The sequence below is a fragment of the Mycolicibacter sp. MU0083 genome (assembly GCF_963378075.1).
Taxonomy (GTDB): Bacteria; Actinomycetota; Actinomycetes; order Mycobacteriales; family Mycobacteriaceae; genus Mycobacterium; species Mycobacterium kokjensenii.
In genome coordinates this window covers 399,903-515,245 of the sequence record NZ_OY726394.1, presented here as the reverse complement: position 1 = coordinate 515,245, position 115,343 = coordinate 399,903, and the positions used below count along the sequence as shown (strand labels likewise).

104 protein-coding genes and 2 pseudogenes (2 of these 106 cut by a window edge) are annotated in these 115,343 nt (G+C 69.8%); 43 read left to right on the top strand and 63 right to left on the bottom strand.

Annotated elements, in window-relative coordinates:
- The 9 genes from RCP38_RS02435 to menE all read left to right on the top strand — a co-directional run.
- On the top strand, window positions 1-330 hold the final stretch of the coding sequence (locus RCP38_RS02435; protein WP_308475382.1) for a wax ester/triacylglycerol synthase family O-acyltransferase. 1,134 nt of this gene lie to the left of the window's left edge; the window shows 330 of its 1,464 coding nt (coding positions 1,135-1,464); the start codon falls outside the window, past its left edge; it ends in the stop codon at window positions 328-330.
- A gap of 75 nt (window positions 331-405) precedes the next feature.
- Entirely contained in the window at window positions 406-2,010 is a 1,605-nt protein-coding gene (gene fadD8, locus RCP38_RS02430; RefSeq protein ID WP_308475381.1) for a fatty-acid--CoA ligase FadD8, read from the top strand.
- A gap of 39 nt (window positions 2,011-2,049) precedes the next feature.
- A complete protein-coding gene (locus RCP38_RS02425; protein WP_308475380.1) occupies window positions 2,050-2,952 on the top strand; it encodes a 1,4-dihydroxy-2-naphthoyl-CoA synthase in 903 nt (300 codons plus the stop codon).
- Between the two features lie 128 nt (window positions 2,953-3,080).
- Window positions 3,081-3,950: an SDR family oxidoreductase gene (locus RCP38_RS02420; RefSeq protein WP_308475379.1), complete on the top strand. Its 870-nt coding sequence runs from the start codon at window positions 3,081-3,083 to the stop codon at window positions 3,948-3,950.
- Between the two features lie 39 nt (window positions 3,951-3,989).
- Entirely contained in the window at window positions 3,990-4,382 is a 393-nt protein-coding gene (locus RCP38_RS02415) for a VOC family protein (protein ID WP_308475378.1), read from the top strand.
- A gap of 113 nt (window positions 4,383-4,495) precedes the next feature.
- Entirely contained in the window at window positions 4,496-5,734 is a 1,239-nt protein-coding gene (locus RCP38_RS02410; protein WP_308475377.1) for an inorganic phosphate transporter, read from the top strand.
- Entirely contained in the window at window positions 5,731-6,024 is a 294-nt protein-coding gene (locus tag RCP38_RS02405; protein ID WP_308475376.1) for a hypothetical protein, read from the top strand. The genes RCP38_RS02410 and RCP38_RS02405 overlap by 4 nt, the downstream gene beginning before the upstream one ends.
- 236 nt (window positions 6,025-6,260) lie before the next feature.
- A complete protein-coding gene (locus RCP38_RS02400; RefSeq protein WP_308475375.1) occupies window positions 6,261-6,563 on the top strand; it encodes a DUF3349 domain-containing protein in 303 nt (100 codons plus the stop codon).
- A 38-nt stretch (window positions 6,564-6,601) separates the two neighbouring features.
- Entirely contained in the window at window positions 6,602-7,702 is a 1,101-nt protein-coding gene (gene menE / locus RCP38_RS02395; RefSeq protein ID WP_373692492.1) for an o-succinylbenzoate--CoA ligase, read from the top strand.
- On the opposite strand, the gene RCP38_RS02390 is transcribed toward menE, so the two are convergent.
- Window positions 7,692-9,803, bottom strand: a complete 2,112-nt coding sequence (locus tag RCP38_RS02390; RefSeq protein WP_308475374.1) for a hypothetical protein — start codon at window positions 9,801-9,803, stop codon at window positions 7,692-7,694. The genes menE and RCP38_RS02390 overlap by 11 nt on opposite strands.
- Window positions 9,804-9,920: 117 nt before the next feature.
- Here RCP38_RS02390 and RCP38_RS02385 point away from each other — a divergent pair, with 117 nt between their 5' ends.
- Window positions 9,921-11,393, top strand: a complete 1,473-nt coding sequence (locus RCP38_RS02385) for a DUF7937 domain-containing protein (protein ID WP_308475373.1) — start codon at window positions 9,921-9,923, stop codon at window positions 11,391-11,393.
- Here RCP38_RS02385 and RCP38_RS02380 read toward each other — a convergent pair.
- Complete coding sequence (locus RCP38_RS02380) at window positions 11,369-12,145, bottom strand: S-methyl-5'-thioadenosine phosphorylase (protein ID WP_308475372.1); 777 nt, start codon at window positions 12,143-12,145, stop codon at window positions 11,369-11,371. The genes RCP38_RS02385 and RCP38_RS02380 overlap by 25 nt on opposite strands.
- 32 nt (window positions 12,146-12,177) lie before the next feature.
- Between RCP38_RS02380 and RCP38_RS02375 the strand changes: the two genes are divergently transcribed.
- On the top strand, window positions 12,178-13,047 hold the full coding sequence (locus RCP38_RS02375; protein WP_308475371.1) for a 1,4-dihydroxy-2-naphthoate polyprenyltransferase: 870 nt from the start codon (window positions 12,178-12,180) through the stop codon (window positions 13,045-13,047).
- A 71-nt stretch (window positions 13,048-13,118) separates the two neighbouring features.
- Here the strand turns inward: RCP38_RS02375 and RCP38_RS02370 are convergent, their stop codons facing one another.
- Window positions 13,119-13,370 carry a DUF4229 domain-containing protein gene (locus tag RCP38_RS02370; RefSeq protein WP_308477028.1) on the bottom strand — a complete coding sequence of 84 codons (252 nt, stop codon included), beginning with the start codon at window positions 13,368-13,370 and terminating at the stop codon, window positions 13,119-13,121.
- A 121-nt stretch (window positions 13,371-13,491) separates the two neighbouring features.
- Here RCP38_RS02370 and RCP38_RS02365 point away from each other — a divergent pair, with 121 nt between their 5' ends.
- Window positions 13,492-13,641, top strand: coding sequence for a hypothetical protein (locus RCP38_RS02365; protein WP_308475370.1), 150 nt, complete (start codon window positions 13,492-13,494; stop codon window positions 13,639-13,641).
- Between the two features lie 24 nt (window positions 13,642-13,665).
- On the opposite strand, the gene RCP38_RS02360 is transcribed toward RCP38_RS02365, so the two are convergent.
- The 7 genes from RCP38_RS02360 to hemL form a co-directional block, all read right to left on the bottom strand.
- Window positions 13,666-14,994: a MinD/ParA family ATP-binding protein gene (locus RCP38_RS02360; RefSeq protein ID WP_308475369.1), complete on the bottom strand. Its 1,329-nt coding sequence runs from the start codon at window positions 14,992-14,994 to the stop codon at window positions 13,666-13,668.
- Between the two features lie 90 nt (window positions 14,995-15,084).
- On the bottom strand, window positions 15,085-15,999 hold the full coding sequence (gene ccsB, locus RCP38_RS02355) for a c-type cytochrome biogenesis protein CcsB (protein ID WP_373692491.1): 915 nt from the start codon (window positions 15,997-15,999) through the stop codon (window positions 15,085-15,087).
- Window positions 16,000-16,064: 65 nt separating this feature from the next.
- On the bottom strand, window positions 16,065-17,648 hold the full coding sequence (locus RCP38_RS02350) for a cytochrome c biogenesis protein ResB (RefSeq protein WP_308475367.1): 1,584 nt from the start codon (window positions 17,646-17,648) through the stop codon (window positions 16,065-16,067).
- Window positions 17,648-18,427, bottom strand: a complete 780-nt coding sequence (locus RCP38_RS02345; RefSeq protein ID WP_308475366.1) for a cytochrome c biogenesis CcdA family protein — start codon at window positions 18,425-18,427, stop codon at window positions 17,648-17,650. Before RCP38_RS02345 ends, RCP38_RS02350 begins: the two co-directional genes overlap by 1 nt.
- Window positions 18,424-19,032, bottom strand: a complete 609-nt coding sequence (locus tag RCP38_RS02340) for a TlpA disulfide reductase family protein (protein ID WP_308475365.1) — start codon at window positions 19,030-19,032, stop codon at window positions 18,424-18,426. The genes RCP38_RS02345 and RCP38_RS02340 overlap by 4 nt, the downstream gene beginning before the upstream one ends.
- Window positions 19,033-19,034: 2 nt before the next feature.
- Entirely contained in the window at window positions 19,035-19,643 is a 609-nt protein-coding gene (locus tag RCP38_RS02335; RefSeq protein WP_308475364.1) for a histidine phosphatase family protein, read from the bottom strand.
- 5 nt (window positions 19,644-19,648) lie between these two features.
- The gene (gene hemL, locus RCP38_RS02330; RefSeq protein WP_308475363.1) at window positions 19,649-20,965 is read right to left on the bottom strand and encodes a glutamate-1-semialdehyde 2,1-aminomutase; all 1,317 of its coding nucleotides are present in this window, start codon (window positions 20,963-20,965) and stop codon (window positions 19,649-19,651) included.
- 92 nt (window positions 20,966-21,057) lie between these two features.
- On the opposite strand from hemL, the gene RCP38_RS02325 reads away from it, so the two are divergent.
- From RCP38_RS02325 to RCP38_RS02310, 4 genes are all read left to right on the top strand, one after another.
- The gene (locus tag RCP38_RS02325; protein WP_308475362.1) at window positions 21,058-21,453 is read left to right on the top strand and encodes a nitroreductase family deazaflavin-dependent oxidoreductase; all 396 of its coding nucleotides are present in this window, start codon (window positions 21,058-21,060) and stop codon (window positions 21,451-21,453) included.
- 3 nt (window positions 21,454-21,456) lie between these two features.
- The gene (locus RCP38_RS02320) at window positions 21,457-21,837 is read left to right on the top strand and encodes a nitroreductase family deazaflavin-dependent oxidoreductase (RefSeq protein ID WP_308475361.1); all 381 of its coding nucleotides are present in this window, start codon (window positions 21,457-21,459) and stop codon (window positions 21,835-21,837) included.
- A 5-nt stretch (window positions 21,838-21,842) separates the two neighbouring features.
- Entirely contained in the window at window positions 21,843-23,027 is a 1,185-nt protein-coding gene (locus RCP38_RS02315) for a JmjC domain-containing protein (protein WP_308475360.1), read from the top strand.
- Window positions 23,028-23,160: 133 nt separating this feature from the next.
- Window positions 23,161-24,606, top strand: coding sequence for a PPE family protein (locus RCP38_RS02310; RefSeq protein ID WP_308475359.1), 1,446 nt, complete (start codon window positions 23,161-23,163; stop codon window positions 24,604-24,606).
- Window positions 24,607-24,619: 13 nt separating this feature from the next.
- On the opposite strand, the gene RCP38_RS02305 is transcribed toward RCP38_RS02310, so the two are convergent.
- Complete coding sequence (locus tag RCP38_RS02305) at window positions 24,620-26,014, bottom strand: PGRS repeat-containing protein (RefSeq protein WP_308475358.1); 1,395 nt, start codon at window positions 26,012-26,014, stop codon at window positions 24,620-24,622.
- A 165-nt stretch (window positions 26,015-26,179) separates the two neighbouring features.
- Window positions 26,180-27,589, bottom strand: a complete 1,410-nt coding sequence (locus RCP38_RS02300) for a PPE family protein, SVP subgroup (RefSeq protein ID WP_308475357.1) — start codon at window positions 27,587-27,589, stop codon at window positions 26,180-26,182.
- A 167-nt stretch (window positions 27,590-27,756) separates the two neighbouring features.
- Between RCP38_RS02300 and RCP38_RS02295 the strand changes: the two genes are divergently transcribed.
- Genes RCP38_RS02295 through RCP38_RS02285 form a run of 3 tightly spaced genes read left to right on the top strand, consistent with a single transcriptional unit; the run spans window position 27,757 to window position 30,671 of the window.
- Window positions 27,757-28,800 carry an ABC transporter permease gene (locus tag RCP38_RS02295; protein WP_308477027.1) on the top strand — a complete coding sequence of 348 codons (1,044 nt, stop codon included), beginning with the start codon at window positions 27,757-27,759 and terminating at the stop codon, window positions 28,798-28,800.
- Window positions 28,801-28,803: 3 nt separating this feature from the next.
- The gene (locus tag RCP38_RS02290; protein ID WP_308475356.1) at window positions 28,804-29,793 is read left to right on the top strand and encodes an ABC transporter ATP-binding protein; all 990 of its coding nucleotides are present in this window, start codon (window positions 28,804-28,806) and stop codon (window positions 29,791-29,793) included.
- Between the two features lie 44 nt (window positions 29,794-29,837).
- Window positions 29,838-30,671 carry an alpha/beta hydrolase gene (locus RCP38_RS02285; protein WP_308477026.1) on the top strand — a complete coding sequence of 278 codons (834 nt, stop codon included), beginning with the start codon at window positions 29,838-29,840 and terminating at the stop codon, window positions 30,669-30,671.
- Between the two features lie 26 nt (window positions 30,672-30,697).
- On the opposite strand, the gene RCP38_RS02280 is transcribed toward RCP38_RS02285, so the two are convergent.
- The 10 genes from RCP38_RS02280 to RCP38_RS02235 all read right to left on the bottom strand — a co-directional run bounded on the left by RCP38_RS02280 (window position 30,698) and on the right by RCP38_RS02235 (window position 39,914).
- Window positions 30,698-31,000, bottom strand: a complete 303-nt coding sequence (locus RCP38_RS02280; protein WP_308475355.1) for a hypothetical protein — start codon at window positions 30,998-31,000, stop codon at window positions 30,698-30,700.
- Window positions 31,001-31,017: 17 nt separating this feature from the next.
- Window positions 31,018-33,099 carry a heavy metal translocating P-type ATPase gene (locus tag RCP38_RS02275; protein WP_308477025.1) on the bottom strand — a complete coding sequence of 694 codons (2,082 nt, stop codon included), beginning with the start codon at window positions 33,097-33,099 and terminating at the stop codon, window positions 31,018-31,020.
- 56 nt (window positions 33,100-33,155) lie between these two features.
- Window positions 33,156-33,428, bottom strand: a complete 273-nt coding sequence (locus RCP38_RS02270) for a hypothetical protein (protein ID WP_373692427.1) — start codon at window positions 33,426-33,428, stop codon at window positions 33,156-33,158.
- Window positions 33,425-33,970, bottom strand: coding sequence for a hypothetical protein (locus RCP38_RS02265; protein ID WP_308475354.1), 546 nt, complete (start codon window positions 33,968-33,970; stop codon window positions 33,425-33,427). Before RCP38_RS02265 ends, RCP38_RS02270 begins: the two co-directional genes overlap by 4 nt.
- 24 nt (window positions 33,971-33,994) lie before the next feature.
- A complete protein-coding gene (locus RCP38_RS02260; protein WP_308475353.1) occupies window positions 33,995-34,435 on the bottom strand; it encodes a hypothetical protein in 441 nt (146 codons plus the stop codon).
- Window positions 34,432-35,403 carry a porphobilinogen synthase gene (hemB, locus tag RCP38_RS02255; RefSeq protein WP_308475352.1) on the bottom strand — a complete coding sequence of 324 codons (972 nt, stop codon included), beginning with the start codon at window positions 35,401-35,403 and terminating at the stop codon, window positions 34,432-34,434. Before hemB ends, RCP38_RS02260 begins: the two co-directional genes overlap by 4 nt.
- Before the next feature lie 73 nt (window positions 35,404-35,476).
- A complete protein-coding gene (locus RCP38_RS02250) occupies window positions 35,477-37,171 on the bottom strand; it encodes a bifunctional uroporphyrinogen-III C-methyltransferase/uroporphyrinogen-III synthase (protein WP_308475351.1) in 1,695 nt (564 codons plus the stop codon).
- A gap of 34 nt (window positions 37,172-37,205) precedes the next feature.
- Window positions 37,206-38,141, bottom strand: a complete 936-nt coding sequence (hemC, locus tag RCP38_RS02245) for a hydroxymethylbilane synthase (RefSeq protein WP_308475350.1) — start codon at window positions 38,139-38,141, stop codon at window positions 37,206-37,208.
- A 5-nt stretch (window positions 38,142-38,146) separates the two neighbouring features.
- Window positions 38,147-39,526 carry a glutamyl-tRNA reductase gene (locus tag RCP38_RS02240; protein ID WP_308475349.1) on the bottom strand — a complete coding sequence of 460 codons (1,380 nt, stop codon included), beginning with the start codon at window positions 39,524-39,526 and terminating at the stop codon, window positions 38,147-38,149.
- A 106-nt stretch (window positions 39,527-39,632) separates the two neighbouring features.
- Window positions 39,633-39,914 (bottom strand): glutaredoxin family protein, encoded by a 282-nt coding sequence (locus RCP38_RS02235; protein ID WP_308475348.1) that lies wholly within the window; start codon window positions 39,912-39,914, stop codon window positions 39,633-39,635.
- Between the two features lie 72 nt (window positions 39,915-39,986).
- Here RCP38_RS02235 and RCP38_RS02230 point away from each other — a divergent pair, with 72 nt between their 5' ends.
- From RCP38_RS02230 to RCP38_RS02220, 3 genes are all read left to right on the top strand, one after another.
- Window positions 39,987-40,451 (top strand): nuclear transport factor 2 family protein, encoded by a 465-nt coding sequence (locus RCP38_RS02230; RefSeq protein ID WP_308475347.1) that lies wholly within the window; start codon window positions 39,987-39,989, stop codon window positions 40,449-40,451.
- Window positions 40,452-40,508: 57 nt separating this feature from the next.
- A complete protein-coding gene (locus RCP38_RS02225; RefSeq protein ID WP_308475346.1) occupies window positions 40,509-41,351 on the top strand; it encodes an HAD family hydrolase in 843 nt (280 codons plus the stop codon).
- 129 nt (window positions 41,352-41,480) lie between these two features.
- Window positions 41,481-42,008, top strand: a complete 528-nt coding sequence (locus RCP38_RS02220) for an FAS1-like dehydratase domain-containing protein (protein ID WP_308475345.1) — start codon at window positions 41,481-41,483, stop codon at window positions 42,006-42,008.
- 113 nt (window positions 42,009-42,121) lie between these two features.
- Here the strand turns inward: RCP38_RS02220 and RCP38_RS02215 are convergent, their stop codons facing one another.
- From RCP38_RS02215 to RCP38_RS02175, 9 genes are all read right to left on the bottom strand, one after another.
- The gene (locus RCP38_RS02215; RefSeq protein ID WP_308475344.1) at window positions 42,122-43,147 is read right to left on the bottom strand and encodes a lysophospholipid acyltransferase family protein; all 1,026 of its coding nucleotides are present in this window, start codon (window positions 43,145-43,147) and stop codon (window positions 42,122-42,124) included.
- Window positions 43,148-43,151: 4 nt separating this feature from the next.
- Window positions 43,152-44,267, bottom strand: coding sequence for an SDR family oxidoreductase (locus tag RCP38_RS02210; protein WP_308475343.1), 1,116 nt, complete (start codon window positions 44,265-44,267; stop codon window positions 43,152-43,154).
- A 135-nt stretch (window positions 44,268-44,402) separates the two neighbouring features.
- Complete coding sequence (locus RCP38_RS02205; protein WP_003402602.1) at window positions 44,403-44,504, bottom strand: 30S ribosomal protein bS22; 102 nt, start codon at window positions 44,502-44,504, stop codon at window positions 44,403-44,405.
- Window positions 44,505-44,689: 185 nt separating this feature from the next.
- A complete protein-coding gene (locus RCP38_RS02200) occupies window positions 44,690-44,899 on the bottom strand; it encodes a helix-turn-helix domain-containing protein (protein WP_024442553.1) in 210 nt (69 codons plus the stop codon).
- Window positions 44,900-45,037: 138 nt separating this feature from the next.
- On the bottom strand, window positions 45,038-45,895 hold the full coding sequence (gene proC, locus RCP38_RS02195; protein WP_308475128.1) for a pyrroline-5-carboxylate reductase: 858 nt from the start codon (window positions 45,893-45,895) through the stop codon (window positions 45,038-45,040).
- Between the two features lie 74 nt (window positions 45,896-45,969).
- Window positions 45,970-46,818: a thioesterase family protein gene (locus tag RCP38_RS02190; RefSeq protein WP_373692426.1), complete on the bottom strand. Its 849-nt coding sequence runs from the start codon at window positions 46,816-46,818 to the stop codon at window positions 45,970-45,972.
- 43 nt (window positions 46,819-46,861) lie between these two features.
- Window positions 46,862-47,704, bottom strand: coding sequence for a sugar phosphate isomerase/epimerase family protein (locus RCP38_RS02185; RefSeq protein WP_308475126.1), 843 nt, complete (start codon window positions 47,702-47,704; stop codon window positions 46,862-46,864).
- 17 nt (window positions 47,705-47,721) lie between these two features.
- A complete protein-coding gene (locus RCP38_RS02180; RefSeq protein WP_308475124.1) occupies window positions 47,722-48,750 on the bottom strand; it encodes a hypothetical protein in 1,029 nt (342 codons plus the stop codon).
- The gene (locus tag RCP38_RS02175; protein ID WP_308475122.1) at window positions 48,747-49,745 is read right to left on the bottom strand and encodes a Ppx/GppA family phosphatase; all 999 of its coding nucleotides are present in this window, start codon (window positions 49,743-49,745) and stop codon (window positions 48,747-48,749) included. The genes RCP38_RS02180 and RCP38_RS02175 overlap by 4 nt, the downstream gene beginning before the upstream one ends.
- A 61-nt stretch (window positions 49,746-49,806) precedes the next feature.
- Here RCP38_RS02175 and RCP38_RS02170 point away from each other — a divergent pair, with 61 nt between their 5' ends.
- From RCP38_RS02170 to RCP38_RS02145, 6 genes are all read left to right on the top strand, one after another.
- Complete coding sequence (locus tag RCP38_RS02170; RefSeq protein WP_308475121.1) at window positions 49,807-50,601, top strand: DUF3109 family protein; 795 nt, start codon at window positions 49,807-49,809, stop codon at window positions 50,599-50,601.
- A gap of 298 nt (window positions 50,602-50,899) precedes the next feature.
- Window positions 50,900-51,697, top strand: coding sequence for an ABC transporter ATP-binding protein (locus tag RCP38_RS02165; protein ID WP_308475119.1), 798 nt, complete (start codon window positions 50,900-50,902; stop codon window positions 51,695-51,697).
- On the top strand, window positions 51,679-54,210 hold the full coding sequence (locus tag RCP38_RS02160) for an FtsX-like permease family protein (RefSeq protein WP_308475117.1): 2,532 nt from the start codon (window positions 51,679-51,681) through the stop codon (window positions 54,208-54,210). Before RCP38_RS02165 ends, RCP38_RS02160 begins: the two co-directional genes overlap by 19 nt.
- Before the next feature lie 30 nt (window positions 54,211-54,240).
- Window positions 54,241-55,608: an FAD-binding oxidoreductase gene (locus RCP38_RS02155; protein WP_308475115.1), complete on the top strand. Its 1,368-nt coding sequence runs from the start codon at window positions 54,241-54,243 to the stop codon at window positions 55,606-55,608.
- A gap of 93 nt (window positions 55,609-55,701) precedes the next feature.
- Window positions 55,702-57,147, top strand: coding sequence for an amidase family protein (locus RCP38_RS02150; protein WP_308475114.1), 1,446 nt, complete (start codon window positions 55,702-55,704; stop codon window positions 57,145-57,147).
- Window positions 57,148-57,267: 120 nt separating this feature from the next.
- Window positions 57,268-58,644: an HNH endonuclease signature motif containing protein gene (locus RCP38_RS02145; RefSeq protein WP_308475113.1), complete on the top strand. Its 1,377-nt coding sequence runs from the start codon at window positions 57,268-57,270 to the stop codon at window positions 58,642-58,644.
- A 9-nt stretch (window positions 58,645-58,653) separates the two neighbouring features.
- Here the strand turns inward: RCP38_RS02145 and RCP38_RS02140 are convergent, their stop codons facing one another.
- The 9 genes from RCP38_RS02140 to RCP38_RS02100 all read right to left on the bottom strand — a co-directional run bounded on the left by RCP38_RS02140 (window position 58,654) and on the right by RCP38_RS02100 (window position 78,338).
- Complete coding sequence (locus RCP38_RS02140; protein WP_308475112.1) at window positions 58,654-59,643, bottom strand: SDR family oxidoreductase; 990 nt, start codon at window positions 59,641-59,643, stop codon at window positions 58,654-58,656.
- A 5-nt stretch (window positions 59,644-59,648) separates the two neighbouring features.
- Entirely contained in the window at window positions 59,649-65,042 is a 5,394-nt protein-coding gene (locus RCP38_RS02135) for a non-ribosomal peptide synthetase (protein ID WP_308475111.1), read from the bottom strand.
- Window positions 65,039-72,196 carry a type I polyketide synthase gene (locus tag RCP38_RS02130; RefSeq protein ID WP_308475110.1) on the bottom strand — a complete coding sequence of 2,386 codons (7,158 nt, stop codon included), beginning with the start codon at window positions 72,194-72,196 and terminating at the stop codon, window positions 65,039-65,041. Before RCP38_RS02130 ends, RCP38_RS02135 begins: the two co-directional genes overlap by 4 nt.
- A 171-nt stretch (window positions 72,197-72,367) precedes the next feature.
- On the bottom strand, window positions 72,368-73,051 hold the full coding sequence (locus tag RCP38_RS02125; RefSeq protein WP_308475109.1) for a response regulator transcription factor: 684 nt from the start codon (window positions 73,049-73,051) through the stop codon (window positions 72,368-72,370).
- 52 nt (window positions 73,052-73,103) lie between these two features.
- On the bottom strand, window positions 73,104-74,285 hold the full coding sequence (locus RCP38_RS02120) for a sensor histidine kinase (RefSeq protein ID WP_308475108.1): 1,182 nt from the start codon (window positions 74,283-74,285) through the stop codon (window positions 73,104-73,106).
- 128 nt (window positions 74,286-74,413) lie between these two features.
- Complete coding sequence (locus RCP38_RS02115) at window positions 74,414-75,163, bottom strand: phosphoglyceromutase (RefSeq protein ID WP_308475107.1); 750 nt, start codon at window positions 75,161-75,163, stop codon at window positions 74,414-74,416.
- Window positions 75,164-75,176: 13 nt separating this feature from the next.
- On the bottom strand, window positions 75,177-75,689 hold the full coding sequence (locus RCP38_RS02110; protein ID WP_308475106.1) for a type III secretion system chaperone family protein: 513 nt from the start codon (window positions 75,687-75,689) through the stop codon (window positions 75,177-75,179).
- Window positions 75,686-77,032 (bottom strand): D-inositol-3-phosphate glycosyltransferase, encoded by a 1,347-nt coding sequence (gene mshA / locus RCP38_RS02105; protein WP_308475105.1) that lies wholly within the window; start codon window positions 77,030-77,032, stop codon window positions 75,686-75,688. The genes RCP38_RS02110 and mshA overlap by 4 nt, the downstream gene beginning before the upstream one ends.
- Before the next feature lie 22 nt (window positions 77,033-77,054).
- Window positions 77,055-78,338, bottom strand: a complete 1,284-nt coding sequence (locus RCP38_RS02100; RefSeq protein WP_308475104.1) for an ROK family protein — start codon at window positions 78,336-78,338, stop codon at window positions 77,055-77,057.
- 210 nt (window positions 78,339-78,548) lie between these two features.
- Between RCP38_RS02100 and RCP38_RS02095 the strand changes: the two genes are divergently transcribed.
- On the top strand, window positions 78,549-79,316 hold the full coding sequence (locus tag RCP38_RS02095) for an SDR family oxidoreductase (protein ID WP_308475103.1): 768 nt from the start codon (window positions 78,549-78,551) through the stop codon (window positions 79,314-79,316).
- Here the strand turns inward: RCP38_RS02095 and RCP38_RS02090 are convergent.
- On the bottom strand, window positions 79,294-80,622 hold the full coding sequence (locus RCP38_RS02090) for a L,D-transpeptidase (protein ID WP_308475102.1): 1,329 nt from the start codon (window positions 80,620-80,622) through the stop codon (window positions 79,294-79,296). The genes RCP38_RS02095 and RCP38_RS02090 overlap by 23 nt on opposite strands.
- Before the next feature lie 48 nt (window positions 80,623-80,670).
- Window positions 80,671-81,729, bottom strand: coding sequence for a UDP-N-acetylmuramate dehydrogenase (locus RCP38_RS02085; RefSeq protein ID WP_308475101.1), 1,059 nt, complete (start codon window positions 81,727-81,729; stop codon window positions 80,671-80,673).
- Window positions 81,730-81,755: 26 nt separating this feature from the next.
- Between RCP38_RS02085 and RCP38_RS02080 the strand changes: the two genes are divergently transcribed.
- From RCP38_RS02080 to RCP38_RS02060, 5 genes are read left to right on the top strand one after another with little or no spacing between them, the layout of a single operon-like run.
- Window positions 81,756-82,265: a DUF2505 domain-containing protein gene (locus RCP38_RS02080; RefSeq protein WP_308475100.1), complete on the top strand. Its 510-nt coding sequence runs from the start codon at window positions 81,756-81,758 to the stop codon at window positions 82,263-82,265.
- 57 nt (window positions 82,266-82,322) lie between these two features.
- Entirely contained in the window at window positions 82,323-83,141 is an 819-nt protein-coding gene (locus RCP38_RS02075) for a carbon-nitrogen hydrolase family protein (RefSeq protein ID WP_308475099.1), read from the top strand.
- On the top strand, window positions 83,138-84,085 hold the full coding sequence (locus RCP38_RS02070) for an LmeA family phospholipid-binding protein (RefSeq protein ID WP_308475097.1): 948 nt from the start codon (window positions 83,138-83,140) through the stop codon (window positions 84,083-84,085). The genes RCP38_RS02075 and RCP38_RS02070 overlap by 4 nt, the downstream gene beginning before the upstream one ends.
- A 9-nt stretch (window positions 84,086-84,094) precedes the next feature.
- Window positions 84,095-84,868, top strand: a complete 774-nt coding sequence (locus RCP38_RS02065; protein WP_308475095.1) for an LmeA family phospholipid-binding protein — start codon at window positions 84,095-84,097, stop codon at window positions 84,866-84,868.
- 14 nt (window positions 84,869-84,882) lie between these two features.
- Window positions 84,883-85,473, top strand: a complete 591-nt coding sequence (locus RCP38_RS02060; RefSeq protein ID WP_308475093.1) for a cysteine hydrolase family protein — start codon at window positions 84,883-84,885, stop codon at window positions 85,471-85,473.
- Window positions 85,474-85,494: 21 nt separating this feature from the next.
- On the opposite strand, the gene deoC is transcribed toward RCP38_RS02060, so the two are convergent.
- The 6 genes from deoC to RCP38_RS02030 form a co-directional block, all read right to left on the bottom strand.
- Window positions 85,495-86,187, bottom strand: coding sequence for a deoxyribose-phosphate aldolase (deoC, locus tag RCP38_RS02055; protein ID WP_308475092.1), 693 nt, complete (start codon window positions 86,185-86,187; stop codon window positions 85,495-85,497).
- Window positions 86,187-86,588, bottom strand: coding sequence for a DUF2599 domain-containing protein (locus RCP38_RS02050; RefSeq protein ID WP_308475090.1), 402 nt, complete (start codon window positions 86,586-86,588; stop codon window positions 86,187-86,189). Before RCP38_RS02050 ends, deoC begins: the two co-directional genes overlap by 1 nt.
- Before the next feature lie 4 nt (window positions 86,589-86,592).
- Entirely contained in the window at window positions 86,593-86,856 is a 264-nt protein-coding gene (locus RCP38_RS02045; RefSeq protein ID WP_308477022.1) for a DUF2516 family protein, read from the bottom strand.
- Window positions 86,857-86,917: 61 nt separating this feature from the next.
- Window positions 86,918-87,550: a heparin-binding hemagglutinin gene (locus RCP38_RS02040; RefSeq protein ID WP_308475089.1), complete on the bottom strand. Its 633-nt coding sequence runs from the start codon at window positions 87,548-87,550 to the stop codon at window positions 86,918-86,920.
- A 61-nt stretch (window positions 87,551-87,611) separates the two neighbouring features.
- A complete protein-coding gene (locus RCP38_RS02035) occupies window positions 87,612-88,004 on the bottom strand; it encodes a helix-turn-helix domain-containing protein (RefSeq protein WP_308475087.1) in 393 nt (130 codons plus the stop codon).
- A gap of 88 nt (window positions 88,005-88,092) precedes the next feature.
- On the bottom strand, window positions 88,093-89,445 hold the full coding sequence (locus RCP38_RS02030) for a DUF445 domain-containing protein (RefSeq protein WP_373692423.1): 1,353 nt from the start codon (window positions 89,443-89,445) through the stop codon (window positions 88,093-88,095).
- A gap of 110 nt (window positions 89,446-89,555) precedes the next feature.
- Here RCP38_RS02030 and RCP38_RS02025 point away from each other — a divergent pair, with 110 nt between their 5' ends.
- Window positions 89,556-90,284: a TetR/AcrR family transcriptional regulator gene (locus RCP38_RS02025; protein ID WP_308475085.1), complete on the top strand. Its 729-nt coding sequence runs from the start codon at window positions 89,556-89,558 to the stop codon at window positions 90,282-90,284.
- Here RCP38_RS02025 and RCP38_RS02020 read toward each other — a convergent pair.
- The 3 genes from RCP38_RS02020 to RCP38_RS02010 form a co-directional block, all read right to left on the bottom strand.
- Window positions 90,278-91,132: a 3-hydroxybutyryl-CoA dehydrogenase gene (locus RCP38_RS02020; protein WP_308475083.1), complete on the bottom strand. Its 855-nt coding sequence runs from the start codon at window positions 91,130-91,132 to the stop codon at window positions 90,278-90,280. The genes RCP38_RS02025 and RCP38_RS02020 overlap by 7 nt on opposite strands.
- Before the next feature lie 258 nt (window positions 91,133-91,390).
- A complete protein-coding gene (gene aceA / locus RCP38_RS02015) occupies window positions 91,391-92,677 on the bottom strand; it encodes an isocitrate lyase (RefSeq protein WP_308475081.1) in 1,287 nt (428 codons plus the stop codon).
- Between the two features lie 304 nt (window positions 92,678-92,981).
- Window positions 92,982-93,800 carry an acyl-[acyl-carrier-protein] thioesterase gene (locus RCP38_RS02010; RefSeq protein WP_308475079.1) on the bottom strand — a complete coding sequence of 273 codons (819 nt, stop codon included), beginning with the start codon at window positions 93,798-93,800 and terminating at the stop codon, window positions 92,982-92,984.
- Window positions 93,801-93,885: 85 nt separating this feature from the next.
- Between RCP38_RS02010 and ramB the strand changes: the two genes are divergently transcribed.
- The 3 genes from ramB to RCP38_RS01995 are packed head-to-tail and all read left to right on the top strand — an operon-like array spanning window position 93,886 to window position 97,313.
- Window positions 93,886-95,313 carry an acetate metabolism transcriptional regulator RamB gene (ramB, locus tag RCP38_RS02005; protein WP_308475077.1) on the top strand — a complete coding sequence of 476 codons (1,428 nt, stop codon included), beginning with the start codon at window positions 93,886-93,888 and terminating at the stop codon, window positions 95,311-95,313.
- The gene (locus RCP38_RS02000) at window positions 95,310-95,849 is read left to right on the top strand and encodes a carboxymuconolactone decarboxylase family protein (RefSeq protein WP_308475075.1); all 540 of its coding nucleotides are present in this window, start codon (window positions 95,310-95,312) and stop codon (window positions 95,847-95,849) included. The genes ramB and RCP38_RS02000 overlap by 4 nt, the downstream gene beginning before the upstream one ends.
- A gap of 6 nt (window positions 95,850-95,855) precedes the next feature.
- Window positions 95,856-97,313 (top strand): DUF92 domain-containing protein, encoded by a 1,458-nt coding sequence (locus tag RCP38_RS01995; protein WP_308475073.1) that lies wholly within the window; start codon window positions 95,856-95,858, stop codon window positions 97,311-97,313.
- A 37-nt stretch (window positions 97,314-97,350) separates the two neighbouring features.
- On the opposite strand, the gene lpdA is transcribed toward RCP38_RS01995, so the two are convergent.
- The 5 genes and pseudogenes from lpdA to exaC all read right to left on the bottom strand — a co-directional run bounded on the left by lpdA (window position 97,351) and on the right by exaC (window position 101,630).
- The gene (lpdA, locus tag RCP38_RS01990) at window positions 97,351-98,745 is read right to left on the bottom strand and encodes a dihydrolipoyl dehydrogenase (RefSeq protein ID WP_308475071.1); all 1,395 of its coding nucleotides are present in this window, start codon (window positions 98,743-98,745) and stop codon (window positions 97,351-97,353) included.
- 123 nt (window positions 98,746-98,868) lie between these two features.
- Window positions 98,869-99,402: a hypothetical protein gene (locus RCP38_RS01985; protein WP_308475069.1), complete on the bottom strand. Its 534-nt coding sequence runs from the start codon at window positions 99,400-99,402 to the stop codon at window positions 98,869-98,871.
- Window positions 99,395-99,673: a putative holin gene (locus tag RCP38_RS01980; protein WP_308475067.1), complete on the bottom strand. Its 279-nt coding sequence runs from the start codon at window positions 99,671-99,673 to the stop codon at window positions 99,395-99,397. Before RCP38_RS01980 ends, RCP38_RS01985 begins: the two co-directional genes overlap by 8 nt.
- A gap of 41 nt (window positions 99,674-99,714) precedes the next feature.
- Window positions 99,715-100,107 (bottom strand): annotated as a pseudogene (locus RCP38_RS01975) (DUF779 domain-containing protein); the annotation flags it as partial.
- Complete coding sequence (exaC, locus tag RCP38_RS01970) at window positions 100,107-101,630, bottom strand: acetaldehyde dehydrogenase ExaC (RefSeq protein ID WP_308475064.1); 1,524 nt, start codon at window positions 101,628-101,630, stop codon at window positions 100,107-100,109. The gene exaC and the pseudogene RCP38_RS01975, both read right to left, overlap by 1 nt.
- A gap of 56 nt (window positions 101,631-101,686) precedes the next feature.
- Between exaC and RCP38_RS01965 the strand changes: the two genes are divergently transcribed.
- Window positions 101,687-103,708 carry a prolyl oligopeptidase family serine peptidase gene (locus tag RCP38_RS01965; RefSeq protein ID WP_308475062.1) on the top strand — a complete coding sequence of 674 codons (2,022 nt, stop codon included), beginning with the start codon at window positions 101,687-101,689 and terminating at the stop codon, window positions 103,706-103,708.
- Window positions 103,709-103,712: 4 nt separating this feature from the next.
- On the opposite strand, the gene RCP38_RS01960 is transcribed toward RCP38_RS01965, so the two are convergent.
- The 4 genes from RCP38_RS01960 to RCP38_RS01945 all read right to left on the bottom strand — a co-directional run bounded on the left by RCP38_RS01960 (window position 103,713) and on the right by RCP38_RS01945 (window position 107,884).
- Window positions 103,713-104,867 carry a hypothetical protein gene (locus RCP38_RS01960; protein WP_308475060.1) on the bottom strand — a complete coding sequence of 385 codons (1,155 nt, stop codon included), beginning with the start codon at window positions 104,865-104,867 and terminating at the stop codon, window positions 103,713-103,715.
- Between the two features lie 91 nt (window positions 104,868-104,958).
- Window positions 104,959-105,789, bottom strand: a complete 831-nt coding sequence (locus RCP38_RS01955) for a hypothetical protein (RefSeq protein ID WP_308475059.1) — start codon at window positions 105,787-105,789, stop codon at window positions 104,959-104,961.
- Window positions 105,789-107,309 carry an aldehyde dehydrogenase family protein gene (locus RCP38_RS01950; protein ID WP_308475058.1) on the bottom strand — a complete coding sequence of 507 codons (1,521 nt, stop codon included), beginning with the start codon at window positions 107,307-107,309 and terminating at the stop codon, window positions 105,789-105,791. Before RCP38_RS01950 ends, RCP38_RS01955 begins: the two co-directional genes overlap by 1 nt.
- 53 nt (window positions 107,310-107,362) lie before the next feature.
- A complete protein-coding gene (locus RCP38_RS01945; protein ID WP_308475057.1) occupies window positions 107,363-107,884 on the bottom strand; it encodes a mycothiol transferase in 522 nt (173 codons plus the stop codon).
- Between the two features lie 41 nt (window positions 107,885-107,925).
- Here RCP38_RS01945 and RCP38_RS01940 point away from each other — a divergent pair.
- Window positions 107,926-109,653: pseudogene (locus RCP38_RS01940) on the top strand (N-acyl-D-amino-acid deacylase family protein); the annotation flags it as partial.
- Between the two features lie 123 nt (window positions 109,654-109,776).
- Here RCP38_RS01940 and RCP38_RS01935 read toward each other — a convergent pair.
- Window positions 109,777-110,793, bottom strand: a complete 1,017-nt coding sequence (locus tag RCP38_RS01935; protein WP_308475056.1) for an aldo/keto reductase family protein — start codon at window positions 110,791-110,793, stop codon at window positions 109,777-109,779.
- 135 nt (window positions 110,794-110,928) lie between these two features.
- Between RCP38_RS01935 and RCP38_RS01930 the strand changes: the two genes are divergently transcribed.
- Genes RCP38_RS01930 through RCP38_RS01920 form a run of 3 tightly spaced genes read left to right on the top strand, consistent with a single transcriptional unit; the run spans window position 110,929 to window position 112,730 of the window.
- On the top strand, window positions 110,929-111,882 hold the full coding sequence (locus tag RCP38_RS01930) for an alpha/beta hydrolase (RefSeq protein WP_308475054.1): 954 nt from the start codon (window positions 110,929-110,931) through the stop codon (window positions 111,880-111,882).
- Window positions 111,883-111,906: 24 nt separating this feature from the next.
- Window positions 111,907-112,290, top strand: a complete 384-nt coding sequence (locus RCP38_RS01925; protein WP_308475053.1) for a pyridoxamine 5'-phosphate oxidase family protein — start codon at window positions 111,907-111,909, stop codon at window positions 112,288-112,290.
- Window positions 112,291-112,328: 38 nt separating this feature from the next.
- On the top strand, window positions 112,329-112,730 hold the full coding sequence (locus tag RCP38_RS01920; RefSeq protein WP_308475051.1) for a pyridoxamine 5'-phosphate oxidase family protein: 402 nt from the start codon (window positions 112,329-112,331) through the stop codon (window positions 112,728-112,730).
- On the opposite strand, the gene RCP38_RS01915 is transcribed toward RCP38_RS01920, so the two are convergent.
- Together RCP38_RS01915 and groL are read right to left on the bottom strand one after the other, a co-directional pair.
- Window positions 112,711-114,063, bottom strand: a complete 1,353-nt coding sequence (locus tag RCP38_RS01915) for a bifunctional adenosylcobinamide kinase/adenosylcobinamide-phosphate guanylyltransferase (protein WP_308477020.1) — start codon at window positions 114,061-114,063, stop codon at window positions 112,711-112,713. The genes RCP38_RS01920 and RCP38_RS01915 overlap by 20 nt on opposite strands.
- A gap of 147 nt (window positions 114,064-114,210) precedes the next feature.
- Window positions 114,211-115,343: the 3' portion of a chaperonin GroEL gene (gene groL, locus RCP38_RS01910; RefSeq protein WP_308475050.1), read on the bottom strand. It continues 493 nt past the right edge of the window; the window shows 1,133 of its 1,626 coding nt (coding positions 494-1,626); its start codon lies off the right edge, out of view; its stop codon occupies window positions 114,211-114,213.

Genomic DNA, 115,343 nt, shown 5'->3' with positions numbered 1-115,343 from the left:
GGCGGGCTGATGGGCACCGTGCAGCGGGCCCTGGTGCGGACCCTGAGCCGGCGGGGACGCACGGTGGCCGCCCACACCCTGGTCAGCAACGTCCCCGGGCCGCTGACGCCGATGTATTTCTGCGGTGCGCAGATGGTCGACACCACCGGCCTGGGCCCGGTGCTCGACGGGATGGGTCTCAACAACGGCATCGGCAGCTACGGCAACCGGGTGACGTTCTGCTTCACCGCCGACCGGACCGCCCTGCCCGACCCCGAGTTCTACGAGCAGTGCCTGCGCGAGGCCGTCGAGGAATTGCTGGACGCGGCCCGGGCCCGCGTCGCCGGGTGACACGGCGTCGTATGGCGCTGCCTGGATTCGGAGGCCAAGGCCACACGGAATTGCAACACGTTCTAGTCTGACGGGATGGACGAGCAACTGGCGCTGCGAAACCCTAGCCACAACGGCCACCTGCTGGTGGGTTCCCTCAAACGGCACAAGAACCGGCCCGTGCTGTTCCTCGGCGACACCACACTGACCGGCGGCCAGATGGCCGAACGGGTCAGCCAGTACGTCCAGGCGTTCGAGGCGCTGGGCGCCGGGGCGGGCGTCACCGCCGGCCTGCTGTCGCTGAACCGCCCCGAGGTGCTGATGATCCTCGGCGCCAACCAGACCCAGGGCTACCGGCGCACCTCCCTGCACCCGCTCGGCTCGCTCGACGACCACGCCTACGTGCTCACCGACGCCGAAGCCAGCGCACTGATCATCGACCCCACCCCGGCGTTCACCGAACGCGCCCTGGGGCTGCTGGAGAAGGTGCCGACGCTCAAGAAGATCCTCACCATCGGCCCGGTGCCCGAGGCGCTGGCCGACGTCGCGGTCGACCTGGCGGCCGAGGCGGCCAAGCACGAGCCCAAGCCGCTGGTCGTCGCCGACCTTCCGCCGAACCACATCAACGGCCTGACCTACACCGGCGGCACCACCGGCAAGCCCAAGGGCGTGATCGGCACGACCGGCAACATCGCGACCATGACGCAGATCCAGCTGGCGGAATGGGAGTGGCCGGACAACCCACGGTTCCTGATGTGCACACCGCTGTCGCACGCCGGCGCGGCGTTCTTCACCCCCACCCTGGTCAAGGGCGGCGAGATGGTGGTGCTGGCCAAGTTCGACCCGGCCGAGGTGCTCCGCGTCATCGAGGAGCAGCGCATCACCGCCACCATGCTGGTGCCGTCGATGCTCTACGCCCTGATGGACCACCCCGATTCCCGAACCCGCGACCTGTCGTCGCTGCAGACCGTCTACTACGGCGCCTCGGCGATCAACCCGGTCCGGCTGGCCGAGGCGATCGAGCGGTTCGGCCCGATCTTCGCCCAGTACTACGGCCAGTCCGAAGCGCCGATGGCGATCACCTACCTGGCCAAGGGCGACCACGACGAGAAGCGGCTCACCTCCTGCGGGCGCCCGTCGCTGTACGCCCGGGTGGCCCTGCTCGGCGAAGACGGCCAGCCCGTCCCGCAGGGCGAACCCGGTGAGATCTGTGTCGCCGGGCCGCTGTTGGCCGGTGGCTACTGGAACCTGCCGGAGGAGACCGCCAAGACCTTCAAAGACGGCTGGATGCACACCGGCGACATGGCCCGCGAGGACGAGGACGGCTTCTACTTCATCGTCGACCGGGTCAAGGACATGATCGTCACCGGCGGCTTCAACGTCTTCCCGCGCGAGGTCGAGGACGTCATCGCCGAGCACCCGTCGATCGCCCAGGTCTGCGTGGTCGGCACCCCCGACGACAAGTGGGGCGAGGCGGTGACCGCGGTGGTGGTGCTGCGTGCCGACGCACCCAGCGACGCCGACGCGGTCGCACAGATGACCGCCGAGATCCAGGCCGCGGTCAAGGAGCGCAAGGGTTCGGTGCAGTCGCCCAAGCAGGTGATCGTGATGGACGCACTGCCGCTGACCGGGCTGGGCAAGCCGGACAAGAAGGCGGTGCGGGCCCGGTTCTGGGAGGGCTCCGACCGCGCTATCGGGTAGTCGGGGGCCGCACGCCGCCGTCCCGGTACGGTCGCAGGCGTGAGCAGCAATCCTTTCGACCCCAGCATCTGGCGCACGGTCGACGGCTTCGCCGACCTGACCGACATCACCTACCACCGGCACGTCACCGATGCGACGGTGCGGGTGGCGTTCAACCGCCCCGAGGTGCGCAACGCGTTCCGGCCGCACACCGTCGACGAGCTGTACCGGGCGCTCGACCACGCCCGGATGTCCCCGGACGTCGGCGTGGTGCTGCTGACCGGCAACGGTCCGGCCCCCAAGGACGGCGGCTGGGCGTTCTGTTCCGGCGGGGACCAGCGCATCCGGGGCCGCAGCGGCTACCAGTACGCCGCCGGGGAGACCGCGGACACCGTCGACGTGGCCCGGGCCGGGCGGCTGCACATCCTGGAGGTGCAGCGACTGATCCGGTTCATGCCCAAGCCGGTGATCTGTCTGGTCAACGGGTGGGCGGCCGGCGGCGGCCACAGTCTGCACGTGGTCTGCGACCTGACCCTGGCCAGCCGCGAGCACGCGAAATTCAAACAGACCGACGCCGACGTCGGCAGCTTCGACGGCGGCTACGGGTCGGCCTATCTGGCGCGGCAGGTGGGGCAGAAGTTCGCCCGGGAGATCTTCTTCCTGGGCCGCACCTACACCGCCGAGCAGATGCACCACATGGGTGCGGTCAACGAGGTCGTCGACCATGCCGAGCTGGAGACCGTCGGGGTGGAATGGGCGGCGGCCATCAACGGCAAATCGCCGCAGGCGCAACGGATGTTGAAGTTCGCGTTCAACCTGCTCGACGACGGGCTGGTGGGCCAGCAGCTGTTCGCCGGCGAGGCCACCCGGCTGGCGTACATGACCGACGAGGCCGTCGAGGGCCGGGATGCGTTCCTGGAGAAGCGTGACCCGGACTGGAGCAGCTACCCGCGGTACTTCTGATCCGCGGCCCGTTCGCCGAGCGCGCACTCAGTGCGAAAAATCCGCTGAAATCTCGCAACAGTTGCACGTTCGGCGAGGCAAAAGGGCTCCAACGGGCGAAGGCTCCGCGCCCAATAGACTGGCGAACCATGAGCAAGAGCCCCCTGCGCCGCCTCACCGAGGCGGTCGTCCTGACCAGCATGCGCCCGCCCGTCGCACCCCAACTGCTGGCGTACCGGCCGCTGGCCAAGCCGGTCGACCTGCGCGGCAAGCGGGTGCTGCTCACCGGCGCCTCGTCGGGCATCGGCGAGGCCGCCGCCGAGCGATTCGCCGCCGAGGGCGCCACCGTGGTCGCGGTGGCGCGCCGCAAGGACCTGCTCGACGAGGTGGTGGCCCGTATCACCGCGGCCGGCGGCGAAGCCCTGGCGATCCCCTGCGACCTGTCCGACCTGGACGCCATCGACGCACTGGCCGCCGACGTCCAGCAACGCCTGGGCGGGGTGGACATCCTGGTCAACAACGCCGGCCGGTCCATCCGCCGACCGCTGGCCGAGTCCCTGGACCGCTGGCACGACGTCGAGCGGACCATGACCCTGAACTACTACTCGCCGTTGCGGCTGATCCGGGCGATCGCCCCGGGCATGCTGGAGCGCGGCGACGGGCACATCATCAACGTCGCCACCTGGGGCGTGATGACCGAGGCCACCCCGCTGTTCGGGGTGTACAACGCCTCCAAGACCGCCCTGTCGTCGATCAGCCGGGTCATCGAGACCGAGTGGTCCGGTAAGGGCGTGCGTGCCACGGCGCTGTACTACCCGCTGGTGGCCACCCCGATGATCGCTCCCACCAAGGCGTTCGAGAACCGTCCGGCACTGAGCGCCGCCGAGGCCGCCGAGTGGATGATCACCGCGGCGCGCAGTCGTCCGGTGCGCATCGCCCCGCGGATCGCGGTCAGCGCCCGGGCCCTCGATGTGGTGGCGCCGGGCTGGGTCACCGCGGTGATGAAGCGCGGTTCCTAACCGAGCCCCACGTGATAGACACGGAGTCATGGAGAGCTCGTGGAGGTTCTAGCCAGCCGTGTCCTGCTCCGCCCCGCCGACTACCAGCGCTCACTGCGGTTCTACCGGGACGAGATCGGGCTGGCCATCGCCCGCGACTACGGCGCCGGGACGGTGTTCTACGCCGGCCAGTCACTGATCGAACTAGCCGCGCACGGTAACCCCGATCACGCTGCGGCGAACTTCTGCGGGGCCCTGTGGCTGCAGGTGCGCGACGTCGCGGCCACCCAGGCCGAATTGCAGGGCCGCGGCGTGCCGATCGCCCGGCCGGCCCGCCGCGAACCGTGGGGGCTGCACGAGATGCACGTCACCGATCCTGACGGGATCACGTTGATCTTCGTAGAGGTTCCTGAAGACCACCCGCTGCGCCGCGATACCCGACGGGATCCCTGAGGTTAACTGCGGGAGAACACTTCGAAACGTCTCGACGTACATCAACGTTTCGCCTGCACAATCGTTAGACAACGGCCTCGGCGAAACCGCAGAATCTATCCCGTGATGTTCCCGTGAGCCTCGAACTGCTCCTCCTGATCATTGTGGTCGTCACGGCTTTGGCCTTCGACTTCACCAATGGATTCCACGACACCGGCAACGCCATGGCGACCTCGATCGCCAGCGGCGCGCTCAAGCCGAAGGCCGCGGTCACGATGTCGGCCTGCCTGAACCTGATCGGCGCCTTCCTGTCGACGGCGGTGGCCGCGACGATCGCCAAGGGCCTGGTGGACGCCAACCTGGTGACCCTTGAGATCGTCTTCGCCGGTCTGGTCGGTGCCATCGTGTGGAACCTGCTGACCTGGCTACTCGGTATCCCGTCCAGTTCCTCGCACGCCCTGATCGGCGGCATCGTGGGGGCGATGATCGCCGCGGTCGGCGGCCACGGGGTGATCTGGAACGGGGTGGTCTCCAAGGTGCTGGTCCCGGCGGTGGTCGCCACCCTGATCGCCACCATCATCGCCTCGGTCGGCACCTGGCTGGTCTACCGCATCACCCGCGGCGTCGACGAGAAGAAGTCCGAGTCGGTGTTCCGGCACGGGCAGATCGGCTCGGCGGCCCTGGTCTCGCTGGCCCACGGCACCAACGACGCGCAGAAGACCATGGGCGTGATCTTCCTGGCGCTGATGTCCTACGGCGCGGTGAGCACGTCGGAGACGATGCCGCCGCTGTGGGTGATCGTCAGCTGTGCGCTGGCCATGGCCGCCGGTACCTACACCGGCGGGTGGCGGATCATCCGCACCCTGGGCAAGGGCCTCGTCGAGATCAAATCGCCGCAGGGCATGGCCGCCGAGTCGGCCGCCGCCTCGGTCATCCTGCTGTCCAGCCACTTCGGTTACTCGCTGTCGACCACCCAGGTCGCCACCGGGTCGGTGCTGGGCAGCGGCGTCGGAAAGCCGGGCGCCCAGGTGCGCTGGGGCGTCGCCGGACGGATGGCGGCCGCCTGGCTGGTGACGCTGCCGATGGCCGGCGGAGTGGGCTCGGGCGCCTACGGCCTGGTGCACGGCATCGGCGGTTACCCGGGCATCACCATCGGAGTGTTGCTGCTGATCCTGTCGATCCTGGCGATCTGGCTGCGGTCGCGCCGGGCGCGCATCGACCACAACAACGTCAACGCCGAATGGGAGGGCAGCCTCACCGGCGGCCTCTCCGCCCCGGGCGTGCAGCCCGAGGAGTCCGGACGCGAAGTGGAGAACACCCTCCGCACGGCCATCGACGCCGACCCCAACTCACGTGAGGCGATCCGCTCATGAGCCAGTGGTTCAACTTCGACGCCACCCTGAAAATCCTGGTGTTCGGGCTGCTGGTCGGCGGTATGTTGCCGGCACTGTTCGCGTTCGGCGTGCGAGTCAATGTGGCGGCCAACGACGTCCCCGCGTCCGCCGGTGACGCCACGGCGGCGCGTCGGCCCCTGCTGCTCACGCTGAGCTGGGCGATCTTCCTGCTGGTGCTGACCGTGGCGATCATCGGCGTGCTGTTCATCGCCCGCGATTTCCTCGGACATCATCTGGGTCTGTACCTGCTCGGAGCCAAGCACTCCTAACCCGTTTCGGCCATGTCGCCATGCGACTTCCACAGCCCGCGCAGTGATTTCGGAGCCGTGTCCGTTGACCAGAGTCGTGATCAACGGCCACGGCTTCTCCGTTTGTCTTCGCCCGCGCCGCACCGGCACGGCACGTCATCGAAGCGGACGACGAGAGGCGTCGAATCGTGATTGCCCGTAATATTGCGGCTGACCTGTTGGTTCCGGTGTTGACGACGCGGAGAAGTTGACACAGTATGAACAAATTTCTCACCTCGATCGTTGCCTGGCTGCGCGCCGGGTACCCCGACGGTGTGCCGCAGAACGACTACATCCCCCTGTTGGCGCTGCTGTCCCGGCGCTTGACCAACGACGAAGTCAAAGATGTCGCACGCGAATTGATCGGGCGTGGCGAATTCGACCGCATCGACATCGGCGTGATGATCGCCCGGCTGACCAATGAACTGCCCGCCCCCGAGGACGTCGCGCGGGTACGAGAGCGCTTGGCGGCCAAGGGTTGGCTGCTCGACGACGCCCCCACCAACGGAGGAAGCCCATAGCACGCCTGCGCGCGTTGGCCGTGCCGACCGGGGATGCACTGCCCACGCTGTTGCCCGCCCTGCAGGGCGTGCTCGACGGCGACGACGACGCATTCACCCCGGTGGGGTCCGACACCGCTCCCGCGACCCTGGCCGCGTTGCGCGTCGAGGAATCCATCGACGACGACATTGCCCTGGTGGTGACGACGTCGGGGACCACCGCGACTCCCAAGGGCGCGTTGTTGACCGGAGCCGCACTGACCGCCAGCGCTAGCGCCACCCATGAGCGGTTGGGCGGGCCGGGCCGTTGGCTGTTGGCGCTGCCGGCGCACCATATCGCCGGAATCCAGGTCCTGGTAAGAAGTCTGGTCGCCGGCCAGACTCCGGTACAGCTCGACGTCACCGCAGGTTTCGACGTCTCGGCATTGCCCGCCGCGGTGGCGGCACTGGGATCCGGGCGGCGCTATACCGCACTGGTCGCCACCCAGTTGGCCAAGGCGCTAAATGCGCCGGCGGCCGCCGCGGCGCTGGCGGAACTGGACGCGGTGCTGCTGGGCGGCGGTCCGGCACCGCAACCGATTCTGGCTGCGGCCGCCGCCAACGGCATCCACGTGGTGCGCACCTACGGCATGAGCGAGACCGCCGGCGGTTGCGTCTATGACGGGTTGCCGCTGCCGGGAGTCGGGGTGCGCATCGGCGCCGACGGGCGGATCGCGCTCGGCGGCCCGACGCTGGCACGCGGGTACCGCAATCCCGTGATTCCCGATCCCTTCGCCGAAGCGGGCTGGTTTCAGACCGATGATGTTGGCACCCTTGATGATGCGGGTGTGTTGGCCGTGCTCGGCCGGGTCGACGACGCGATCAGCACCGGTGGACTGACCGTGCTGCCCGGGCCGGTGGAGGCCGCGCTGGCGACTCACCCCACGGTGGCCGACTGCGCGGTGTTCGGCGTTGCCGACGATCGGCTGGGGCAGCGGGTGGTTGCGGCGGTGGTCGCGGCCGGGGCGACGACGCCGACGCTGGAGGCGTTGCGCGCCCATGTCGTCGCCGCCTTGGATGCCACTGCAGCGCCCCGCGAGTTGCACGTTGTAGCCGAACTACCCCGGCGCGGGATCGGCAAGCTGGACCGAAAGGCGTTGGTGCGCAGGTTCACGCGCTGATGATGGTCAGCGCATCGGGTGGCTCAATCGCCGCCACCGGACGAACCGCCCGAACCGCCGCCTGAACTTCCACCAGAACTTCCGCCGGAGCTACCGCCTGAACTTCCGCCCGAGCTACCACCGGAGCTGCCACCCGAGCTACCACCTGAACTTCCGCCCGAGCTGCTCCCCCCGCCGGCGGAGCCACCGCTGGAACTCCCACCGCCGCTACTGCTGGAACCACCCGACGAACCCGAGGAACCGGAGCCCGAACTTCCGCCGCTGCTGGAGCCACTCGATGAACCGGCAGATCCACCGCTCGAGCTCCCGCTCCCGCTCCCGCTGCTGGAGCCACCCGACGAACCGGAGGTACCGGAGCCCGAACTCCCACTGCTGGAGCCACCACTCGAGCCGCTGCTGCTACCACTGCCACCGCTTGAGCTGCTGCCACTGCTGCCACCGGACGATCCCGAGCCGGTGGAACCGGACCCGCCCGAGGTATCGCCCGATCCGCCGCTGCCCGAACCTGATTCGCCCGAGCCGCCCGAACCGCTGCCGCCGCTGCCGCCCGCGCCGGAGCCCGACCCACTCGAGTTCCCGCCGGACTGCCCACCTCCGGAACCGGTCGAGCCGCCATCGGTTCCGGTGGTTCCTCCCCCGGGTCCCCCGGCGCTACCGTCGTCACCGGTACCGCTGCCGGATCCGGAGCCGGAACCGCTGGAATCGCTTCCCCCGGAAGAACTGTCACCGGAATCCTGTCCGCCGGAAGGGCTGCCACCGGTATCACTACCACCGGACTTGCCACCACCGGCGTCACCGCCGCCCGACCCGCCGGCACCGGCGTCGTCGGAACCGGAGTGATCGCCACCGGAACCCGAACCGTCGCTGTTCGATCCGCTCCCGGAGCCACTGCCGGTCGAACCCTTTCCACCGGATCCGGCATCGCTACCGGCGTCGCGTCCGCTCCCGGATTCGGAGCCGCCGCTGGTCTCCCCGCGCCCACCGGAGGGATTGCTGCCGGTATGCCCGCCACCGCCCGAGCCGATTCCCCTCCGCCACTGTCGCTTCCGGCGCCGGGTCGCCAGCCGCCACCACCGCCGAGGCCGGGGAAGATCGGCAGCGGGATGGGGATCGGAATCATCGCCGGCGGTTCCGGCGCGGGGGGCGGCGCGACCGGCGGCGGAGCCACCACCACCGGTGGCGCCGGACTGACCGGTGCTACAACAGGGTCCGGGGCCGACGGAATCGGGATCGGCGCGGGCTTCGGCACCGGTTTCGGTGCCGGCAGTACCGGGATGAAGTTTCCGGGTACCGGCTGAGCCGGCAGGTCCTCGACCACCACCGGCGGCTGCGACTGGGTGACCGCGGCGGTCGGGCGGATACCCACCGTCACCGCCACCGCGAGCGCGGCACACCCGGCCACCAGAATCCCGCCGACCGAGCTGCCGATCAGCAACGCCCGCCCGATCGGCGGCGGAGCCTCCAGCTCGTCGTACTCGCCCGCACCGCCGTCACCGTATTCGGCGTCGTAGGGGTCATAGGCGTCGTCGGCGTCGTAGCTCGGATAGTCCGGGTGGTCGCCGTAGTCCTCATAGCTGTCGGCGTACTCCACCGGCAGTAGTTCGGAGTCGTCGTCGGTCATCGAGTACGCCAACTGCGGTTCGGGCTGCCCGGTCTCAACGGCCGGCGTCAGTTCGGTCGCCGAACCGTCCGGCACAGCGGAATCCGACAGCGCCGGCGCCGCCGTCGTGGCATCGATCACCGGATCCGGTATCCAGGCGGCGGTCTGGCCGTCGGAATCCGCGGAGTTTCGCGCCAACGCCACCGCCGATCGCGCCGTGGGGTGCTCGGAGACGTTCTCGATGCCGGCGTCGGCCAGTGCCTGCCGCAGCTGTGTCAGCAAGACCGGGTCCGGCCAGCACAGCCGGGTGGCTGCCAGCCGGTGGCCCTGTTCCGCCAGGGCACGCTGGGTGCCGGTCACCGTCTCGGCCAGCAATTCGACCGGGTTCTGCGTCAGATCCAGCAGTGACTCGTCGAGTACCGCGTCACCGTAGGCATCCGATTCGACCAGCGCCAGGCGGGCGAGGGCGCCGGTCACCGACACCCCGAGCGCGACATCCATTGCGCAACTCCTTCCGCGGCCAGTCGATTAGCCAGTCTAGCCGCCCTTTCCGACATCGGGGTGGACAGATTTCCGCAGATCAGTGGCCTGCACCCCGCCCGCGGTTATGGTGAGCAGGTGATCGGCGAGTCGACCAAGAGCTGGAATATCGGCCGCGATGCGACCGCGGCGGTATTGCTGTGTGCGGCGCCGGCTCTGCCGTGGAGTCTGCACCTCGGTGTGGGCATCCCCGACAGCTCACCCGCTCTGTTGGCCGCGGTGGCCGCGGTGACGGTGCTCGCGCTCGGGGCGCTGGCGGCGACGTATGTCGGACCGTGGGGAATCCTGCGGCCCGGCGGCGATCCGGCCGTCGCCGACCGGCTGCGACTGCTGTTGAGCGTGCCGTATCTGGTGGCGGTACTCGGGGTGGTGGCCGCCGACGTGGTGCAGACCGTCCGTTACGGCGGCACCCCCCGACCGCCCGGCGGCGTGGGACCCGGCGCGTGGGTGGGTGTCGCCGGCGCGCTGCTTGCCGCCCAGCCGGTGCTCGCGGGACCGGTTCGGCTGTGGCAGCGCACGATTCGGGTACTCGGCTATGCCGCGATCATCGGCGCCACCGCGAGTGTGCTGTTCAATCTGTACTGGCGGGTGAGCTACGCCCTGCCGGATGCGCAGTCCCCGGACGGCTTCGGCGGGCAGCACCTCGCGATCATCGTGGCCTCCGTGGTCTACGGGGCGGTGCCATGGGTCGCCGTGTTGGTCGGCACACGCTGGATTCTGCAGCGCGACAGGGCCGCTCAGCTGGCCGTGGTCCTGCTCGGTGGCACCACCCTGGCCGCCGGGACGCTGATCTGGCTGCTGCCGGTGGGCCGGGTCGTCGACGGGTTCCACGGCATCGCCCAGAACACCTCCACCGCGGGGGTCGGCTTCGAGGGCTACCTGGTGTGGGTGGCCGCCGCGGCACTGTTCGCGGTGGCGGCGGCGCGCGACGCCTCGGCGGCGACCTGGCTGGCGGCCACCCGGAACACGTTGCTGCTCATCGCGATCTGGGCGCTGGGCTCGGCAGTCATGCGGATCACCGATCTGGGCGTCGCCGCCGGTTTGGAGCTGCCCTATTCGCCCTACGACGTCGCGGCCATGACCGCGTTCGACGTGGTGACCGCGGTGATCGCACTGTGGCTGCGGATCAACCTGGGCAACCGCGCACTGCCCACGGCCGCCATCTGGTCGGTGAGCGCGGCCCTGCTCGGTTTCACCATCGCCCGGGTCGTGGTGGGCGCCGGACTCGCGCCCCGACTCCCGGACGCCCAGCGGCTCGCGGCGGCGTCGAACCCGGTGTACGGCAACGGACTCGCCCAGCAGATCACCAGCACGTTCGATGTGGTGCTGTGCGGTCTCGCCCTGTGCGGCACCGTGATCGCGATCGTCGCCGGACGCCATGCGGTACCGGCCGGTGACCGGCCCCGGCCGGGAAAGCGCGGCACGCCCCGGATCATCCGACCGCGGGCCTCCGCGCCCGAATCACCGGTCGACGGCCCGAAGATCTATCGCGGCTCCGAGACACCGACCGGCGGCGGCGAACCGATTCAGGGCAGCTCGAACGGCAACTGAATGCCCTCGTGCGGCAGGCAGTGCCTGCAGGTGCGCTCTTCGTCGACCTGCTCGATGGCCTGCTGCACCAGCTTCTTGAACGGTTCGATGTTCTTCTGGAACTCTTCGAACACGTCGACGACCTTCACGCCACTGCCGACGTCCACCCCGGCATCCAGGTCGGTGACCAGAGCTATTGCCGCGTAACACATTTCCAGTTCCCGCGCGAGCACCGACTCGGGATAGCCGGTCATGTTGACCAGCCGGAATCCCGCGGCGGCGAACCATTGGCTTTCGGCGCGGGTGGAGAACCGCGGTCCCTGAATGACCACCATGGTCGCCCCGTCGACGACGTCGGGCAGCGTGGTCACCGCGGTCCGCAGCGTCGGGCAGTACGGGTCGGCGAACTCCACGTGCACCCCGCCGTCGTCGAAGTAGGTGTCGACGCGTCCGCGGGTGCGGTCGACCAGCTGATCGGGCACCACCACCGAGCCCGGCGGCAGGTCGGGCGTCAGGCTGCCGACCGCGCAGGGCGCGAGTATCCGGCGCACGCCCAGCGACCGCAGCGCCCACATGTTGGCCCGGTAGGGCACGGTGTGCGCCGAGTACTCGTGCGCTGCGCCGTGCCGCGGCAGAAACGCGACTTCGTGGCCGCCGACGGTGCCGACGGTGATCTCGGCGCTCGGCGCTCCGTAGGGGGTATCACAACTGACGCGGCGCGCGTCGTCACCGAAGAACGAGTAGAAACCGCTACCGCCGATCACGCCCAGCAAGTTGTGCTCCTCCCACGTGCAAGGATCGTGCTGTGGCCAGCTTTTCACAGTGGATCGAGGGGGCTCGTCCCCGTACCCTGCCCAACGCGATCGCCCCGGTAATCGCCGGGACCGGCGCCGCGGCCTGGCTGGGCGGGGCGGTGTGGTGGAAGGCCCTGCTGGCGTTGGCGGTCGCGGTGGCCCTGATCATCGGGGTGAACTTCGCCAACGACTACTCCGACGGCATCCGCGGTACCGACGACGACCGCACCGGCCCGCTGCGGCTGGTGGGCTCGGGAGTGGCGTCGCCGCGGGCGGTGCTGACCGCGGCGATCGTCGCACTGTCGGTGGGCGCACTGGCCGGTCTGGCGCTGGCGTTGGTCAGCGCGCCGTGGCTGCTGGCGGTGGGCGCGGTCTGCATCGCCGGGGCCTGGCTGTATACCGGCGGATCGCGGCCCTACGGTTATGCCGGCTACGGCGAGATCGCGGTGTTCGTGTTCTTCGGGCTGGTCGCGGTGCTGGGCACCCAGTACACCCAGGCGGGGCGGGTGGACTGGGTCGGCGGGGCGCTGGCGATCGGGATCGGGGCGCTGTCGTCGGCGGTGCTGGTCGCCAACAATCTGCGGGATATCGCCACCGATAAGCCCGCGGGCAAGATCACCCTGGCGGTGCGCCTCGGTGATGCCCGCACCCGGGTGCTGTTCCAGTTGCTGATCGCCGTCGCCGCGGTGTTGACGCTGGCGCTGATGCGGGCCACGCCGTGGTGCGCGGCCGGGCTTCTCGCCACCCCGCTGGCGCTGCGGGCCGCCGCGCCGGTGCGCACCGGGCGGGGCGGCGTCGCGCTGATCCCGGTGCTTCGCGACACGGGGTTGACCATGCTGGTGTGGGCGATCGCGGAGGCGACGGCGCTGTCCCTCCGTTGATTCTGCAGCCAGGGCGGTAGCTACTCGCACTTCTGCGCCCTGAGCGCAGAGTCAACGGGAGAAAAAGGGGGCTACTCGCCGCGCAGGCGGGCCTGCAGCTCCGCGCGCTCCCGGCGCCGGCGCTCGCCCGCCTCGGACAGGCTCTCGTTGGCCCGCTTACGCAGCGGCGTGAACAGCCACATCCCCAGCGGCAGCGCCACGACCAACGCCAACATCGCCGCGACGATCAGCGGGAAATCGGTCAGCCCGATCAGTCGGCCCACCCCGGCGATCACCGCCGTCAACGCAACCACCAGCGCCAACCGAGCGGCCGTATAGACCATCACATCGACTACCGCACGGCCCAGCTGAGCCCGACTTGTCGTCACGGTTGTCCACCCTACTGGCGGGCCGCAACCGCGCCGCAGCCGCTCACGGTATATTCGGCGCCAGGAGGTGTCGCGAGTGCTCTACCTGCTCCTCGCCGTGGGCTTCGGAATGCTGTTCTACGTCGCCCTGCGTGCCACCCGCGAACGGCCGCGGACGCGTGTGATCGGCCCGGACGACGATCCGGAATTCCTCTGGCGCATCAGCCACGGCGACAATCAGCCGTAGCCGACCGGATACCGGTTCGCCGACCTACACGAAGTGCTGGTTGAACCGGTCGTCGCCGGGGAACGCCTCGGCCACCACCGCCGCCAGCTCGACCAGCGCCTCGCGGGTCTCACGCTTGAGCCGCATCATGTCGATCTCCGCGCCTTCTTCGAGGTGCGGATCGAACGGCACCAGCCGCACCGCACGGCAGCGCCGGGAGAAGTGGTCGACGACCTTCTGCATGTCGACCTTGCCGGAGCGCGGCCGCACCGCGTTGATCACCGCGATCGAGTTCCGCACCAAGTCCTCGTGGCCGTGGGCGTCGAGCCAGTCCAGGGTGGCCGAGGCGCTGCGCGCACCGTCGACCGAACCGGAACTGACCACGATCATGGTGTCGGCCTTGGCCAGCACCGCCGACATCGCCGAGTGCATCAGCCCGGTCCCGCAGTCGGTCAGCACCAGGCTGTAGAAGCGCTCCAGCACCTGCAGTGTGCGGGCGTAGTCCTCGGCGCTGAACGCCTCCGACACCGCGGGGTCGGTCTCCGAGGCCAGCACCTCCAGCCGGCTGGGTCCCTGGTTGGTGTAGCTGCGGACGTCGCTGTAGCGCTGGATGCCGTCGGCGTCGCGCAGCAGATGCCGCACCGTCGCCGGGGTCTCCATCGGCACCTTCTGGCTCAGCGTGCCGCGGTCGGGGTTGGCGTCCACGGCCACCACCCGGTCGCCGCGGATGGAGGCGAAGGTGGCGCCCAGGGTGGCGGTGATCGTGGTCTTGCCGACGCCGCCCTTCAGCGACAGCACCGCGATCCGGTGACAGCCCTGCAGCGGCCGGTTCACCTGCACCACCAGGTCGTTGAAGCGGGCGGTGCGCGGGCTCTCGCCGACGTTGATCAGCTGGCCGGAGAGCACGTAGAGCAGTCGGCGCCACCCCGTCGTCGGCGGTGGCTTGACCTGCCGCAGCAGCGACGTGGTGGACAGGTCCGAGAACGGGGCGATGGAGTCGCCGGCACGCTGCGGGCCCTGCCCGGCGCCGGTGTTGCCGCCGTAGTAGACCGGAGCCGGGTTCTCCATCGGTTGCGGAACCCAGGTCGGCGCCGGGGCGGGGTTCCAGGCCTGCTGCTGGGTCGCGGCGTCGGCCGGGGCCGCCGGCCACGGGTCGACCGGATCGGCGAACCGGCGCTCGGTGCGGAAGCCGCCGAACGACCGCGTGTCGGGGGCCTCGGCCTGTGGCGCGAACGCCCCGGTGTCGGCACCGGCCGAGCCGCCCGGAACACCTTCGGTGGGCGTGTCACCGGGCTGATACGGCTGGAACTGAGTGGTCGGATGATCCGTCACGTCGCGGCCCGTAGTGGCTTCACCGGGTGCTTGGTCGGTCACTGGCGTCTCCCCGTCACGCTAGATAGGTCCTCAATGGACGTCGTTATCGGCAGGGTAGCGCAGCAGCCATAAAGGAAACTGACAGCTGGGTTAGCCGACCCCGGCGTAGGAGTGCAATCCGACGGTCACCAGGTTGACGAAGAACAGGTTGAAGATCATCGCGGCGAAGCCGACGACGTTGATCCAGGCGGCCTTGTAGTCCCGCCACCCGGCCGTGGAGCGGGCATGCAGGTAGGCCGCGTAGACGATCCACGCGACGAAGGAGACCGTCTCCTTGGGGTCCCAGCCCCAGTACCGGCCCCACGCGCCTTCGGCCCAGATCGCCCCGAAGATCACCCCGAATCCGAAGACCGGGAAGGCGAAGATGGTGGTCCGGTAGGCGATGCGGTCCAGGGCCTGCGCGTCGGGCAGTCGACGCACCATGCGGGCCAGGGCACCCGGGGTGTCGGGATCGCTGAGCCGCGACGAGCGCAGCAGGAACAGGATGCTGGCCACCCCGGCGACCAGGAAGACCCCGGATCCGATGCTGACGACCGAGACGTGGATGGGCAGCCAGTAGGACTGCAGGGCGGGCATCACCGGTGCCGCGGTGGCGTAGAGCCAGCGCCCGGAGACCGTCAGCATGATCAGCACCGGCAGCAGCACGAACACCCACAGGCTGCGGTGCTGCGGCCGGCGCAGGGCAACGGCCGACGCCGCCAGCCCGGAGAAGCACGTCAGGTTGATGAACTCGTACATGTTGCCCCACGGCGGGCGCAGGGTCGCCGCGCCGCGCAGCACGATGCAGGCCAGCAGCAGTGCGATGCCCAGGTAGACCAGGGCCAGCCCGGCGCGGCCGGCCCGCTCGCCGAAGGATCGCTGTGGCGGCGCCGCCACCACCCCGGGGGTGATGCTGTCGGCGCCCACCGCGCCGGCCGCCACCAGTTCGGCCTCGGCGGGTGCCCGGGAGCGGCTGTAGGCCAATTCGACCGCGAGCAGCAGCAACGCCAGCACCAGCACCACCATCGCGGAGGTGAAGGCCCAGTCGGAGTAGCGCGCCAGCGCGACGTCGATATGCGTCGTGTTCACCTCTAGGCCTCCTTGCCGAACAGTCGGGTCTGCAATCGCTCGAACTCGTCACCCCAGCCGGAGTTGTCGGTGCGAGCCAACCCGCCCAGCTCGACGTTCACCGTACCGGCCGGCCCGGCGGGGGCGATCCGGATCCAGATCCGGCGGCGGCGCACCACCAGCGACACCACCAGGCCCGCCATCATCGTCATCGCGAACACCAGCACCCAGATCTCGGCGGGATCGTGCGACAGCTGGATGTTGACGAACGGCACGGCGCCGTCGAACCGCACCCGGGTGCCGTCGTCGAGGCGGATCTCCTCACCGGCTTTGAGGTTGGACCGGGCCACCTTGGTCAGCCGTTTCTGCTCGATCAATCGCGAGTCCAGGATGAACAGCGCCTGCGGCCGGCCGGTGTCCAGACCGGTGTCGCCGCGGTAGACGTCGATGGCGACCGCGGGGTCGTCCATCGCGGGGAACGCCGAGGACAGCAGCTTGTCGTCGAGATGTTCGGTGGGTGCGAACAGTCCCTGGATGCCGATCTGGTGTTTGCGGCGCTCGTCGGCGTCCGGGTACACCCCGGCCGGCGGGTCGAAGCGCATGGCGCCCGACGACAGCAGCGTCAGCGGATTGTCGGGGCGGAACTGCAGGGTCTGGGTGCGGGTCTGGCCGTCCGGGAAGATCACGGTGAAGGTGGGGGCGTAACCGTGGCCCTGCAGGTAGGCCCGCACACCGTCGACCCGCAGCGGGTGGTTGACCTCCAACTGGTAGGGCCGCCAGTGGCCGGTGCGCAGGTCGTCGCCGATCTGATAGTCGATGTTCGCGGTGAACGAGGTGGCCAGACCGGTCGGCAGGTAGTCGGCGGTGAAGTCGTTGACCCGCACGCACATCGGGTGCAGCTTGGTTCCGTCGACGGTGGCACCGGCGCGGAAGGAGTCGAACACCGCCGGCGACGCCGAACAGAATCCGGGGCCGCCGTCGGCGATCACGATCACGTTGCCCTCGTAGCCGAAGAGTCGGCCGGCGGCCACCGAGGCCAGCAATCCCAGCAGCGCGAAGTGGAAGATCAGGTTGCCGAACTCGCGCAGGTAGCCCTTCTCCGCGGACACCTCGACGGTGCCGGTGGCGTCGTCGGACCGCCGCGTGATGGTCCGCCAGCCGCCCAGTCGGCCCGCCAGCTGCGCGCCGAGTTGTTCGGCATCACCGGTCAGCTGCGTCGCGGCGTGCTTGGGCAGCCGGGTCAGGTTGCGCGGCGCGGCGACCGGGACCGCCCGCAGGTTGCGCAGGTGGTCGAGGGTGCGCGGGGTCAGGCAGCCGATCAGCGATATGCACAGCAGCACGTAGATGGCGGTGAACCAGAAGCTGGAGAAGACATCGAACGCTTGCAGGCGGTTGAGCCACGGGCCCAGCACCGGATGTAGTGCCAGGTATTCGTCGACCTTGCTCGCGTTGAGGCTGCGCTGCGGCAGCAGTGCACCGGGGACCGCGGCCAGGGCCAGCAGCACCAGCAGCACCAGGGCGGTGCCCATCGAGGTCAGCGCCCGCCAGGTGTTGCGGGCTTTCCCGCCGAGCAGCCGCAGAATCGCACGCGGGGAGGAAACGGCCATCAGATCGGCAGCCTCACGTCGGAGACCAGCCCGTCGCGGACGGCGGCCACGAAGTGCTCCCACGCACCGGTGACCAGGGCGATTCCGACCGCGATCAGCAGCACGCCGCCGGCGATCTGGATGGCCCGGGTGTGCCGGCGCAGCCAGCCCAGCCCCGCCACCGCGCTGGCCGAACCGAACGCCAGCGCCACGAACGGGATGCCCAGGCCCAGGCAGTAGGCGATCACCAGCACCACCCCGCGGGCCACCCCGGCGCCGTCGGTGGTCGAGGCGACCGCGATCACGCCGGTCAGTGTCGGCCCCAGGCACGGCGTCCACCCGAGCGCGAAGACCGCCCCCAGCAGGGGCGCCCCGACCACGGTGGACAGTTGCTGCGGGGTGAAGCGGACCTGCCGCTGCAGGGCCGGCACGAAGCCGATGAACACCAGGCCCATCAGGATCGTCACCGCACCGCCGATGCGCTGCAGCAGCGTCTGGTTGGTGATCAACGTGGTGGTCATGCCCAGCACGGCCACCGAGCCGAGCAGGAACACCGCGGTGAATCCGGCGACGAACAACGCCGCCGAGCCCGCCACCCGCCACCGCGCCCCGGCCGGGACCCGCTGGGTGCCGGCGTCGGGCCGTTCGTCGACGCCGACCACGGCCGCCAGGTAGGACAGGTAGCCGGGCACCAGCGGCACCACGCACGGCGAGGCGAACGACACCAGCCCGGCCAGCGCCGATACCGCCACGGCCACCAGCAGGGGGCCGGTGGTGGCGGTGGCGGTCAGCCCGCTCACGGCGCCGCCCCGGTGCTTTCGCCCGCCTCGGCCGCGAGCCGCTCCACCACCGGCTGCAGGTCTTCGGCGAGCACCTCGCGCAGGAACACCGCGGCCACCCGGTGTTGCCGGTCGAGCACCATGGTCGCCGGGATCACCGACGACGGGTAGCGGCCGCCGAACGCGATCATGGTGCGCATCGCCGGGTCGTAGATGGACGGGTAGGTGACCCGGCGGTCTTTGATGAAGTCGCGGGGCGCCTGCGGGGCGGGGTCGCGGACGTCGATGCCCAGAAACGCCACCCCCTTCGACCGGGTGGCGTCGTAAACCTTTTGCAGCTGGCCGATTTCGCTGCGGCACGGGCCGCACCACTGTCCCCACACGTTGACGACGACGACCTGGCCGGGGTAGTCGTCGACGCCCACGGTGCGTGCGGTGTCCATCAGGTCGGGCCCGGAGATCGGGCCGGGGGTGCCGCGGTCGGACGGCGGGTCGTAGAAGATGTCGGTCATCCCGCCGGGCGAGACGAATTCGAACGTGCCGCCGTGGGTGACGGCGTCGTCGCCGACCGCGCAGCCGGAGAGCAGGGCGGCCAACGCCGCCCCGGCGATCAGCATCGCCCGCATCGTCAACCGCCGGCCGGAACCCGGTAATCGACGTCGACGAGACGATCACCGTCGTAGATCAGCGTGGTCACCGACCCCACGCCGCACTCCCGTTTGCGCGGGTCGTGCCAGAGCCGGTTGCCGGTCAGGTGCTGGCGTGCGGTCCACACCGGCAGCTGGTGGCTGACGCACACCACCTCGCGGCCGACGGCGCGTGCCCGGGCCTTGTCCACCGCGGCGGCCATCCGCGCGGCGATCTGCGCGTAGGGCTCGCCCCACGACGGCGTGAACGGGTCGCGCAGCTGCCACCAGAACCGCGGGCTGCGCCAGGCACCGTCACCGGGCGAAACACGCTTGCCCTCGAAGAAATTGGCGGACTCGATCAGGTCCTCGTCGGTGTCGATGACCAGGTTGTGTCGGGCGGCGATCGGGGCGGCGGTCTCCTGGGCGCGCTGCAGCGGCGAGGCGATCACCGCCACGACGTCGCTGTCGGCGAGCAGTTCGGCGGCGGCGACGGCCTGGGCCCGGCCGGTCTCGGAGAGCCGGAAGCCGGGCAGTCGGCCGTACAGGATGCCGTCGGGGTTGTGGACCTCGCCGTGGCGGATCAGGTGGACGCGGGTGTGTTCGGCCATCGGCGTTACGACTCCTGGGTTGCGTCGCGGGCCGCTTGAGCCGCCCTGGGTAGCGCGGCGGCGATCCGCTCGAAGGCTTCGTCGGTGAGCGCGGCCGAGACGAACCACGCTTCGAAAGCACTGCACGGCAGATAGACACCGGCGTCGAGCAGCGCGTGGAAGAACGCCGGGTACCGCCAGGTCGCACTGGCCCGGGCGGCGGCGAAATCGGTGACCGGCGAGTCGGTGAAGAACACGCTGAACATGTTTCCGGCCCGCGGAATCCGGTGCGGCACATCGGCGTCGGTCAGCGCCTCGGCCAGCAGTGCGGTCAGCCGGTCGGCGTTGGCGTCCAACGTCGCGTACACGGCGGCGTCGGCGGCGCGCAGGGTGGCCAGTCCGGCGGCGGTGGCCACCGGGTTCCCCGACAGCGTGCCGGCCTGATACACCGGGCCCAGCGGTGCCAGCCGGTCCATCACCTCGGCGCGCCCGCCGAACGCCGCGGCCGGCATGCCGCCGCTGATGACCTTGCCGAAGGTGAACAGGTCGGCGTCCACCGGGTCCAGGCCGTACCAGCCGCTCGCACTGACCCGGAAGCCGGTCATCACCTCGTCGATGATCAGCAGCGCACCGTGTGCGGCGGTGATCTCCCGCAGCGCGGCGTTGAAGCCGGGCGCCGGTGGCACCACCCCCATGTTGCCGGGGCTGGCCTCGGTGATGACGGCGGCGATCTGGTCGCCGAATTCGGCGAAGGCGCCGCGCACCGCGTCGAGGTCGTTGAAGGGCAGCACGATGGTGTCGGCGGCGGTGGCGCCGGTGACGCCCGGCGATGACGGCAGGCCCAGGGTGGCCACCCCGGAGCCGGCGTCGGCCAGCAGGGCGTCGACGTGGCCGTGGTAGCAGCCGGAGAACTTGACGACCTTGGATCGGCCGGTGAAGCCGCGGGCCAGCCGCAGCGCGCTCATGGTGGCCTCGGTGCCGGAGTTGACCAGCCGGAGCTTCTGCACGGCCGGCACCCGGGCGATGACCTCGGCCGCCAGTTCGGTCTCGCCGCGGGTCGGCGCGCCGAACGACAGGCCGGATCCGACCGCGGTGCGGACCGCGTCGACCACCGCGGGGTGGGCGTGGCCGAGGATCATCGGCCCCCAGGAGCAGACCAGGTCCACGTAACGGTTGCCGTCGACGTCGGTCAGCCAGCAGCCCTGGCCTTCGGCGAGGTAGGGGGGTGTGCCGCCCACCGCGGAGAAGGCCCGCACCGGCGAGTTGACGCCGCCGGGGATCACCGCGCACGCCTCGGCGAACAGTTTCTCCGACACCGCTGTGGCACGATCCGCATTACCCACGACGACCAGTGTCCCAGCTCGCGCGGCATCGATCGACTACAGGGTGTAGTTGAGGGTTGAAGTGGCTCGGCGCCCGGAGTTGGATGGGTGGCATGCAACTTCCGCAGCGACTGGCCCGGTTCAACCGGTATGTCACCAATCCGATCCAGCGGATGTGGGCGGGTTGGGCTCCGTCGTTCGGGATCCTCGAGCACGTCGGGCGGCGCTCCGGGAAGCCCTACCGGACTCCCCTGACGGTGTTCGGCACCTCTGAGGACGGCCGGCCGGGGGTGGCGATCCTGTTGACCTACGGCCCGGACCGGGACTGGTTGAAGAACATCACCGCCGCCGGCAGCGCCCGGATGCGCCGGCACGGTAAGACCTTCGGCGTGACCGACCCGCGGGTGGTGAGCAAGGCCGAGGCCGCCGCCTACGTCAGCCCGGGGGCCCGCAGGGTCTTCGCCCGGCTGCCGTTCGAGCAGGCCGTCCTGCTGTCCAGGCAGGGCTGAGCGGTGCGGTTCTCCGATCGGCGCGCCCGCTTCAACCGGGCGGTGGTCAATCCGCTGTTCCGTCCGATCTGCGGCCTGGTGCCGATGTGGTCGATCGTCGAGCACACCGGCCGGCGTTCCGGCGCGGTCTACCGCACCCCGGTCTCGATGTTCCGCACCGCCGACGGGGTCGCGGTGCTGCTGCCGTACGGGACCCGCCGGGACTGGGTGCGCAACCTGCAGGCCGCCGACGGCGGGCGGGTGACGGTCGGCGGGAAGACGTTCGCGGTCACCGACCCGCAGGTGGTGCCCACCGGCGACGCGCTGCCGCTGTTGAAGGCGCCCTGGCGTCAGTTGCTCGGGCGTGCCGGGGTGCCGCACACGTTGTTGCTCACCCGCGTTTGAGCCCGGTGCCGAACACCGAGATTTCCCTGGCCTGGCTGTTGGCGCCGGTCCCGGTGCCGACGTTCCTCGACGAGCTGTGGGGCGCCGGACCGCACCACATCGCGCGGGACCGGGCCGACTATTTCGCCCCGCTGCTGGACGGGCCGTCGGCGGCCGAGCACCTGCTGACGGCGCTGCGCGCCGAGCCGACCGCGGTGCGTCTGGTGCGTGGCGCCGAGCACCGGGAACCGGCGCACTACACCCGGCCCGACGGCACCCTGGACATCGCGCGGGTGCGGGCGGCGGCCGCAGAGGGCTTCACGATCATCTGCAACAACATCGAGCGGCACCTGCGGGCGATGTCGACGCTGACCCACGGCATCGAGGTCGAGCTGAACTTCCCGACGCACGTCAACGCCTACATCACGCCGCCGCACGCCACCGGGTTCCTGCCGCACTACGACCATCACGACGTGCTGGTGCTGCAGGTCCACGGCGCCAAGACCTGGTTCCGCTACGGGGACGCCGCGGTGCCGCCGCACCGGATGCAGCAACTGCACGAGGTGGACCCCGCCGCACTGCCCGCGCCGAGCCGGCTGCACCTGGCGACCGGCGACACCCTGTATCTGCCGCGCGGGTCGGTGCATTCGGCCGAGACGGCGGCACAGCCCTCGGTGCACCTGACCGTCGGCATCCACGTGCCGACCGTGCTGACCGTGTTGACGCACCTGTTGCAGGCGGCCAGCCTGCGCGACGACGCCCTGCACACCCGGCTGCCGGCCCGGCATCTGGACGATCCGTCGGCCCGCGCGGAACTGGGTGCCCTGGTCGACGGCGGGCTGGCGGCGCTGGGCGCGCCGGAGCTGCTGGGTGACGGTTTGGCGGCGATGCAGGACCTGCTGGTGCGGCGCGGCCGCTGCCCGACTGTCGGCCGGGTCTCCGACACGGTGGACATCGACGCGCAGACCCTGGTGCGCAAGCAGCAGCCGCTGTACTCGCGGGTGACCGCGACCGCCGACGGGGTCGGTCTGCAGTTCGCCCAGCTGCTGGTCACCGCGCGCACCGACCATGAGGCCGCGATGCGTTTCCTGTCGGCGAGCAGCGCGGAGTTCCGGGTGGGTGAGCTGCCGGGGCTGTCGCCGGCCCAGCAGATCGAGCTGGTCCGCAGCCTGCTCATGAGCGGCTTTCTGGTGCGCCTGCCCGCGCGGTGAACCGCGCCGCGATCTGAACTTCCATATCTGCGGACAGATGCCGTCATCATCTCCGCATTCGGAGGAAACTTACAGGAATTTCGTGCGATTTACGGATTATGCTCCGAATAATGATCGCGTACGGAAGGCGGCGATGACGGAGCCGATCTGGATGGCCTCACCACCGGAGGTGCACTCGGCCTTGCTGAGCAGCGGTCCGGGCGCCGGGCCACTGCTGGCCGCCGCCGAGATGTGGGCCGGACTGAGCGCGGAGTATTCCGCTGTGGCGCAAGAACTCTCGGAGATGCTTTCGGCGGTGCAGGCCGGTTCCTGGCAGGGGCCCAGCGCGGAATCCTATGTGGCGGCGAACGTGCCGTATCTGGCCTGGCTGACGCAAGCCGGCGCGAACAGCACCACGCTGGCGACCGGACACCAGATCGCGGCCGCCGCCTACACCGCCGCGGTCGCGGCCATGCCCACCCTGGCCGAACTGGCCGCCAACCATGCCGTTCATGCGGTGCTGGAGGCCACGAATTTCTTTGGGATAAACGCGATTCCGATCGCACTCAACGAGGCGGACTACACCAGGATGTGGGTGCAGGCCGCCACCACCATGTCGACCTATCAATCGGTGGCCGGCGCGGCGGTGGCGTCGTCTCCGGCGGCCGCGACGGCGCCGACGGTGCTCAATCCCGATCCGCCGCAGCACCGCGATCACCAGCACCGCACCGACCAGGCCCCCACCCAGGACTTCGGCAACATCTTCCAGGAGAGTTGGTGGACCACCCGGATCGCCGAGATCAACGAGGCCATCCAGGCCGACATCACCGAGGGCAACCCGGCCGGGATCATCACCCGACTGATCACCGATCCGGTGCTGATGACGATCGCGCCGCACTACGCCGGGGAGATCGTGCTGGGGCTCGCGCCGACGGTCACGTCGCTGACCGAGACCATGCTCGGCCTGGTCTTTCCGGCCGCCCCACTGGCGGGCCTCGCCGGCGTGGCGGGGCTGGGGGCGGTGGGCGCCGGCGCACCGGTGCCGCCCGCTCCGGTGCCGGCGCCGGCCCCGGCACCCGCCGTCACCACGGCACCGACCGCCGCGCCGGCGGCCCCGGCCGCCGCGGCCCCACCGGCCATGGCTCCCCCGACCCTGGCTCCGACCACCGGCGTCATCCCCGCACCGGCGATGCCGCTGCCGGTCACCGGGGCCGAAGCGGCGTTCGTGCCGTATCTGGTCGGCGGCGGCCCGACCTTCGGTGCGGGCGCGACCATGCCCGCGCCGGCCGCCGCCCGAGCGCAGCGCAGCGCCACCCCGGCGGCCGCGACGGCCGGGGTCGCCGCGGGCGGGCGGACGCGGCGACGCCGGCATCGCGAGCGGCGGGTAGACCACGGCGACCGCTACGAATACCTGGATCCGACGGACGCCCTGGCCGCCGATCAGGGCGCCGGGCCGTTGGGCTTCCCGGGTACGGTGCGACAGGAAACCGATTCTGCCGTAACGGGTTTGACCACCACTTCCACCGAAGGCGAGGGGCCGGCGGTGCCGATGCTGCCGCACACCTGGGCACCGCCGAAAGGTCCGCGGGAACCGAGCTGAGTCCGTCGCGGGCTCAGCCGCCGGATTCGACCGGGCCGGCCTGCCCGGGACTGCCCGACGCGCCGGTCGGCCCGGGCGCACCGGAACCGGCCCCCGCTCCCCCGGGACCACCGGTACCGCCCGCTCCGCCGCCGGCGGTGGCGTTACCCACACCGGCGTCGCCGCCGTCGCCGCCGCGCCCGCCGGCCCCGCCGTCGGGGTGGGCCGCCGTCCCGGCGCCGCCGGCGCCCCCGTTGCCGCCGGGGCCACCACCGCCGGCTTCACCGCGATCGGGATTGCCGTTCATACCGTCGCCGCCGTTACCGCCGTCGCCGCCGTTACCGGCGGTGGCGGTGGGCGAACCCGCCGCGCCCCCGTTGCCGCCGACGCCACCGGCGCGCGCATGGCTGGGGTTGCCGCCGGCGCCGCCGGAACCGCTGTCACCGCCGCGGCCGCCGTTGCCGCCGTTGCCCTCGGGCGATCCGGCCAGACCGTCACCGCCGTTGCCGCCCGGGGCACTGAAGCCGCCCGGCCCGGCGTTGCCGAAGATCACCAGGTCACCGGCGTTACCGGAGGCACCCCCGTCGCCGCCGTTACCGCCGGCGGGGTGATCGGCGGTGCCCGCACCGCCGTTGCCGCCGTAGCCGCCGGCACCGCCGGGCCCGCCGAAGCCGGCCACCGCGTTACCGCCGTCCCCGGCGTCGCCCCCGTTGCCGCCGTCGCCGCCGTCGTTGCCCCAGCCGCCGTCCCCGCCGTCGCCGCCGCGGCCGCCGGCACCGAACAGCGAGATGGCGTCGCCGCCCAGCCCGCCGGCGCCGCCGTTGCCCGCGGTGCCGGAGATGCTGTCGAGCCCGTCGCCGCCCCAGCCGCCGTCGCCGCCGTTGCCCAGCAGCCAGCCGCCGGTACCACCGATTCCGCCGTCCGCGCCGGCGCCGCCGTCGCCGCCCCAGCCGCCGTTGCCGATCATCTTGGCGTCGCCGCCGTCGCCGCCGGCCACCCCGAGTTCGCTGTCCTGCGAGGCGCCCGGGTTGTAGCCGTGGCCGCCGTCGCCGAACAGCCACCCGCCGTCGCCGCCGTCGGGGTGCTCGGCCGTGCCCGCGATGCCGTTGCAGATCAGGCCGCAGGCACCGTCGAACGCGAACAGCGGGTTGATCAGCGGGTCGATCAGCAGGCCCGGCCCCTGGATCCACAGCTCACCGAGGTCGTGGATGGTCGCGTAGAGCTGGTTCTGGAACAGCCCGGCGACGACGACTTCCACCACCGACGCCCAGGTGTAGAGGTCGTTGCCGATCACCTGCGACAGGTCCAGCGCGTCCGTGGCATCGGCGGGTGTCGCAGTCACGCTCATCATGTCGAAGAACTGGTCGAACACGTCGTCGATGTCGGCGTGCGCGGGCGGTGTCAGGCCCAGCGCGAGGAAGACCCCCACCGTGCTCGCCGAACCAAGCGTTCGACGACTTCTGCGGTTGCGATTCGTGCTCAACAGACCGGTCCCCCTGACCTTGCGCAGGCAATATCGGGAGCCTAATCAGCGAAATGCGCTGCCACAAGAGCGGAGCGTAAAGCTGAAAAGATCCGCAGTTGCGCCTGGGAGTCAGCGTCCCAGCAGTCGCATCTTCTGCTCGTTGTACTCGTCGTTGGTGATCAATCCACGGTCGCGCAGCTCGGCGAATTCGCGGATCTCCGCGGCGATCCCCATCTGCGGCGTTCCCTCCGCGCCGTCGCCGCCGTCGGTGCCGTCGGACCGGGCAGCGGCGGCCGGGTCACCCGCCGCCCGCTGCGGCATCTGGACCCGCGCCGACGCATTGGCGTCGGGACCGCCGCGCCCGCGGCTGACCGACCCCGCCAGCGCACTGCCGCCCATACCGGCCAGCGCCATCTGACTGAACGCGGTGCCCATGCCGGCCAGCGATGCCGCCGGTGCCGCTGCGGCTCCGGCCGGGCCGGCCAGCGGCGTGGTGTAGTTCAGCGTGCGGATCTCCGGTGCGTTGGCCGCCCAGTTGATCGGCACCGACAGGTTCCCGGCCGAGATCGCCTCCCCCATCGACGCCGACATCGACACGGTGTTCGCCGACGACAGCGCGTCGCCGATGAAGCCCCCCGGCCGGGACGGGGTCAACGGCGAGAACAGGTCGATGGCGTGCAAGATCTCGTACTCCACCTGTTCCAGCCGATCCTGCTCGTTGAGGATCTCCCGGGTGCTGGCATCCGCCGACGACCACGCCCCGGCGGCCAGCGCCAACGCCACCGCGGAGATCGCGTTCAGCCCGAAGATGTCGGTCAGGCTCGGAAACGTGAACAAGTCGTCGAGCGGCGCCGCCGAGCCGGGCAGCGTGGACGCCGCCGACTGCAGCAACGAGTTCTGCTGCGTTCCGAACATCCCCGACGCCAGTTGCCCCAGCAGCGACTGCACGTCCGACGAGGACGAGGTGGCCTCGGCAGCCCCGACGGACGCGGCCTGCCCGATCGGCCCGGCCGGGTTGCTGGTCTGCGGCGGTTCCTGGAACGGCGCCAGTCCGGTGGCGGCGGCCGACGCCGCGGCGTAGGCGTACATGGCGGCGGCGTCCTGGGCCCACATCTCGCCGTAGGCGGCCTCGGTGGCGGCGATCGCCGCGGTATTGGTGCCCAGCACGTTGGTGGCGATCAGCAGCATCAACTGGGCGCGGTTGGCGGCCACCACCGTCGGCGGCACCGTGGCGCTGTGCGCCGCGTCGTAGGCCGCCGCGGCCGCGTTGGCCTGCGCGGTGGTCTGCTCGACCAGGGTCGCGGTCGCCGTCATCCAGCCGATGTAGAGCGACGCGGCCCGCGACAGTGCCAGCGAGGCAGGACCCTGCCAGGCCTGGCCGGTCAGTTCGGAGATCACCGACTCATAGGAGGCGATGGCCGCATGCAGTTCGGCGGAGACCGCACCCCAGGCGGCGGCCGCGGCGCGCATCGGCGCGGAACCGGGCCCGGTGTAGAGGCGCATCGAGTTGATCTCCGGCGGTAGGGCCGCGTAATCCATCACCGACCCCCTCCCTGGGCGTACTACCGGTCTCACGACACCGGCGTGAGTGTATTTGTAACCCAAAACCACCCGGTTGGCCCAATATTCCTGATTTGGCCCGGCCGGTTCGGCATCGCCGCGACCGATGCGCACGCAGGCCGGGGCGATAGCATTCGGCGGTGCGGATGTTGATCACCGCGTTGCGCGACCTGCAGTGGCGACTGCGCCGGTTCGTCGTCGCCGCGGTGGGTACTGCGATGGTGTTCGCGCTGACGCTGGTGCTGGCGGGGCTGACGCACGGATTCCGGGTCGAAGCCGAGCACGTGGTCGACTCGCTGAACATCGACGGCTACCTGATTCAGACCGCCGCGGTGGGCCCGTTCATGGGGTCGTCCCGATTCCCGCAGACCGAGGCCGGTGACGTGGCCCGGCTTCCCGGCGTGACCGCGGCGCTGCCCGTCGTCTACGGCAACACCATCCTGCAGGACGGCGCATCGCCGCTGAACGTCAACGTCTACGGGGTGCCCAAGGCCGCGATGCCGCCGCTGACCGCCGGCCGGGCGCCGACCGAGCCCAACGAGATCGCGATGTCGACCACCCTCAAGCGGCACGTCGGCGACCAGATCGAGTTGGGCGCGAGCAAACTGCGGATCGTCGGACTGGTGGAGAAGTCGACGACGCTGGCCGGCCAGCCCAACGGCTTCCTGACCGTCGCGGGCGCGCAGCGACTGATGTATTCGGGGCAGCCGGTGACCTCCGCGATCGGCCTGCGGGGCACTCCGGACCGGGTGCCGGACGGGTTCCGGGTGGTGGACCGGACCGCGGCCGTCGACGACATGGTGCGCCCGCTGGCGGGAGCCCAGATGGCCCTGTCGTACATGTCGGTGCTGCTGTGGGGAGTGGCCGCGCTGATCGTGGGCTCGCTGATCTACCTGTCGGCGCTGGAACGCACCCGGGACTTCGCGGTGTTCAAGGCGCTGGGCGTGACGACCTGGATGGTGCTGGCCGGATTGGCGCTGCAGGCCGTCGCCGTCGCCGTGGCCGCGGCGGTGCTGGGCGGGCTGCTGGCGGTGGCGATCGGCCCGCTGTTTCCGATGCTGGTGGCGGTGACCGGCTCGTCGTTTCTGCTGCTGGTGCTGACCGCGGTCGGCATCGGATTGCTGGCCAGTCTGGCGGGGCTGCGGCATGCGGTCACCGTCGACCCGGTGCTGGCGTTCGGGGGGCCGTGAGTCATGGGCGACCTGCGAATCCGTGACCTGGTCATCGAGTACGCCTCGGCCGGTGGGGAGCCGATCCGGCCCATTCACGGGCTGAGCCTGGACGTGCCGGCCGGGTCACTGGTGGTGGTGCTCGGCCCCAGCGGCTGCGGCAAGACCACCCTGCTGTCGTGTCTGGGCGGCATCCTGAGCCCGACCGGCGGCCAGATCCAGTTCGGCGCCACCGACGTCACCGGGCTGAGCCGGCGGGAGATCACCGCATACCGGCGCCGCACCGTCGGGATCGTGTTCCAGGCGTTCAACCTGGTGCCGAGCCTGACCGCGCTGGAGAACGTGATGGTGCCGATGTGGGCGGCCGGCTGGACGCAGTGGGCCGCCACCGAACGCGCCCGGGATCTGTTGTCCCGGGTGGGTCTGGCCGATCGGACCCATCACCGGCCCGGGCAGCTGTCCGGCGGGCAGCAGCAGCGGGTGGCGGTGGCCCGGGCACTGGCGCTGGATCCGCCGTTGATCCTGGCCGACGAGCCGACCGCGCAACTGGATTACGTCCGGGCCGGCGAGGTGGTGCAGCTGCTGCGGGTGCTGGCCGCCGGTGACCGCGTCGTGGTGGTGGCCACCCACGACACCCGGATCGTGCCGCTGGCCGACATCGTGATCCAGCTGTCGCCGACCGCCGTCCCGACCCGCCCCACACAGGCGCCGGTGCGATTGGGGCCCGGTTCGGTGCTGTTGGAGCAGGGCACCGTGGAGGACCTGATCTACGTGGTGACCGACGGCGAGGTGGAGATCGCCCCGGAGTCGGCCGGTGCCGGCGACGGGCTGCTGCGGATCGGTAAGCCCGACGACTATGCCGGGCAGCTCGGACCGATGGTGCGGATTCCGCGTTCGGCGACGGTGCGTGCGCTCGGCGAGGCCACCGTCGCCGGCTACACGGTGGAGGCGTTCCGGGCGCAGTTCGGCCACCCGCCGGCGCCCGATTTTCCTAACGAACCCGTATCAACCTGATCGCAGCCCGGTCCGACGGTCCGATGCGGCCCGGCACCCGGGTGATGATGGTGGGCATGGCTGATCTGACCCGCCGGGCTGCTCTGCGCCTCGGGGTCGGCGCCGCGGGGGCTGTAGGTCTGTTCGGGGCGGGTACCGCATGGCGCCCGACCGAGTCGCGGGCGACCGGCGCCAGCTATCCGACCCGGGAATCCGGGTCGTTCGTGTCGGCGGCCCGCGGCGGGGTGGAGACCAACTGGATCATCGCCCGCCCGCCGGGGCAGACCCGACCGCTGCGGCCGGTGATCGCGCTGCACTGCAAGGACGGCGACGCGAACTGGGTGATGGATCTGGGTGTCGAGGAGGAGCTGGCGCGGCTCACCGAGGCGGGCCGGCCGCCGTTCGCGGTGGTGGCCGTCGACGGCGGCAACACCTACTGGCGCCGGCACAGCTCCGGTGAGGACGCCGGTGCGATGGTGCTCGGCGAACTGCTTCCGATGTTGCCGGAGAAGGGCATCGACATCAGCCGGGTCGGATTCATGGGCTGGTCGATGGGCGGCTACGGCGCACTGCTGCTGGGCACCCGGCTGGGGCTGGCCCGCACCGCGGGGATCTGCGCGATCAGCCCGGCGATCTACATGACTTATTTCGGCGCACCCGCCGGGGCGTTCGACAGCGTCGATGACTGGCGGACCAACTCGGTGTTCAACCTGGCGCCGCGGCTGGCGCCGTTCCCGCTGCGGGTGGACTGTGGAACCAGTGACAGTTTCGCCTATGCGACAAAGAGTTTCATCGGTCAGCTCAACCCGCCGCCGGCGGGCGGGTTCGCCCCCGGCGGCCACGACGTCGACTATTGGCGTGCGCAGTTGCCGGCTCAGCTGGCCTGGCTGGATTCCTGACCGCTCACCCGTCCGACGGCTCGGGCCTACCAGGGCATGTAGATCGGGTTCGCCGGGTTGAACGGGTTGTTGACGTTCGCCGGGTGATCCGGATGTGCCGGGTCGTCGACGACGGCCGGGGCGTCCAGGTCGACCGGACTCAACGGGATGTTCGTGTCGGCCGGGCCCAGCAGGGCGTCCGGGCCGGCGGTTCCCGCCGTGCAGACCGCACCGGCTTCGGCGGTGCAGTCGGCGGGGCTGAACGGGCCCGGATCCGCGGGGTCCGCCATTGCGGGGGCGGCGAACGCCAACGCGCCGGCAGCGATACCGGCGGCAACGATGATCCTCATCCGAGTTCTCCTTCGGTCTACCGAAATGCCCGCAGCCGCAGGCTGTTCGTCACCACCAGAACCGACGAGGCGGCCATCGCCGCGCCCGCGATCATCGGGTTGAGCATCCCGGCCGCCGCGAGCGGTATCGCCGCGACGTTGTAGCCGAACGCCCAGATGAGGTTCTGCCGGATGATCCGCAGCGTACGCGCGGAAAGCCGCAATGCGGTCGGAACGGTGGAAAGATCTCCACGAACCAGGGTGACGTCACCGGCCTCGATCGCCGCGTCGGTGCCGGTTCCCATCGCCATACCGATGTCGGCGGTGGCCAGTGCCACCGAGTCGTTGACCCCGTCGCCGACCATCGCCACCCGTCGCCCCTGCGCCTGCAGTCGTTTGATCGCGTCCGCCTTGTCGGTGGGCAGCACGTCGGCGATCACGTCGCCGGGGGCGATCCCGACCCGGCCGGCGACCGCCCGGGCCACCACGGCGCCGTCCCCGGTGAGCAGCATCGGGGTGATACCCATCGCGGTGAGTTCGGCGATCGCCGCGGCGCTGCTGGGCCGCACCGTGTCGGACAGGGTGATCGTGCCGCGCACCCGGTCGTCCCAGCTGACTTCGACGGCCGTCCCGGTCTGGTGTGCGACCGACGAGCGGGCCACCTCGACCCGGACACCGTCGACCAGCCCCGTCACCCCGTGGCCGGGCCGGCTGGCGAACTCCGCGACCGGTGCGATCGACAGGCCGGCGGTCCGGGCCCCGGCGACGACGGCCGCCGCGATCGGATGCTCGGAACCCGCTTCGACGGCGGCGGCGCGGGCCAGCACCACGTCGGGGTCCTCGCCGTGTGCGGCCGCCAGGCCGGCGACGGACATGACGCCGGTGGTGACGGTGCCGGTCTTGTCCAGCACGACGGTGTCGATGTCCTTGACGGTCTCCAGTACCTGCGGGTTCTTGATCAGGATGCCCAGTTGCGCGCCGCGGCCGGTACCGACCAGGATCGCGGTCGGGGTGGCCAGCCCGAGGGCGCACGGGCAGGCGATGATCAGCACCGCGACCGCCGCGGTGAACGCCGATGTCACCGCGGCACCGGCCAGCAGCCAACCGAGCAGCGTCGATACCGCGATCGCCAGCACCGCGGGCACGAACACCGCCGAGACCCGGTCGGCCAGTCGCTGGATCGAGGCCTTGCCGGCTTGGGCGTCGGTGACCAGTTGCGCCATCCGGGCCAGCTGGGTGTCGGCGCCCACCCGGGTGGCCCGCACCAGGATCAGGCCGGTGGTGTTGAGCGAACCGCCCAGCACCGCATCGCCTTCGGTGACGTCGACGGGCAACGACTCCCCGGTCATCGCCGAGGTGTCCAGCGCGGTGGCGCCGTCGATCACCACGCCGTCGGTGGCGATGCGCTCACCCGGCCGGACCACGATGACCTCGCCCACCGCCAATTCGGTGATCGGCACCCGGACCTCGGTGTGTTTCCCGTCGTCGCCGCGCCGCAGCACCGCGGCGTCCTTGGCGCCCAGTTCCAGTAGTTCGCGCAGGGCGGCGCCGGCCGAGCGTTTGGCGTGCGATTCGGCGTAGCGGCCGGCCAGCAGGAAGACGGTGACCACGGCCGCGGTCTCGAAGTACAGGTGCCCGGTCCCGGTCGCGACGGCCACCACCGACCACAGGTAGGCGGCGACCGTACCCAGCGACACCAGGGTATCCATGGTGGCGGCGCCGTGGCGGGCGGTACGCAGTGCGGCACGGTGGAACGGGTACCCGCCCCAGGCCACGATCGGGGTGGTCAACGCGAAGGCCAGCCACTGCCAGCCGGTGAACTGCCAGGCCGGGATCATCGAGAGCGCCAGCACCGGTGCGGCCAGCAGTGCCGAGGCCACCAGGCGGGGACGCAGTCGCCCGGCCGGCACGTCGGTGTCCTCGACGGGCGGCTCGTGGGCCGCACCGATGACCGCGGCCCGGTAACCGGTGGATTCCACGGCCCGGATCAGATCCTGCGCCGAGATGTCCGCCCGGTGCCGGACGTGCGCCCGTTCGACGGCGAGGTTCACCGTGGCGTGCACTCCGTCGAGGGCGTTGAGGCTGCGCTCGACCCGCGCCGCGCAGGACGCGCACGTCATTCCCTGCAGTTCGAGATCGGTGGCGATCACCTCGCCGATGGTACCCCCGCGGGGTATCAGTGCCGCGGCGCGTGACGGGCCGAAGGACGGGGGCGGCACAGCCGCGCCACCCCGACCACCGCTAAGACGCCCGCGGCCGTCGCCAACAGCCACACCAGCAGCAACGCCGGCGCGTGATAGCAGATCGAGGTGGTTTCGGGTTCCCCGTCGACGACGGGCGCGACCAGCACCGGGTACCGGACCGCCGACCAGTTCACCGCGGCGCCGATCCCGGCCGCCACCGCCAGTACCAACTCGATGCCGGCCCGCAGGGTCGGGGCGATGGTCACCAGGAGGATCCGTCGTCGGTGTCGGTCGCGGCGGGTCCGTCGGGCGGAACCGTCTCGGGGATCAGCTCGGTGAGCACCGCCCGCAACCGGCGGTGGTCACGCGCCCAGGCCTGCACGGTGCGCCGTCCGGTCAGCCGCAGGCCGACGCCCACCTTGCGTCGGGGCACGCCGCTCAGCTCGCCCAGCGCGCGGGACTCCTGCCATTTCTGCGGTTCCTGCTTGCCCCAGCCGGTCGGCCGTTCCGCCTCCGGGTAGATCGCCAGGATGTCGGCGACCCGGATCTCCTCGGTGCCCTGCCGCAGGGTGTCCGCGGACAGTTCCACCGAGGTGTGGATGCGGGCGGCCTTGACCTGGATGGCCAGCATCAGCGAGACCAGCACCATCAGCACGCTGGGAACCAGCGGCTGGAACCCGTAGCCGCCGGAGTGCTGGATGGCCAGCAGCAGCCCGGCGCAGAGCGGGCCGCACAGCACCCAGTACCAGCTGGCACCGCATTCGAAGAACAACGGTGCCGGCTGCGGTGTGGACTCGGGTTCAGACATGTCGGGCCAGCCTAACCCGGGCCCTCAGCGGACGAAGTAGGACTGGGCGTCGGAGCGGTGCAGCAACAGGACTCCCGCCGCGATCAGCACCGAACCGATGATCCCGGTGGCCGCCACGATGATCGCGATCCCCGGCCTGGCGTCGCTGTGCGACAGCGCGCTGACCGCGTTGACCACCGCGGCGACCCCGCCGCCGGTGAGCAGGGTGCGGGCCCAGCGGTATCCGCTGCGCATCAACATCAGGAAGGTCACCACCACCCCGACGATCACGACCGCGCTCAACACCGCGATCGGGTAGGTCACCCCCGCGTCGGCGGCTTCCGGCGAGGTCAGCAGGTTCACCACGTAGCCGCACGTCATCAGGGGCAGCGCGGTCAGCCACAGCCAGAACCCGGTGTCGACGTCCGCCGGTCGCGGGGGCCGGGCCGCGGCCGGTGGCTGCGGCCCGGTCAGCGGACCCGTCACGCCAGCCAGTCGGCCGCTTCGGCCGCCCAGTAGCTCAGCACGATGTCGGCGCCGGCGCGCCGGATGCCGATCAGCGACTCCAGCGCCGCGGCCGGCCCGTCGATCCAGCCGTTGGCGGCCGCCGCCGCGATCATCGCGTATTCGCCGGAGACCTGGTAGGCCGCGACCGGCACCGAGGACACCGCGGCGGTGGCCGCGATCACGTCCAGGTAGCCCATGGCGGGTTTGACCATCACGATGTCGGCGCCTTCGGCCAGGTCGAGCTCGACTTCGCGCAGCGCTTCGCGGGCGTTGCCGGGATCCTGTTGGTAGGTGCGCCGGTCGCCGGACAGTGTGGAGGCCACCGCGTCGCGGAACGGGCCGTAGAACGCCGAGGCGAACTTGGCCGCATACGCCAGGATCACCACTTGCGCGTGCCCGGCGGCGTCCAGCCCGTCGCGGATGGCGGCCACCTGACCGTCCATCATGCCGCTGGGGCTCACCACGTGGGCTCCTGAATCTGCTTGCGCCACAGCTAGTTCCACATAGTGTTTGAGTGTGGCGTCGTTGTCGACCCGGCCGCGTTCGTCCAGCACGCCGCAGTGCCCGTGGTCGGTGAACTCGTCTAAGCAGGTGTCGGCCATCAACACGGTGGCGTCGCCGAGGTCTGCTGCCAGGTCGCGCAGCGCGGTGTTGAGCACCCCGTCGGGGGCGGCACCGATCGAGCCGGTGGCGTCCTTGTCGGCCTCCGCGGGAACCCCGAACAGCATCAGCCCGCCGACGCCGGCGGTCACCGCCTCAGCGGCCGCGGCACGCAGCGAATCGCGGGTGTGCTGGACCACGCCCGGCATGGACGCGATGGGGCGGGGTTCGTCGATGCCGTCGGCGACGAACATCGGCAACACCAGATGCCGGGGCTCCAGCGATGTCTGGGCCACCAGGCGGCGCAGTGCCGGCGTGCTGCGCAGCCGGCGCGGACGCTCCCTCATACGTTGACTCTGCAGTGAGGGCGGAAGCTACTCGCACTTTTCCGCCATGAGTGCAGTGTCAACGCGGGGGGGATCATCGCCGGCGGCTCTTCTTCCGCGGTGGCGGCAGCGCACCCTCGGCCCGCAGCCGTGCCGCGTGCTCGGCGAGCGCGTCGACCAGCGGACCCACCGCGGCGGTCTCCGGCTGCACGTCGACCCGCAGTCCGAATTCGGCCGCCGTCTCAGCGGTCTTGGGACCGATGCAGGCGACGATCGTCCTCGCGTGCGGCTTGCCGGCGATGCCGACCAGGTTGCGCACCGTGGAGCTCGAGGTGAAGCAGACCGCGTCGAACCCGCCGGTCTTGATCATCTCGCGGATGTTCGCCGGCGGCGGTGCGGCCCGCACCGTGCGGTAGGCGGTGACGTCCTCGATCTCCCAGCCGCGCTCCCGCAGCCCTTCGGCCAGCGTCTCGGTCGCGATGTCGGCGCGCGGCAGCAGCACCCGGTTCACCGGGTCGAAAACGTCGTCGTAGGGCGGGAATTCGTCCAACAGCCCCAGCGAGGACTGCTCGCCCGAGGGCACCAGCTCGGGACTGATCCCGAAGGCCCGCACCCGCTCTGCGGTGGCTTCGCCGACGCAGGCGATCTTCACGCCGGAGAACGCGCGGGCGTCCAGCCCGAACTCGGCGAACTTCTCCCACACCGCACGGACCGCGTTGGTCGAGGTGAACACCACCCACTGGTAGCGGCCGTCCACCAAACCCTTTACGGCCCTTTCCATCTGGGCCGGGCTACGGGGCGGCTCCACCGCGATGGTCGGAACCTCGATCGGCGAGGCACCGTGGCTGACCAGACGATCGCTCATCTCGCCGGCCTGATCCTTGGTGCGCGGCACCAGAACGGTCCAGCCGTACAACGCGCGACTCTCCCACCAGTTCAGTTTGGCCCGACTGTTCACCGTCTTGCCGATGGTCACCACCAGGGGTCCGGCCGAGGCCTCCTGGCCGTTGGGCAGGATCACCGGGTCGATGCTGGCCAGCGCCGAAGCCTCGGTGAGGCCGCCCAGGCTGGACTCGACCGAACGCTGCGCGCAGGTGGTGCCCGAGGTGGTCACCACACACGGGGTGTTGTCGGCCAGGCCGTACTCGATCAGGGTGCGGGCCGCCTCCGGCAGATGCGAGGTGGTGGCCTGCAGGATCAGCGGACCCGGGGCGGCGGCCAGCGCGCCCCAATCCACGTTCGGGTCACGGACGTCGGCGACGGTGTGCGACGAGCCGAGCGGCAGGCCGGCGTAGGTGGGCACCGCGCTGGTGGCGGGCAGCCCCGGCACGATCTCGAACACCACGCTGGTGCGTGCCACCGCATTCACCTCGGTGATGACCGCGTCGATCGACAGCGGGTCACCGGCCACCAGTCGGACCACGTCGGTGCCGGTGCGCGCCTCGGCCGCCAGGAGCTTGGCCACCTCGGCCGGCTCGCCCAGTGCGGGGCGGATGTCGGGACCGCCGACCATGGTCGAGGCGGTGTCCTTCGCGTCGTCGTCGCCGTCGGCCGCGCCGTCCTCGGTTTTGGGTGCCGGCGGCACCGGACCCGCCATCGGCGGCAGTGCGGTACCGATCAGCGCCAGCACCGTCTCGGGCACGTCGGGGTCGATGAACACCAACGAGGCATTCGTCAGCGCCGTACGCGCCCGCATCGTCAGCAGGCCCGGGTCGCCGGGACCAGACCCGACGAACACAATGCGGCCGGGCTTGGGCTTCTGCCCTCGCGCGCTCACTTGGCGAGCCATTCGTTACTCCCAGTCACTTCCCCACGCACCTGTTTCACCGTGCAGCCGACATGATCTCGCGCGCACCCAACTCGAACAGTTCCGCTGCGACCGAGACACCGAGTTCTCGGGCTCGGTCCGGACTGCCGATGCCGGACGCGCGGATCACGTCGGATCCATCCAGCGCCGCCACGCAACCGCGTAGCGACAGCTCCTCGAAGACCCGGCCGTCCTCATCGATGGACTCGACCACTTCGGCGATCGCGCCCACCGGTGCGGAACAACCCGCCTCCAGTTCGGCGAGCAGGGTCCGCTCGGCGGTGACCGCTCGGCGGGTGTCGGTGTCGTCCAACTCCGCCAGCAGCGCCGCCAGTGCGGTGTCGCCGGCGCGACACTCCACCGCCAGCGCACCTTGAGCCGGTGCCGGCAACATCTGTACCGGTTCCAACGTCTCGGTGATCGCATCGAGGCGTCCCACCCGGGCCAGTCCCGCCCGGGCGACCACGATGGCGTCGAGTTCGCCGCTGCTTACCCTGTTCAACCTGCTATCTAGGTTGCCTCGTAGGGGGCGGATTTCCAAACCGAGACCCAGTGCTCTAAGCTGTGCGGCCCGCCGCGGCGATGAGGTGCCCACCGTGGCACCCGCGGGCAACTCGCCCAGCACCAGGCCGTCGCGCGCCACCAGGGCGTCGCGGGCGTCCTCGCGGGGCGGATTCGCGGCGAGCAGGAAGCGGGGATCCTCGGCGGTGGGCAGGTCCTTGTGCGAGTGCACCGCGGCGTCCACCCGGCCGTCGAGGATGGCCTCGCGCAGCTCCGCGGTGAAGACCCCCACCCCGAGGTCGGCGATGGGGCCCGAGGAGCGGTCCCCGGGGGTGCTGATGATGACCAGTTCGGCGGGGTGGCCGGCGGCCACCAGGGCATCACGGATGGTGCCGGCCTGCGTCGTGGCCAACAAACTGCCCCGAGTGCCGATGCGGATTACGTCACCCAAAACGTCTACCCGGCCGACCCGGTTTCAGCGTTGACATCGAATCCTCCCGGCACCGTGGGTAATTCGCCCGCCGTCGCCACGGCGTCCACCGCGGTCGGGTCGAGCTCGAACAGTTCGCGCAGCGCCTCGGCGTAGCTGTCGCCACCCGGCGAGCCGGCCAGCTGCTTGACCCGCACGGTGGGGGCGTGCAGCAGCTTGTCGACCACGCGATGCACGGTGCGGGCGACCTCTTCCCGGTGGGCGGCGTCCAACTCCGGCAGTCGGTGGTCCAACCGCAGCAGTTCGGCGGTGACCACGTCCGCGGCGCGCTGGCGCAGTGCGGTCACCGTCGGGGTGACCTCGGCCATCCGCTGCCCGGCCAGGTAGGTGGCGACCTCGCGGGCCACGATGCTGCGCGCGGCCTCGGTGTCGGAGGTGGCGACCTGCGCCGACGGCTCCCGCTGGATGCGGTCCATGTCGATGACCTGCACCCCGGGCAGCCCGGTGACCGCGGCGTCGACGTCGCGGGGCATACCCAGGTCGCAGATCACCAGCGGCTGGGTGATCTCGTCGCGGTCGCCGTCGGCCAGTGCATGGTGCACGTCGGCCAGCGTCACCACCGGGCTGACCGCTCCGGTGGAGCAGACCGCGAGGTCGGCGCCGGTCAGAGCCGCGGCCACCCGGTCCAGGGCGACGGCGTCGGCGGTCACCCCGCCCTCGCGGATCTTGCGGGCCAGCCGCTGCGCACGCGGCAGCGAGCGGTTGACCACGTGGATGTGTTCCACCCCGGCACGCACCAGGTGCGCGGCGGACAGTGCGCCCATGGAGCCGGCGCCGATCACCACCGCGGTCCGGCCGCGCAGCGCGTCGGCGCCCAGTTGTTTGCCGGCGATGGACAGCGCCACCGACACCACCGAGGCGCCCGCGGCGTCGATCCCGGTTTCGGAGTGCACCCGCTTGCCGACCGACAGCGCCCGTTGCGCCAGTTCGTGCAGCACCCGTCCGACGGTGCTGTTGGCCTCGGCGGTGGCGTAGGCGCGCCGTACCTGGCCCAGCACCTGCTGTTCGCCGACGACCGCGGAGTCCAAGCCGCTGGCCACCGAGAACAGGTGCTCGACGGCGGCTTCGCTGTAGCGGACGTAGGCGTATTTGGTGAGATCGCCCATCGACATGCCGGAATGCTCGGAGAGCACCTGCCCGATCGCGGACAGTCCGGCGTGGAAGGCGTCCACCACGGCGTATATCTCGACCCGGTTGCAGGTCGACAGAATCATCGCTTCGGTGACGAGCGGCGATTGCAGCACCTGCTCGACGATCTTGATCTGATCGGATTCGGCGGTGCTGAGCTGCTCGAGGACTGAGACGGGGGCGCTGCGATGCGAGACCCCGAAGAGCAGGACGCTCACGGCAATATCACCTGGTCCGCTCCTTGCTGTCACCCGTGAACAAACTTCACCCCACGGTAGAGGCTAAAGTGCTGGCCCACCAAATTCGGCCGAATCCATTTGCCGGTTACCCGCCGTCCACCGTGCGGTTTCCGACGGCGAGGTCCGCCCGAAGCCGGGGCTCGTCGACCTCCCAGTAACTGTGCTCCCGGCCGTCGAGCAGCACCACCGGCAGCCGGTCGCCGTACTCGGCGCGCAGGCTGCTGTCGCCGGCCGCCGCGGCGGTGTCGACGTCGGTGACGCTCAGCTCGAACCCCAACTCGTCGGCCAGCGCGATCAGCCGGGTGTTCACCTCGACGCAGACCGGGCAACCCTCGCGCGTCAACAACTGCACCTGGGGGGACGTCATGGTTCCAGTGTGGCAGGTGGGCGCGGCGCGGCCTGACGCCCACAGCCGCCGGCGGTGGTTATGTTCATCGCTATGGCGGCCACCAATCCCAGCGCTGTGTCGATCGCGAACCTGCTGTATCGCTATGCGGAGCTGATGGACTCCGGCGACCTGGAGGCGGTGGCGGCGCTGTTCGCCCACGCCAGGATCAAGGCCGATCCGGAGGGCACCGTCATCCTCGATCACACCGGGATCCTGCAGCTGTGGCGGAGCCTGGTCAGGATCCACCCCGACGGCACGCCGCGCACCAAGCACGTGATCACCAATCCGATCCTCGACATCGACGACGACGCCGGGACCGCGACCTGCCGCTCCTACTACACGGTGCTGCAGCAGACCGACGACGTGCCGCTGCAGGTGATCGCCGCGGGCCGCTACCACGACGAGTTCGAACGGGTGGACGGCGTCTGGCGGTTCAGTTTCCGGGACTATTCGATGTTCGATCTCAAAGGTGATCTGCGCGATCACCTGGGGGTCATCGGCGGTGCGGGCGGATAGGGTTGATGGCGGCCGGATGACCGGCCCTGTGGGCAAGGCGGCGGAAGGAGTCGGGTGATGACCGCACCGGGTCCGGCCGACGACTCCGCAGCCGACGTGGTTGAGGCCGAGGCGTCGCCGGCGCCGGTCGACCTGACCGCCGCCGCGTTCTTCGACGTGGACAACACCCTGGTCCACGGTTCTTCGATGGTGCACTTCGGCCGCGGGCTGGCCGCACGCGACTACTTCACCTATCGCGACGTCATCGGGATCGTCTACGCGCAGGCCAAGTTTCAACTGACCGGCAAGGAGAACAGCGACGACGTCGCCGCCGGGCGACGCAAGGCGCTGGCGTTCATCGAGGGCCGGCCGGTCTCCGAGCTGGTCGATCTGGGCGAGGAGATCTACGACGAGATCATCGCCGACAAGATCTGGCCGGGCACCCGGGAGCTGGCCCAGATGCACCTGGACGCCGGCCAGCAGGTGTGGCTGGTCACCGCGACGCCGCAGGAACTGGCCGAGACCATCGCCCGGCGCCTGGGGCTGACCGGAGCGCTGGGCACCGTCGCCGAGTCGGTCGACGGGGTGTTCACCGGACGGCTGGTCGGGGAGATCCTGCACGGCCCCGGCAAGGCCCACGCGGTGCGGTCGCTGGCCATCCGGGAGGGCTTGAACCTGCGACGCTGCACGGCCTATTCGGACAGCTTCAACGACGTGCCGATGCTGTCACTGGTCGGTACCGCGGTGGCCATCAACCCCGACGCCGCGCTGCGCGAGATGGCGCGCAAGCGGGGCTGGGAGATCCGCGACTTCCGCACCGCACGACGGGCGGCGAAGGTCGGTGTGCCGTCGGCGCTGGCGCTGGGGGCGGTCGGCGGGGCGCTGGCGGCGGCCGTGGCGCACCGGAACGAGCGCGGCTAGCGCAGCGACGCCGCACGAGGACCGGTCGACCGCATCAAGGGCCGTGGCGCACCGGAACGAGCGCGGCTGAGCCGCTCGCTGATAAGCTTCCGCCGCCGAACACCACGGCGAGCGGAGGGGTAAACCGGCATGTCAGTACACACCGAGTCGCAGCGGATGATCGGAGCCCACTACCGGTTCCCGGACTACTTCGAGGTCGGCCGGGAGAAGATCCGCGAGTTCGCGCGCTCGGTCAAAGACGACCACCCGGCGCACTTCGACGAGGCTGCCGCCGCCGAAGCCGGCCACCCGGGACTGGTGGCCTCGCTGACGTTCCTGGCGGTCGCCGGACGTCAGGTCCAGCTGGAGATCTTCGAGAAGTTCGACCTCCCGATCAACATCGCCCGGGTGCTGCACCGCGACCAGAAGTTCACCTTCCACCGGCCGATCCGGGACGGCGACCGGCTGTACTTCGACACCTACCTGGACTCGGTGATCGAGTCGCACGGCACGGTTGTCAGCGAAGTCCGCAGCGAGGTCACCGACGAGAACGGCGAGCCGGTGGTGACCAGTGTGGTCACCATGCTCGGCGAGTCAGTCAACCAGGATGCCGACACCGAGGCCAAAACGATCGCCGCGCTCGAGGCGATGCGCGACCGGGCGCTGGGCAAGAAATAGGCCGCGCTCGGCCCGCGAACGTGCGCGGTGGTACGCCCGCACGCGGCGTGTCGTGTGCAGACACGCACGCTCGCCCGCAAGCGGGAGGTGCCCCCAGCTCGCCGGGATAGGGCTCAGCCGAGGAACATGTTGCGGCGGCCGGCCAATAACCGGTACAGCGTCTGCTGGATGGTCTCGCGCACCTGGTCGGTCAGTTCGAAGGTGACCATCGGGTCGTCGGCGGCGCCGGCCTCGTAATCGGTGGTCGGAATCGGCTCGCCGAACGCGATGTGCCACTTCGACGGCAACGGCACCAGACCGGCCGGCCCGGCCAGCGGAAACAGCGGCGTGATCGGGAAATAGGGCACGCCGAGCAGCCGCGCCAACAGCTTGACGTCGGCGATCATCGGGTAGATCTCCTCGGAGCCGACGATCGAGCACGGCACGATCGGGGCGCCGGTGCGCAGCGCCGCCGAGACGAAACCGCCCCGGCCGAACCGCTGCAGCTTGTAGCGGTCCTTGAACCGCTTCCCCAGCCCCTTGTAGCCCTCCGGGAACACCGCGGTCAGCTCCCCGGACTCCAACAACCGGTGGGCGTCGGCGGTGCAGGCCATGGTGTGACCGGCCTTGCGGGCGGTCGGGCCGACCAGCGGCAGGTCGAATACCAGATCGGCGGCGAGTGCCCGCAGGTTGCGCTGCCGGGGGTGATGGTCGTGCACCGCCACCGAGAGCATCAGCGCATCCATAGGCAGCACCCCGGCGTGGTTGGCCACCACCAGCGCGGGCCCGTCGACGGGAAGGTTCTCGATGCCGCTGACCTCGACCCGGAACCAGTCGTTGAAGAACACCCGCAGCAAGGGCAGCGCGACGGCCTCGTTGAAGTGCGGGTCGAACCCGAATTCGTCGACCTGGTAGTCGCCGGTGAGCCGTTCCCGCAGGAATGCGACCATCGTGGCCACCCGGCGGGCGAACTCGCCGTTGCCGGTCGCGGCACCGGCGTCCCCCGCGGCGCCGAGCCGCTGACCGAATTCCCGGATGACCGCGGTGCTCTGCTGATCCGATGCCTGGTCTCCGGGGCCGGGCAGCGCCGAGGGATGGCGCCGCACTGAGCTTGAATGCTTGTGCAGCGGAATGACTTTCGCATTCGAATCATCAGTCATGGCGTTACCCTCCCCGTGCCGCCGTGAAGCCGATATCCCCGAGTCGCCGCGCTGCGCTCACCACTCGCCGCTCCACCGATCGGACCCATCTGGGATCGACGATCGGTTCCAGCCCCCGTCCGCGCACGTAGTCGTCGAAGGCCTCGGCGGTGGTCCACTTGGTGCTGTACCCGAGTTCGGTTCGCATCCTAGTCGTGTCCATCACCCGACCGAAGCTCAGATAATCCAACTGTTCCCGGGTGATCTCGGTGTAATTGTTCGCCCGGCGCAGCGAGTCCATCACCCACAGTCCGACGCCGGGCAGCGGCAGCGGGACGCGCCCCGACCGGCGGACCGCCTGCGACATCGTGATGATCCCGTCGGCGCCGACGTTGAAAGTGCCGGCCTTGCCCGCGGTGGTGGCCCGTTCCAGGGCGCCGAGCGCATCCTGTTCGTGCAGCAACTGCAGGCGGGCGTCGCGGCCGAGCACCATCGGGACCAGCGGACCGCCCAGATAGCGCGACAGCGCGGTGTCCATCGCCGGGCCGATCATGTTGGCCATCCGCAAGATGGTGACCGCGATGTCGGGGCGGCGCCGGCCCAAGCCGCGCGCGTAGCCCTCGATGTCGACGCTGTCGCGCGGGAACCCCTGGGTGGGCGGCCGGTGGCTGCTGCTGTCCTCGGAGAACCGCACCGGATCCCGCGAGCAGGACCCGTAGACCTCCGAGGTCGACTTGAGCACCACGCGTCGCACCGAGGGCGCCTTCTGACAGGCGGCGAACAACTGCATGGCGCCCATCACGTTGAGTTCCTTGAGCGCCGCCCCACCGCCGGACCGGGGCACGTACGACGCTGCCGCCGCGTGCACCACCGTGTCGACGTCGCTGTTTCGAATCACCTTGGCGATGAAGGGATTCCGTATATCAGCGCGGACGAACTCGGCGCGCCCCATCCGGCGCAGCATGTCCTTGCTCGGCATGACCGCATCCACGGCGATCACCCGATCGATCAGCGGATTCTGCGTGAGCCTTGCGGTGAGATATCCACCCAGGAACCGGCACGCACCGGTGACCAACACGACCTTGGGGTAATGCCGGGCGTCACTTCGCGTGCCGTCGCTCGGGGGTCCGGCCTCGTCCACCCCGCTAGCCTAACGGTGACCGCAAGCGCGGCGAAGCCGTGCGAGGCGGGTCACCGCGAACCGGGGCCCGCACCGGAAAAGCGATACCGGAGATCGGCCCCGATCCTTCGGCCGGGCGGGGTGGACCCGGGCGGCCTACTTACCGAGTTTTCTGCGCTGAACGCGGGTACGGCGAAGCAGCTTGCGGTGCTTCTTCTTCGACATGCGCTTGCGCCGCTTCTTGATGACTGAACCCATGAACTCCGCTATCTGCTTCTGCCTGCGCCAGCTGATCGGCGCCGCTGAACTTGCTCGACCCGGTTACTTTACCCGTAGGCAGGCACGGACCGGAAAACCGCACCTGAAGAGGGGCTACAGACACAGCCGACCCCGGGCGTCACCGTGCGGCGACGCCCGGGGGCCGCTTATCTGTCGACCGGCTGTCAGCCCGCGTCGAAGAAGGAGGTCTCCAGCAGGTCGTGCACCGCCTTGGCGTGCACCCGGAAGGACCGCCCCACCCGTACCGCGGGCAGCTCGCCGTTGTGCACCAACCGGTACACGGTCATCTTGCTGACCCGCATCAACGCGGCCACCTCGGCCACGGTGAGAAATTGTGTCGTGTCACGCGCCGAAGGCCCGTTCGCAGACGTCATCGTTACCCATTTCAATCAGGCACGTGCAGTCGAAGCGGCTTCCCCTCCGCTGCGCCCACACGCACAGACATAGGGAGAATAGCGGGACGGATGGGGTTCCTGCGACTGCTGAGAGCCAATATGTGAAAAATAAGTGAATTACTCTGATGTGATTCTTAGCTGCTCAGAGCGGGTTTTTGCCGCCTGCACCGCCCGATCGATCGAGGTCCGGAGCCCGCCGGCCTCCAATTCGCGCAGTGCGGCCGCGGTGGTGCCGCCCGGCGAAGTCACCATGGCTCTCAGGAACGCCGGAGCGGTATCGATCTGCGTCGCGGCCCCGTTCGCCTCCTCGCGCGCCTCCAGCAGCATCTGCGCCGAACCGGCCATCGTCTGCACCGCCAGATCGGTGGCGGCCGGCCGGCTGAGCCCCGCCGCGACACCGGCGTCCACCAGCGCCTCGACCACCAGGAAGAAATAGGCGGGGCCCGAACCCGACACCGCGGTCACCGCGTCCATCTGCTCTTCGGCGACGACCGCCACCGTTCCCACGCACTCGAACAGCGCGGCGACCTCGGACACCTGCTCGTTGGTGGCGAACCGGCCCCTGGCCAGGGCACTGGCGCCCGCGCGGGCCTTGACCGCGGTGTTGGGCATCACCCGGACCACCGCCGCACCGGCGGGCAGTTTGGACTCCACGTACTCGGTGGTGAGTCCGGCCACGATGCTGACCAGCACCTGATCGGCACTGTCCCCCGACGCCGCGGTGATGCTCTTGGCGAACTCCTCGACCACCGCGTCGACGTCCTGCGGCTTCACCGCGACGATCACCACGTTGGCGTTCTCGATCGCATCGGCGACCGAGGTCACCAGCACCGAGTAGGTCTCCGACAACTGCCGGGCCCGGTCCCCGTAACGCTCGGCGACCACCAGATCCTTGACCGGACGGCCGGACGCCAGCAGGCCCGCCAGCAGTGCCTCGCCCATGTTGCCGCCGCCGATGATCGCAATTCTGGTCATGCCGACAGCATTTCAGACCGGGTCTACAAGCGTGGTGAAGCCCGGCCCGCAGGCGGGTCGCCCCGGCGGTGCCCCTACTGCGCCGGCACCATCGCCAATTGGCGGGTCTGCACCACGATGCGGCCGTCACGGTCGACGACGATGTGGTCGGCGTCGAACCAGTCCTGGCCGATCTGCATGCAGGTGCAGATCACCCGCAGCCAGCCGTCGGCCGGGATGGCCCGCAGATAGGCGGTGAGCTGCACGGTGGGCGCCCAACCGGTGCGGTCGACCGCATAGGTCACCGGCGCCGACACGTCACCGCACAGCAGCGCGAACAGCACGTCGGGTGCGACGTCCTTGGGCCGCACCCACATCTCGATCACCGGCGGGCCGCCGTCCGAGCGCGGACCGAGGGTGCTCAGCGCCGGCCGGATGTCGCAACCGTGCGCCAGGTGCACGATGTGTTCCATCGGATGGCCCGGCCCGATCGGTTCCAGGCCGGGTGGCGGTTCCGGCGTCATCAACGGCACCACGGGGTTAAACGACAGCAGTGGCGGCGCCTGATGTTCGGGCTCGGCGAGGGTGATGGCGGCCCGCACCGCGGTGCGCTCGCCCTGATTGAGTTCGACGTCGACGAGGCTGACCCGGCGACCGCGCTTGCGGATGGTCGCCACCAGCTGCATCGGCCCCGGGTCGGGTGCCCACAGGTAGCTGGCGGAGACCGCGACCGGCTCGATCTCCGGTGCCGCGTCGCCGGCGACGGCGGTGCGGGCGGCGTTGGCGCACAACGCCAGCATCGCCCCGCCGTGCACCTTCGGGCCGATGGTCCAGTGCTCGTTGAGCGCTCCGGCGAAGACCGCCACGTCCCCGCCGTCCCGGCCGGTGGCGTCATCGGTCCGCGCCAGGGTCATGGCGTCGGTGAACAGTGTGGATGTACTCACGCACGAACTCCTTGTGTCGTCGGCGATCGGGGTGTGCCCGCGCTCAGCGCAGCAGATGGGTGCGGGCGAATTGCAGTGACTCGGTCAGCAGCGCCTCGCGCTCCTGTGGCGTGCGGGCCTGCGAGGTGCTGACCTCCAGCACGACGTGGCCGGTGAAGTCGCCGGCGGCCAGCAGTTGGCATACCTCGGCGGTGGGCTGATCACCGCGCCCGGGCACCAGATGCTCGTCGGCGGGCAGACCGGTGCCGTCGCACAGGTGCAGGTGCGTCAGGCCCGACCCCATCCGGCGGGCCATCTCCAGCCCGTCGGCGCCGGCGGTCGAGGTGTGCGAGAGATCCAGCGTGTAGTGCGCGTGATTGCCGTCGAGGGGATCGTGCGACGGCGCGAACGCCGAGATCCCCACACCGGGCCCACCGCCGCGTCGACGCATCCGTTCGCGGGACTGATCGGCGCCGAAGAACCGGTCGGCCCGGAACGGGAACATGTTCTCCACCGCGATCGCCACGTCGCTGGCGGCCTCGAGTTCGGCGACCTGATCACTGAAACCGTCGGCGTAGCGCCGCTGCCAGCGGAACGGCGGATGCACCACGACGGTCTGGGCGTCGAGTTGCTCGGCGGCCCGCACGCTGCGCTCCAGCTTCGGGATCGGGTTGGGGCCCCACACCCGCTGCGAGATCAACAGGCACGGCGCGTGCACCGACAGCACCGGGATCCGGTACTTGCGCGACAGGCGCCGCACGGCGCCGATGTCCTGGCTGACCGATTCGCCCCACACCATCAGTTCGATGCCGTCGTAGCCGAGTCTGGCTGCGATCTCGAATGCGGCCTCGGCCCGCAGCGGGTAGACCGACGCCGTCGACAATCCGACCTTGATGGCAGGGCGCACGAACTAATAGTGAACGGCTAATTGGCGTGCAGCGCCAGCGGCCCCAGGGTGACCAGCAGACCGACCGCGACGGCGATCAGTGTGCTGACCAGATCGGGGGTCTTGCGGACCGCCTGAACAGCGGCGACCAGCCCGAGCGTGACCAGGCCGGTGAGCACCAGTGCGACGATGCTGTTCCACCGCCAGAGCTGGTCGAAGGCGACGAACAGGCCGCCGCCGAGAACCACCGCGAGCAGGGACTGCAACACCACCAGGATGCCACCCAGCACTCCGGGCCGGCCGACGTAGTCGTCGTCGGGCTCGGCGGTGTCCGCCGGGTCACCGGCCGCGACGTCGTCCGCCGGGTCCAGCCCCACGCCCAGCATCCGCCGCGTCGACCGTTCGGTGTCGCCGGTCTCGCTGAGGATGGAGCGCACGAACGCGGAGTCGCCGACCGGCAGGTCGGGGTCGCGCACGTCGTCATCCATCACATCGACGTCGAGATCGGGATAGCCGTCGAGGGGATCCGGAAGCATTCGTTCGGCACCCGAGCCGGCCGGTTCGGCGGTGGCCGACTCGGCGGGCGCCGACTCGGTGACGGCCGGGCGCGCGGTCTCCTCGGCCGCCGCGACGGCCTCCGACCGCCGGATCGGCCGGGGGTAGGCGCTCGGCTCCGGGCCGGAGCCGCGGGGTGTCTGGGGCGGCGACTTGGGCCAGCGCGGTTCGCGTTTCGGTCGCGCGGTGGCCTCGGTGCGTTCGACGGGCCGCGGGCCGGTGGCGGGACGGTCGTCGACGACGAATCCCGGTGCCGGGCCGACCGGCAGCGCACCGCTCTCGGCGTCGCCGGTGTCCGGTTTGGCCACCGGTTCGGGCGGGCCCTGGTCGTCACGGATGATCGGGATCTCGCCGGTCAGTTCGGCGACCGTGACCGCGTCGGCGTTGCCGCGACGGCGCCGACGACGCCCGGTCACCGGCGGCGAACCGATGGAACCGTTCTTGGCGAGCAGTTCGGCCACCGAGATGGGCCGCGTCGCGGCGTCTCCGGAATCCGATTTGGGTTCGGTCATCGCCCACCGCCTCCCCGCGAACGCGCCCCCGCCAAGTCGATCATGGCGGATCCGAGCATGGGGGCGCCGTCGGCCTGGCTGTCGAGCCGACGCAGGATCAAGCCCTCCCGCAGCGCCCACGGGCAAATCTGAACGGTTTCGATCGACAGCGCTCGCATGCTTGCTTCCGCCACCAGGGCTCCCGCCACGATCTGCGGCGCCCGATCGGCGCTCACCCCTTCCAATTCGGCCCTATCGGCCGTGGTCATCCTAGAGATGAATGATATGAGCTGCCTAAGGCCGGCGGCGGTCAATGTGCGTCGAACACGCGGGCCGGCGGCCGACGGGGCCGCGCCGGTGAGCCGCGCCAGCGAACGGAAGGTCTTGGAGCTCGCCACCGCCAGATCGGGTGGACCGGCGGCCAGCACCTCCGCTGCCGCACCGGCCAATTCGGTGTCGAGCCAGTCCCGCAGCATCGCGACCCGGCGACGTCCGGGCGGGTCCTCGGCCAGCCACTCCCGGGTGAGGCGGCCGGCGCCCAGCGGCAGCGACAGCGCCACATCCGGTTCCTCGTCGACACCGCTGGACATCTCCAGCGACCCGCCGCCGATGTCGAGGTTGTTGATTCGTCCGGCGCTCCAACCGAACCAGCGTCGCACCGCCAGGAACGTCAGCCGGGATTCGTCCTCCCCGGCGAGCACCTGCAACTCGACCCCGGCCTCGGAACGCACCCGGGACAACACTTCTTCGGAATTGGAGGCGTCGCGCACCGCCGAGGTGGCGAACGCCACCAGCTCCGCACACCCCGAACTGGCTGCGATCTTGGCGAATTCGCCGACCGTGGCCACCAGTTTGTCGGCACCACGCCGGGTGATCTTCCCGGAACCGTCGGTCGCCTCGGCCAGTCGCAGCGTCGCCTTGGTCGAACTCATCGGAGTCGGGTGACCACCCCGGTGGGCGTCGACCACCAACAGGTGGACGGTGTTGCTGCCGACGTCGAGTACACCTAATCGCACCCACCCAACTTAATGGGGCGAAGGGCCGACAACGTTATTTTCTGGTCTAGCGTGGAGTTTCGTGACCGCAGCGCAACACCCGTCCCGTCCCGGCGAAGTCGATCTGGACTTCCCCCGTGAGTGGGTGGAGTTCTACGACCCCGACAACCCGGAGCATTTGATCGCCGCCGATCTGACCTGGTTGCTGTCGCGCTGGACCTGCGTGTTCGGCACGCCGGCGTGCCTGGGAATCACCGCCGGGCGCCCCGACGACGGCTGCTGCTCGCACGGTGCGTTCCTGTGCGACGACGACGATCGGGCCAATCTCGACGACGCGGTCGCCCAGTTGACCGCCGACGACTGGCAGTTGCGCGACAAGGGCCTGGGCAAGAAGGGCTACCTGGAGTACGACGAGAACGACGGCGAGCAACAGCTGCGCACCCGCACCGTCAAAGGCGCCTGCATCTTCTTGAACCGCTCCGATTTCCCCGGCGGCGCGGGCTGCGCCCTGCACCTCAAGGCGATGCGACTCGGGGTAGAGCCACTGACGATGAAGCCCGAGGTGTGCTGGCAGCTGCCGATCCGGCGCAGCCAGGAATGGATCACCCGCCCCGACGAAACCGAGGTCCTCAAGACCACGATCACCGAGTTCGACCGCCGCGGTTGGGGTCCCGGTGGCGAGGACCTGAACTGGTACTGCTCCGGTGCGCCGGGCGCCCACATCGGCACCCGACAGGTATGGCAGAGCCTGGCGCCGGAACTGACCGAACTGTTGGGCGCCAAGGCCTATGCGGAGTTGGCGGCGATCTGCTCTCGGCGTAACGAACTGGGCCTGGTGGCGGTGCATCCGGCCACCGCGGCCGCCACCCATCCCTGACCCGGCCGACTGTCCACCGGCGTGGCCGCAAGTCCAAATCTTTCATAACCGCAGGTCATACGTCGATTTCCCGGACGACGGGCGGACCGGGTGCGGTCGCGACCGCTGCGATCGGCCGACTACAGGCCCCGCCCGGGGTGCTCGGCGTCACGCCCGAACGATTTTCAGCAGGCGCGTGACGTCGGTATGATCGGCTCGGAGGACCGCGTAGCGTACCAACATCGCGGGCTGCGCAATGAATTGAGCTAGGCGCCCCACGCGGGCAACATCGGTGTATTAACAAGCCCGCCGGAGATTCATGATCAGGACCGAGATGCACACCGTGGATATGGAGCTCGACCGTAACGGACAAACGCCGCCGGTCGTTCTCCGGCCGCCGGTGGTTCTGGAAGCGCGCAATCTCCACAAGCAGTTCGGGGAAGGCGATACCGCCACCCCGATTTTGCGGGACATCAACATCCAGATAACCCGCGGCGAATTCGTCGCGATGGTCGGCCCCTCCGGTTCGGGCAAGTCCACCCTGCTCAGCATTCTGGGCCTGCTGGACATGCCGACCAGCGGCGACGTCCTCATCAACGGTCAGAGCGTCGCACAGCTCTCACGTCGGCAGTTGGCCGCCGTGCGCTGCCAGACCCTGGGCTACGTCTTCCAGGCCTTCAACCTGCTGGCCGGCCTGTCGGTGGTGGAGAACGTCATGCTCCCGGGCCTGCTGGCCGGCAAATCCGGCCGCGCCCAGCACGCCCACGCGATGAGCCTGCTCGACCAGGTCGGCCTGGCCGCCAAATCCAAGCGCGTTCCCTCGGAATTGTCCGGCGGTGAGCAGCAGCGGGTGGCGGTCGCCCGGGCACTTTTCATGAAGCCCGACGTCATTCTCGCCGACGAACCGACCGGCAATCTGGACACCATTAACGGTCAGCGCGTCATCGACGCTTTGTACAACTTGAATGCGGCCGGCCAGACAATCGTTCTGGTGACACACGACCGGAAAATCGCCGACGACGCTCCGCGCCTCATTTCATTGCTCGACGGTGAAGTCGAGACCGACAGTGGAATCGCTCACGCGCCCAATAATGTGTCATGGCTCGCGGAACATTAGCCGCGACTTTCGGACTCCTTCGGATAATCAATTTCCGGGCGGTCCGTAAGCACGCGTTCCGGGCCGCGCTCGCCGCCTTCTCCCTCGGTGGCGGCGTCGCCGTGGTGGTGGCCGTCATGATCGAGGTCACCAGCGTCTCCAAGGCCGTCGAGGACGTCGGCTACCAGATCGCCGGGCCCGCCCCGCTGCGCGTGGTCGGCGCCGCCACCCGCGGTGGTATCAGCCCGTCCGTCGTAGAGGACACCCGTTCGGTACCCGGAGTGGCGGCCGTGGTGCCGGTCATTCGCGGGGTCACGATGATCCGCAACAACGACACCGAGAGTTTCGGGCTGGGCCTGGGTGTGGACTGCTCGGCGCAGTGGATCGTCGACCCGAAGGTCTGCCAGGCCGGGCAGCACGAACCCCCGCCGGCGCTGTCGCAGTCGCTGGGCGACTCCCTGGACGAATCGGCCACCCTGGTCACCGACATCGGGCAGTTGTCGGTGGCGAAGTTCCAGCGCGTGAGCGACCTGGACGAGGTCAACAACGGCCTGGTCGCGGTGCTGCCGTTGAGCATGGCCAAAGCGCAGTTCGCCCGCGGTGACCGGGTGGACATGGTCTATGTGACCCTCGACAAGGACGCCGACGCCACCGAGGTCCAGCAGCGGCTGAAGGCCACCCTCGGCCCCACCTACAGCGTGCAGCCGCGCAGCGAACCGGCGAAGGGCTACAACGTCAACGACGTGCTGCTGCCGTTGCTGGGCATCTTCGCGCTGATCTCGATCGGCGTCGGAGTCATCCTGATCACCCAGATCACCCGGCTCTCGGTCGAAGAGCGCCGCCGTGAGATCGCGATCGCCTCGGCACTCGGCGCGTCGCCGGCGTCGATCATGACCGGATTCCTCAGCGAGGCCGCACTTCTGGGCGCGGTGGGATCGGCGATGGGTGTGCTGACCGGCATCGCCATCTCCGAGCCGATCGTGGCCAGCGCCAGCGAACTCACCGAGCGTTTCGTCGGCGTCACCGTGCCGGTGATCCTCAAGCCGGCGATCCTGGTGGTCGGTGTGCTGGCCGGTCTGCTGCTGGCGGTCGGCGCCGCGATCGGCCCCGCCGTGTCGGCGTCCAACACCCCGATCGCCGCCGAACTGTCCGGCCGGGCCGCCCAGGAACAGACCACCGGGCGCAAGATCTGGTTCCGGGCGCTGCTGCTGCTGGCGATCGGCCTGAGCGGGGTGGTGCTGGCCCGGCTCGCCACCCGGTCCGGCGCCCTGGTCGCCTGGCAGGCCATCCTGGCCGACGCCGGCGCGGTGCTGGCCCTCATCGGGCTGCTGCTGGCCACCGCCTACCTGAGCGCGCAGACCATCACCAGCGTGCGCCCGCGGCCGGACAAGAAGAGCGGCGCGACGCTGACCATCGCGCTCAACGCGCTGCGCTCGGACCGGTCGCGCACCGCCGCCATCTCCGGCGCCATCGCGGTGCCGGTCGTCGTCGCCATTCTGCTGTCCGGGTTCCTGGTGGCCATCCACCTCGGCGCCACCAAGGTCGCCGAATCACAGGCCGACGGCCGTATCGCGATCACCACGACGCAGTTCGCCGATTACGGGCCGATTGACGCCCGATTCGCCCCGCAGACGGTCAACAAACTGAACTCGGTGGCCGGGGTGGAAAAGATCGAACGGATGGCTGAAATCGAGATCAGCCTCAAAGACGGTTCACTGGCGCATATTCAGGCCCAGGATCGCCCGACATTCCCCTTCGGTTTACTCGCCGGCCAATCCCCGGAGGCCAGCCAGAAAGCCAATGAAGTCGTCATCGGCAGTGTGCTGGCCCGCGAGAAGGGACTGCACATCGGCGACATCCTGGTATTCGGCAGTGGACTCGACGCGCAGGCGATGAGCATCGGCACCATCGTCGCCACCCCCGAATACGGTGGCCGGCGCATCTACATGCCCTATTCGATCGCCGAGCAGATCTACGGCCCGCAGCCCGCCGGCCTGATCTTCGCCACCCCCGCCGACGGGTTCAGCGCCGACCAGGTCATCGAGAACATCGGGGCCACCCAGTTCGATCAGCCGCTGACCGCGGTCGACACCGACGGCTACGCCTCCGACATCGCGACCTCCATCGGCCGCTACCTGACCCCGCTGAACACCCTCAAGTACGGCCTGTTGGCCATCGCCTTCATCTCGGTGCTGTCGACGCTGCTGCTGGTCGGCATCCGGCGCCGGCGCGAGGTGGCGCTGATCCAGGCCCTGGGCGCCACCCGGGTGCGGGTCTTCTCCATCACCACCGTGGAGGCCGTGGTGGCCGGCGCGGCCGGGGGCCTGTTCGGCGCGGTGCTGTCGATCGCCATCTCCGAGGCGGTGCGACGTGCGGCCGTGGTCAACGTCGGCCTGGTCACGCCGCTGGTGTTCCCGTGGACCGACGCGGTGATCTACGCCGTGCTGGCCACCGTCGCCGCGGTGTTCGCGGCCATCATCCCGGCCTGGAAGAGCACCCGGTCCACCCCCGCGACCGAACTCCGCGACGAGTGAGCCTCGCCGCACCGACCTGTTAAGGATGCGATGACAGCCACCGCCCCCACCGTGCCCGGTTTCACCGGCGACGCCGTCTACCCGGGCGACGCCCGCTACGACGAGGTCCGTCAGGTCTTCAACGGTCTGATCGACAAGCGCCCGCAGGTGATCCTGCAGTGCGGTTCGACCGACGACATCGTCGCCGCCGTCCGGTACGCGGTGGCCTCCGGCGCCGAGATCGCGGTGCGCAGCGGAGGTCACAGCGTGGCCGGCCACTCGACCACCGACGGCGGGATCGTCATCGACCTGACCCGGCTGCGCGGGGTGCGGGTCGACCCGGAGGCGCGCGTCGCCTACGTCGAAGCCGGCGCCACCTGGGGCGACGTGGACCCGGTGACCAGCAGGCACGGATTGGCCTGCCCCGGCGGGGTGGTGTCGACCACCGGCGTCGGCGGGTTCTCGCTGGGCGGCGGCATCGGGTGGTTGTCGCGTGCGCACGGTATGACCTGCGACAACCTGATCGGCGCAACGCTGGTGTTGCCGTCCGGCGAACTGATGACAGTCAGTGAGACCGAGAACGCCGACGTGTTGTGGGGGCTGCGCGGCGGCGGCGGCAACTTCGGTGTCGTCGCACAGTTCGTGCTGCGCCTGCACCCGGTGAACGCGGTGAACGCCGGCGTGCAGTCCTACCCCGACAGCGACGCCGAGGCGGCCCTGCGACACTTCCGCGCCCAGATGGACAACGCGCCCGATCACCTGGCGTCGATCCTGGACTTCTCCAGCGACTTCAGCACGGGGCAGTCACTGGTCAACGTGCTGGCCTGTTCGACGCGGACCGACGCGATCGGTAGCGAAGACGTCCGCGCCCTGCTCGACGTCCGCGGCGCGGCGACCCAACCGGTGACGGCGGTGCAGCACACGCTGGACTACTCGACCTGGCAGCAGGCGCTGGACTACACCGCCCCCTACGGCTGGCTGAACTACTGGAAGTCGCTGTTCGTCACCGAACTCACCGACGAAGCCATCCGCCGCATCGCGCTGCTGGGGCGCTCACGTCCGTCGACGCAGACCCGCCTGCACCTGATCCGGCTCGGCGGGTACGCCAGCCGGGTGCCCGCGGAGTCCACGGCGATCACCGCCCGCCAGCACCCGTACATCATTCACCTGATGGCGACGTGGACCGATCCCGCCGAGAGTGCCCGCTGCACGGCGTGGGCCCGGCAGGCCTTCGAGATCCTGCGGCCGCTGGGTCCGGCGAGCGCCTACCTGAACTTCGTCGGGGACGAAGGCCAGGACCGCATCCGCGCGACGTTCGGCGACGCCGGCTACCGGCGCCTGGCCGAGCTCAAGGCACGTCTGGACCCGGACAACCGGTTCACCCTCAACCACAATATCGAGCCCGCCGCCGGGAACTGAGCCCGCCCGCAGTTCTTAGTGTGTCGCCAACGCGGACACACGTTTACGCAGCGCACGGTCGGTATTGTTGTCCGCGGGGGAAAGGACGACAGGATGCCTGCCGCGCACGATGATGAGTTGGCCTTCGCCGGCGTCGCGCGTTTGGCGCAGTTGGTGCGCGAGCGCGAGGTGGCGCCGCGCGAGCTGGTGACGCTGTACCTGGACCGGATCGCCCGGCTGGACCCGGTGCTGAACGTGTTCCGCACCGTGTTGGGTGAGCGTGCGATGGCCGAGGCCGCCGAGGTGGAACGGCGACTGGCGGCCGGGGAGGTGCTGCCGCTGGCCGGGGTGCCGATCGCGGTCAAGGACGACACCGATGTGGCCGGCGTTTCCTCCATGTGCGGCACCGGGATCGACACCGGGCCGGCGAGCACCGACAGCGCCGCGGTGCGTCGGCTGCGGGCTGCCGGCGCGGTGATCATCGGCAAGACCCACCTCTCCGAGTTCGGCGCCTACCCGGTGTGTGAGTCGGCGACCTGGGGGGTGACCCGCAACCCGTGGGACCTCTACCGGACGCCGGGCGGTTCCAGTGGCGGTTCGGCGGCCGCGGTGGCGGCCGGGATGGTGCCCGGGGCGACCGGCAGCGACAGCGGCGGCTCGGTCCGCATTCCGGCGGCCTGCTGCGGGCTGGTCGGGTTGAAGGGCCAGCGCGGCCGGGTCAGCACCATGGAGTCGCCGGAACGCGCCTACCGCTTCCACGGGCTCAACCACATCGGTCCGCTGGCCCGCACCGTCGTCGACGCCGCGTTGCTGCACGACGCGATGACCGGTGCCGAGCCCGACGACGAGATCCCCTCTCCCCCGCCGGCGCCTCCGCTGATGGACGTCCTGCGGTCCGCTCCCCGGCCGCTGCGGATCGCGATGTCGTTCAAACCCGTTGTGCCGGTTCCGATCAGCGATGAGGTTCGGCGCCCGGTGCTGGAGACCGCGGAGCTGTTGCGGTCGCTGGGCCACGAGGTGATCGAACGCGACCCGATCTATCCGGTGGTGGGTATCGCGTCCGTGCTGGCGTTGTTCATGAACGGGTTCGCCCACGAGATCGAGAAACTGCCGAAAACCGAACTGCTGGAACGACGTATGCAGGCCGAGGCCCGCACCAGCAAGCTGGTCCCGGACTGGCTGGCCCGCTGGGCGGTGGCCGCCGAGCCGCGTATCACCGCACGGTCGCAGCGCAGGATTGCCGATTTCGACATTCTGATGACCCCGGTGCTGGCGATCCCGCCGGTGCGGGTCGGGTATTTCGAGGGCCTCGGGCCGACTCGGGCCATGCTGAAGATGCTGCGGTTCATCCCGTTCACCTTCCCGCAGTGCTACAGCGGGCAGCCGGCCCTCTCGGTGCCGACCGGTCTCGCCGCCGACGGGGTGCCCGAGGCGGTGCATCTGGTGGCCCGCGCCAACGACGAGGCCACCCTGGTGTCGCTGGCCGCGCAGATCGAAGCGGTGCAGCCGTGGGCGCACCGGCGCCCGCCGACCGAGGCGCTGCTGTCGCAGGTGGGATAGCGACCCGGGCGCGGTCGCGGGAGCGTCCACGGTTCCCGCCTCAGAAATCTCTGTTTTCACTTGCGTCACCGCGGTTTTGAGGTCGGCCATCTTGTCAGAGGGCGGCGCTAGAGTTAGCACATGCGTTCGAATAATTGCTCGGGGGTCGTGGAGGTTCTCGATGCGCTGAACGCTGATCTGGATCGGGCGTTGGACTGTGACATCGAGGGTTTGCCGCCCCGGGAGTGCTTGGCTTTGCTGCAGCGCTGCGAGATGCTGCGGCGCCGGCTACCGGCCTTTGAACATGCGATGGTCAACCGGGTGGCCGCCGCCGATCCCGTCGAGATCGGGGGCAAACCCCGCTGGGTGCTGGCCGACCGATTGCATCTGACCCGCGGGGAAGCCGGCCGCCGGATCACCGAGGCCGCCGAGCTGGGGCCACGCCGGGCGATGACCGGCGAACCGTTGGAGCCGGTACGGGCCCGTGTGGCAGGCGCGCAGCGTGACGGCACCATCGGGCGGGACCACATCGCGGTGATCCGCTCCTTCTTCGACTACCTACCCGAGAGCATCGATGCCGGAACCTTGGCCCAGGCCGAGCAGCATCTGGCGGCGGTGGCCGGGCGGTGTCGCCCCGACGAGCTGGCGAAACTGGCGCAGCGCCTCGCCGATCACCTACATCCCGACGGCAATTACTCCGATGACGATCGGGCCCGGCGCCGCGGCATCGTGCTCGGGGCGCAGGGCCGCGACGGCATGACCCCGATCAAAGGATTCCTAGACCCTCAGGCCCGGGCGACCTGGGACGCGGTGATGGCCTGCTGGGCCGCCCCCGGCAAGTGCAACCCGGCCGACCCCAGCCCGTGCACCAAGGGCACGCCGAGCCAAGCGGCGATCGACGCCGATACCCGTAGTGCACCGCAACGTGCGCATGATGCGATGACCGCGATGGGCCGCTGGTTGTTGGCGTCGGGGGAGCTCGGGCAGCACAACGGGCTACCGGCCACCATCATCGTCTCGACCACCCTGGCCGATTTGCAGGCCGGCACCGGCACCGCCACCACCGGTGGGGGTTCGTGGTTGCCCATGACCGATGTGGTCGCGATGGCCTCGCATGCCCATCACTATCTGCGGATCTACTCCGGGGCCAAGGAACTGGCGTTGTTTCACACCAAGCGGTTGGCCTCGCCGGCACAGCGCATCGTGCTGTATGCCAAAGAGCGTGGGTGTGGACATCCGGGCTGCACGGTGCCCGGGTACGGCTGCGAAGTCCACCATGACACCGACTACGCGATCAGCCCCCGCACCGATGTCCACGAGTTGTCTCTGCGGTGCCGCCCACACCACCACCTGATCACCACCGGCGGCTGGAGAACCCGCAAACGCCGAGACGGAAGCACCGAAACCATCCCACCGCGGAACCGCGACCACGGCCAACCCCGCATCAACTACTACCACCACCCGGAAAAACTATTGCAGGACAGTGGTAATGACGAGGATTCCGACGGCGTCCCCTAGTGTCGGCGACTAGTCCAGATACCCGTTGTCGAGATACCACTCGTAGCCGGCACGCAGTGCGGTGGCGAACGGGGTGAACGGCACGCCCAGCTCGGTGCGGGACTTGGACGCGTCGGCGAAGATCTCCTGCGTCGACAGCCGCATCTGGCGGGCGTCGATCGGCAGTCGCGGTCCCACCACGGCGCGGGCGACGCTGACGCCCGCCGCGGCCATCGGGATGAACCAGCGCGGCAGCATGACCGACGGCGGACGCCGGCCGAAGATCTCGTTGGCGACGGTGAATGCGTCACGGAACAGCAGGTTCTCGCCGGCGAGGATGTAGCGTTCGCCGATCCGTCCCTGCTCGGCGGCGGCGATGTGCCCGGCCACCACATCGTCCACCGACACGAAGTTGGTGCCGCCGGGTGCGGCGAACCACAGCCGGCCGTTCTTCGCCTCGACCAGCATGGCGCTGGCGATCCGGTTGACGTCACGGGGCCCGATGACCGCAGACGGGTTGACGATCACCACCGGCAGACCTGCCGCGACGGCCTTCTGCAGTTCGATCTCGGCGAGGTGCTTGCTGTGCGCATAGGGGAACTGGCGGGGCCGGATGTTGAACTCGTCGGTCTCGACCAGCAGCCGACCGCGCTCCGGAACCCCTAGCGAAGCAAGGGAACTGGTGTAGACGAAGCGCTTGACTCCGGCCCGGCGGGCGGCCTCGGCCATGTCGCGGGTGCCGTCGACGTTGGTGCGGTACAGCCGGGTCTGGGTGCGGTAGCGCCAGTAGTCGGAGATCGCCGCGGTGTGAAACACCCAGTCGCAGTCGGCCATCGCCTCGGTGAGCGCCTCGACGCCGTCGTTGACGTCACCGGTGTAGGTCTCGCAGTCCAGGCCCTGCAGTGCCGCCATCGGCGAGGTCGCCCGGCGCAGCACCCGCACCTGCATGCCGCGCTGCAGCAGTGCGGCTACCAGGTTCGAACCGACGAATCCGGTTCCCCCGGTGACGAAAGCGCGCATGCCGATCAGAACCGGTACGTGGTGGCGCCGACCTCGACACCGGAACCGGCCGCCATGATCAGCGCGACGTCGCCCGGCTTGACCAGGCCGCGCCGGCGGGCGTCGGCGATCTGGTAGGGCAGCGTCGAGGTGAACGGGTCACTGGTGAAGCCCTGCGCCTCGAGGTCGACGAACCGTGACCGGTCCACCCCGATGTGCGCGGCCAGGTCGTCGAGGGCGGCGCCGGGCAGATACGGCGGGAAGACCAGTGCGATGTCCTCGGGCTCCAGGCCCTCCAGTGTCAGCAGTTCCTTGACCGTCGCCGGCAGGCAGCTCACGTAGATCGCGGCCAGGTTCGGGTCGCGGTCCACCCGCAGCCACATCCGGCCGTCGCTTTCCCGGGTGTAGGTCCGCAGTGCCGCCCGGTGCTCGGGGTGGTGGCCGAAGACGAACCGGCCGAATCCCTCCGGCCCGTGGCTGGCGCTGAGCATGATCGCCGAGCCGGTCTCGGTGATGCCGTTGCGGGTGTATCCGCTCTCCGGCGCGTTGTTCTCCACCTCGGAGGCCAGCACCATGGCGTGGCCGGTCCGGCCGGCGCCGATCATGCCCGCGGCGATGTGGCAGCCGTTGAGGAAACCGACCGCGCCGTTGAGGACGTCGAAGGCGAACGTCTTAGGGGCGTCGGCGGATTCCGGCTCGGCGTTGATCCCGACCTCGCCGGCGACCAGGGTCGCCACCGCCGGCTCGGACAGGAAGTCGTCGCGGTAGATGCCGGCGTGGATCATCAGGCCGATCTCGGACGCCGGCACCCCACTGTCGGCCAGGCAGGCCGCGGCGGCGTCGGTCGCGAACTGGATCGAACTGGGCGTTGCCGACCCGGACGGAACCAATCCGATCCCGTCGATGCGCACCCGCGGTGTCGCCGGCAACTCCTTGCGGTTGGCACCGGAGCGGCCGCCGCGGGCTCCCCGGGTCGCACCGCCGGCGGCGCGGCGCATCCGGTCCGGCAGGTCGTCGAAGGTGTACAGGCCGGTGCCGATGGTCTGCCCGGACCCAGTGATGGACAGCACCACGTTGTCACCGGAGTTGATCCGGCCCGCGGTGATGTAGTCATACAGCGCCACGAAATGCGTTGTGGTCGCGGTGTTCCCGCGCTCCGCCAGGTTGCAGATCGTGTTGGCCCGGCTGGCCGCACCGGCACCGAAGACCCGGTTGATGGTCAGGATCGCGTCGTTGATCGACGCCTCGGAGGTCTGGTGCATCAGCAGTTGGTCGGCGGTCTCGGGACGCCACCCGTGCCGCTGCATCACCGCCGCCACGTACGGCACCGAGTGCTTCACCGCGATCGCGGTCTGGGTGACCGAGTCGGTGACCATGATGGCGCCGCCGTGCGCGCCCTCGGTGGCCTTGGCGATGCACAGCTTGGCGAACTCGCTGAACGTGGCCAGGTCCAGGTCGTGGAAGCCGACCCGGTCGTTGGGCCCCAGTTCCAGCACCGCGGCGGCGCCGGCGTCGCCGACGGTCAGGCAGGCCAACCGCGGGTCCATCGCGCTTTCGATCTCCTGCTGCGCGGTTTCGGTGATGTGGCTGATGTATTCGCCGCTGAACACCAGCGCGTTGCGCACCAGGCCGGTCTTGAGGAAGTCCTGGGCGACGCTCACCCCGGTGAACATGCCCGCGCAGGCGTTGTTGATGTCGAAGCAGACCGCGTTGGTCAAGCCCAGTTCGTCGCGCAGCTGCGAGGCGGTGCTGGGCTCGAAGGTGAACATGTGCTCGGGTCCGTCGCAGCGGGAGATGTTGCAGGCGATGAGCAGGTCGATCTCTTCGGGCGCGTAACTCGACCGGGACAGCGCGTCAGCGATCGCCTTGCGGCCCAGATCGATCGAGAACTCGTCCTGACCGGCCATCCGCCGGTTCTTGATCCCGGTGAGCCGTTCCAGCGGGATCTTCACCTCGTTGACGCAGTCCGCCAACACCTGGTCGGTGGAGACCACCCGCGGCGGCAGGTACACCCCCAGGCTCTCGATCACGATATTGCGGGCCGGGCCGGTCTGCGCGGGCTTGACCACCGGTGCGGCAACGGGTTTCGACGCCGCGGGAGCGACCACCGCGGGTTCGGGCTGCGCCGGCGGCGGTGTCGCGGCCGACGGGGCCACCGGCCCGGTCTCGGCGGTGGCGCCGATCGGACCGAACTCGGCGGCCAGCTCGGCGATGGTGCCGTAGACGAACAGCGATTCGGGCCGCAGCTCCAGGCCGTGTTCGCCGACCCGGACCGCGACCTCCAGGGCCTGGGTCGACGCGCCGCCGAGGGCGAAGAAGTCGTCGGTGACCCCGACCCGTTCCACGTCGAGGACCTCGCGCCAGATCTCGGCGAGCACCTCCTCGGTGTGGTCGCGGGGCGCGACGAACTCGGTCGGGGCGGTGTCGAGGTCGTTGTCGAGGGCCAGCAGCGCCCGACGGTCGACCTTGCCGCTGGCCGACAGCGGCAGCAGGTCGGTGGCGCGGAACACCGCGGGCACCATCGCCGCCGGGACCAGGTCCAGCAGGAAACGACGCAGTTCGGCGGTGCCCGGCATGGCGGCGACCGGGACCACGTGCGCGATCAGTTGGGTGTTGCCGCCGGCGTCTTTGCGTGCCACCACGGCACTTTCGACGATTCCGGGATGCTTGGCCACCGCGGCCTCGACCTCGCCGAGTTCGATGCGGAAACCGTTGATCTTGATCTGGTCGTCGCGGCGGCCCAGGTATTCGATGTTGCCGTCGGGCCGGTAGCGGGCCAGGTCACCGGTGCGGTAGAGCAGCGCGCCCGGTACCGAGCTGAACGGATCGTCGGAGAACGCCGCAGCGGTGGCCTCGGGCCGGTTCAGGTAGCCGCGGGCCACGCCGACGCCGCCGATGTGCAGTTCGCCGGGCACGCCGACCGGAACCGGGTTGCCCGCGGCGTCCAGCAGATGGATCGCGATGTTGGCGATCGGCCGGCCGATCGGGATGACCGGGTCGGAAACCCCACGCACACAGTGGAAATGGGTGACGTCGATCGCGGCCTCGGTGGGCCCGTAAAGGTTGTAGAGCTCCGCGGAAAGGGCGGCGAAGAACGCGTCGCGCAGGTCCGCGGTGAGCGCCTCACCGCTGCAGAACACTCGGCGCAGGCCGGTGCAGGACGCCGATTCCGGCTCGGACAGGAAACGGCGCAGCATCGAGGGCACGAAATGCATGGTGGTGACGCGCTGCTCGACGATGGTGCGCGCCAGATACGCGGCGTCCTTGTGCCCTTCGGGTTTGGCGATCACCACTCGGGCGCCGACCGTCAACGGCCAGAAGATCTCCCAGACGAAGGGGTCGAAGTTGATCGGGGTCTTGTGCAGCACCCGGTCCTGCGCGGTCAGCCCGTAGGCGTCCTGCATCCACAGCAGGCGGTTGCGGATTCCGGCGTGAGTGTTCAGCGCACCCTTGGGCGTACCGGTGGAGCCCGAGGTGTACATCAGGTAGGCCAGGTCGGCGCCGGTGGATTCCGGCGCCCGGGGTTCCTCGGCGGGTACCGCACCGGGCTGATCCAGACACAGGCGCGCTCCGGTGAAACCCGTTGGGACATGCGGCAACTGGTCACGGTGGGTGACGCAGACCGGGGCTTCGGGGATGTCGGCGAGCATCGCCTCGAGTCGCCCGGTGGGCTGCGCGGGGTCCAGCGGCAGGAACACCCCGCCGGCCTTGAGCACGCCGAGCAGCGCGATCACCAGGTCTTCGGAGCGTTCCATCAGCACCGGGACCACCGTCGGGCCGGCGCCGGTGCCGACACCGAACCCGCGCAACCGGTGCGCCAATCCGTTGGCGCGCCGGTCCAACTCGGCGTAGCCGATGTCGCGGCCGTCGTAGCTGACCGCCACGGCGTCGGGGGTGCGCGCGGCGGTGGCGGCGACCATCTCGTGCAGCAGCAGCGGGGCCGTCGAGGCCGGGTAGTCGACCGCAGTGTCGTTCCAGGCCGCCAGCGCGGCGCGCTCGGTGTCGGTGAGCAGGCTGACCTGCGACACCGGTGCGTCGGCCGCGCCGGGCTGCACCAGGCCGGTCAGCAGCAGCGCGAAGTGCTGCCCGAGCGCCTCGATGGTCGCCCCGTCGAACAGATCGGTGTTGTACTGCAGCGCGACCTGCAGCTCGTCGTCCTGCTCGCCGACCTGCATGGTGATGTCGAACGGCGAGCCGCCCTGGCCGATGTAGAGGGTCTCCAGGGGCAGCACACCGTCGCCGGCTTCTGCACCGTCTTCGAACAGCCGCACCTGCTGCCAGGCGAACGACACCTGGAACAGCGGGGAACGCGCGGCGTCGCGCACCGGCCGCAACCGCTCCACCAGCAGCGGCAGCGGGTACTCCTGATGCCCGATCGCACCGAGCACGGCGTCTTTGACCTGACCCAGCAGCGCGGCGAAGGTCGGATCCCCGCCGACGTCCACCCGCAGCGGCAGCGGGTTGGTGACGTAGCCGACCATGCCCATCAGCCCGGCCCGGTCGCGGCAGGCGAACGGCGACCCGATGACCAGGTCGTCCTGGCCGCTGTAGCGGTGCAGCAGCACCGCGTAGGCCGCCAGCAGGGTCATGTACGGCGTCGCGCCGACGTTGCGCGCCACCTGCTTGAGCCCGGCGGTGACGTCGGCGTCGATGCTGAACCGGTGCAGCGCACCGTCGTAGGTCTGGATCGCCGGACGGGGCCGGTCGGTGGGCAGCGCCAGGGTCGGCAGCTCACCGGTCAACGTCTGCTGCCAGTACTCCCAGAGCCGTTCACCCTCGGGGCCGGCGAGCATCGCGGACTGCTGCGCGGCGTAGTCGACGTAACGGTCGGCGGTCAACTCCGGCGCGGGGGCGCCGTGCTCGGCGGCGTAGAGCGCACGCAACTCGTCGAGGATGATGTCGATGGACCAGAAGTCGACGGCGATGTGGTGCACGGTCAGCACCAGCACGTGGTCGTCGGGGCGGGCCAGCAGCGTCAGCCGCAGCACCGGGCCGGTCCGCAGGTCGAACGGCCGGTCGATCTCGGTCTGGATCCACTGGTCGAGTTCGCCGGCGTCGGCACCGATGCGGTGGGTGGCGATCCGTACCGGCCAGTGCGCGTGCACCAGTGCGACGGGCTGGCCGTCGCGTTCGGTGTAGGTGGTCCGCAGCATCGGGTGCCGGTCGACCAGCGCCTGGGCTGCCCGTTCCAGTGCCGGCACGTCGAGGGCGCCGCGGATGCGTCCCGCGTAGCCGACGGTGTAGGCGGGACTGTCGGGGGCGATCCGGTGCATGAACCACATCGAGCGCTGCCCGTAGGACAGCTCGTGTTCGGAGGCGGCGTTGCGGGCCTTCTCCATCAGCAGCTTGGCCAGCAGTTCGCGCTTCTTCTCCGGCGACAGATTCGCGATATCGGCGGGCATCCCGGGTAGATCCGTCATGCGCTACCTCCATCGGTGACCTGGTCGGCCTGCCCGTCGTCGGCCATCATCTGCGCCAGCAGCGCGTCCACCGCCTCGTCGGACAGCTCGGGGACCTGCGCCAGCAGTTCCATCTCCTGCGAGGCCTCGTCCCGCTGCTCGGAGACCGGGGAGTCGGCGGACTGGTCGGCCACGGTCCGGTCGGCGCCGTCGGCCAACTGCTCGCCGAGCCAGCCGGACAGACTGACCACGCTGGGCCCGTCCAGCAGCCGGGCAACGGGAACCACGATACCGAGTTCGCGCTCGACCTGAATGCGAAGTTCCAGCGTGATCAGGGAATCGACCCCGAGGCTGTTCAACGGTGCGTCCACGTCCAACCCGGCCGGGGCCAGGCCGAGCTTGCCGGCGACCAGGTCACGCAGGTAGGTCTCCAGCAGCTGCCGGCGCTGCTGCGGATCCGCGGCCTGCACCGCCTCGAACAGTCCGCTTCCGGTCCCGGCGCCGGCGCCCGCGACCGCGGTCTGCAGCTCGCTGAGCAACGGTGACGCGGCACTCGGGCGCCACCGCGCCCAGTCGATGTCGAGCACCATCGCTTCGGTGGCGCCGTCGGCCAAAAGCGCGGTCAGCGCCGCGAGGTAGTCGTCGGCGGACACCCCTTCGACGCCGTAGTGCGAGAAGTGCCGGTGCAGGTCGGAGTTGGTGAACATGCCCAGCCCGGCCCACGGACCGAAGTTCACGCTCAAGCCGGGCCGTCCCGCCGCCCGCCGATGCCAGGCCAGCGCGTCCAGGAAGGCGTTGGCGGCGCCGTAGTTGGCGGCGCCGGGCGACCCCAGCACGGAGGCCGCCGAGGAGAACAGCACGAAGAAGTCCAGCTCCGCCTCGGCGGTCAGGGTGTGCAGGTTCCAGGCGCCCTGCACCTTCGGGGCCATCACGGCGCGCAGTTGTTCGGCGTCCAGGCGCGCCAGGATCGCGTCGTCGACGGTGCCGGCGGCATGGACCACGCCGCGCAGCGGCGGCATCGACGAACCGATGGTGGCCAGGGCCGCCGCGACGTCGGCGGACCTGGTGACGTCGCCCTGGGCGACGGTCACCTCGGCACCGGCGGCCCGCAACGACTCCAGCGTGGCCTGCGCCGTCGCCGACGGTGCGCTGCGGCCCATCAGCACCAGGTGGCGCGCCCCGTGGGCGACCAGCCAGCCGGCGATCTCGCCGCCGACGGCGCCCAGGCCGCCGGTGACCAGGTAGGTGGCGTCCGCCCGCAGTGCGAGTTCGTCCGAGGGCTCCGACGACGGCGCGGTGTAGGGCTCCAGCCGTGCGACGTAGCGGCGGTGACCCCGCAGCGCCACGTCGGTCTCGCGGTCGTCCGACCAGATCTCGGTGAACAGGCCGCGCAGTTCTTCGGCGCCGCCGTCGGCGGACAGGTCGACTGCGGTGGCCCGCAGTTCGGGGTGCTCGTGGTCGACGCTGCGACCCAGTCCCCAGACCGGGGCCTGGCCCACCGCCAGCGCACCGGGTACGGACTCGTCCCAACCGGCGGGCTGCGCCCCGCGCGTCACCAGCCACAGCCGCGGCGATTCGGGCCAGCCGGCCTGCGTCAACGCCTGGATCAGGTGCACCACGCTCAGCGTGCCGACGGACGTCGCGGCCGCCAGCGACTCCTCGGTGGTCTCGGCCGGTGCCGCGGCCAGCAGGTTCCACAGGTGCAGCACCCCGCGGCAGGTCGGCCGGTCGCCGCCGAACGCGGCCCGCAGCAGTTCCGCGAAGTGCTCCGGCCGGGCCGGGTCGATGCGGTAGCTGTCGGCGGTCACCCGTTCGATCTCGGCCAGCCCGAGGACCGGTTCGACCAGCACGCAGGACTGCGACTGCGCCTCGAGGTTGTCGCGCAGGGTGTCGGCGACCGGCCCGTCGGACAGGATCAGCCAGCTGCCGGCTTCGGTGGCGCCGCCCTCGGTCCGGCCGGAGCCGTCTGCGGCCAGCGAGGCCGGTTGCCACCGCATCCGGTAGCTGCGGGCGCGCGGGTCCACCGGGGCGGTGACGACGGCGGGTGCCGGGGATCGACCGGCGCCCAGGGTGCCGGTCGCCAGCAGTGTCCAGTCCGCCCCGGAACTGCCGTAGCACTCGAAGGTGTCCCCGGTCAGGGCGAACTGCACCGTTCGGGCCTGCTCCAGGCCGCCGCGCAGCCGCAGTTCGGCGACCGAACGGCCGCCCGCGCCGAAGGCGACGTCGGTCGCGGTCGCCGCCAGCTCGGCCAGGTGGTCGGTCGACAGACCGGTGGTGATGTCGACCTCGACCAGCACCGTCTCCGGTTGGGCGGCGGAGCGGATCGGGCCGCGCCAACCGCCACCGGCGGCGGCGCTGTGCCGCGGCGCTGCGATGGACCCGGCGTTGAGCCAGGAGTGCACCCGCTGCCAGGGGTAGGTCGGGGCCGGGACACACCGGCTGCCCTCGGGGTAGATCTGCTCCCAGGCCACCCGGTGGCCCTGGGTGTAGAGCGCACCCAGTGAGCCGAGCATGGTGGCGCGGCCGCCCTCGTCGCGACGCATCGACGGCAGCAGGGTCGCACTGCGGTGCAGGTGCTCGGCGTCCTCGCGGGCCCCGGTCAGCAGGATCGGGTGCGGGCTGAGCTCGACGAAGGTGTTGTGCCCGGTCTCGAGCAGTCGCCGCAGCGCGGGCGAGAACCGCACCGGCGAGCACAGGTTGGCCACCCAGTAGTCGGCGTCGAGCAGCTGCTCGCCCACCAGTTCACCGGTGACCGTGGAGTACATCGGTACGGTCGGCGCGGTCGGCTTCAGCTTCACCAGGCTGCCGCGCAGGCCGGCGCCGAGGGCCTCCATCTGCGGACTGTGCGAGGCGACGTCGACCTCGATCCAGCGGCAGAACCGGTCCCGCTGGGTCAGCTTGTCCATCAACGCTTCGAGCACCTTGGGCTCACCGGCGAGCACCGTCGAACGGTGACTGTTGCTGGCGGCGACGGCCACCTCGCGTTCGTGGCCGGCGATGAGTTCCTGCGCCTCGGCCAGGGTGGTCTCGGTGACCATCATCGCGCCGCGGCCGCGGACTCCGCGCAGCATCCGGGCACGGGCGCAGATCACCCGCGCGGCGTCGTCGAGGCTCAGGGCTCCGGCGACGTGGGCGGCCGCGGCCTCACCGAGACTGTGGCCGACCACCGCGGCGGGTTGCACGCCCCAGGAGCGCCACAGTGCCGCCAGCGCGACCTGGATCGCGAAGATCGTGGGCTGCAGGATGCCGATGTCTTTGAGCTTGGAGCGGTCCTCGGGACCGTCCTGGGCGGCCAGCTCCTTGAGGATCGAGTGCCCCAGGTGCGGGAAGAGCGCCGCGTCGCAGGCGGTCAGGGCGTCGGCGAACACCGGCTCCTCGGCCTGCAGCTGCCGGGCCATCCCGTGCCACTGCGAACCCTGGCCGGAGAACACGAACGTCACGCCCGGGCCGGGCCGGCTGGGCGCGCAGTGCCCCACCGACAGGCCGGGCCGGGACTCACCGAGCCGGTAGGCCGACAGCGACTCGAACAGCGCCGCCGGGGTGTCGCCGACCACCGACAGCCGGTAGTCGTGGTGTTCGCGGCGGGCACCGGCGGTGAAGCACAGGTCGGCCAGCGAGCCGCTGCCGTCACCGGCCATCAGACCGCCGGAGAACAACGCCATCTCGTACTCCCCGACCAGCGCGGTGAGCGCTTCGGGGGACCGTGCGGACAACGCCAGCAGTTCGGGCCGCGGTTCGGTGTCCTCGTCGTGGTAGCCGCCGCGGACCTGCGGTGCCTCGGTTAGCACGACGTGGGCGTTGGTGCCGCCGAACCCGAAGGAGCTGACGCCGGCCACCGCGCGACTGCCGGCCGGCCACGGGGTCAGGTTCTGCACCACCTGCAGCGGCAGCCGGTCGAAGCCGATGTGCGGGTTGGGTTCGGTGAAGTTCAGACTGGCCGGGATCTGCCGGTGCTGCAGGGACAGTGCCACCTTGATCAGGCCGGCGACGCCCGCCGCCGCTTCCAGGTGGCCGATGTTGGTCTTGACCGACCCCACCAGGCAGCGACTGCCCTCCGGCCGGCCTTCGGCCAGTGCGGTACCCAGCGCGTTGGCCTCGATGGCGTCGCCGATCGACGTCCCGGTGCCGTGCGCCTCGACGTACTGCACCGAACCGGCCGGCAGACCCGCCCGGCGGAACGCCTCGGTGATCACGGCCTCCTGGGCACGCCCGCTGGGTGCGATCAGGCCGTTGGTGCGGCCGTCGGAGTTGGTGGCGCTGCCGCGGATCACCGCGTAGATCGGGTCGTTGTCCTCCAGCGCCCGGCTGAGCGGCTTGAGTACGACCACCCCGGCGCCCTCACCGCGGACGTAGCCGTCGGCGTCGGCGTCGAAGGTCTTGCAGCGGCCGTCGGGAGCCATCACCCGGGCCTTGGAGAAGTTGATCGCCAGCGCCGGCGAAAGGATCACGTTCACCCCGGCGGCCAGCGCCATGGAGCATTCGCCGTCGCGCAGGCTGCGGCAGGCCAGGTCGACGGCGACCAGCGACGACGAGCAGGCGCTGTCGACCGACATGCTCGGGCCGTGGAAGTCGAAGGTGTAGGACAGCCGGTTGGCCGCGATGCTCAGCGCATTGCCGGTGCCGGTGTAGGCGTCGACGAGTTGCGGCTGCCCCATCCGCAGGTAGCCGTAGTCGTTGGTGGAGATGCCGACGAACACCCCGGTGCGGCTGCCGGCCAGGCTGTCCGGCACCTGGCCGGCGTCCTCCAACGCCTCCCAGGCCACTTCGAGCAGCAACCGCTGCTGCGGGTCCATCTGCGCGGACTCGCGCGGCGAGATCCCGAAGAACTGGAAATCGAACTGGTCGACCTGGTTCAGGAACCCGCCGCGCCGCGTCACCGCGGTGCCCGGAACCGACGGGTCCGGGTTGTAGAAGGCGTCGACGTCCCACCGGTCGGCCGGCACATCGCTGGTGGCGTCCACCCCACCGGAGAGCAACCGCCAGAACTCTTCGGGGCCGTCGGCGCCCGGGAACCGGCAGCCCATCCCGACGATCGCGATCGGCTCGTCGGCGGCTGGCCGCTCGACCCGGTCGGTGTCCACACCGGCCCCCGGGGCCGCCGGGGTCTTCGCCGCGACCCGGGCCAGGTGCGCCGAGAGGATGTCGATCGAGGGGTATTCGTAGGCGATGGTGGGGACCAGCTCGATACCCAGCCACTTCTCCAGGGCATCGGAGAGCCGCACCGCGTGGATGGAGTCCAGGCCGTAGAAGGCGAACGGCTTGGCCGGGTCGATCTCCGCGACCGGCAATTCGAGGTCGGCGGCCAGCCGCTCGACGAGCCAGGCACTGATCTCGGCCGCGCTGCGGGTGCCCGCCTCGGCCGGTGCTGCTGCCGGCGCCGCCGCGGGCTCGGACACTGGTTGCGGTGCCGCGGTGGCCGGCGGCCACTGGGCGACCACCGGCAGCGCACCGTCGAGGTACTGCTGCTTGCAGGCGCTGCGCTGGATCTTGCCGCTGGAGGTGGTGGGCAGCTGCAGCGGCTGGACCAGCACGACGGCGTTGGTGCGCACCGAGTGGTTGGTGGTGACCGCGGTGCGGATCGCCTGCATGACCTCGTCGGCCTGCTCGCCGCTGACCCGGCTGGGGTCCACTTCCTGGACGACCACCAACTGTTCGGCGGCGCCCGATTCCGGGGCGATCGAGAACACCGCGCCCCGGCCGCGCAACAGCCCGGCGTTGGTGTCCTGCACGGTCAGCTCGATGTCGTTGGGGTAGTGGTTGACGCCGCGGATGATGATCAGATCCTTGCGGCGGCCGGTGACGAAGAGCTCGCCGGAGTGCAGGAAGCCCAGGTCCCCGGTGCGCAGGAACGGCCCTTCGCCGGTGTCGGCCAGCGTGGCGGCGAAGGTCTCCTCGGACAGTTCCGGGGCACCCCAGTAGCCGTGCGCGACGCTGCCGCCGCTCACCCAGATCTCGCCGACCTGGTCGGCGGCGCATTCCAGTCGGGTCTCGGGGTCGACGATGATGACCCGCTGGCCGCCGCGCGGCTTGCCGCAGCCGACCATGGTCGCCACGTTGGGGTCGTCGGCCGCGACGGCGATGACCCGGTTGTCGCCGAGGGCGACCCGGTCGATGTGCTGGACCATCGGCACCGGAAGATCCGAGCCGCCCGAGACCAGCAGGGTGCCCTCGGCCAATCCGTAGACCGGGTAGAACGACTCGGGGCGGAAGCCGGATTCGGCGAACAGTTCGGCGAAGCTGTCCAGGGTGGCGGTGCGCACCGGTTCGGCGCCGCACAGTGCCACCGTCCAGTTCGACAGGTCCAGGGCGGCGCGTTCCTGCGGGGTGCTCAACTCCACGCACAGGTCGAAGGCGAAGTTCGGTGCGGCGGTGATCATGGCGCGATGCCGCGAGATCGACTCCAGCCACCGCATCGGACGTTTGATGAACGCCGTCGGCGGCATCAGGTACGAATGGCCCCCGACGTACATGGTCGCCAGCAGTCCGCCGATGAGGCCCATGTCGTGGTACGGCGGCAGCCAGAAGGCCCCGACCACGTGTGGCATGTCGGTGTTGGCGTCCCAGGCCTCGGCGATGGTCGCCATGTTGTGCACCAGGTTGCCGTGGGTCAGCACCACGCCCTTGGGCGCGCTGGTCGACCCGGAGGTGTACTGCAGCATCGCGATGCTCTCGGCGTCGATCTGCGGCGCCACCCAGTCCGCTTCGCCGTCGACGGAGTCGACGTCGGTGATCGTCCACAGCAGCGTCTGGCCGCCCGGCAGGGCATCGATCGCGGGCTTGATCCTGGGCTCGATCTCGCTGGTGGTGAGCGCGAATCCCGGTTTGACGTCGGAGATGATCGACTGGACGCGCGGCACCAGGTGTTCACGCATCGGCGGGTGCACCGGGATGGCGATGGCACCGGCGTACAGGCAGCCGAAGAAACTGGCGATGAAGTCCAGACCGGGGGGACACAGCACCAGCACCCGCTGGCCGGCGGCGCCCTGACGCTGCAGATGGACGGCGATCTGACGGGCGCGCCGGTGCAGGTCCCGGTAGCTGGCGGTGACGTTGTCCTGCTCGTCGCCGTCGCGGGAGAAGGTGAAGGCCGGGGCGTCGCCACGGTCCACTGCACGCTGTGCCAGTAGGTCAACCAGCGTTCGCAGAGTATGCACCGTGCCGTCCGGCCCGCTCATCGATCACGTCTCCCGTATCACTGCCGAAGATGGGTTTGGATTGGGCCCAAGACTCCTACAGGCAACCCTGATTAAGGTTACCTTAAGAAGCCAGGTGCCCAATTCGCGTAATTTTCGGCGACGACAACCCCGCGGAGCAAGTTGGGAGACCCGTGACGAGGGGCCTGGAAATCAGCCCTCCAGCTTGTACCCGAGGCCGCGAACGGTGACCAGATGCACCGGGTTGGCGGGGTCCGCTTCGATCTTGGACCGAAGTCGTTTGACGTGAACGTCGAGGGTCTTGGTGTCGCCGACGTAATCGGCGCCCCAGACCCGGTCGATCAACTGGCCGCGGGTCAGCACCCGACCGGTGTTGCGCATCAGGTATTCGAGCAGGTCGAACTCCTTGAGCGGCAAGGTGATCTGTTCGCCGTTGACCATGACCACGTGCCGTTCGACGTCCATGCGGACCGGGCCGGATTCCAGCACGCCCTCCCCGACGCCGCCCTCGTCCTCGCCGCCGCGGCGCAGCACCGCGCGGATCCGGGCGATCAACTCGCGCGCCGAATAGGGTTTGGTCACATAGTCGTCGGCACCCAGTTCCAGGCCGACGACCTTGTCGATCTCACTGTCGCGGGCAGTGACCATAATCACCGGCACACTGGAGCGTGCGCGCAGTTGTTTGCAGACGTCGGTGCCCGACATGCCCGGCAGCATCAGGTCCAGCAACACGATGTCGGCACCGGCCCGGTCGAATTCGGCCAGGGCCGCGGTTCCGTCGCCGACCACGGTGGCTTCGAAGCCCTCCTTGCGCAGCAGGAACGCCAACGGGTCCGCCAGTGATTCCTCATCCTCGACGATCAAGACGTGTGTCATCGCCGCCCCTCCTCTTCATCACTACCCTGCGCATCGATGACAGGCCATGCCATCACAGCTCCTCCTTCTCTGAATCCAGACTGCCGTGGTAGGCGGGAATCGCCAAGGTGAACGTGGAACCCGTGCCCGGCTGGCTCCACAACGTGATGGTGCCGTTGTGGTTGGCCGCCACGTGCTTGACGATCGCCAGTCCCAGGCCACTGCCGCCGGTCGCCCGCGACCGTGCCTTGTCGCTGCGGAAGAACCGCTCGAAGACGCGCTCCTGGTCCTTGGGCGCGATCCCGATCCCGCGGTCGGTCACCGCGATCTCGATGTAACCGTCGCGTCGGCGGCGGCTGATCGACACCGGTGACCCGTGCGGCGAGTAGGCGATCGCGTTGGACACCAGATTGGCCAGCGCGGTGACCAGCAGGGATTCGTCGCCGAGCACATGGAATCCGCTGGGTGCGTCGGTGGTGATGGTGATCTCGGCATTGTCGGCGGCCACCTTGTGCCGGGAGATCACCTCGTTGATGACGACGTCGACGTCGACGACGGCCAGGTCCGGCAACGGTTCGGCGCCCTGCAACCGGGACAGTTCGATCAGTTCGCCGATCATGGCGGCCAGCCGGTTCGACTCGACCAGCACCCGCTCGGCGAACGGCCGTACCGCCTCGGGGTCGTCGGCCGAGGCCAGCAGCGCCTCGGCCAACAGTCCCATCGCCCCGACCGGCGTCTTGAGTTCGTGGCTGACGTTGGCCACGAAGTCTCGCCGACTGGCCTCCATCCGGGCCTGCTCGGACTGGTCGTCGACGATCACCACCGCGAACCGGCGGTCCTCTTCGGAGAGCAGTCGGGCGTACCCGCGCACCGCGGCCAGATCCGTCCGGGTGGCCCCGGGCGCCCGCTTGGCCACCGACAGATCGAAGAGCACGTCTTCTTCGCCGGCCAGTGCGCGTTGCGCGGCCGCCCAGGCCTCGTCATCGAGCAACCGGCCCCGCACCACACCCAGTTCGGTGGCGCGCTCGTTGAGGTAGACGACGTCGCGGTAGGAGTCGACGACCGCGATGCCCAACGACGCGTGCGCGACGATCTGCTGCAGCATCTGCGCCACGGTGATCCCGGACCGCTCGGTGGCCGCCCGGTTGCGGCGCTCGGCGAGCCACGGTGCCAGCCGGGTACCGGCCACGACACCGACCGCCAGCGCGGGAACCGCCGACGCCACAGCGAGCGTCAGCGCCTGGGTCGCAGCCACGGCAGAATCGTAGCCAGTATCCGGCCGCTTTCCGACCAGCGCTCGGCGCTGACGTGCGACGAAGATGAATTCAGGGCGAAGATTTCATCCCGGTGCCACCCGTTATTCACACGCAGCGGGGCCAACGGCTACTTGGCGCCCTGACTGGCCACCGCAGCGGCACCGGCGGCGGCCGCCTCCGGGTCCAGATAGACCCCGCCGGCCACCTTGGGGCGCAGGTCGGCGTCCAGGTCGTAACGCAGCGGGATACCCGTCGGGATGTTCAACCCGACCACGTCCTCGTCCGACATGCCGTCGAGGTGCTTCACCAGAGCCCGCAGCGAGTTGCCGTGGGCGGCGATCAGCACGGTCTTCCCGCTGCGCAGGTCGGGGATCACCACGTCGGTGAAGTACGGCAGGAACCGTGCCACCACGTCGGCCAGGCATTCGGTCAGCGGGCCGCCGCCGATGTCGGCGTAGCGGGGGTCGGTGTCCTGGCTGTAGCGGCTGCCGGCCTCGATGGTGGGCGGCGGGGTGTCGTAGCTGCGTCGCCAGGTCATGAACTGGTCATCGCCGTAGCGGGCCTTCGTCTCGGCCTTGTCCAGACCCTGCAGCGCGCCGTAGTGCCGCTCGTTGAGCCGCCAGGTGCGATGCACCGGGATCCAGTGCCGGTCGGCGGCGTCCAGTGCCAGGTTCGCGGTGGTGATCGCCCGGCGCAGCAGCGAGGTGTAGACCACGTCCGGCAGCAGGTCGTGCTCGACCAGCAGCGTGCCCGCCCGGACCGCTTCGGTGCGGCCCTTGTCGGTGAGGTTGACATCCATCCAGCCGGTGAACTGGTTGCTGGCGTTCCATTCGCTCTCGCCGTGGCGCAGCAGTACCAGAGTCGCAGTGTCAGACATGAGCGTCAGTGTCTCAGTCGGTGTCGTGATCGATCAAATGCTCGAAAGCCCGGAGGTTCTTCAGCGACTGTCCGGTGGACACCCGCCACTCCCACTCCTTCTGGATCGAGGAGGCGAATCCCAACTCCAGCAACGTGTTGAAGTCGAAGTCGACGGCCTCGAGCACCTGCCCGAGCACCCGGTCGATCTCGTCGGCGGTCACCGAGGCCAGCGACATCCGGCCGATCAGATAGATGTCGCCGGTGTTGTCCAAGGTGTAGGCCACCCCGTAGAGCCGCCGGTTGCGCCGCAGCAGGTAGCGGTACACCCCGACGTGGTTCTCGTCGGGTTGCCGGCAGACGAACGCCTCGACCCGCACCGAGTGCTCTCCGACGCTGAGCAGCGTGTTGGTCTTGAGTTTGCGCTCACCGGGCAGTTCCACCACCAGTCCGGGCAGTCCACCGTGTGCGCCCGGGAACGGCGAGTAGGTCAGCTCGGCGGCGTCGAGGGTGGCCTCGATGAGTCGCCGGACCTCTCCGGGGTTCATGCCCGTGCCCCGCGCCGCTCGGGCCGGTGCCGGGGTCTACGCGCCGCCGTCAGCACCGGGGTCCGGTCCTCCCGCGCAGCGGCGAAGTCCTCGATGGCCCGGCTGTAGCTGGCCAACTGGGCGTCGACGGTGCGCTCCCAGGAGAAGTTCGACGCATGGCCGACCGCGGCTTTGCGCATCGCCCAGCCGCGCGGTCCGGAACCCAGCCGCAGCAGCCCGTCGAGCGCGTCCGCCCAGTCCTCGATGTCGTGGCCGTCGACCAGTCCCCCGGTGACGCCGTCGCGCACCGCCACCGGCAGGCCACCGACCGCCGCGGCCAGCACCGGGGTCCCGCACGCCTGGGCCTCCAGGGCGACCAGGCCGAAGGATTCGGAGTAGCTGGGCACCGCCACCAGATCGGCGGCCCGGAACAAGGTGGCCAGGTCTTCGCGGGACTGCGGGGGCAGGAACGTCACCCGATCCGCTATACCCAGTTCGGCGGCCAGCCTAACCAGCCCGTCGGGTTCGGCCAGGCCACTGCTGCCCGACGGCCCACCGGCGATCACCACCCGTACGCCGGGCAGCTTCGCGGCCGCCCGCAACAGCACATCGGGTGCCTTCAACGGTTGGATACGGCCGACGAACGCCACGATCGGCTCGGTTGCGGGCAGCCCCAGCGTCGCGCGGGCGGCGGACTTGTCGCCCGGTCGGAACACTTCCAGGTCGACGCCGGGATGGGCCACATCGATCCGGTTCGGGTCGGCCCGGTGCAGGGCCACCAACTGGGCGGCCTCGTCGGCGGTGTTGACGATCAACCGGTCCGCGGCGTCGACGACCTGCTGTTCGCCGACCGTGCGCAGCGGGGGTTCGGGGGTGTCCCCGGCGGCCAGGGCCGCGTTCTTCACCCCGGCCAGGGTGTGCGCGGTGTGCACCAGCGGAACGGCCCACCGGTCGGCGGCCAGCCAGCCGACCTGCCCGGACAGCCAGTAGTGCGAGTGCACGACGTCGTAGTAGCCGGGCTCGTGGGCGGCCTCGGCGCGCAGTACCCCGGCCGCGAACGCACACAGCTGGGTGGGCAGGTCGTTCTTGTCCAGGCCCTCGAACGGCCCGGCGACCACGTTGCGCACCAGCACACCCGGCGCGACGTGGGCCACCGGCGGGTCGGCCGACGACGTGGCGCGGGTGAACACCTCCACCTGTACCCCGCGGCGGGCCAGATGCAGGGCGCTCTGCAGCACGTAGACGTTCATGCCGCCGGCGTCGCCGGTGCCCGGTTGGGCCAGCGGCGAGGTGTGGACCGAGAGCAGCGCTACCCGGTGCACGTCGGATCCGATGTCTCCGATGCCCCCGACGCCGTAGCCCACCCCGCCATCTTTACAGGTGCGCTCAGGCGGACACGTCCGGGACCACACGGGCGACCGGGCCGCGGGAGCGGCGCATCGCGGCGACCGGGTCGGCGTAGAGCCCGCCGAGGGACACCGTGCCGGCGCCCGCTTCCTGGACCCTGTTGCCGAACGCGGTGACCCGGATACTGCGCGGCGACAGCACCGACCGCTGCCCGAACGCCCGCTCCACCTCGGCCATGCCCTCCGGGTACTCGGTGAACGCCTGGCCACCGACCACCAGGTCATCGGGGTTGAGCACGTCACGCAGCAATGCCACGGCTTCCCCCAGCGCCCGGGCGCGTTCGGTCAGCAGGGCCACCGCCCGGTCGTCTCCGGCGCGGGCCTCCCGCACCAGGGCGGTCACGCCCACGGCTCCGCCGCCCTTGCCCTCGGGCAGGATCCGCAGCCGGCGGGCCGCGCCCAGCACCGCCTCGTCACTGACGGTGGATTCCAGTTGACCGGTGCCGCCGAGCAACTCGGAGTAGACCGGTAGGCCGGCGATGGTGCCCGGCCCGCTGGCCGGACTGTGCACCCGCCCGCCGATCACCAGCGCGTAGCCCACCGTTTCACGGGCGTAGACGTAGAGGCTGGTGGTGGCGGCCGCGGTCGGCCGGCGCACCCCGAAGAGCAGTTCCGCCCCGGCCATGGCGTCCACGTGGGAGGCCACCGACACCGGCAGCCCCAGCTCGTCGGCCAGCACCGGCCCGACCGGTGCGGCCGTCCAGCCCAGCCGGGGGTGGTCGACATACCCGGTGGCACCGTCGACCGCGCCACCGGTAGCCACCCCGACCCACAGCGGCCGGCGCTTCTGCCAGCGGGTCAGGTACCGGCTCGCGCTGGCGGCCAGCGCGGCCAGTGCCGGCCCGGCGCCGTTGTTGGGGGTGGGGGTCTCGACGACGTCGAGGGTGCGGCCCAGCAGGTCGGTGGCCACGATGCTGGTGGTCTTGGCACCGATGTGCAGGCCCAGGGTCAGGTAGGGCTCGTGGTTGACCACCACCGGCCGCCGCGGCCGCCCGATGGCCCCGGAGGTGGCCAGGTCGGCGCGCTCCAGCAGCAGACCGGCCTCCAGCAATGCGCTGACCTGCCGGTTGACGGTGGCGACGCTCAGCGAGGTGGCGCCGGCGATGGCCTCGCGGGCGATGGGGCCCGCCCGGCGTACCGCGGCGAACACCTCGGCGCCGGCCGTGTCGGCCAGCTGCAGCGCCGGGGCCACCACCCGCGGATGCGAACGGCTCCGACCGGTGCCGTGGGTGGCCGGGTGGGCGGTGAGGGAGGTGGTACGCACGCGATGTCCTTGTCTGATGGGAAATCCGAGTCAGGGCCGGGGACGCCTAACGACCCGGCGGACTCCCCTCAAGGAGCGGTTACCGCAGCAGGTCAGGCGCAGCTACACGCGCGACAACACGCGCCGTCGGCGATAAGACAGACCGCTGCGAGAGAGCGGACACTGCGGGACATAACCGGAGAATCTATCACGATCACTAAGGTTGGTGCGATGACGACACCTGCATCCGGCGCGCGCCTCGCCGTGGTCACCGGCGCCAGTTCCGGGATCGGCGAAGCGACCGCGAGAACCCTTGCCGGACAAGGCTTTCATGTCGTGGTCGCAGCTCGGCGCGCCGACCGGATCGCGACTCTCGCCGAGGAGATCGGCGGCACCGCGGTTGTGACCGACGTCACCGACGCCGATTCGGTCGCCGCCCTGGCGGCGGCCTGCGACGCGCTACCCGGCCCGGTGCACGTGCTGGTCAACAATGCCGGCGGGGCCAAGGGCCTGGCGCCGGTGGACGACGCCGACCTGGCGCACTGGCGCTGGATGTGGGAGACCAACGTGCTGGGCACCCTGCAGGTCACTCGCGCCCTGCTGCCGAAACTCGTCGACTCCGGCGACGGCCTGGTGGTCACCGTGACCTCGATCGCGGCGTTCGAGATCTACGACGGTGGTGCCGGCTACACCTCGGCCAAGCACGCCCAGAGCGCACTGCACCGCACCCTGCGCGGCGAGCTGCTGGGAAAACCGGTGCGGCTCACAGAGATCGCGCCGGGCATGGTGGATACCGAGTTCTCCCTGGTGCGTTTCGACGGGGACCGGCAACGCGCCGACGCCGTCTACGACGGCCTGACCCCGTTGACGGCCGCCGACATCGCCGAGGTGATCGGGTTCGTGGCGTCCCGCCCGCCGCACGTCGACCTGGATCAGATCGTGATCCGGCCCCGCGACCAAGCGTCGGCGACGCGGGCTAGCCGAAGGGCGACGGACTAGGAACGGTCGCAGTGGTCGGCGTGCCCGACAGGGTCGGCGCGTCGGTGGGGGTGGCGGGCACCGCACTGGGCAGCGAGCTGCGGGTGGGCTCGGACGCCCCCGCGCCCGGCGCATCGGTGTGCAGCGCCGACATCGCGACCCAGTCGTCCCAGGCCACCGCCCAGTCCCAGATGTCGCCGTCGGCGTAGGACAGCATGATCGAACTGCCGGTCACCTCGACCGGGTCGCCGTAGATCGCACTGGCGAAATACTGCTCGGCGTCCTCGGTCGACAGGTTGATGCAGCCGTTGGTGACGTTGGTGTTGCCCTGCGCCCCGGCACTGGCCGGGTTGGCGTGGATGAACTCGCCGTTGTTGGAGATGCGGACCGCCCAGCGCTCGTGGACGTTGCTGTAGCCGGCGGCCGGATTGGACATGTAGAAGTCGGCGTATTTCTCGGTGACGACGTGAATGCCGTTGCGGGTGACGTTGCGGGGCTGGTCGCCTTCGCCGTAGCTGCACGGGAAGTCCATGATCACGCCTTCGTCGCGCACCACCTGGATGCGGTGCGAGGAGACCTCGGCCCGCACCACCTGGCGCCGGCCGATCGAGAACTCCAGGGACATGTCCTGGGCGCCGTAGGCGCCGTCGCCGAAGGCCAGACCGTACAGCTTGGCGTCGACGCGCACGGCGGTGCCGGCCGGGAAGTAGTCGCGGCTGCGCCAGTGCACCCGGGCGCCCTGCACCTCGTCGGGCAGCCAGGCCCAACTGCCCTCCACCGGCGGTTCGGTGACAATGGTCAGCGCACGTTCGACGGCGGCCTTGTCGGCGATCGGACCGTCGAACTGCAGGATCACCGGCGCGGCGACGCCAACCGTCTGGCCGTCGGCGAGCTGGAATCCGCCGTCGACGACGACGGCGGGGGTGACGGTGCCGATAGTGCCGCCGACCGGCACGGCGTCGCCGTCGTGGCCCACCACCGAGCCGCTCCAGGTGTAGACGGCGTCGTAGCCGAGCGGTTCGGTGATGGTGTAGCGGGTGCGTTCCCGGTTGAAGGTCCCGGCGAGCACCTTGCCCGACGGGCTGGTCAGGGTCACCCGCTGAAACCAGCCGTCACGGACCGCGACGCTCACCGGCACGGTGGGCAGTACGCCGCTGACCGCCCCGTTCTCCAGGGCGGGTTCGAACGTCAGGGTGGGTGCGGCGGGCGCGGCGCTCGCGGCGTCGCGGTCGCCACGGCCGAAACATCCCGCCAGCGCACTCGGCGCCAACACACCGGCGGCCAGCACCGCCAACGCCTGTCGCCGGTTCGGGGTCACGGCATCCAAAGATACCGGGAACCGCCCCTGACCACCTGCGACGTTGGTTACACCCGGCTAGAGCGCACAGCCGACGAGCACCGGCTCGGGATGCAGGGTGATCCCGAACGCCGCCTGCACTCCGTCGCGCACGGTGCGCGCCAGGGCCAGGATGTCGGCGGTGGTGGCGCCGCCCCGGTTGGTCAGCGCCAGGGCGTGTTTGGTCGACAGTCGGGCGGGAGCACCCGTCCCCGGATAGCCCTTGCCGAAACCGGCGCGTTCCACCAGCCAGCCGGCCGCCAGTTTCACCCCGCCGGGCGCATCCCAGTGCGGTACCCGGCCGCTGCTTCGTCCGGCGAGTTCGGCATAGGTTTCGTGCGGCACGACCGGGTTGGTGAAGAACGAGCCGACGCTCCAGGTGTCGTGGTCGGCGGCGTCGGTCACCATGCCCTTGCCGGCACGCAGTCCGAGCACCGCGGCGCGTACCGCTGCGGGGTCAGCGCGGTCGCCGTCGTCGGCGTCGAGTGCGGCGGTCAGTTCGCCGTAGCGCAGGGGCGCGCTGCGGCCGGTGGGGTCGAGCGCGAACTCCACTTCCAGCACGACGGCGGAGTCGGAGTGTTTGAGCACGCTGGTGCGGTAGCCCAGGCCCAGGTCGGCGGCCGGCGTCCAGCGCACCGTCCCGCTGCCCCGGTCCAGCAGCAGCACGCGGGTCAGGCGGTCGGCGACCTCCACGCCGTAGGCCCCGACGTTCTGCACCGGGGTGGCGCCGGCCGAGCCCGGTATGCCCGACAGGCACTCCAGCCCGCCCAGGTTCGCCGCGACCGCGCGGGCCACCACGTCGTCCCAGACCGCGCCGGCCTGGGCCCGCAGCAACTCGCCGTCGACGGTGACGCCGTCGTTGGCCAGGTGTACGACGGTCAGGTCCGTCAGGTCGTCGGCGATCACCACATTGGAGCCGCCGGCCAACAGCAGCGGACGCTCCCCGGCGGCGTCGAGTGCCCCCAGCACGGCGATCACCTGCTCGGTGTCGGTGCAGGTGAAAAGGCGTCGGGCGACCGGACCCACCCGCAGGGTGGTCAACGGGGCCAGCGGCACCGCCTCGGCGACACGCGCGCCCGCGAACTCGGAACCCGCCACGGCCGGTAACGGTAGCGTGACCGGCTATGCCGCGTACATTCACGCTGTCCGAGCGTTATCCGGCAAGCGTCGAGCAGGTGTATGCCGCGTTCGCCGACGAGTGCTACTGGCGGGCCCGGCTGGCCGATTCCGGGGCCGACGTGGTGATGCTGGACTCGATGACCGTCGGCGCCGACGGCGGCGTCGACATCGTCACCACGCAGGGCATCCACCGGGAGAAGCTGCCCGCGCTGGCGGCTCAGTTCCATCCCGGAAACCTCGAAGTGGCGCGCCACGAGACCTGGCGACCGGTGCGCGACGGCCGCACCCGCGGGCAGGTGACCGGCCAGATCGTCGGGGCGCCGGCGAAGCTGGCGGGTGACGCGGTGCTGGAACCGGCCGCCGGCGGTTGTGAACTGCGACTGACCGCGACGGTGCAGGTCGACATCCCGCTGGTGGGCGGCAAGATCGAGAGCTTCATCGGCGGTCAGTTGGCCGAGTTGATGACCACCGAGCAGCGTTTCACCGCCACCTGGCTGCAAGCGGAGAAACACTAGTCACGGCCCGCTACCACTACTGACCGCCGCATTCGCGATCGCCGCTAGGCTGACGGCATGCGGATTGCGTGTGCGCAGATCCTCAGCGGCACCGACCCGGCCGCCAACCTGGACCTGGTGACCGAATACACCGAGCGGGCCGCCGACCGGGGCGCGACGCTGGTGGTGTTCCCGGAGGCCGCGATGTGCCGGTTCGGGGTGCCGCTGGGTCCGGTCGCCGAACCGCTGGACGGGCCGTGGGCCGATGGTGTCCGCGCCGCGGCCGCCCGGGTCGGGGTCACCGTGATCGCCGGAATGTTCACCCCCGCGCGGGACGGCAGGGTCACCAACACGCTGCTGGCCGTCGGCCCCGGAACCGATACGCACTACCACAAGATTCACCTGTACGACGCGTTCGGATTCACCGAATCACGCACGGTGGCACCGGGATTCGAGCCGGTGGTGATCGACGTCGACGGGGTGGGCGTCGGGTTGAGCACCTGCTACGACATCCGGTTCCCGGCGCTGTACTCCGAACTCGCCGACCGCGGCGCCCGGGTGATCGCGGTCTGCGCGTCCTGGGGCGCGGGTCCGGGAAAACTGGCCCAGTGGGAACTGCTGGCACGGGCCCGCGCGCTGGATTCGACCAGCTATGTCGCGGCGGCCGGGCAGGCCGATCCGGGCGTTGCGGCGCAGCCCGCCGGCGCCCCGACCGGCGTGGGGCACAGTCTGGTCGTCTCCCCCTGGGGCGAGGTGCTCGCCGAAGCCGGTGCCACACCGCAGCTGATGATCTGTGACGTCGACCTCGACGTGGTGGCCGACGCCCGCCGGACGTTGGCCGTGTTGAGCAATCGCGCGGACTTCCTTCAGTCGGGTAGGGCAGAATCGCGCGGGTGAGCACTCCGCCCGGCCCTCCCCCCGGCGAGTCACCCTGGGCTCGCCCCGACTCGCACTCCGGGGACGCACCCCCGCCCCCGGAGCCGTCCGCACCCGATTCGGTCCCGCCGCCGGGTCCGGCACCGCAAGCCGCCGGACCGGCGCCCACCGGTGGACTCGAGGCACCGGCCGACCGGTCGCCGTCGGCGTCGATGTCGATGTCGATGTCGATGCTGCGGGATCCCCTGGCGTTGACGCTGATCTTCGTCACCGTGATCGCCCTGGCCCTGGCCGGGGTGATCGGCGCCGAACTGATCGCCCGGCGGATCGCCGACGGCAAGGTGGCCAGGGCGACCGAGTGCGTGGTGCACGACAAGGCCAGCGCTTCGTTCGGGGTGACGCCGCCGTTCCTGTGGCAGCACCTCACCGGCAACTACACCAACATCTCCATCCACACCGCGGGCAATCAGGTCAAGGACGCCAAGCAGATGACCGCGGACCTGAGCATCTCCGACGTCGATCTGCACGGCAGCGGCGATTCCAAGGGCACCATCGGCCTGCTGCAGGCCACGCTGACCTGGCCGGCCGCCGGAATCAAGGAGACCGTGCAGTCCATGGTGCCGATCCTGGGCAACCTGGTCTCCGACCTGCGGACCAATGCCCAGGACGGCACGGTCGAGCTGGGCGGTGCGTTCGGCCTGGCCACCGTCGTGGTCAAACCCACGGTGGTCAACGGCGGATTGTCGCTGCAGGTGCAGAAGCTGACCGGGCTGGGCGCGCTGACCCTGCCCCGCGAAACGTTGCAGCCCGAGTTGGACCGGTTCGCCGCGGCGCTGACCAAGCGGTACCCACTCGGCCTGCGTGCCGACAGCATCGAGGTCACCGACACCGGCGTGGTGGCCCGGTTCTCCACCCGCAACGCGTCGATTCCGCGGTCGGATGACCCCTGCTTCGCAAATCTGTAATCTTGCACGATGAACTCTCCCGAGCCCGCGCATCGGCCCCATCGGTTCTCGGGCCTGCCCGCGGTCCTGCTGGTGGTGACCGCCGTGTTGGCCCTGGCCCTGGTGGCGATGTTCGGGGGTGAGGCCTACGCCCGCCACCGGGCGAACAGCCTGGTCGCCGAGGCCGTGGAGTGCGAGGCGCAGGACACCGCCACGGTGTCGTTCGGCACGACTCCCCCGGTGCTGGCGCAATACTTCAACGGCGAGTATTCGCACATCTCGGTGCAGACCGCCGGTAACCAGATCCGGCAGGCCCTCGGCATGCGACTCGACCTCGAAATCCGCGACATCCGGCTGACGAAGAACTCCTCGACGCCGGATTCCAAGGGCACCATCGGTTCGATCGACGGCACCATCACCTGGCCGGCCGACGGGATCAAGCGGTCGATCCAGGACGTGGTCCCGGTGATCGGCAGCATCGTCACCGGCACCGTCACCGCGGACGCCGCCGCCGGCACCATCGGGCTCAAGGGCCTGCTGAACAAGGCGACCGTCAAGCCGCAGCTGGTGAACAACGGCCTGACGTTGCAGGTGGTGAGCCTGGAGGCGCTGGGCCACGACCTGGACACCGAGAGCGTGCAGCGCAACCTCGACGACCTCACCGCGAAGGTCACCGACGACCTTCCGCTCGGCATCCACCTCGACAGCGTGACCGTCACCGATTCCGGTGTGGAGCTGAAGTTCTCCAGCCGCAACGCCAGCATCCCGGCGTCATCGTCGAGCGACTGCTTCGCAGCACTGTGACCGGAGGAGCATCGATGACCACGACCCTGCGCACGTTGACCGGATTGCCCGACGCCCCTGCCACACTGGGTGATTCCGCGTTGATTCTCATCGACTGCCAGACCACCTACACCCGCGGCGTCATGGAGCTCGAGGGCGTCGGGGCCGCACTCACCGAGGCCGCCACCCTCCTCGACCGGGCCCGCGGCGCCGGCATCCCGGTCATCCACATCCAACACAACGCCGGGCCCGGGTCGCCCTACGACATCGACGGCGAGTCCGGTGCCATCGTCGCCGAGGTCGCCCCGCGCGCCGACGAACCGGTGGTCGTCAAGGCCTACCCCAACTCGTTCGTCGGCACCGAGTTGCACGACCTGTTGCAGCAACGCGGCGCGACGAATCTGATTCTGGCGGGATTCATGACGCACATGTGCGTGAACTCCACCGCCCGTGGGGCGTTCAACCTCGGTTACGCGCCCGCCGTGGTCGCCTCGGCGACCGCCACCCGCGCACTTCCCGGTGCGGACGGACCCGTTTCGGCGGCGGCCATGCAGTCGGCGAGCCTGGCCGCGATGGCCGACCTGTTCGCGGTGGTCGTTCCGAACCCGGCCTCGATCCCGGACTGACGGCTCGGCGCGCCGACGCGGCTATCCCAGGCCGTCGAGCACCGCGCGGGTCCCGGACAGGCCCAGCCGGGTGGCACCGGCGTCGAGCACGGCCAGCGCATCGGCGGCACTGCGGATACCGCCGCTGGCCTTCACCCCGAGCCGGCCGCCGACGGTGTCGGCCATCAGTGCCACCGCATGGACCGATGCACCGCCGCACGGGTGAAACCCGGTGGAGGTCTTCACGAAATCGGCACCGGCGGCCTCCGCGGCCCGGCAGGCTTCGACCAGGACCGCGTCATCACCGAACTCCAGCAGCGCCGCCGATTCCAGGATCACCTTGAGCACGGCGTCGGGGACCGCGGCGCGCACCGCGGCGATGTCGGCGCGCACCGCGTCGAAGTCACCGGTCAGCGCCGCACCGATGTCGATGACCATGTCGATCTCGATCGCGCCGTCGGCCACCGCCAGCGCCGCCTCCCGGGCTTTGACCGCCGAAAGGTGCTTGCCGGAAGGGAATCCGACGACCGCGGCGATCGGTGTGCCGGCCGGATTGCTCGCCGCGGCGACCGCCACCATCGACGGCGAGACGCAGACCGCGGCGACACCGAGTTCGGCGGCCTCGGCGACCACCGCGGCCACCTGATCGGCGGTGGCCTCGGGTTTGAGCAGGGTGTGGTCGACGAGTCCGGCGACCCGGTCGCGGCCCCACCGGTGTGCGGATATCGACGACATCAGAAGGCCTCCTCAGCACCACCGGGATTGCACCCGGATCCGATCATGGTCAGGTCGTCGACGACCGGTCGCCACGGCTCCAGGTTCCAGCTGGTCTTGCCGGGCCGGGCGAATTCGGCGTAGCTCCAGTGGCAGCGGAACTGGTCGCGCATGCTCGCGGTGTCGGCTTCGGGGGCACGGTCGAGCACCTCGCGCCAGGCCTGTTCGGCCACCGCGCCGGAGTCGAGCCGCAAAGCCGCCGCCCGTGCGGCCGGGGTCGGGTAGATCCGCAGGCTCGCGCGGCCGCCGTAGTCGACCCATTCGACGTGGTCGACCAATCCGGGTGCCCCGGTGTCGGCGGAGACCGGCGACGCGCACCACAGCGCGGCCGCCGCAGCGGAAAACAGGATGCGACGCAGCATGGCGCTAGTGGGACTTGCCCTGCACCTCGAGCAGTCGGGGCCGCACGTCCACCAGGTAGATGCTGGACGCGCAGGCCGCGATGACCAACCCCATCATCGGCAGCAGCACGGGCAGTACCCCGCACCCGCCGATGATCGCCAGCCAGACCGGCTTGGTGAGCTTGTCGGCGGCGGGGTAGGCATCGGCGCGCTGCATGGCCGCGTGGACGAACGCGTACGCCGACGCCGCCAGGACGGCGATCGTCAAAACACCGAGGACGGCACCCATAAGCTGATCAGCGAGCACGCTGCAAGCCTAGGCGGGTGCCGTCCCCGGCGTCGAACCGCGACTACTTCTGGGTGACCTTCTTGGCCGGCGCCTTCTTGGCGGGGGCCTTCTTGGCCGGCGCCTTCTTGGCAGCCGGAGCCGCGGCCTTCTTGGCCGGCGCCTTCTTGGCGGCCGGAGCCGGCGCGGCAGGCGCCGGGGCGTCCTCGTCCTTCACCGGCAGGTCGATGCCGACCAGCTTGGCGGCGCGCTCGCCCACCTCGCGGGTCTGCGACGCGACGTTGCCCAGCACTTCCTGGGTCAGCTCGACGGCCTGCTCGACGTAGCCCTCGACCTGCTCGGCGGCGTCGTCGAGACCGGACTGGTTGCGCAGCCGCACCAGGGCGGCCTCACCGCGGGCGACCAGGTCGCTGTAGCGGTCGCTGGCGGCCTCCACGTAGCCCTCGGCGGCCTTGCGCAGCTCGTCGGCGGTGAAACGCTCGCGCAGTTCGGCGAACTGCTCGGGCAGCTCTTCCTGCAGCTTGTTCAGGCGAGCACGGCTCTCCTCGACGCGGGTGCTGGCGTCCTCGCGGGCCTCACCGGCGCGGTCGCGCAGGTTGGCGACCAATTCGGTCATGGTGGCCAGGGCCAGGTCGGCGGCGCCGATCGCGGCGAGCAGCGGGGCCTTCAGCTCTTCGATGGTGGGGTTCTCGGCCATGTCGGGTTCCTTTCAGATGAGAAATTTGCGTCGGTATGACGGTCGGGAGGGCGAAGGAAGGTCAGTCAGTTGTCGTCTCCTCACCCTCGGCTTCGTTCTGCTGGACGAACGACGTGTAGATGTCGAGCAGAACCTGCTTTTGCCGTTCCGTGATCGCCGCATCGGAGATCACGGCGTCGCGGACCTCGCTCTTCTCGCTCGGCTCCAAGATTCCCGCCCGTACGTAGAGCACCTCGGCGGAGACCCGCAGGGCCTTGGCGATCTGATTGAGGACGTCGGCAGAGGGCTTGCGCAACCCACGTTCCACCTGGCTCAGATACGGGTTGCTGACGCCGGCCTTGTCGGCCAGCTGCCGGATGGACACCTGCGCGGCTTCGCGCTGGGCGCGGATGAAGCTACCGATATCCGCGGCCGCCGTGGAGACCACTGCGGTGAGCTTGTCGTCCTGCGACACCGGTGACCCCTTTCGTGGACGTGCCAACTGCTGACACGTATCACGATAAGGCCTAGTGCTAACTTTTGCAAGCACTTGCTAGCGCAGGTCAGAACATAAGTTGGGCTATGGAATAGATCGCGAGCCCGGCCAGCGCACCCACGACGGTGCCGTTGATCCGGATGAACTGCAGGTCCCGTCCGACGTGCAGTTCGATGCGCCGACTGGCCTCGGCGGCATCCCAGCGCTCGATGGTCTCGGTGATGATGGCGGTGATCTCCACCCCGTAGTGGCCCACCAGATGCTGCGCGGCGCGCACGATCCAGTTGTCCACCTTGTCGCGCAGTTCGGCCTTGTCGCGCAAGGACTCTCCGATCTGCACCACGGTCGCCGCCACCCGGGTGCGCAGCGCACCGGAGGGGTCGTCGACGCCGTCGAGCACCAGCCGCTTGAGCGTCCGCCAGGCCGTCGCCGCGGCGTTGGCGACCTCGTCGCGGGCCATCAGCTGCTCCTTGACCGCCTCGGCCTTGGCGATGGTCGCCTGGTCGTGCTGGAGGTCGTCGGCGAACTCGAACAGGAAGCGGGTGGCGCTGCGACGCAGCTCGTGCTGGGGGTCGCGGCGCACCTTGTCGGTGAAGTCCATCAGCTCCCGGTGGATCCGGTCACCGACCAGGTGGTCGACGAAGCGCGGCGACCAGGTCGGTGAGTCCCGCTCGACCACCCGCTGGATGACCTCACCGGCGTTGAGCGACCACTGGAAGGCCCGGTCGGCCAGGAGCTGGATCAGGGCTTCCTGGCGGTTTTCGGCCAGCAGCGAGCCCAGCACCCTGCCGACCGGCGGCCCCCAATTCGGTTCGGCGATGCGTTGCACGATCATCCGGTCGATCACGTCCTGCACGTCGTCGTCGCGCAGCATCTCGATCAGCACCCGGAGCACCGTCGCGGTCTCGGCGGCCACCCGCTCGGCGTGCGCCGGCTCCGCCAGCCACTTGCCGACCCGGCCGGCGATCTGCGCATCGCGCAGCTTGGTCTCGATCACCGGCGGCGACAGGAAGTTCTCCCGCACGAACGTCCCCAGCCCCTCCCCGAGCTGGTCCTTCTTCCGCTTGATGATCGCGGTGTGCGGGATCGGCACCCCCAGCGGATGCTTGAACAACGCGGTGACCGCGAACCAGTCCGCCAGCGCGCCGACCATGCCGGCCTCCGCGGCGGCCCCGACGTAGCCCACCCAGTCGGCGGCCGTCCCGTCCGACTGCGCCCACCGGCACAGTGCGAAGACGACGGTCGCACCGAGCAGGAAGCCCAGGGCCACCGTTTTCATCCGGCGCAGGTCACGCAATCGCACGGCGTCCGCGGCGGGATCGGCACCGGCGAAGGACTCCGCCAACGAGTGCACCGCCTGCACGGCACCGGACCAACTCGACTGGTTCTCTGGCTGCACCACGCCACCATCATCCGCCATCGGCGCGGGCGGGTATATGCGCTGAACCGGCGGTAACTGTTACCGCACCACGAACCTTGCAGGACCGGGCCGTATTATTCACGGGGTCTAGGGAATGGGAATCCGGGATCGTGGCAGAACAGCGCCAGGTCGGCACCGCCAAGACCGACGGTCGGAAGCGGCGCTGGCACCAGCACAAGGTCGACCGTCGAAACGACCTCATCGACGGCACGATCGAGGCCATCCGGCGTCGTGGCCAGTACGTGAGCATGGACGAGATCGCCGCCGAGATCGGCGTGTCCAAAACCGTCCTCTACCGGTATTTCGTCGACAAGAACGACCTGACCACCGCGGTGATGATGCGGTTCACCCAGGCCACCCTGATCCCCAACATGGCCAAGGCGCTGTCGTCGAACATGGACGGCTTCGACCTGACCCGCGAGATCATCCGGGTCTACGTCGACACCGTGGCATCGGAGCCCGAGCCGTACCGGTTCGTGATGGCCAACAGTTCGGCGGCCAAGAGCAAGGTGATCGCCGACTCCGAACGGATCATCGCCCGGATGCTCGCGGTGATGCTGCGGTTGCGGATGAACGCCGTCGGGATGGACACCGGCGGTGTCGAACCGTGGTCGTACATGATCGTCGGCGCGGTGCAACTGGCCACGCACTCGTGGTTGCTGAACCCGCGGATGAGTGCCGACGAGCTGATCGACTACCTGACCATGTTCGCTTGGAGCGCCCTGTACGGGATCGTCGAGGCGGGCGGCTCGCTGAAGGGCTTCAACGCGGGATCCCACCCGTCGCCGACGCTGCCGTGGCGACGGGGGGACGACGCTCCGCAGCCCGATACTCAGTAGGTGTAGAAACCCCGGCCGGACTTCTTGCCGAGCTGGCCGGCCTCGACCATGCGCAGCAGCAGTGGCGGCGCGGCGTAGAGCGGCTCCTTGAACTCCTCGTACATCTTGTCGGCGATCAGCTTCAGCGTGTCCAGGCCGACCAGGTCGGACAGCCGCAGCGGGCCCATCGGGTGCGACAGCCCGGCCACGATGGCCTTGTCGATGTCCTCGGCGGTGGCGAATCCGGACTCCAGCATCCGCACCGCCGAGAGCAGGTAGGGCACCAGCAGGGCGTTGACCACGAAGCCGGACCGGTCGTTGCAGCGCACCACCTGCTTGCCCAGCACCGCGCTGGCGAACTGCTCGGTTCGGTCGACGGCGCCGGCGTCGGTGACCAGCGTGCTGACCAGCTCGACCAGCGGCAGCACCGGAACGGGGTTGAAGAAGTGCAGACCCAGCACCCGCTGCGGGTTGGCGGTGGCGGCGGCGATCTTCATGATCGGGATGGAGGAGGTGTTCGATGCGAGCACCGCGTCGGGGTCGGTGATGACCCGGTCTAGTTCGGCGAAGATCTTCGACTTCACGGCGTCGTCCTCGATGACGGCCTCGATCACCAGCTGCCGATCGGCCAGCTCACCCAGGTCGGTGGTGAAGGTCAGGTTGCCGACGGCGTCGTCGCGCTCGCGTTCGGTGATCTTGCCCGCGCTCACACCGCGATCCAGCGATTTGACGATCCGGTTGCGGCCGGCGGTGACCAGTGCGTCGGTGGTCTCGAAGACCTTGACCTCGACGCCGGCCCGCGCCGACACCTCGGCGATGCCGGCGCCCATCTGGCCGGCTCCGATGACACCTACTCGTTGGATCGACACTGTGTGTTCCCTTTCGATTCACGGCTCACGGCAGCAACAGGCCCCGCCCAGGCTGGCCGGGCGGGGCCTGTGCTGTCAACTCCCCTGCGGCGCAATCCGACTTCCACCGCAGGAAACTCCCCCCTTTTGCGCGAGCGTGCGTGTCTGTACGTCGACACGCCGTGCCAGGCGTACAACTACGCACGCTCGCGGCGGGTTAACGGCTCAGTGGCTCACACTTTCGGTTCCACTTCGCCTCGTGGATGGCGCCACTGAAGCTCAGTGGAACTGGCCCTCTTCGGTGGAGCCGGCCAGCGCGGTGGTCGACGACGCCGGGTCGACGGTGGTGGCGATCCGGTCGAAGTAACCCGCACCCACCTCGCGCTGGTGCTTGGTGGCGGTGTAGCCACGCGACTCGGCGGCGAACTCGCGCTCCTGCAGCTCGACGTAGGCGCTCATCTGGTTGCGGGCGTAGCCGTGGGCCAGATCGAACATCGAGTAGTTCAGCGCGTGGAAGCCGGCCAGCGTGATGAACTGGAACTTGAAGCCCATCGCACCCAGCTCGTTCTGGAACTTGGCGATGGTGGCGTCGTCGAGGTGCTGCTTCCAGTTGAACGACGGCGAGCAGTTGTAGGCCAGCATCTGGTCGGGGAACTCGGCCTTGACGCCCTCGGCGAACTTCTTCGCGAGCTCCAGGTCCGGCTTGCCGGTCTCCATCCAGATCAGGTCGGCGTAGGGCGCGTAGGCCTTGGCCCGGGCGATGCACGGCTCCACGCCGTTGCGGACCCGGTAGAAGCCCTCGGCGGTCCGGTCACCGGTGATGAACGGCTGGTCGCGCTCGTCGACGTCGGAGGTGATCAGGGTGGCGGCCTCGGCGTCGGTGCGGGCGATCACCACGGTCGGCACACCGGCCACGTCGGCGGCCAGCCGGGCCGAGGTCAGCGTGCGGATGTGCTGCTGGGTGGGGATCAGCACCTTGCCGCCCAGGTGGCCACACTTCTTCTCCGAGGCCAGCTGGTCCTCCCAGTGCGAACCGGCGACACCGGCGGCGATCATCGCCTTCTGCAGCTCGTAGACGTTGAGGGCGCCACCGAAGCCGGCCTCACCGTCGGCCACGATCGGGGCCAGCCAGTTGTCCACCGAGGTGTCACCCTCGACCTTGGCGATCTCGTCGGCACGCAGCAGTGCGTTGTTGATCCGGCGCACCACCTGCGGGACCGAGTTGGCCGGGTACAGGCTCTGGTCGGGGTAGGTGTGGCCGCTCAGGTTGGCGTCACCGGCGACCTGCCACCCGGACAGGTAGATGGCCTTCAGGCCGGCCCGGACCTGCTGGACGGCCATGTTGCCGGTCAGCGCACCCAGGGCGTTGATGTAGTCCAGGCTGTGCAGCTGCTCCCACAGCACCTCGGCGCCGCGGCGGGCCAGGGTGTGCTCCTCGACGACGTGACCCTGCAGCGCGACGACGTCCTCGGCGGTGTAGGTGCGCTTGACGCCCTTCCACCGGGGGTTGTGGTCCCAGTCGTGCTGAATCTGCTCGGGGCTCTTCGGAGTGCCGACAGTCGACATAGGATCCGCTCCTTTGCGTTTTTCGATCGTCGAGGCCCCTCGAAGCCGGCGGTCCAGCTTCCCGGCTTTGCTAACACCCCGATCGATTCACTGGTGTGTTAAAGCGACCTTGGCACAGGCGATATGCCCTGGTCCAGCCGTTTCTATTGCCAAGTTTGGCAAAACAGTACGTGCGTTATGCGAAGTTTGCGAAGAATCCGGTGAACGCGCCGTCGCGTCCGAGGCCGGAAAAGCTACCGATCGGTAACATATCCGCACAGGTCAGCGCCTGTTTCAGCAGTACGCGCGTACTGACGAGAACGTGTTACAGCGGGAAGATCGCGGCGAGCGCTTTGACCTCTTCGCCCACCAGGTATGTGAGCGTTCTAACAGTGCGATCGGCCAGCTCGGGCCCGAACATCTCGGTCGACCCGGCGGGGTGCACATGCGAGACGATCTCTAGTTTGTCGCCCAGCGCCACCGGGGCGTCGTGCTCCAGGGTGACCCGCAACGGCGCGGTCAGCAGCTCCGGATAGCTCGACAGGTAGTCCTCCACCACGCTCCAGTACACCGAGTTGTTCATGTGGTCGAACAGGTCGATGTCGGTGAACCGGACCGGGAACTCGTGGATCTCGTCGGCGTCGGCGCGGCCGCCCGCCTTCAGGTAGGCCTTCCACCGCAGCCGGTCGACGGTGGTGGTGCGCTTCAACCCGGCCAGGAAGTCCTCGGAGATGCGCGCCGGCCCCTGGGTCTCCCGGTTGATGTTGATCCAGAACGCCTCGGACTCGATCAGGCCGCCGCCGCGCTTCCCGTCCACGCGCACCCGCATCTCGCACCAGCGGTTGGAGGTGCCCGAACACCAGCGGCGCACCCGCAGCATGTCCTGAAACTCGATCGGTGCGAGCAGGTCCATCATCGTGCGCCGGACGACCCACAGCGGATGGGTCGCCTCGTATCCCATCTCGCGCAACTGGTCCTGGCCGACGTCCTGGATGTGCCGGGCGGCGGCGTCCATCCGGAGCCGGCCGGTGCGGTCGATGTCGGCGACCCGCAGCGGCCATTGGCGCTCGAACACGTCCGGATGGGGATCCGGCACCGGCATCATCACCTTGGCCAAGCCGGTCCGCTCCGGTATCTGCTGCATCGCCGCTCCCCGTCGTTCTTGCCTGAGCGGATCATGCCATGCCAACAATGCGAATGCCGCCTTCGCAGCAGGTAGGGTCGGGTGGGTGGCCAAGACCTACGTCGGCTCCCGAGTGCGCCAACTGCGCAGCGAGCGCGGGTTCAGCCAGGCCGCACTGGCCCAGATGTTGGAGATCTCCCCGAGCTACCTCAATCAGATCGAGCACGACGTCCGGCCCTTGACCGTGGCGGTACTGCTGCGGATCGCCGAGGTGTTCGGCGTGGACGCCAGTTTCTTCGCCTCCCAGGACGACACCCGGTTGGTCGCCGAACTGCGCGAGGTCGCCATGGACCGCGACATCGACATGGACGTCGATCTGTCCGAGGTCGCCGAACTGGTCAGCACCCACCCGAAACTGGCCCGCGCGATGGTCAACCTGCACCGCCGCTACCGCAACACGGCGGCGCAACTGGCCGCGGCCACCGAGGAGCGGTTCTCCGACGGCAGCGGCACCGGCGCCATCACCATGCCGCACGAAGAGGTCCGCGACTACTTCTACGAGCGGCAGAACTATCTGCACGAACTCGACACCGCCGCCGAGGAACTCGCCACCCGGATGCGTCGGCACCAGGGTGAACTGGCCGTCGAACTGGCCAACCGGCTGACCGAGGTGCACGGCGTACACATCAACCGCCGGATCGACCTGGGCGAGACGGTGCTGCACCGCTACGACGCGGCGACCAAGACACTCGACATCTCCAACCACCTGTCGTGGGGCCAACGGGTGTTCAAGATGGCCGCCGAGCTGGCCTATCTGGAGTACGACGACCAGATCGCGGCGATGGTCGACGAGGGCAAGTTCACCTCCAAGGACTCCCGCACCCTGGCCCGGCTCGGGCTGGCCAACTACTTCGCCGCGGCGATCGTGTTGCCCTACGGGCAGTTCCACGACAGCGCCGAGAACTTCCGCTACGACATCGAACGGCTCTCGGCGTTCTACCGGGTCAGCTACGAGACCATCGCACACCGGCTGTCCACCCTGCAGCGGCCGTCGATGCGGGGTGTGCCGTTCTCGTTCGTCCGCGTCGACCGGGCCGGAAACATGTCGAAACGGCAGTCGGCCACCGGTTTTCACTTCTCATCCAGCGGGGGAACCTGCCCGCTGTGGAACGTCTACGAGACGTTCGGCAATCCCGGGAAGATCCTGGTGCAGATCGCCGAGATGCCCGACGGCCGCAAATACCTGTGGGTGGCGCGCACCGTGGAGCGCCGGGCGGCGCGCTGGGGCCAACCGGACAAGACGTTCGCGATCGGGCTGGGCTGCGAACTGCGCCACGCCCACCGGCTGGTCTACTCCGAGGGACTGGACCTGGCCGCCGGTCACGACGTCCCGGCGACCCCGATCGGGGTGGGCTGCCGGGTCTGCGACCACGACAACTGTCCGCAACGGGCGTTCCCCGCGCTCGGTCGCGACCTCGATCTCAACGAACACCGCAGCACGGTTTCGCCATATCTGGTAAAGCAACAGCGGTGACCGCTCGCATCCCCGCCTCCCCCGGCCTGCGCGACCTCGGCGTCGCCAACTGGTTGTTCTGCAAGATCGCCGCACGCCGCCAGCACGTGCCCCGGGCACACCTGTTCACCACCTTGGGCCAGCACAAGCGGCTGATGTGGGCCTGGCTGCCGTTCGGCGGGGTGCTGATGCGCGGCGGCAAATTCCCCACCCGCGACACCGAACTGGTGATCCTGCGCGTCGGGCACCTGCGCAACAGTCGATACGAACTGCAGCACCACACCCGGATGGCGCGGGCCGTCGGCCTCGACGACGCGACCCAGGCCCGTATCTTCGAGGGACCCGGCGCCTCCGGGCTCACCGACCGGCAGCGGGTGCTGCTGACCGCGGTCGACGAGCTGGTGGAAACCCGGACCCTGTCCGACGAGACCTGGGTCCGGTTGGCCGAGCACCTGGATCGGCCCCGGTTGATCGAATTCGTCATGCTGACAAGCCAATACGACGCCCTGGCCGCCACCTTGAGTGCACTGCGCGTGCCGCTGGACTTCGATGAGTAGCGCGGCGTGACCGACACCATCGTCCATGACCTGGCTGTCGCCGGCGGCGGGGTCCTGCTGATCGCCGCCGTGCTGATCGTCGTCGGGCGGGCCCTGGCGCGCCGCGGCGCCGGGCCGCTGGTCACCCGCAAGATCCCGCACGCCCTCTGCGGTCTGTTCGCCGCCCTGGCCGCGTTCCAGCTCTCCAACGGGGTGGTGGTGGCCGGGGTGCTGGCCGCCGCGACGCTGGCGTTGGCGTTCATCGTGGAACGCGGCCTGGTGCCGGTACCCGGCGTCTTCGACGGCACCCGCTCCCGCGACTACGGGCTGGTGGGGTTCGCCGCCGGCGCACTGCTGGCGGTGCTGGCGTTCTGGCCGGACCGGGTCGCGATCGCCGCGGGTGTGGTGGTGCTGGGCCTGGCCGACGCCGGTGCGGCACTGGTCGGGGACCGCTACGGCCGACACCGGGTGACCGCCGGCGGCGGGGTGCGTTCCCTGGAGGGGTCGGTGGCGTTCGTGGTCATCGCCTTCGCCGTGTCCTGGGCGTTCTGCCGGCTGGGCCTGGAGTTGACGTCGTTCATGGCGTTGGCGGTGTCGCTGTTCGTCGCCCTGACCACGGCCTGTCTGGAACTACTGGTACTGCCCGCGGCCGACAATCTACTGATCACGCCGTGGGTGGCGCTGCTGTTGCACACCGCCCGGGAGTTGTCCACCGACGACGCCATGCGCTGGCTGGCCGCGGCCGTATTCGGTTGCGCCATCGTGCCGTTCATGCTGCGGATGCGCTGGCTGGACCTGCCGGGCGCCCTATCCGGCGGGCTGATCGCCGGAGTGGCCGTCGGCCTGGGCGGCTGGGGGTGGATCATCCCGGCCGCGGTGTTCTTCTCGTTGACCAGCCTGCTGACCGCCTACCGGCGGCCCGGCCGGACCGCCGGGATGCGCACCATGAGCCAGGTCGCGGTGAACGCCGGCCTGCCGGTGCTGATCCCGGTTATCGGCTACGCGGTGACCCGCGACCCGCTGTGGTACGCGGTGTCGATCGGTGGGATCGCCGCAGGAATCGCCGACTCCTGGGCCTCGGAGATCGGCCGCTTCTCCGCCCGCGAGCCGCTGTCACTGCGCACCCGGGGCCGCGTCCCCAAGGGCACCTCGGGCGCGGTCTCCCCGCTCGGCACCGGTGCGACGGTGTTGGGGGCGGCCTCGGTCGGTGCGTTCGGCACCCTGTTCGGCGGGTGGGCGATGCTGCCGGTGGGCCTGGCCGCCGGTGTCGCCGGATCCCTGGTCGACACCGTGATCGGGGCGACCGTGCAGGCCCGGTTCGACTGCGGATCCTGCGGGGCGACGGTCGAGGACGCGATGCACTGCGGCTTGCCGACCCGGCCGTCGCACGGTTGGCGATGGGTGGGCAACGACGTGGTCAACGCCTGCGCCAACGTCACCGGGATGCTCGTCGGGGCAGCCCTGTTCGCGATTTCGGCGCGCTGATGCCCGCTGAGCGGGACTGAGCGCGCCGAAATCGCAGTTAGAAGTTGATCATGTGGCCGGTCAGGCCGTGGAAGCACTCCTGCAGCGCCTCGGACATGGTCGGGTGAGTGTGCACGTTGCGGGCCAGCTCATTGGCGGTCAGGTCCCACTTCTGTGCCAGCGTCAGCTCCGGCAGCAGCTCGGAGACGTCGTGGCCGACCAGGTGTCCGCCGATCAGTTCGCCGTAGCGGGCGTCGGCGATCAGCTTCACGAAGCCGCTCGGGTCGCCCACCCCGTGCGCCTTGCCGTTGGCGGTGAACGGGAACTTGACCACCTTCACGTCGTAGCCCTCGGCTTTGGCCTGCTCCTCGGTGAGCCCGAAGCTGGCCACCTGCGGCTGGCAGAAGGTGGCGCGCGGCATCATCCGGTAGTCGCCCAGCGGCATGGTCTCGGCGCCGCCGATGGTCTCGGCGGCCACCACACCCTGCGCCTCGGCGACGTGCGCCAACTGCAGCAGCCCGGTGACATCGCCGATCGCGTAGATGTGCGGCACCGAGGTCTGCATGTACTCGCCGACGCCGATGGCACGTCGCTCGGTCAGTGCGACGCCGGCGGCCTCCAGCCCGTAGCCGTCCACGTTGGGGGCAAAGCCGATGGCCTGCAACACCTTATCGGCCTGCAGCGTCTCGGTCTGGCCGTCCTTGCTGACCACCACCGACACCGTCGAGCCATCATCGGTGATGCTCTCCACCTTGGTTCCGGTGCGAATCTTGACGCCCAGTTTCTTGAACTGCTTCTCGATCTCCTTGGACACCTCGGCGTCCTCGTTGGGCAGTGCCCGTGGCAGGAACTCCACCACGGTGACGTCCACGCCGTAGTTGGCCAGCACGTAGGAGAACTCCATGCCGATGGCGCCGGCGCCGGCGATGACGATGGACTTCGGCAGCTCCCGGCTCAGGATCAGCTGCTCGTAGGTGACCACGTTGGTCGACAGCGAGGTGCCCGGCACCAGACGGGTGCTGGACCCGGTCGCGATGATCGCGTGACCGAACGTAACCGTCTGGGTGCCACCGTCGTTGAGGGCAACCGACAGGGTGTGCGGGTCGGTGAACGTGCCGTAGCCGTTGATCTCGGTGATCTTGTTCTTCTTCATCAGGAAGTGCACGCCGGCCACCCGGCCGTCGGCGACCTTGCGGCTGCGGTCGAACGCCGCGCCGTAGTCGAAGGTGGCGGTACCGCTGATCCCGAAGGCGGCGGCCTCCCGGGTGAAGATGTGGGCCAGTTCGGCGTTGCGCAGCAGCGCCTTGGACGGGATACAGCCGACGTTGAGACAGACCCCGCCCCAGTATTTCGGTTCGATGATCGCGGTGTTCAGGCCCAATTGGGCGGCACGAATGGCCGCGACATAACCACCGGGGCCGGCTCCGAGGACTACGACGTCAAAGTGGGTCACTACGCCACCCTATCGGGTGGCGCGGACCCGCGCCGGGACCGCCGGGAACGACTTCTCCGCCTACCGGCCGATGGGGAATCCGGGCGGCGGCGGGAACGCACGGTGCCGGACATCCGAGCCGCGTCAGTACGGCAGGACTCCGCCGACGCAGCGCGACACGTGCTGGCAGTAGTTGTGCCCGTAGAGCGGCGCCGCGGCGAGCGCGGACGCGAACACCGCCGACATCAACGCCAGCGCCACCGCAGCACCCAGCGGTCGCTCGGTCGCCATCGCCACGATCAGCCCGGCCACCACACACACCGCCGCATAGACCAGGACGACGAAGACCGCCGGTGTCTTGTCGGCCAGCGAATACCACCAGGAGAACAGGCCCAGCCCGATCCCGGCCGCCGGAATCCACACCCCGGCCAGCACCAGTGCCAACTGCCACCACTTGAGGAACCGGAACTCACCGGCCACCACCACCGGCTTAGCCGGCACCACCGACCGCGACGCCTCGGGGTCGCCGGCGTCGAGCTCCGAGAAGGCGGCCGGTTCGTCGGCCGCAGTCGGCCCGGCGTCGGCGGGCAGTGGCAGCGGGTGCGGGCCGGTGTCGAAGATCGGGGCCATGTGCGGCTCGGTCATCGGCAGCGATCCGGTGTCGGCGGTCTCAGGCACCCGACACCGCCTGGATCGCGGCCAGCGCGCCGAACCAGCCGACCCCCGACGCGAGCAGAAATCCGCCCAGGGCGGTTACCCACCTGCGCGAGGAGACGAACACCAGCACCATCCCGGCGACGCTGGGCACCCCGAGCACCAGCGCGATCGCGATATCCGGGCGCAGCGGCGCGGTGACGAGCAGGCTCACGCCGATACCCGCCAGGATCCCGGCCGCCACCCCGACCAGCATGGCGCTGCTCAACGACCAGGGGCGTGGCAGCGGAATCACACCAGCAGATTTTACGGCGACGGCGCCGGTCAGCGCGGTAACGACCCGGTGATGACCGGCATCGTTTCCAGCGCGGCGTTCTCGGCGTCGGTGAACGCTCGACTGCGCGTCAGGAACCGCATGCCCTCGGGTGCCTCCAGGCTGAACCCGGCCCCACGCCCGGGCACCACGTCGATGGTCAGCTGGGTGTGCTTCCAGGCGGCGAACTGCGGCCCCGAGATCCACACCGGCACCCGCGCGCCGGCCGCTTTCAGTACCCCGAGCAGCACGTCGTGGTCACCGATGAGGAAGTCCCCCTCGGGGTAGCACATCGGCGCCGAGCCGTCGCAGCAGCCGCCGGACTGGTGGAACATCACCGGACCGTGGCGCCGGATCAGGCTCGCCACCAGTTCGGCGGCCGCCTCGGTGATCAGCACCCGGTCCGGTGCGCCCATCAGAACAGGCCCTGCGCCTGATCGGAGTAGGACACCAGCAGGTTCTTGGTCTGCTGGTAGTGGTCGAGCACCATCTTGTGGTTCTCCCGGCCGATACCGGACTGCTTGTAGCCGCCGAACGCCGCGTGCGCCGGGTAGTTGTGGTAGCAGTTGACCCAGACCCGCCCGGCCTGGATGTCACGGCCGGCCCGGTAGGCGGTGTTGCCGTCGCGGCTCCACACTCCGGCGGCCAGTCCGTAGATGGTGTCGTTGGCCTGGCCGATGGCGTCGGCGTAGTCGGTGAACGACGTCACCGACACCACCGGGCCGAAGATCTCCTCCTGGAAGACCCGCATCTTGTTGTGCCCGGCGAAGATCGTCGGCTGCACGTAGTAGCCGCCGGAGAGATCACCGCCCAGGTCGGACCGCTCCCCGCCGGTGACGGCGGTGGCGCCCTCCTCCTTGCCGATCGCGATGTAGGACAGGATCTTCTCCAGCTGATCGTTGGAGGCCTGCGCCCCGATCATCGTGGTGGTGTCCAGCGGGTCGCCCTGGCGGATCGCCTTGGTGCGGATCGCGGCCAGTTCCAGGAACTCGTCGTAGATGGGGGCCTGCACCAGACCGCGCGACGGGCAGGTGCACACCTCACCCTGGTTGAGTGCGAACCCGGCGAATCCCTCGAGCGCCTTGTCGGAGAAGTCGTCGTTCGCGGCCAGCACGTCGGAGAAGAAGATGTTCGGGCTCTTGCCGCCCAGCTCCAGGGTGACCGGGATGATATTCTGGCTGGCGTACTGCATGATCAGCCGACCGGTGGTGGTCTCGCCGGTGAAGCCGATCTTGGCGATCCGGTTGCTCGATGCCAGCGGCTTGCCCGCTTCGACGCCGAATCCGTTGACCACGTTGACGACTCCCGGCGGCAGCAGATCGCCGATCAGGCTCATCAGGAACAGGATCGACGCCGGGGTCTGCTCGGCGGGCTTGAGCACCACGGCGTTGCCGGCGGCCAGTGCGGGCGCCAGCTTCCAGGCGGCCATCAGCAGCGGGAAGTTCCACGGGATGATCTGCCCGACCACACCCAGCGGCTCGTGGAAGTGGTAGGCGACGGTGTCGTCGTCGAGTTGGCTCAACGCACCCTCCTGGGTGCGGATCGCGGCGGCGAAGTAACGGAAATGATCTGCGGCCAAGGGGATGTCGGCGGCCAGCGTCTCGCGAACCGGTTTGCCGTTGTCCCACACCTCGGCGACCGCGAGTTGTTCGCGGTGCGCGTCGATGCGGTCGGCGATCTTGCCCAGGATCTCGGCCCGGTCGGCCGGGGAGGTCTTGCCCCAGGCCGGGGCGGCGGCGTGTGCGGCGTCGAGCGCACGATCGATGTCGGCCGCGGTGGAACGCGGGATCTCGCAGAACGGCTGACCGGTGACCGGCGTGGTGTTCTCGAAGTACGCACCGTCCACCGGCGGGACCCACTGCCCGCCGATGAAGTTCCCGTACCGGGACTCGTAGCTCATCAGCGCGCCTGCGGCGCCTGGACGTGCGAAAACGGTCATCGAAAATGCTCCTTACCGGTGGGTGTTACTCAACTCACAGTACCGCCGCCGTCACAATGGCTTCCATGCCTGCCGAAGACGCCACCGACCCGTACCTGTGGCTGGAAGACGTCACCGCCGATCGGTCACTGGAGTGGGTGCGCGCCCACAACACCCCGACGGTCGACGAGTTCGCCGGTGACGGGTTCGAGGCGATGCGGAAATCCGCTCTGGAGGTGCTCGACACCGACGCCCGCATCCCCTACGTGCGTCGCCGCGGCGAATACCTCTACAACTTCTGGCGCGACGGGGCCAACCCGCGTGGGCTGTGGCGGCGCACCACTCTTGACAGCTACCGGGGGGCGGCACCGGACTGGGACGTGCTGATCGACCTCGACGAGCTGGCCCGCACCGACGGCGAGAACTGGGTGTGGAGCGGCGCCAACGTGATCCGTCCGCACCACAACCGGGCACTGGTATCGCTGTCCCGCGGTGGTTCGGACGCCGTGGTGGTGCGTGAATTCGACATGGTGAAAAGGGAATTCGTTGCCGGCGGCTTCGAGATCCCCGAAGCCAAGACCCGGATCGGCTGGGAGGACGACGACACCGTTCTGGTCGGCACCGATTTCGGCGCCGACTCGCTGACCGAATCCGGTTACCCCCGGGTGGTGAAGCGGTGGCGTCGCGGCCAAGACCTGGCTCAGGCCGAGACACTGTTCACCGGGGCGAGCACCGATGTGGTGGTGGCCGCGGGCTGTGACCGCACCCCGGGATTCGAGCGGACCCTGCTGTCGCGGGCGATCGACTTCTTCAACGAGGAGGTCTACGAGCTGCGCGACGGTGAACTGATCCGGATCGATGCGCCCACCGACGCCTCGGTCTCGGTTCATCGGCAGTGGATCCTGATCGACCTGCGCACCGACTGGTACATCGGCACCGCGTCGTATCGGGCCGGGTCCCTGCTGGCCGCCGACTACGAGGAATTCCTCGCCGGCACCGCCGAATGCCGCGTCGTCTTCGAACCCGACGCGCACACCGCCCTGCACCACTACGCCTGGACCCGCGACCGGCTGGTGCTGGTCACCCTGCACGACGTGGCGAGCCGGGTGGAGGTGGTCACGCCGGGCGACTGGCGGCGGCGGCCGGTCGCCGAGGTGCCCGCCAACACCAACACCGTGATCGCGGCCGCCGACGACACCGGCGACGAGATCTTCCTGGATTCAAGCGGATTCGACCGCCCGTCCCGGCTGCTCCACGGACCGGTGGACGGTCCGCTGACCGAGATCAAGTCCGCTCCGGAGTTTTTCGACGGCGACGGGCTGGAGGTCACCCAGTACTTCGCCACCTCCGCCGACGGCACCGCGATCCCGTACTTCGTGGTGCGCCCGCCGGACGCCACCGGCGTGACCCTGCTGGGCGGCTACGGCGGCTTCGAAGTGGCCCGCACCCCCGGTTACGACGGCGTCCTGGGACGGCTGTGGTTGGCCCGCGGCGGTACCTACGTGCTGGCGAACATCCGGGGCGGCGGCGAATACGGGCCCGGTTGGCACACCCAGGCGATGCGCGCGGGCCGGCACCTGGTGGCCGAGGATTTCGCCGCGGTGGCCGCCGATCTGGTGAACCGCGGCATCACCACCGTCGAGCAGCTCGGTGCGGTGGGCGGCAGTAACGGGGGGCTGCTGATGGGCATCATGCTGACCGCCTACCCGCAGCTGTTCGGGGCGCTGGTCTGCCAGGTGCCGCTGCTGGACATGCGCCGCTATCACCTGCTACTGGCCGGCGCGTCCTGGGTGGCCGAGTACGGCGACCCGGATGACCCCGCGGAATGGGAGTTCATCAGCAAATACTCGCCGTACCAGAATATTTCGGCGGACGCGCAGTACCCGCCGGTGCTGATCACCACGTCCACCCGCGACGACCGGGTGCATCCCGGCCACGCCCGCAAGATGACCGCGGCGCTGCAGGATGCCGGGCATCGGGTCTGGTACTACGAGAACATCGAGGGCGGGCACGGCGGGGCCGCCGACAACGCACAGGCGGCGTTCAAGTCCGCGCTGAGCTTCTCGTTCCTGTGGCGGATGCTGGGCGGGCGCGACTGACGGATCAGCCGCTGGCCAGTCCCTCCCGGCCCTTGTTGCGGCACCAGTCACCGAGCAGTTCGGCTCCGTAGTCCTCCTGCCGCATCCGCAGGTCGGCGTAGATCAACACCGGCAGGCATCGGACCAAGCCGGTCAGCACCGGGTAGCAGATGAGCACGCTCACCCAGCTGATCGAGGCCGACACCACCACCAGAGACATGCACCCCATCCCCAGGGTGTGGATACAGGCGATCCTGCCCACCGCGGGTCGGCAGAGCTGGATCGAGCGGGCGAACGACTCCCTGATGCCCCGATTCTCCAGGATCATCACGACCGGGGACACGCTCACCAACATTCCCACCAGGAACATGACGATGCCGCACACCACCATCAGCGGAATCAGCGCCGCGAAGAAGCCACTGCCACGCGCCATGACCTGGACCGCCGCCATGACGCCCCAGAATATGTAGTAGAGCGAGTTCAGCCGACTCACGGCGTACACCCTGCCGGTGGCCCGGACGAACAACCCGTCGAACCCGATCCGCTGACCCCGTAGCGCGCGCTCCGCGATTTGCACACCCAGCACGATCAGCAGCGCGTCCACCGGTATGAACACCAGAAAGAGCAACGCCAGCAACCCGACGGCCGGGACCGCGACACCGATCAGGCTGTCGTGACCGCTGAACAACATTTCGGCCAGGTGTCGCGGAGTGGGCGCGTCGAGACTGCGCATGGCCACACCGAGGACCGCCCCGAATCCGGCGAAAACGACCGCGGCGAAACCGATCAGGACCGGCCAGTTCCGCAGCAAGATCTTCGCGGCCGCACCGTAAAGCTCGGGAATGGTCATGGGCCGGAAGGGGATCGGTGGACCACTGTCGGACATCCGGCGTCGGCGACGCAGCGCCCATCCCCGCTCCACCAGGTAGTCCTCGACGTCGATCGGCCACCCGGCACGTTGCCGGCGGACGTACCAGGCTCCCAGCGCACTCGTCGCCGCGCTGACCCAGCAGCCCACACCCGGCCAGCAGAGCAGCGCCAGCACCGCCCAGAGCACCGCCAGGATTCGCAGCAGGTGCTGGGGCTGGAAGTCGAACCGGACCGTCGGATACGACGGAGAATCCGGCAGATCAGGCCTGTCGGCGTCGGCGTCGGCCGACGGCAGATCCTGATCGCTCATTCCGCGTATCCGCCTCTCCGAGGAACAACAAGTTAACGGCTATCATCGCAGACGTTAACGCGGACCCACCATCGCCCGTTCGGTCGACATATTACGACTTACGGAAACCGCCCAGCAATGCCAGCGCAACCCCCAGCAAAACCAACGCGGCACCGGCACCAAGCGTCACATTGAGCCATAGGTGCAGGCTGTGCTGAACGACGTCGGCCAGCGCTTCGGCGATCCGGCGAATATCACCGGTGGCCTCGTTGAGGGCCCCGTCGAGATGGCGTCGCGCCACCTCGGCCCCCGACCAGCCCGCCGCGCCGACCAGCAGCGCCGACACCCCCAGGCCGGCCAGTGCCCGGCCCCGGTGACGGGCCGCGACGAGCGTCAGGATCGCGCACAGCCCGGCCAGCGCGGCCATGACGACACTGAGCATCGGCCCCCACACCGCCAGCCGCTGCAACCCGTCGGGCCGCATCACCTCCGTCGACGTCGACGTCAGCGGCACCGTCAGCGAAGCCGGCAACACCACCGGATAGTCGGACAGCAGCTGGCCGAACGCCTCGTCGCGCAGCATCGGGGCCACGTCGATCTCCCACGGCCCGGGATCGCCGATGTTGAACAGCCAGGCGTGCCCGTCCCGGTTGACCTTCACGAACTCACCCGGAAACGACGGACCGGAGGTGTAGTCGCGGGCCGCTTCGAGCACCGCCGACGATTCGACGCCATAGCCGCTGCCGCGGATCAACTGCACCGCCTGCGCACTGAGTTCGGCTGCCACCGCGTTCTGCAGGGCCGGCTGTGCCGCCGCCCGTTCCGCCAGCCGCGCGTAGCCGTCGGCGTCGAGCAGGTTGTACTGCACCCAGGCCGTCGGCAGTGCCACCGCCAGCGCCGCGGTGGTCAACAACCACAACAGCGTCGCAGACAGGAACCGCACTATTTCGCGGTGCGTCGCGGACGCGCCGACACGATCCGGGTGAGCAACCGGTTGGTACGAGCCAGGGTCGCCAGCGAGTTGTGGTAGAAGTTGCCGCCCGCACCGACGTTGGTCCGCGGCGCGACGACGGTCTCCTGCCGGCAGAACTTGCGGATGCCGTCCTCGCCGCCGAAGCGCGCCCCGATGCCCGACGTCTTCCAGCCGCCCATCGGCGCGGTGGTGCACATCAGGTTGGAGATCACGTCGTTGACGTTGACGGCTCCGCAGTCGAGTTGCAGTGCAATGTCTTTGGCGCGTGCGACATCGGCGGAGAACACCGATGCACTGAGCCCGTAGGCGCTGTCGTTGGCGAGCCGGATGGCCTCTTCGACGCTGGCGACCTTCATGATCGGCAGGGTGGGGCCGAAGGTCTCCTCGGTCATGCAGGCCATCGAGTGATCGACGTCGACCAGCACGGTGGGCAGGTAGAAGCTGCCCGGGCCGCTGCGGCGCTGTCCGCCGGTCAGTGCGCGCGCCCCCGCGGCCAGTGCCGCCTTGACGTGCCGCTCGGTGACGGCGAGCTGCTGATCGCTGATCAGCGCCCCGAAGTGGTTGCCCTCGCCGACACCCATCTGCAGCGCCTCGACATCGCGGACGACGGCGGCGACGAACTTGTCGTAGACGGGTTCGAGCACATACACCCGCTCGACGGACACACAGGTCTGGCCGGCGTTGAACATCGCGCCCCACACCGCGGCATGCGCGGCCAGGTCGATGTCGGCGTCCTCGCAGACGATCATCGGGTCCTTGCCGCCCAGTTCGAGACTGACCGGCACCAGGCGGCTCGCGGCCCGCTCGGCGACCTTGCGGCCGGTGGCGGTGGAACCGGTGAACTGCACGTAGTCGGAGTTGTCGATGACGGCTTCGGCCACCTCCCGGGCGCCCTGCACCACCGCGAACACGTCCGGCGCACCGGAGGCCAGCCAGCCCTGGCGCAGCAGTTCCGCGGTCAGCGGGGTCTGCTCGGACGGCTTGAGCAGCACCGCGCACCCGGCCGCCAGCGCTCCGATGGCGTCCATCAACGCGTTCGCCACCGGGTAGTTCCACGGCGCGATCACCCCGACCACCGGACGGGGCCGGTAGTGGACGGTGATCTTCTTGATCTTCAGCAGCGGCGTGGACGCCGGCCGGGTCTCGGGGGCCACCGCCTTGTCCATCACCTTGATCACGTACGACAGGATCATGATCAGCAGCGGGACCTCTTGGGCGGCGTCGGTGCCGGACTTGCCGGTCTCGGCGATCAGCAGCTTCTCGATCTCGTCCCGGTTGTCGCCGAGCCACACCGCGTACCGGGCCAGCGCCTTGGCCCGGCCCTTGGCGCCGCGGCGTTCCCATTCCCGCTGCGCGGCGCGCAGCCCGGTGGCGATCGTCTCGACGTCGGCGGGGTCTGTCCACCGGACCTCACCGGCGGCTTCCCCGGTGGCGGGGCTGTACACGGTACCGGTGCCGGAGAACGTCACGGCGGGGTTGGTGGCGGTCATGGCGCCATGCTAGTCCCGGTTGTGACCGGCGTCGCACCGGCCCTCGACACGTGTCAAGTATGCGGTGCGATGCCGCGCAGGTAGGCGGCCTGACCCAGGTGCTGGGCGCAGTCGTCGATGATGCTGACCAGTCGCGCGCTCGCCGTCACCGGCGGATCCCAGTGGGTGTCGACCACCCGGGCCAGCTCGTCGGGGGTGATGCCGGCGAGGTAGTCCAGCGTCAGCCCGTGCACCGCGCGGTAGTAGCCGCCCAGCAGTTCCGCGGGCGCCCGGACCTTGGCCACCGCGGCGGCGTCGTGGCCGTATCCGGTGTCGTTGCGCGGCAGGTCCAGGCCGAACCGCTCCACCCAGCCGTCGCGGGTCCACGCCTGCTCGACCCCGGCGATCTGAGCGACCTGGATGTCCTGCACCCGGGCGCTGTGCCAGAGCAGCCACGCGATGCTGTTGGCCGCCGGCGTCGGCCGGTAGTCCGCCACCTCGTCGGCGAGCCCGTCGGTGAGCTCGTCGGCATGCTCGACCAGTCGGGTGAACGCATCACGGAGCAGGTCGCGTACCGCGGAGGTATCCGTCTGCATATCCGATGACGCTACCCCCGTGATCGGCGTAGATTCTCTAGATGGACTTTGATCTCGTGGTCCGTAACGGCACGATCGTCGACGGCATGGGCGGGCAACCGTACGTCGGCGACGTGGCCGTCCGTGACGGGATCATCGCCGAAATCGGGACCGTCGTCGGCGGCGCCTCCCGGGTGATCGACGCGAGCGACCTGTTGGTCACCCCCGGTTTCATCGACCTGCACACCCACTACGACGGCCAGTCGATCTGGTCGGATCGACTCAATCCCTCCTCGGCGCACGGCGTGACGACCGCGTTGATGGGCAACTGCGGGGTCGGTTTCGCCCCCTGCCGGTTGGCCGACCACGACGTGCTGGTTGATCTGATGGCCGGCGTCGAGGACATTCCCGGGGTGGTGATGACCGACGGGTTGCCGTGGACCTGGGAGACCTTCCCGCAGTTCCTGGATGCCGTCGATGCGCAGCGGCGGGACATCGATGTGGCGGCGTTCCTGCCGCATTCGCCGTTGCGGGTCTACGTGATGGGCGAGCGCGGCGTGGATCGGCAGCCGCCGACACCAGACGATCTGGCCCAGATGCGCAAGCTGGCCCGGGAGGCCGCCGAAGCCGGTGCCCTGGGGTTCTCCTCGTCGCGGCTGATGACGCACCGCACCAGCACCGGCGCGCGGATTCCCAGTTACGACGCCGCCTACACCGAGATCCTCGAGATCAGCCGGGGGCTGGCCGACGGTGGGGGCGGCCTGATCCAGTTCGTGCCGGATCTTCCCACCGGCGCCTATCAGCCGGTGCTGCAACAGGTTTTCGACGCGGCCACCGATTCCGGCCTGCCGGTCACGTTCAGTCTGTTGATCGGCAATGCCGGCATGCCGCTGTGGCAGGACGCCATGACCATGGTGGAGCGGGCCAACGCCGCCGGTGCCGCGATCACCGCCCAGGTCTTCCCCCGGCCGATCGGCCTGATGGTCGGCCTGGACCTGAGCATCCACCCGTTCGTGCTGTATCCGAGTTACCAGAAGATCGCCCACCTTCCGCTGGCGGAGCGGGTCGCCGAGATGCGGAAACCGGAAGTGCGGCAACAGATCCTCGACGACGAACCGAGCATCGTCCCGGCCAACCCGCTCGCGTACCTGGCGCAGTCCTGGGATTGGACCTTCCCGCTCGGCGACGACGCCGACTATGAGCCCGAGCGGTCGAAAAGCATTGCGGCGCGGGCCCGGGCGCGCGGTGTGTCGCCGATGGAGGAGGCATACGACCGGCTGCTCGACGACGACGGGCACGCGATCCTGCTCGACGCGCTGGCGAACTTCGAGAACAACTCCCTGGACACCGTCGGCACCCTGATGCACCGCGACGACGTGGTGCTGGGCCTGGGCGACGGGGGCGCGCACTACGGCATGATCTGTGACTCCAGCTACCCCACCTACGTGTTGACCCACTGGGCCCGCGACCGCAGCTCGGACCGGCTGACCATCGAAGCGGCGATCCGGGAGCTGACGTCGGTGCCGGCGCGGGTCGCCGGTCTTGAGGACCGGGGCCGCATCGCGGTCGGCTACAAGGCGGATCTCAACGTCCTGGACCATCAGAACATGCGCCTGCACAAGCCGGTGGTCACCTATGACCTGCCGGCCGGCGGCCGGCGGCTGGACCAGACCGCCGAGGGCTACGTGGCGACCGTCGTTGCCGGCGAGGTCATCGCCGAGAACGGTCGGCCCACCGCCGCCCGGCCGGGCAAGCTGGTGCGCGGTCGCCGGTCGGCGCCGTCCCCCATTCCGCCGAACGTGCCGTTTCCTCCGCAACACGTCGGCTCCGGCGGATCAGATCGCACCGTCACCACGTCTTAGGACAGCCGCGGCCGGCGAGCGCGGCCCCACCCGGCCGCAGAACGCGGCGCGCTAGAGCATCCGCTTCTCCGGGGTGGAGCGGGCGACCACCGCGGGATCGGCGGTCACCGCGTCGCCGAGCACCTCGTCGATGCGGGTCATCAACTCGGCCGGGATACGCACCCCCGACGCCTTGACGTTCTCGGTGACCTGCTCGGGACGCGAGGCTCCGACCAGCGCCGCGGCGACGTTGTCGTTCTGCAGCACCCAGGCGATCGCCAACTGTGCGGTGGTCAACCCCAGCTCGTCGGCGATCGGGCGCAACTGCTGCACCCGGGTCAGCACGTCGTCGGTCATGAACCGTTTGACGAAGTTCGCCCCGCCCTTGTCGTCGGTGGCCCGCGAGCCCGCCGGCGGCGGTTGACCCGGCAGGTACTTGCCCGACAGCACGCCCTGGGCCATCGGCGACCACACGATCTGACTCAACCCCAACTCCTGGCAGGCCGGCACCACCTCGGGTTCGATCACCCGCCACAGCATCGAGTATTGGGGCTGGCTGGAGATCAGTGAGATTCCGAGCTGACGGGCCAGCCCGTGGGCGTGCCGGATCTGTTCGGCGGTCCACTCGCTGACCCCGATGTAGAGCGCCTTGCCCGCCCGGACGATATCGGCGAAGGCCTGCATGGTCTCCTCCAGCGGGGTGAAGGAGTCATAGCGGTGCGCCTGATACAGGTCGACGTAGTCGGTGCCCAACCGGCGCAGCGACCCGTCGATGCCCTCCATGATGTGCTTGCGGGACAGGCCGGTGTCGTTGCGGCCCAACGGAGCCGGGCCGACCGGCCAGTACACCTTGGTGAAGATCTCCACCGATTCGCGGCGCCGGCCCGCCAACGCCGCACCCAGCACCTCTTCGGCACGCCCGTTGGCGTAGACGTCGGCGGTGTCGAAGGTGGTGATGCCGGCGTCGAGTGCGGCGTGCACGCAGGCGGTGGCGACGTCGTTCTCGATCTGCGAACCGTGGGTGAGCCAGTTGCCGTAGGTGATCTCCGAGATCTGCAGGCCGGAGTTGCCCAGGTAGCGGAATTCCATAGGGCCATCCTCCCAGACATCGAGAATCAGACATGAGTCTATATTTAAAGACTATCCGTACTTTTAAACGGATCATTGTCCACGTAACATCTTCGGACTGTGACCCCTTTCACGCACCGATTGAGTGCCGCATGCATGACTGTGGCCTGCCTGCTGTGGCTGGCTCCTCCGCACATCGCCGCCGCCGAGAACGAGGCGGCTGCCCGGATCACCAATATCGAGCACGTCAACGACCGGTGGGACAAGGTCTCGGTGTATTCGCCGTCGATGAACAAGGAGATCGTCACCGACGTCTTCAAGGCTTCGAGCTCGAACGCACCGACGTTCTACCTGCTGCCGGGCATCGACGGCGGCGACAATCTGGATCCGGGCGGGAGCTGGGCTCCGGGGACCAAGAGTTGGTTCGGCTTCACCGATGTGCAGGGTTTCTTCGCCGATAAGAACGTCAATGTCGTCTCCCCACTCGGCGGCCAGTTCAGCTGGTTCACCGACTGGGTCAACAACCCCGGCAAGCAGTACCAGACCTTCATGACCCGGGAGCTGCCCCCGTTGATCAACACGCAGTACAAGACGAACGGCCGTAACGCGGTTGGCGGTCTGTCCAGCACGGGCGGCACCGCGGTCGACTATGCCGTTCAAGCACCGGGGCTCTACAAAGCCGTTGCGTCCTACAGCGGATTTCTCACCCCCTCCGACCCGGATTCCGCACAGAAGGTGTCGTTGACCTTGATGGGAGGCGGTGCCAGCGCCGAGGACATGTGGGGCCCGAAGGACGGCCCGCTGTGGGCCGCCCACGACCCCTCGAAGAACCTCGACAAGCTGCGCGGCGTGGCCGTCTACGTGGCGGCATCAGAAACCGGCGACGTCGGCTCGGTGGATCGACTTCCGGACGGATCCGCAAACCTCACCGGCGGGCTGATCGAACGTATCGTCGCCGACAGCACCCGTCAGTTCGCCGACGCCGCGAAGGCAGCCGGAGTTCCGGTGCACTACGTCGCCCGCCCGGAAGGCTCGCACACCTGGGGTCTGTTCGAATCGGAGATGCAGGAGTCCTGGAACACCACGGTCGGTCCGGCACTCGGGCGGTAGCGGTACCCGCCTACCCTCGATGCCATGGCCAAGCCCGTCGACCTCGCCCGCCTGGCGGAACTGTTGCCCGGTTACGGCTTCGCGTTCCTGGTCACCGTCGGCGACGACTACCGGGTGCGCACCACCGCGATCACTCCGACCTTCGACGGCACCCGACTCGATATCGGGCCGGTGGGGTCGCACGGCCGGGACAACCTCGCGACCCGCACCGGTGTCACCGTGATCTACCCGGCGCGCGACGTCGGCGACTATTCGCTGCTGGTCGACGGTCGAGCCGAGGTTCCCGAGGACCCCGACGGTTCGGTGTCGGTGACGCCCACCAAGGCGCTGCTGCACCGTCCGGTGTTCGGCGACGACGGGCGTGCGGTCGGCACGGTGCATGACTGCGTGCAGCTCAAAGCGGATTGACAGCTCCCACACCGCGATACGGGTCTAGGGTCGAATCCATGACCTCCGCCGTGGATTTCGACCGCCTCGCCGAGAAACTCGTGGGCCACGAGTACGCCTACCTGATCACCGTCGACGATCAGAACCGTCCGCACCCGGTGCCGGTGATGCCGGTGCTGGACGGCCGCACGGTGCGCATCGGCGCGCTCGGCGGCCGGCGCAGCCGGGCGAATCTGGCCCGCACCCCCGAAGTCACCGTGATGTGGCCGCCTCCGGTACCGGGCGGCTACACCGTGATCGTCGACGGCACCGCCGAGGTGACCGACGCCGGCGAGTTGGCCAGCGTCGCCGTCACCGCCAGCCGGGCGGTGCTGATCCGGATCGCCACGCCCGAATCGCCCGGCGAGACACCGTGTTACAGCGATTGCGTCGATCTCAAGGTCACTGCGCGGGAAGCCTGAGCGGCCGCCCGGCCACCATCAGCACCACGTCGTCACAGGCCGCGGCGATGCGGGCGTTGAGCACCCCGAGCAGGTCCCGGAAGAGTCGACCCGACGCGGTGGCCGGCACCACCCCGCTGCCCACCTCGTTGCTCACCGCCACCACCGCGACCGGGCAGGATCGCCAGGCGGTCACCAACTCGTCGATGTCGGCGTGAACGCCATCCAGCGCGCCGTCGTTCCACACCCCGTGCCGGTCCATCCGGGCGGTCAGCCAGGTGCCCAGGCAGTCCAGCAGCAGCGGGGTCTGCGCGGCGCGTAGCTGTTCGGCGACGTCGGCGGTCTCCACCGTGCGCCAGGAGTCCGGGCGCCGCACCCGGTGCAGGCGCACCCGCTCGGCCCACTCCGGGTCGCCTTCGCGCAGCCCGCCGGTGGCCAGGTAGGTCACTGCCGGCTCGGCGGCCAGCAGCGCCTCGGCGTAGGCGGACTTGCCCGAGCGGGCACCGCCCAGCACCAGGGTGTGAACCGGTCTGCGGGCCATCCCCACTGAAACCACCTCACCGTCGCGTCCCGGGCGGGCTCCCGAATCCGACAGTACGGCAGTCAATTCGGGCTCCGGCGGGTTGTGGTGACTCAGGTGTATCGCGACGACATCGGTGGTCGCGGTGACGGCACCGGATTCGCGCAGTGCGGTCAGCGTCGCGGTGAATGCCGGCAGGTCGTGGTGCTCGGTGCCGTGGTCGGTGAACGTCCCGAAGGTCTCCTCGAGGAACACCGCGTCGTAGGACGCACCGGCCATCGCGGCGTGGGTGGCCTGCGGCAGCGGACCGGTATCGGTGGCCCACAGGATTCGGCGGTCACCTTTGCTCAGGTCGTAGAGCAGGGCGTGCGCGCCCTCGCCGGCGAAGGCCAGGTCGGCGCCGTGCGCGGCTGCCAGCACCCTAACCCGGTAGTCACCGAGTACGACGTCGTCGCCGGGCTGTACCGCCCGGAACGTGACCGGGTCGTCGTCGCCGATCCAGATCCGGCACTGGTCCAGCGCGCTGGCCGGGCCGAGCACCTCCAGGGGGCGGTCGGTGCGCAGCCAGTGGCGCATCAGCAGCGCCATCGGCCCCACATGGTCGGGATGGCCGTGGGTGAACAGGATGTAGCGGACGTCGGCCAGCGTCCGGCCGTGGCGTAGCGCGGCGCGCGGTGCCTCCGGCCCGCAGTCCAGCAGCAGCACGTCGTCGACCAGTGCGGCGGTCTGGGCGCGGATCTCCCCCGCGGCGGCCGCCGCAGCGCAGGAGTCGCACCGGCAGAACGGGTTCGGCCAGCCGTCGGCGCTGCCGGTGCCCAGCAGCAGAATCTCCACTCGCATCTCCCACGTTGACTCTGCATCTACGGCGCAGTCCACTCGCACTTTCCCGCCATAGCTGCAGAGTCAACGTAAACGACGAAGGCCCGACCTGCCGAGGGCAGGCCGGGCCTTGTCGTTCAAACAGTTGTCGTGCAACCCGACTTAGAAGTCCATGCCACCCATGCCACCGGTCGGGTCGCCCGCAGGTGCGGCGGCCTTCTCCGGCTTGTCGGCGACAACGGCCTCGGTGGTCAGGAACAGCGCCGCGATCGAGGCTGCGTTCTGCAGCGCCGAACGGGTCACCTTCACCGGGTCGGCGACGCCGGCCTTGAGCAGGTCCTCGTACTCACCCGAGGCGGCGTTGAGGCCGGTGCCCGAGGCGGAGTTGGCGACCTTCTCGGCGACCACGCCGGGCTCCAGGCCCGCGTTGAAGGCGATCTGCTTCAGCGGAGCCGACAGCGCGACACGCACGATGTTGGCACCGGTGGCCTCGTCACCTTCGAGCTTGAGCTCGTCGAGCGACGGAGCGGCCTGCAGCAGGGCCACGCCACCACCGGCGACGATGCCCTCCTCGACGGCGGCCTTGGCGTTGCGGACGGCGTCCTCGATGCGGTGCTTGCGCTCCTTGAGCTCCACCTCGGTGGCAGCCCCGGCCTTGATCACCGCAACACCGCCGGCCAGCTTGGCCAGGCGCTCCTGCAGCTTCTCGCGGTCGTAGTCGGAGTCGCTGTTCTCGATCTCGGAACGGATCTGGGCCACCCGGCCGGCGATGGCGTCGGAGTCACCGGCGCCCTCGACGATGGTGGTCTCGTCCTTGGTGATGACGACCTTGCGGGCGGTGCCCAGCAGGGCGACGTCGGCGCTCTCCAGCGACAGGCCGACCTCTTCGCTGATGACCTGGCCACCGGTGAGGATCGCCATGTCCTGCAGCATCGCCTTGCGACGGTCACCGAAGCCCGGAGCCTTGACGGCCACGGACTTGAAGGTGCCGCGGATCTTGTTGACGACCAGGGTCGACAGGGCTTCGCCCTCGACGTCCTCGGCGATGATCAGCAGCGGCTTGCCGGACTGGATGACCTTCTCCAGCAGCGGCAGCAGGTCCTTGACGGTCGAGATCTTCGAGCTGACCAGCAGGATGTAGGGGTCCTCCAGGACGGCTTCCTGACGCTCGGCGTCGGTCACGAAGTAGCCCGAGATGTAGCCCTTGTCGAAGCGCATACCCTCGGTGAGCTCCAGCTGCAGGCCGAAGGTGTTGGACTCCTCGACGGTGATGACACCCTCGTTGCCGACCTTGT

Bases quoted from the DNA above. Each gene is read 5' to 3' on its own strand.
- RCP38_RS02180 (WP_308475124.1), bottom strand. From the start codon at position 48,750: ATGACCGAACCCAAATCGGATTCCGGAGACGCCGCGACGCGGCCCATC.
- proC (WP_308475128.1), bottom strand. From the start codon at position 45,895: ATGACCAGAATTGCGATCATCGGCGGCGGCAACATGGGCGAGGCACTG.
- RCP38_RS01920 (WP_308475051.1), top strand. From the start codon at position 112,329: ATGACCTCCGCCGTGGATTTCGACCGCCTCGCCGAGAAACTCGTGGGC.
- RCP38_RS02220 (WP_308475345.1), top strand. From the start codon at position 41,481: ATGTCAGTACACACCGAGTCGCAGCGGATGATCGGAGCCCACTACCGG.
- RCP38_RS02340 (WP_308475365.1), bottom strand. From the start codon at position 19,032: ATGCGGGCGATGCTGATCGCCGGGGCGGCGTTGGCCGCCCTGCTCTCC.
- RCP38_RS02335 (WP_308475364.1), bottom strand. From the start codon at position 19,643: ATGGCCGAACACACCCGCGTCCACCTGATCCGCCACGGCGAGGTCCAC.
- RCP38_RS02155 (WP_308475115.1), top strand. From the start codon at position 54,241: ATGACAGCCACCGCCCCCACCGTGCCCGGTTTCACCGGCGACGCCGTC.
- RCP38_RS02390 (WP_308475374.1), bottom strand. From the start codon at position 9,803: ATGGATGTCGCGCTCGGGGTGTCGGTGACCGGCGCCCTCGCCCGCCTG.
- RCP38_RS02140 (WP_308475112.1), bottom strand. From the start codon at position 59,643: ATGCGCGCTTTCGTCACCGGGGGAACCGGATTCGTCGGTTCGAACCTG.
- RCP38_RS02280 (WP_308475355.1), bottom strand. From the start codon at position 31,000: ATGAGGATCATCGTTGCCGCCGGTATCGCTGCCGGCGCGTTGGCGTTC.
- RCP38_RS02205 (WP_003402602.1), bottom strand. From the start codon at position 44,504: ATGGGTTCAGTCATCAAGAAGCGGCGCAAGCGCATGTCGAAGAAGAAG.
- deoC (WP_308475092.1), bottom strand. From the start codon at position 86,187: ATGTCGTCGATATCCGCACACCGGTGGGGCCGCGACCGGGTCGCCGGA.
- RCP38_RS02400 (WP_308475375.1), top strand. From the start codon at position 6,261: ATGAACAAATTTCTCACCTCGATCGTTGCCTGGCTGCGCGCCGGGTAC.
- RCP38_RS02350 (WP_308475367.1), bottom strand. From the start codon at position 17,648: ATGGCCGTTTCCTCCCCGCGTGCGATTCTGCGGCTGCTCGGCGGGAAA.
- RCP38_RS02325 (WP_308475362.1), top strand. From the start codon at position 21,058: ATGCAACTTCCGCAGCGACTGGCCCGGTTCAACCGGTATGTCACCAAT.
- RCP38_RS02290 (WP_308475356.1), top strand. From the start codon at position 28,804: ATGGGCGACCTGCGAATCCGTGACCTGGTCATCGAGTACGCCTCGGCC.
- RCP38_RS02125 (WP_308475109.1), bottom strand. From the start codon at position 73,051: ATGACACACGTCTTGATCGTCGAGGATGAGGAATCACTGGCGGACCCG.
- RCP38_RS02225 (WP_308475346.1), top strand. From the start codon at position 40,509: ATGACCGCACCGGGTCCGGCCGACGACTCCGCAGCCGACGTGGTTGAG.
- RCP38_RS02110 (WP_308475106.1), bottom strand. From the start codon at position 75,689: ATGAACCCCGGAGAGGTCCGGCGACTCATCGAGGCCACCCTCGACGCC.
- RCP38_RS01960 (WP_308475060.1), bottom strand. From the start codon at position 104,867: ATGAGCGATCAGGATCTGCCGTCGGCCGACGCCGACGCCGACAGGCCT.
- RCP38_RS02160 (WP_308475117.1), top strand. From the start codon at position 51,679: ATGGCTCGCGGAACATTAGCCGCGACTTTCGGACTCCTTCGGATAATC.
- RCP38_RS02065 (WP_308475095.1), top strand. From the start codon at position 84,095: ATGAACTCTCCCGAGCCCGCGCATCGGCCCCATCGGTTCTCGGGCCTG.
- RCP38_RS01945 (WP_308475057.1), bottom strand. From the start codon at position 107,884: ATGCAGACGGATACCTCCGCGGTACGCGACCTGCTCCGTGATGCGTTC.
- ccsB (WP_373692491.1), bottom strand. From the start codon at position 15,999: ATGGTGGTGCTGGTGCTGGCGTTGCTGCTGCTCGCGGTCGAATTGGCC.
- fadD8 (WP_308475381.1), top strand. From the start codon at position 406: ATGGACGAGCAACTGGCGCTGCGAAACCCTAGCCACAACGGCCACCTG.
- hemB (WP_308475352.1), bottom strand. From the start codon at position 35,403: ATGAGGGAGCGTCCGCGCCGGCTGCGCAGCACGCCGGCACTGCGCCGC.
- RCP38_RS02275 (WP_308477025.1), bottom strand. From the start codon at position 33,099: ATGACGTGCGCGTCCTGCGCGGCGCGGGTCGAGCGCAGCCTCAACGCC.
- RCP38_RS02200 (WP_024442553.1), bottom strand. From the start codon at position 44,899: ATGACGTCTGCGAACGGGCCTTCGGCGCGTGACACGACACAATTTCTC.
- aceA (WP_308475081.1), bottom strand. From the start codon at position 92,677: ATGTCGACTGTCGGCACTCCGAAGAGCCCCGAGCAGATTCAGCACGAC.
- RCP38_RS01930 (WP_308475054.1), top strand. From the start codon at position 110,929: ATGACTGTGGCCTGCCTGCTGTGGCTGGCTCCTCCGCACATCGCCGCC.
- RCP38_RS02295 (WP_308477027.1), top strand. From the start codon at position 27,757: ATGTTGATCACCGCGTTGCGCGACCTGCAGTGGCGACTGCGCCGGTTC.
- RCP38_RS02040 (WP_308475089.1), bottom strand. From the start codon at position 87,550: ATGGCCGAGAACCCCACCATCGAAGAGCTGAAGGCCCCGCTGCTCGCC.
- RCP38_RS02130 (WP_308475110.1), bottom strand. From the start codon at position 72,196: ATGAGCGGGCCGGACGGCACGGTGCATACTCTGCGAACGCTGGTTGAC.
- RCP38_RS02150 (WP_308475114.1), top strand. From the start codon at position 55,702: ATGCCTGCCGCGCACGATGATGAGTTGGCCTTCGCCGGCGTCGCGCGT.
- RCP38_RS01950 (WP_308475058.1), bottom strand. From the start codon at position 107,309: ATGACCGCCACCAACCCCGCCGTGACGTTCTCCGGCACCGGTACCGTG.
- RCP38_RS02115 (WP_308475107.1), bottom strand. From the start codon at position 75,163: ATGTCTGACACTGCGACTCTGGTACTGCTGCGCCACGGCGAGAGCGAA.
- RCP38_RS02405 (WP_308475376.1), top strand. From the start codon at position 5,731: ATGAGCCAGTGGTTCAACTTCGACGCCACCCTGAAAATCCTGGTGTTC.
- RCP38_RS02215 (WP_308475344.1), bottom strand. From the start codon at position 43,147: ATGACTGATGATTCGAATGCGAAAGTCATTCCGCTGCACAAGCATTCA.
- RCP38_RS02010 (WP_308475079.1), bottom strand. From the start codon at position 93,800: ATGCAGCAGATACCGGAGCGGACCGGCTTGGCCAAGGTGATGATGCCG.
- RCP38_RS02420 (WP_308475379.1), top strand. From the start codon at position 3,081: ATGAGCAAGAGCCCCCTGCGCCGCCTCACCGAGGCGGTCGTCCTGACC.
- RCP38_RS02230 (WP_308475347.1), top strand. From the start codon at position 39,987: ATGGCGGCCACCAATCCCAGCGCTGTGTCGATCGCGAACCTGCTGTAT.
- RCP38_RS02165 (WP_308475119.1), top strand. From the start codon at position 50,900: ATGATCAGGACCGAGATGCACACCGTGGATATGGAGCTCGACCGTAAC.
- RCP38_RS02250 (WP_308475351.1), bottom strand. From the start codon at position 37,171: ATGGCTCGCCAAGTGAGCGCGCGAGGGCAGAAGCCCAAGCCCGGCCGC.
- RCP38_RS02060 (WP_308475093.1), top strand. From the start codon at position 84,883: ATGACCACGACCCTGCGCACGTTGACCGGATTGCCCGACGCCCCTGCC.
- RCP38_RS02370 (WP_308477028.1), bottom strand. From the start codon at position 13,370: ATGGTCTATACGGCCGCTCGGTTGGCGCTGGTGGTTGCGTTGACGGCG.
- RCP38_RS01965 (WP_308475062.1), top strand. From the start codon at position 101,687: ATGGCTTCCATGCCTGCCGAAGACGCCACCGACCCGTACCTGTGGCTG.
- RCP38_RS02265 (WP_308475354.1), bottom strand. From the start codon at position 33,970: ATGTCTGAACCCGAGTCCACACCGCAGCCGGCACCGTTGTTCTTCGAA.
- RCP38_RS02285 (WP_308477026.1), top strand. From the start codon at position 29,838: ATGATGGTGGGCATGGCTGATCTGACCCGCCGGGCTGCTCTGCGCCTC.
- RCP38_RS02310 (WP_308475359.1), top strand. From the start codon at position 23,161: ATGACGGAGCCGATCTGGATGGCCTCACCACCGGAGGTGCACTCGGCC.
- RCP38_RS02075 (WP_308475099.1), top strand. From the start codon at position 82,323: ATGCGGATTGCGTGTGCGCAGATCCTCAGCGGCACCGACCCGGCCGCC.
- RCP38_RS02030 (WP_373692423.1), bottom strand. From the start codon at position 89,445: ATGGCGGATGATGGTGGCGTGGTGCAGCCAGAGAACCAGTCGAGTTGG.
- RCP38_RS02080 (WP_308475100.1), top strand. From the start codon at position 81,756: ATGCCGCGTACATTCACGCTGTCCGAGCGTTATCCGGCAAGCGTCGAG.
- RCP38_RS01925 (WP_308475053.1), top strand. From the start codon at position 111,907: ATGGCCAAGCCCGTCGACCTCGCCCGCCTGGCGGAACTGTTGCCCGGT.
- RCP38_RS02300 (WP_308475357.1), bottom strand. From the start codon at position 27,589: ATGGATTACGCGGCCCTACCGCCGGAGATCAACTCGATGCGCCTCTAC.
- RCP38_RS02045 (WP_308477022.1), bottom strand. From the start codon at position 86,856: ATGGGTGCCGTCCTCGGTGTTTTGACGATCGCCGTCCTGGCGGCGTCG.
- RCP38_RS02050 (WP_308475090.1), bottom strand. From the start codon at position 86,588: ATGCTGCGTCGCATCCTGTTTTCCGCTGCGGCGGCCGCGCTGTGGTGC.
- RCP38_RS02145 (WP_308475113.1), top strand. From the start codon at position 57,268: ATGCGTTCGAATAATTGCTCGGGGGTCGTGGAGGTTCTCGATGCGCTG.
- RCP38_RS02235 (WP_308475348.1), bottom strand. From the start codon at position 39,914: ATGACGTCCCCCCAGGTGCAGTTGTTGACGCGCGAGGGTTGCCCGGTC.
- RCP38_RS02095 (WP_308475103.1), top strand. From the start codon at position 78,549: ATGACGACACCTGCATCCGGCGCGCGCCTCGCCGTGGTCACCGGCGCC.
- RCP38_RS02135 (WP_308475111.1), bottom strand. From the start codon at position 65,042: ATGACGGATCTACCCGGGATGCCCGCCGATATCGCGAATCTGTCGCCG.
- RCP38_RS01935 (WP_308475056.1), bottom strand. From the start codon at position 110,793: ATGGAATTCCGCTACCTGGGCAACTCCGGCCTGCAGATCTCGGAGATC.
- exaC (WP_308475064.1), bottom strand. From the start codon at position 101,630: ATGACCGTTTTCGCACGTCCAGGCGCCGCAGGCGCGCTGATGAGCTAC.